This window comes from Streptomyces sp. NPDC107471 (assembly GCF_055582845.1).
This window is the reverse complement of the sequence record NZ_JBVJPC010000002.1, coordinates 676,975-788,111: the sequence shown is the minus strand read 5'-3', so window position 1 is coordinate 788,111 and position 111,137 is coordinate 676,975. Positions and strand designations below refer to the sequence as shown.

Genomic DNA, 111,137 nt, shown 5'->3' with positions numbered 1-111,137 from the left:
GGAGGAGGGCGAGCCGGAGTGGCAGCAGGGGGACACCTTCCGCCTGCGTACCACCCTGGGCCGCGCGCTCTTCAACGAGCTGCTGCCCGAGGACTACCCGTTCGTCGACTACTCGGTGGGCAAGAAGCAGCTCTCCGAGATCGTCAACGACCTGGCCGAGCGCTACCCCAAGGTCATCGTGGCGGCGACGCTCGACAACCTGAAGGCGGCCGGCTTCTACTGGGCGACCCGTTCCGGTGTCACCGTGGCCATCTCCGACGTCGTCGTTCCCGAGGCGAAGAAGGAGATCGTCAAGGGCTACGAGGCGCAGGACGAGAAGGTCCAGAAGCAGTACGAGCGCGGTCTGATCACCAAGGAAGAGCGCACTCAGGAGCTCATCGCGATCTGGACCAAGGCGACCAACGAGGTCGCCGAGGCGATGAACGAGAACTTCCCCAAGACGAACCCCATCTTCATGATGGTTGACTCGGGTGCCCGAGGAAACATGATGCAGATGCGGCAGATCGCCGGTATGCGTGGTCTGGTGTCGAACGCCAAGAACGAGACGATCCCGCGTCCCATCAAGGCGTCCTTCCGTGAGGGCCTGTCCGTGCTGGAGTACTTCATCTCCACGCACGGTGCCCGTAAGGGTCTCGCGGACACCGCCCTGCGTACCGCCGACTCGGGTTACCTGACCCGTCGTCTGGTGGACGTCTCGCAGGACGTCATCATCCGCGAGGAGGACTGCGGCACCGACCGTGGCCTCAAGCTCGCGATCGCCGAGCGCGGCGCCGACGGCGTCCTGCGCAAGGCGGACGACGTCGAGACCTCCGTGTACGCGCGCTGCCTCGCCGAGGACATCGTCGTCGACGGCAAGGTGCTGGCCCCGGCCGGTACCGACCTCGGTGACGTGCTCATCGACGAGCTGGTCAAGCACGGTGTCGAGACGGTCAAGACCCGCTCGGTCCTGACCTGCGAGTCCGCCGTCGGCACCTGCGCCATGTGCTACGGCCGCTCGCTCGCCACCGGCAAGCTGGTCGACATCGGTGAGGCGGTCGGCATCATCGCCGCCCAGTCCATCGGTGAGCCCGGTACCCAGCTCACGATGCGTACCTTCCACACCGGTGGTGTGGCCGGTGACGACATCACCCAGGGTCTGCCGCGTGTCGTCGAGCTCTTCGAGGCCCGTACCCCGAAGGGTGTCGCCCCGATCTCCGAGGCCCAGGGCCGCGTGCGGATCGAGGAGACCGAGAAGACCAAGAAGATCGTCATCACGCCGGACGACGGCAGCGACGAGACGGCGTTCCCGATCTCGAAGCGTGCCCGACTCCTGGTCAGCGAGGGCGAGCACGTCGAGGTGGGCCAGAAGCTCACCGTGGGTGCCACCAACCCGCACGACGTGCTGCGCATCCTGGGCCAGCGTGCCGTCCAGGTCCACCTGGTCGGCGAGGTCCAGAAGGTCTACAACTCGCAGGGTGTGTCGATCCACGACAAGCACATCGAGATCATCATCCGGCAGATGCTGCGCCGGGTGACGATCATCGAGTCCGGCGACGCCGAGCTGCTGCCCGGCGAGCTGGTCGAGCGCTCGAAGTTCGAGACTGAGAACCGTCGTGTGGTCCAGGAGGGCGGTCACCCGGCCTCCGGTCGTCCGCAGCTCATGGGTATCACCAAGGCCTCGCTGGCCACGGAGTCCTGGCTGTCGGCGGCGTCCTTCCAGGAGACGACGCGAGTCCTCACGGACGCGGCGATCAACGCCAAGTCCGACTCGCTCATCGGCCTCAAGGAGAACGTCATCATCGGTAAGCTCATCCCGGCCGGTACGGGCCTGTCCCGCTACCGCAACATCCGGGTGGAGCCGACCGAGGAGGCCAAGGCCGCGATGTACTCGGCCGTCGGCTACGACGACATCGACTACTCGCCCTTCGGCACGGGCTCCGGCCAGGCTGTTCCGCTGGAGGACTACGACTACGGGCCGTACAACCAGTAAGGCCCGCGTCTGAACGACTGAAGGGCGGTCACCCCGTTTCGTACGGGGTGGCCGCCCTTCGGCGTTCGTGCCGGGCCCAGGACGGCCGTGGGCGCGTGTCTGGGGCCCCGCGGCGAGCGGTCCGGCCCCGGGCGCCTCCCGTGCGCCCCCGGCGCTGCTGAGCCCTCCGGGCGTTTCCGGCTTGAGATGCGGGAACCTGTCCCGGTATCGCAGCGTTGGAGCATCATGGAGGCATTCGACCGCCCAGGGGGTGCTCCTGTGTCGCAACCGTCGTGGCAACCGTGGCAGGGGAACGAGGAGTCGCCATCAGGGCCGGGCAGGGACGGACCGGTGGCGGGCTCCTGGTCCGGTGCGCACGTTCCCGTCGCCCGTCCCTGGCCGGGGTACGCCGTGCCACAGGCGGCCGGCTCCGGCATGCTCGCCTCCCACGCCGACCGGGAGCGGGCCGTGGACGTTCTGCGGGCCGGGTACGGCGAGGGGCGGCTGGAGAAGGGCGAGTTCGACAAGCGGGTGGAGCGGGCCTACGGCGCCCGTACCGTGGGCGAGCTGGCGCTGCTCGTGTCCGACCTGCCGCTGGGGCCGATGCCGCAGCCGGCGCCCGTCACGGCCGTACCGCGGACGTTCCTGCCCGCCCCGAGGCCGCGGGCGAACGGGAAGGCGGTCGGAGCCGCGGTGTGCGGGCTGCTGTGCGTGCCGACCTTCGGCTTCACCGGGATCCCGGCGGTGATCCTCGGACACGCGGCGCGGGCGGAGATCGAGCGGACGGGGGAGAGCGGCGACGGGCTGGCGCTGACCGGACTCGTGTTCGGCTGGCTGTCGATCGCCGCGTGGTCGGTCGTGATGACACTGCTGGTCGCGGTGGGCCTCGCCTCCGGGTGAGCGCCCCAAGAGGCCGCGCCGAGCGGCCTCTTGAGCGTGTGCGCTGTGTGAAATCGAAGATCGTCCACGGCGTAGGGGCTTGACATCGGCCGCTCCGCGATGGTGCCGCCGTCCATCTGTTTTGACCGCAGCGAATGAGCTGGGTACGCTCAGACCTTGTGCCTGGGGTGTGCCCTGGCTCCCGTGCGTGCCTTGAACCGCACTAGGGGGGCCGTGAGCGGCCACCGTAATCTGCGCCCTTTTCGCCTTGCGGCGGGAGTCCGCCGGATTCGACACACCCGACCGCGTGGGTCGGCGACGTTCCAGGTTAGCTTCACCATTCGGCACACAGAAACCGGAGAAGTAGTGCCTACGATCCAGCAGCTGGTCCGCAAGGGCCGGCAGGACAAGGTCGAGAAGAACAAGACGCCCGCACTCGAGGGTTCCCCTCAGCGTCGCGGCGTCTGCACGCGTGTGTTCACGACCACCCCGAAGAAGCCGAACTCGGCCCTGCGTAAGGTCGCGCGTGTGCGTCTGACCAGCGGGATCGAGGTCACTGCTTACATTCCGGGTGAGGGACACAACCTGCAGGAGCACTCCATCGTGCTCGTGCGCGGCGGCCGTGTGAAGGACCTGCCCGGTGTTCGCTACAAGATCATCCGCGGTTCGCTCGACACCCAGGGTGTCAAGAACCGCAAGCAGGCCCGCAGCCGCTACGGCGCCAAGAAGGAGAAGTAAGAATGCCTCGTAAGGGCCCCGCCCCGAAGCGCCCGGTCATCATCGACCCGGTCTACGGTTCTCCTCTTGTCACCTCCCTGATCAACAAGGTGCTGCTGAACGGCAAGCGCTCCACCGCCGAGCGCATCGTGTACGGCGCCATGGAGGGCCTGCGCGAGAAGACCAGCAACGACCCGGTCATCACCCTCAAGCGTGCGCTCGAGAACATCAAGCCGACCCTTGAGGTCAAGTCCCGCCGTGTCGGTGGCGCCACCTACCAGGTGCCGGTCGAGGTCAAGCCCGGCCGCGCCAACACGCTGGCGCTGCGCTGGCTGGTCGGTTACTCCCGCGCCCGTCGCGAGAAGACCATGACCGAGCGTCTGCTCAACGAGCTTCTCGACGCCTCGAACGGCCTCGGTGCGGCCGTCAAGAAGCGCGAGGACACGCACAAGATGGCCGAGTCCAACAAGGCCTTCGCGCACTACCGCTGGTAGTCGCAGACCCCATCGAGACCGAGAGAAGACTGAAGCCTTATGGCTACCACTTCGCTTGACCTGGCCAGGGTCCGCAACATTGGGATCATGGCCCACATCGACGCGGGCAAGACGACCACCACCGAGCGGATCCTGTTCTACACCGGCGTTTCGTACAAGATCGGTGAGGTCCACGACGGCGCCGCCACCATGGACTGGATGGAGCAGGAGCAGGAGCGTGGCATCACGATCACCTCTGCTGCCACCACCTGTCACTGGCCGCTCGAGGGCGTCGACCACACCATCAACATCATCGACACCCCGGGTCACGTCGACTTCACCGTCGAGGTGGAGCGTTCGCTCCGCGTCCTCGACGGTGCCGTGACGGTGTTCGACGGCGTTGCCGGCGTGGAGCCGCAGTCCGAGACGGTCTGGCGTCAGGCCGACCGTTACGGCGTGCCCCGCATCTGCTTCGTCAACAAGCTGGACCGTACCGGCGCCGAGTTCCACCGCTGCGTGGACATGATCTCGGACCGCCTGGGCGCCCAGCCGCTCGTCATGCAGCTCCCGATCGGCGCCGAGGCCGACTTCAAGGGCGTCGTCGACCTCGTCACCATGAAGGCGCTCGTGTGGTCCGCCGAGGCGGCCAAGGGCGAGATGTACGACACCGTCGACATCCCGGCCACGCACACCGAGGCTGCCGAGGAGTACCGCGGCAAGCTCATCGAGGCCGTCGCGGAGAACGACGAAGAGATCATGGAGCTGTACCTGGAGGGCGAGGAGCCTTCCGTGGAGCAGCTTTACGCGGCGATCCGCCGTATCACCATCGCCTCCGGCAAGTCGAAGGACACCACGGTCACCCCGGTGTTCTGTGGCACCGCGTTCAAGAACAAGGGCGTCCAGCCCCTGCTCGACGCGGTCGTGCGCTACCTGCCGACCCCGCTCGACGTCGAGGCCATCGAGGGCCACGACGTCAAGGACCCCGAGGTCGTCGTCAAGCGCAAGCCGTCCGACGAGGAGCCGCTGTCGGCGCTGGCGTTCAAGATCATGAGCGACCCGCACCTCGGCAAGCTCACCTTCGTCCGGATCTACTCCGGTCGCCTGGAGTCCGGCACCGCGGTGCTGAACTCCGTCAAGGGCAAGAAGGAGCGCATCGGCAAGATCTACCGCATGCACGCGAACAAGCGTGAGGAGATCGAGTCGGTGGGCGCCGGCGACATCGTCGCCGTCATGGGCCTGAAGCAGACCACCACCGGTGAGACGCTGTCCGACGACAAGCAGCCGGTGATCCTGGAGTCCATGGACTTCCCGGCGCCGGTCATCCAGGTCGCCATCGAGCCCAAGTCCAAGGGTGACCAGGAGAAGCTGGGTGTCGCCATCCAGCGTCTCGCGGAGGAGGACCCCTCCTTCCAGGTCCACTCGGACGAGGAGACGGGCCAGACCATCATCGGTGGTATGGGCGAGCTGCACCTCGAGGTGCTGGTCGACCGTATGCGCCGTGAGTTCAAGGTCGAGGCCAACGTCGGCAAGCCGCAGGTCGCGTACCGCGAGACGATCCGCAAGGCCGTCGAGCGCGTCGACTACACGCACAAGAAGCAGACTGGTGGTACCGGCCAGTTCGCCAAGGTGCAGATCGCGATCGAGCCGATCGAGGGCGGCGACGCCTCGTACGAGTTCGTGAACAAGGTGACCGGTGGCCGTATCCCGAAGGAGTACATCCCTTCGGTGGACGCCGGTGCGCAGGAGGCCATGCAGTTCGGCATCCTCGCCGGGTACGAGATGACGGGCGTTCGCGTCACGCTTCTCGACGGCGCCTACCACGAGGTCGACTCCTCCGAGCTCGCGTTCAAGATCGCCGGCTCGCAGGCCTTCAAGGAGGCCGCGCGCAAGGCGTCCCCCGTGCTGCTCGAGCCGATGATGGCCGTCGAGGTCACCACGCCCGAGGACTACATGGGTGAGGTCATCGGCGACATCAACTCCCGCCGTGGTCAGATCCAGGCCATGGAGGAGCGGGCCGGTGCCCGCGTCGTGAAGGGCCTCGTGCCCCTCTCGGAGATGTTCGGCTACGTCGGAGACCTCCGCAGCAAGACGTCGGGTCGCGCAAGCTACTCGATGCAGTTCGACTCCTACGCCGAGGTTCCGCGGAACGTCGCCGAGGAGATCATCGCGAAGGCCAAGGGCGAGTAACGCACCGCGTTCGCACGCTTTAGGCTTGACTCCGGAGCCCGGAGGGGCATTCACCCGCATTTGCGGGGGAGTGCCCCCGGGCCGAGGCTTTCCAGCAAAGATCACCTGGCGCCGATGAAGCAAGGCGTTCAGAACCACTCCACAGGAGGACCCCGTGGCGAAGGCGAAGTTCGAGCGGACTAAGCCCCACGTCAACATCGGCACCATCGGTCACATCGACCACGGTAAGACGACCCTCACGGCCGCCATTACCAAGGTGCTGCACGACGCGTACCCGGACCTGAACGAGGCCTCGGCCTTCGACCAGATCGACAAGGCTCCCGAGGAGCGCCAGCGCGGTATCACCATCTCGATCGCGCACGTCGAGTACCAGACCGAGACGCGTCACTACGCCCACGTCGACTGCCCCGGTCACGCGGACTACATCAAGAACATGATCACGGGTGCGGCGCAGATGGACGGCGCCATCCTCGTGGTCGCCGCCACCGACGGCCCGATGCCGCAGACCAAGGAGCACGTGCTCCTGGCCCGCCAGGTCGGCGTTCCGTACATCGTCGTCGCCCTGAACAAGGCCGACATGGTGGACGACGAGGAGATCCTGGAGCTCGTCGAGCTCGAGGTGCGTGAGCTCCTCTCCGAGTACGAGTTCCCGGGCGACGACGTTCCCGTCGTCAAGGTCTCGGCGCTCAAGGCTCTCGAGGGCGACAAGGAGTGGGGCCAGTCGGTCCTGGACCTGATGGCCGCCGTCGACGAGGCGATCCCGCAGCCCGAGCGTGACGTCGACAAGCCGTTCCTGATGCCGATCGAGGACGTCTTCACGATCACCGGTCGTGGCACCGTCGTCACCGGTCGTATCGAGCGTGGTGTCCTCAAGGTCAACGAGACCGTCGACATCATCGGCATCAAGACCGAGAAGACCACCACCACGGTCACCGGCATCGAGATGTTCCGCAAGCTGCTCGACGAGGGCCAGGCCGGTGAGAACGTCGGTCTGCTCCTCCGTGGCATCAAGCGCGAGGACGTCGAGCGCGGCCAGGTCATCATCAAGCCGGGTTCGGTCACGCCGCACACCCAGTTCGAGGCCCAGGCCTACATCCTCTCCAAGGACGAGGGTGGCCGCCACACGCCGTTCTTCAACAACTACCGTCCGCAGTTCTACTTCCGTACGACGGACGTGACCGGCGTCGTGACCCTCCCCGAGGGCACCGAGATGGTCATGCCGGGTGACAACACCGAGATGAAGGTGGAGCTCATCCAGCCCGTCGCCATGGAAGAGGGCCTGAAGTTCGCCATCCGTGAGGGTGGCCGGACGGTCGGCGCCGGCCAGGTCACCAAGATCACCGCCTGATCTTGTTCTGACCCGGTAGGTCTCCGAGACCCGTAGGTCTCTGGACCCGTAGGTCTCTGAAGGGGCCCGTACGACTTCGGTCGTACGGGCCCCTTCGCGTGCGCGGAGGGTTGCCCGGGGGGCGGGTGAAGAGTGGGCGAACTCCGGAGGACGTCTTCGCGAGGCTTCGGCCAACTGTCTCCCGGGGTCGTCCCGAATGTTCTTGTCTGGTCGCTGTGGGGTGGTTGTGAGGGTCGTAGCCTGAGGCGCCCGGATGGCCACTCACGGCCCGGATTCCCTCATGAGGACGGACGGACCCGCAGGTGTCGATGCAGGAAGCGGAGAGCAGACGGTCGGTGCCGCGACGGATCGTCGGCGGACTGCAGCAACCGCTCCCGCCCCTCGCCGCACCCGCACCGCCGGAGCAGCCCGCGCACCCCGCCCGGCGCGCCGCAGTCCGCGACCGCGCCGGCCGCCGGCTGTACGCCATCGACGGCATCCGGCTCCTCGCCGCCCTCATGGTCGCCGTGCACCACTACGCCGGCACCCGCAGGGTCGACCAGCCCGGCAACCGCATCTGGGACCGCCCGGTCTCCGACATCATGCCGACGGTGTTCCGGTTCGCCTCCTACGGCTGGATCGGCGTCGAGATCTTCTTCGTGATCAGCGGCTTCGTGATCTGCATGTCCTGCTGGGGCCGTACGCCCCGGCAGTTCTTCACCTCACGGGTGATCCGGCTGTACCCGGCGTACTGGTGCGCCGTCGTCTTCACCACGGCCGTCCTGGTGGCCCTGCCGGGCGTCTGGGACCGCCTGCGCACCCGCGACGTGCTCCTCAACTTCACGATGCTGCAGTCGGGTTCGGGCGTCATGAACGTCGACGGCGTCTACTGGACGCTGTGGTCGGAGCTCCGCTTCTACCTCCTGTTCCTGGTGGTCGTGTGGAGCGGGCTGACCTACCGCAAGGTCGTCGTCTTCTGCTGTGTGTGGGGCGCCGCGGCGATGCTCGCCCCGATCTCGAAGCTCCCCCTGCTGGAACTGGTCGCCAACCCGGAGGGCGCCTGGTACTTCATCGCGGGCCTCTCCCTCTACCTGATGCACCGCTTCGGGCAGGACCTGCTGCTGTGGGGCATCCTCGCGCTGGCCTGGCTGATGGGCCAGCGCGAACTGGGCATCCGGATCGACGAGGTCGAGCACGTGTCGGGCTGGCGGGGGAGCGTTCTGATCTTCACCGTCTTCCTGCTGGCCATGGTCGCCATCGCCCTCGGCGCCACGGACCGCGTCCGCTGGAAGTGGCTGGTGACGGCGGGGGCCCTGACCTACCCGCTCTACCTGATGCACTACGCGGCCGGTACGACGATGATCAACCGCCTGCGCGACACGATGGACGCCCGCCTCCTGGTCGTCTGCGTCATCGCCGGGTTCATGCTGCTGAGCTGGTTGGTCCACCGGTTCGTGGAACGCCCGGCGGCACGGCTGCTGAAGCGCGGGCTGGACACGTCGTTCGCGCGGCTGCGGAACGCGAGCGGCTGACCTCCGTACGGCGACCGGGTGTTCTGAGTACGAACGCTCATGCGGCCAGGGATGTCCGCGCGCTGTGATGGACCCATGCCGGATCTCACGCACGACGACGATCGCGCGACCGGAGCCTGGGTCGCCCCGCTGGTCTCGACGCTCCTGACGCTGCCCGCGTGCCTGGCCGCCTGGTTCTTCGGCGGGTTCTCGGCGATGGCGTGCGACGCCTGCACCGCCCCGCAGGCGGACCGCTTCGACGACAGCTTCGGGGTGGCCTTCCCGGTGCTGCTCGGCGGCCTGGGTCTCGCTCTGTTCCTGCTCGCCGCGAGCTGGGCACTGCCGTGGGAACGCCACCACACGGCCCGCCGCGTCGGCCTCGCGGCCCTGGCGGCGGTGCTGGCTCCGTCGGCGTACGCGCTGTTCGCGGTGTTGGTCCAGTGGCCTTAGAGCCTCAGAGGCTCAGACCAAGCGGAAGTCATGATCGGGTCATGCGATAGTCTGCCCGCTTCTTTTCCGCTCCACGAAAGAGGTGGTAATGACCACTGGCAGACGTACGGCCACCGGGTTCGCGCTCGTGGGGGCGCTGGCCCTCACCCTCCTGAACGCCCCGGCGGCCCACGCCCAGGACACCGGGATCACGGTGTCCGACATCGTGATCAACAAGGGCAAGCCGATCGTCGTCGGCACCACGAAGGTGGTGGAGCCGTCTCTCACCTTCAAGATCACGCTGCCGTCCGGGTACAGCACGAGTGCCCCGTCCCGGTACGACGCGTTTCCCTTCGTCTACCGGGGAAGCCTGACGCACGCGGCCGACACCGGTGACAACTACATCGGACCGGGTGGCTACACCTGCTACGAGCTGAGCGCCAGGAAGGCCGAGTGCGAGGGGTCCCTGTACATCGACCCGCACCCCTCGCAGGAGCATGTCGACTCCAACAGTGACGCCACCACCTGGAAGACGGCCGTGGCCCTGCGCCTCTTCAGGGCCAGCGGAAGCCTCGTCGCCGAGGAGCACGAGACCCGGTCCCTGACCGTCCGCCTCAAGCGGGCGGCGAAGGTCACCGTGAACGCCTCGCCGGAGCCGGTCGTCAAGGGCAAGAACATCACCGTCACCGGCCGGCTCACCCGGGCGGACTGGGGGACCAAGAAGTACGGCGGCTACGGCGGCCGTTCGGTCACCCTGCAGATCCGCGAAACGGGCACGAGCTCCTTCGTCACGGTCAAGAAGGTCACGACCAGCAGCACCGGCGCCCTGAAGACCACGGTCACCGCCTCGAAGGACGGGACCTGGCGCTGGTCGTACGGCGGCAACGACACGACGGGTGCCACGACGAGCGGCGGGGACCACGTGGACGTGCGCTGACGCGCCGCCCACGGGGGAGGCGAGCAGTCCCGCGGCGGGCCGGAGGCAGGACCTGTGTTTGACCTGCGTCACTCTCGGGGTATTGTCTCCGGCTCGATTGGCCAGGCGCCTGCCCCGTATGGCAGACTAGCGGGGTTGCTCGGTCGAGTGTTGATGCTGCGCGCCTCCCGCCGGGAGGACCGGAAGCGAGTCCCACAGTACTCGTCGTTCCAACTGCCGTGAGGCAGCGCTGGGGCGGACGTACGGGAATCTTTCGGGAAGTGTCAGTGCGGCACCGGCCAGGCACCCGGTGGGCTTCTGCCCCTGGCTTGCGGTTCCGGAAGGGCCGTGTTCGTTCCCAGCAGGGATGTTCGAACAAGGGACATCTGTGTCAGCGGAAGTGCGACACGCCCGACCGCGTGGGTCGGAGGAAGTCAACGGAACACCGGGTTCCAGAGCTGTAGAGAGACAGGACTACTGAGTAGCCATGGCGGGACAGAAGATCCGCATCCGGCTCAAGGCCTACGACCACGAGGTCATCGACTCCTCGGCGAAGAAGATCGTCGAGACGGTGACGCGCACTGGTGCGTCGGTCGCGGGCCCGGTGCCGCTGCCCACTGAGAAGAACGTGTACTGCGTCATCAAGTCGCCGCACAAGTACAAGGACTCGCGCGAGCACTTCGAGATGCGCACGCACAAGCGCCTGATCGACATCCTCGACCCGACCCCCAAGACCGTTGACTCTCTGATGCGACTCGACCTCCCGGCCGGTGTCGACATCGAGATCAAGCTCTGAGGCCGGTGATCTGAACGATGGCTAAGCAGATCAAGGGCATCCTGGGCGAGAAGCTCGGCATGACGCAGGTGTGGGACGAGAACAACCGTGTTGTTCCGGTCACCGTCGTCAAGGCCGGCCCCAATGTCGTGACCCAGGTCCGTACGAACGACGCCGACGGCTACGAGTCCGTCCAGATCGCGTTCGGCGAGATCGACCCGCGCAAGGTGAACAAGCCCCTCAAGGGCCACTTCGCCAAGGCCGACGTCACTCCCCGCCGCCACCTCGTCGAGATCCGTACCGCTGACGCCAGCGAGTACACCCTCGGCCAGGAGATCACCGCTGAGGTGTTCGAGGCCGGCATCAAGGTCGACGTGACCGGCAAGAGCAAGGGCAAGGGCTTCGCCGGTGTCATGAAGCGTCACAACTTCAAGGGCCTCGGCGCCGGTCACGGCACCCAGCGCAAGCACCGCTCTCCCGGTTCCATCGGTGGCTGCGCCACCCCGGGCCGCGTGTTCAAGGGCCTCCGCATGGCGGGTCGTATGGGCAACGAGCGGGTCACCACCCAGAACCTGACCGTTCACGCCGTTGACGCGGAGAAGGGCCTGCTCCTCATCAAGGGCGCGGTTCCTGGTCCGAACGGCGGCCTCGTCCTGGTCCGCACCGCGGCCAAGGGGGCCTGAGGACTATGAGCACCATTGACATTCTGTCGCCCTCCGGCGACACCGCCGGGACCGTCGAGCTCCCGGCCGAGATCTTCGACGTAGAGAAGATCAGCATCCCGCTGCTTCACCAGGTCGTCGTCGCGCAGTTGGCCGCCGCCCGTCAGGGCACGCACAAGGTCAAGCGTCGTGGCGAGGTCCGCGGTGGCGGTAAGAAGCCGTACCGCCAGAAGGGCACCGGCCGCGCCCGTCAGGGTTCGACCCGTGCGCCGCAGTTCGCCGGCGGTGGCGTCGTCCACGGCCCCACGCCGCGTGACTACTCGCAGCGGACCCCGAAGAAGATGAAGGCCGCGGCTCTGCGCCACGCCCTCACCGACCGGGCCCGCAACAACCGCATCCACGTCGTCTCCGGCGTCATCGAGGGCGAGAGCCCGTCGACGAAGGCCGCGAAGACGCTCTTCGGCAAGATCAGCGAGCGCAAGAACCTGCTGCTCGTCATCGACCGTGCCGACGAGGCCGCGTGGCTGTCCGCCCGCAACCTGCCCCAGGTCCACATCCTGGAGCCGGGCCAGCTGAACACGTACGACGTTCTCGTCTCGGACGACGTGGTCTTCACCCAGGCCGCCTTCGAGTCCTTCGTGTCCGGCCCGAAGGCCAACGACACCGAAGGGAGCGAGGCCTGATGGCTACGCGTCACCCGAGCATCGCCTCCAAGGCTGCGAAGGCCGCCAAGGCCGCGCGCGTCGCCAAGGCGCGCCGCCACGCCGCCGAGGGCAAGAACACCGTCGTCACGCCGGCGAGCAAGGCCTTCACGGACCCCCGTGACGTCCTGCTGAAGCCGGTCGTGTCCGAGAAGAGCTACGCGCTTCTCGACGAGGGCAAGTACACGTTCATCGTGGCCCCCGGCGCCAACAAGACCCAGATCAAGCAGGCCGTCCAGGCGGTCTTCTCGGTCAAGGTCACCGGGGTGAACACGATCAACCGCCAGGGCAAGCGCAAGCGGACCCGCACCGGCTTCGGCAAGCGTGCCGACAGCAAGCGCGCGATCGTGACCCTTGCCGAGGGCGACCGTATCGACATCTTCGGCGGTCCGACCGCGTAAGCGGGTCGGATCGTCCGATATCGGACGAGGACTGAGAAATGGGAATCCGCAAGTACAAGCCGACTACGCCGGGCCGTCGCGGCTCCAGCGTCGCCGACTTCGTCGAGGTCACGCGGTCCACGCCGGAGAAGTCGCTGGTCCGCCCGCTGCACAGCAAGGGCGGCCGTAACAACGCCGGTCGTGTGACCGTTCGCCACCAGGGTGGCGGACACAAGCGCGCCTACCGTGTCATCGACTTCCGTCGCCATGACAAGGACGGCGTGCCGGCGAAGGTCGCGCACATCGAGTACGACCCCAACCGCACCGCGCGCATCGCGCTGCTGCACTACGCGGACGGCGAGAAGCGCTACATCCTCGCCCCGCGCAACCTGCAGCAGGGTGACCGCGTCGAGAACGGTCCCGGGGCCGACATCAAGCCGGGCAACAACCTGGCGCTCCGCAACATCCCCGTCGGTACCACGATCCACGCGATCGAGATCCGTCCCGGTGGCGGCGCCAAGTTCGCCCGCTCCGCCGGTGCCTCGGTGCAGCTCCTCGCGAAGGAGGGCACGATGGCGCACCTGCGCATGCCCTCCGGTGAGATCCGCCTGGTCGACCAGCGCTGCCGCGCCACGGTCGGCGAGGTCGGCAACGCCGAGCAGAGCAACATCAACTGGGGCAAGGCCGGCCGCAAGCGCTGGCTGGGCGTCCGCCCGACCGTTCGCGGTGTGGCGATGAACCCGGTTGACCACCCCCACGGTGGTGGTGAGGGCAAGACCTCCGGTGGTCGCCACCCGGTCAGCCCCTGGGGTCAGAAGGAGGGTCGTACTCGTTCGCCGAAGAAGGCTTCGAACAAGTACATCGTCCGCCGCCGCAAGACGAACAAGAAGCGCTAGGAGCGGGTTTAGATGCCGCGCAGTCTCAAGAAGGGGCCCTTCGTCGACGACCACCTGATCAAGAAGGTGGACGCCCAGAACGAAGCTGGTTCCAAGAACGTCATCAAGACCTGGTCCCGTCGCTCGATGATCGTCCCGGCCATGCTCGGCCACACGATCGCGGTGCACAACGGCAAGACCCACATCCCGGTGTTCGTCACCGAGTCGATGGTCGGCCACAAGCTCGGCGAGTTCTCGCCGACGCGCACCTTCCGGGGTCACGTCAAGGACGACCGGAAGTCGAAGCGCCGCTAAACGCGGATCGCATTCAGACACGTAAGTAACTGAGAGGGACAACCATGGAAGCCAGGGCCCAGGCGCGGTACATCCGCGTTACGCCCATGAAGGCCCGCCGCGTGGTGGACCTTATCCGTGGCATGGACGCCACGGAGGCTCAGGCGGTCCTGCGATTCGCTCCGCAGGCCGCCTCAGTGCCCGTCGGCAAGGTGCTGGACAGCGCCATCGCCAACGCCGCGCACAACTACGACCACACCGACGCCGACAGCCTCTTCATCTCCGAGGCGTACGTCGACGAGGGCCCGACCCTGAAGCGGTTCCGGCCGCGCGCCCAGGGCCGTGCCTACCGGATCCGCAAGCGGACCAGCCACATCACCGTGGTCGTCAGCAGCAAGGAAGGAACCCGGTAATGGGCCAGAAGGTTAACCCGCATGGGTTCCGGCTCGGTGTCACCACGGACTTCAAGTCCCGGTGGTACGCCGACAAGCTGTACAAGGACTACGTCAAGGAAGACGTCGCCATCCGTCGGATGATGACGTCCGGCATGGAGCGCGCCGGCATCTCGAAGGTGGAGATCGAGCGCACCCGTGACCGTGTGCGTGTGGACATCCACACCGCGCGTCCCGGCATCGTCATCGGCCGCCGTGGCGCCGAGGCCGACCGCATCCGCGGTGACCTCGAGAAGCTCACGGGCAAGCAGGTCCAGCTCAACATCCTCGAGGTCAAGAACCCCGAGACGGACGCGCAGCTCGTGGCCCAGGCCGTCGCCGAGCAGCTCTCCTCCCGCGTCTCCTTCCGTCGGGCCATGCGCAAGAGCATGCAGTCCGCCATGAAGGCCGGCGCCAAGGGCATCAAGATCCAGTGCGGTGGCCGCCTCGGCGGCGCCGAGATGTCCCGCTCGGAGTTCTACCGCGAGGGCCGTGTGCCCCTGCACACGCTCCGCGCGAACGTGGACTACGGCTTCTTCGAGGCCAAGACGACCTTCGGCCGCATCGGTGTGAAGGTCTGGATCTACAAGGGCGACGTGAAGAACATCGCCGAGGTCCGCGCCGAGAACGCCGCTGCCCGTGCGGGTAACCGCCCGGCGCGCGGCGGTGCCGACCGCCCGGCCCGTGGTGGCCGCGGTGGCGAGCGGCGCGGTCGCAAGCCGCAGCAGGCTGCCGGCGCCGAGGCCCCCAAGGCCGAGGCTCCCGCCGCCGCTCCGGCTGAGAGCACCGGAACGGAGGCCTGACCGACATGCTGATCCCCCGTAGGGTCAAGCACCGCAAGCAGCACCACCCGAAGCGCCGTGGTCAGGCCAAGGGCGGTACGACGGTCGCGTTCGGCGAGTACGGCATTCAGGCCCTCACGCCGGCGTACGTGACCAACCGCCAGATCGAGGCGGCCCGTATCGCGATGACCCGCCACATCAAGCGTGGCGGCAAGGTCTGGATCAACATCTACCCGGACCGCCCGCTCACGAAGAAGCCTGCCGAGACCCGCATGGGTTCCGGTAAGGGTTCGCCGGAGTGGTGGATCGCGAACGTGCACCCGGGCCGGGTCATGTTCGAGCTGTCCTACCCCAACGAGAAGATCGCCCGTGAGGCCCTGACTCGCGCCGCTCACAAGCTGCCGATGAAGTGCCGGATCGTCAAGCGCGAGGCAGGTGAAGCGTGATGTCGGCCGGTACCAAGGCGTCCGAGCTGCGCGAACTGGGTGACGAGGAGCTGCTGAACAAGCTCCGCGAAGCCAAGGAAGAGCTGTTCAACCTCCGCTTCCAGGCGGCGACGGGTCAGCTCGAGAACCACGGTCGGCTCAAGGCCGTCCGTAAGGACATCGCGCGGATCTACACCCTGATGCGTGAGCGCGAGCTGGGCATCGAGACGGTGGAGAGCGCCTGATGAGTGAGAGCAACGTGACTGAGCAGACTGCAGAGGCCCGCGGCTTCCGCAAGACCCGTGAGGGTCTCGTCGTCAGCGACAAGATGGACAAGACCGTCGTCGTCGCCGTCGAGGACCGCGTCAAGCACGCGCTGTACGGCAAGGTCATCCGCCGTACCAACAAGCTCAAGGCGCACGACGAGCAGAACGCTGCCGGCGTCGGCGACCGGGTCCTCCTCGCGGAGACCCGCCCGCTGTCGGCGACCAAGCGCTGGCGCGTCGTCGAGATCCTCGAGAAGGCCAAGTAATTCCTGCGGCCAACCCCGCAGGTCAGTTCCGCCAGGCTCGGCAGGGGCGCTCGTACTGAGGCCCCTGCCGGGAACCGGCAGACAAACAGGAGATAGACGTGATCCAGCAGGAGTCGCGACTGCGTGTCGCCGACAACACTGGTGCGAAGGAGATCCTTTGCATCCGTGTGCTCGGTGGCTCCGGTCGCCGCTACGCGGGCATCGGTGACGTCATCGTCGCCACCGTCAAGGACGCGATCCCCGGTGGCAACGTGAAGAAGGGTGACGTCGTCAAGGCGGTCATCGTTCGCACCGTCAAGGAGCGCCGCCGTCCGGACGGCTCGTACATCCGCTTCGACGAGAACGCCGCCGTCATTCTGAAGAACGACGGCGACCCTCGCGGCACCCGTATCTTCGGCCCCGTCGGCCGTGAGCTGCGCGAGAAGAAGTTCATGAAGATCATCTCGCTCGCGCCGGAGGTGCTGTAAGCATGAAGATCAAGAAGGGCGACCTGGTCCAGGTCATCACCGGTAAGGACAAGGGCAAGCAGGGCAAGGTCATCGCGGCCTTCCCCCGCGAGGACCGCGTCCTGGTCGAGGGTGTCAACCGGGTCAAGAAGCACACCAAGGCCGGCCCCACCGCCAGCGGTTCGCAGGCCGGTGGCATCGTCACGACCGAGGCGCCGATCCACGTCTCCAACGTCCAGTTGGTCGTTGAGAAGGACGGCAACAAGGTCGTCACGCGTGTCGGTTACCGCTTCGACGACGAGGGCAACAAGATCCGCGTTGCCAAGCGGACGGGTGAGGACATCTGATGGCTACCACCACCACTCCGCGTCTCAAGACGAAGTACCGCGAGGAGATCGCGGGCAAGCTGCGTGACGAGTTCAAGTACGAGAACGTCATGCAGATCCCCGGCCTCGTCAAGATCGTGGTCAACATGGGTGTGGGCGACGCCGCCCGCGACTCCAAGCTGATCGAGGGCGCCATCCGCGACCTCACCACGATCACCGGTCAGAAGCCGGCCGTCACCAAGGCCCGTAAGTCCATCGCGCAGTTCAAGCTGCGTGAGGGCCAGCCGATCGGTGCCCACGTCACGCTTCGTGGCGACCGCATGTGGGAGTTCCTGGACCGCACCCTGTCGCTCGCGCTGCCGCGCATCCGCGACTTCCGCGGCCTGTCCCCCAAGCAGTTCGACGGCCGTGGCAACTACACCTTCGGTCTCACGGAGCAGGTCATGTTCCACGAGATCGACCAGGACAAGATCGACCGTACCCGGGGCATGGACATCACCGTGGTGACCACGGCGACCAACGACGCTGAGGGCCGCGCGCTCCTTCGTCACCTCGGCTTCCCGTTCAAGGAGGCGTGAGCGAGATGGCGAAGAAGGCTCTGATTGCCAAGGCTGCTCGCAAGCCCAAGTTCGGTGTGCGTGGCTACACCCGCTGCCAGCGCTGTGGCCGTCCGCACTCCGTGTACCGCAAGTTCGGCCTGTGCCGCGTGTGCCTTCGTGAGATGGCTCACCGTGGCGAGCTGCCGGGCGTGACCAAGAGCTCCTGGTAATCCCACCTTTTAGGGATTCCGGAAGCTCTCGGTAAGCAATGGGCGTGTCAGGCGCCCTCCCTTCCATGGCTTAGGCTTGGAGGGTTGGGCGCCTGACGGTCGCCCGTACGACTTACTACGCCGTAGGTCCACCGCACCGCACCCGCCTCGTCTCGGATCGAGGAGAGGGATGGGCACCTGGAAACCCCGGCGAGAGAGGCCGAAGGCCAATTCATGACCATGACTGATCCGATCGCAGACATGCTTACGCGTCTGCGGAACGCGAACTCGGCGTACCACGACTCCGTGACGATGCCGGCGTCCAAGATCAAGTCTCACATCGCGGAGATCCTCCAGCAGGAGGGCTTCATCACGGGCTGGAAGGTCGAGGACGCCGAGGTCGGCAAGAACCTCGTCCTCGAGCTGAAGTTCGGCCCGAACCGTGAGCGCTCCATCGCGGGCATCAAGCGGATCTCCAAGCCCGGTCTCCGGGTTTACGCGAAGTCCACCAACCTGCCCAAGGTCCTCGGTGGCCTCGGCGTGGCGATCATCTCCACGTCGCACGGTCTCCTGACCGACAAGCAGGCCGGCAAGAAGGGCGTGGGTGGGGAAGTCCTCGCCTACGTCTGGTAGCGGAAGGGAACGGAGGAAACAGCTATGTCGCGTATTGGCAAGCTCCCCATCACGGTTCCCGCCGGCGTGGACGTCACCATCGACGGCCGTACGGTCTCGGTCAAGGGCCCCAAGGGCGAACTGACCCACACCGTCGCTGCGCCGATCGACATCGCCAAGGGTGAGGACGGCGTTCTCAACGTCACCCGCCCCAACGACGAGCGTCAGAACAAGGCCCTGCACGGCCTGTCCCGCACGCTGGTGGCGAACATGATCACCGGCGTGACCCAGGGTTACGTGAAGAAGCTCGAGATCAGCGGTGTCGGTTACCGCGTGCAGGCCAAGGGTTCGAACCTCGAGTTCGCTCTCGGCTACAGCCACCCGATCACCGTCGAGGCCCCCGAGGGCATCACCTTCAAGGTGGAGGCCCCCACCCGGTTCTCGGTCGAGGGCATCGACAAGCAGAAGGTCGGCGAGGTTGCGGCCAACATCCGCAAGCTGCGCAAGCCCGACCCGTACAAGGCCAAGGGCGTCAAGTACGAGGGCGAAGTCATCCGCCGCAAGGTCGGAAAGGCGGGTAAGTAAGCCATGGCATACGGACAGAAGATCCTGAAGGGCGACGCCTACAAGCGCGCCGCGATCAAGCGCCGTCACATCCGGATCCGCAAGCGGATCTCGGGTACGGCGGAGCGTCCCCGTCTGGTCGTTACCCGCTCCAACCGCCACATCGTGGCCCAGGTGATCGACGACATCAAGGGTCACACCCTGGCGTCGGCGTCCACCCTGGACACCACGGTTCGCGGTGGCGAGGGCGACAAGTCCGCGCAGGCCAAGCAGGTCGGTGCCCTGGTCGCCGAGCGCGCCAAGGCCGCCGGTGTCGAGGCCGTCGTATTCGACCGAGGTGGCAACCAGTACGCCGGGCGCATCGCCGCCCTGGCGGACGCCGCCCGCGAAGCCGGGCTCAAGTTCTGAGCCGCTCGAAGCTAGCGGAAAGAGAGAGGTAATCCAATGGCTGGACCCCAGCGCCGCGGTGGCGGTGCCGGTGGCGGCGAGCGGCGGGACCGTAAGGGTCGTGACGGTGGCGCAGCCGCCGCCGAGAAGACTGCTTACGTTGAGCGTGTCGTCGCGATCAACCGTGTCGCCAAGGTTGTGAAGGGTGGTCGTCGCTTCAGCTTCACCGCGCTGGTCGTGGTGGGCGACGGTGACGGCACCGTGGGTGTCGGTTACGGCAAGGCCAAGGAGGTGCCGGCCGCCATCGCCAAGGGTGTTGAGGAGGCCAAGAAGCACTTCTTCAAGGTCCCCCGTATCCAGGGCACCATCCCGCACCCGATCACGGGTGAGAAGGCTGCCGGCGTCGTTCTCCTCAAGCCGGCTTCGCCGGGTACCGGTGTTATCGCCGGTGGTCCCGTGCGTGCCGTCCTGGAGTGCGCCGGTATCCACGACGTGCTGTCGAAGTCGCTCGGCTCGTCGAACGCGATCAACATCGTGCACGCGACCGTGGAGGCCCTGAAGGGCCTGCAGCGTCCCGAGGAGATCGCGGCCCGCCGCGGTCTGCCCCTCGAGGACGTCGCTCCCGCGGCTCTGCTCCGTGCGCGTGCCGGGGCTGGTGCTGCGTAATGGCTCAGCTCAAGATCACGCAGACGAAGTCGTACATCGGCAGCAAGCAGAACCACCGTGACACCCTGCGCTCCCTTGGTCTCAAGGGCATCAACACGCAGGTCGTCAAGGAGGACCGCCCCGAGTTCCGCGGCATGGTGCACACCGTCCGCCACCTCGTGACGGTCGAGGAGGTCGACTGATCATGGCGGAGAACAACCCGCTCAAGATCCACAACCTCCGTCCCGCCCCGGGCGCCAAGACCGCCAAGACCCGTGTGGGTCGTGGTGAGGCGTCGAAGGGTAAGACGGCTGGTCGTGGAACCAAGGGTACGAAGGCCCGTTACCAGGTTCCGGAGCGCTTCGAGGGTGGCCAGATGCCCCTCCACATGCGTCTTCCGAAGCTGAAGGGCTTCAAGAACCCGTTCAAGACCGAGTTCCAGGTCGTGAACCTCGACAAGCTGGGCGCGCTGTACCCCGAGGGTGGCGAGGTCACCGTCGAGGACCTCGTGGCCAAGGGTGCCGTTCGCAAGAACAGCCTCGTCAAGGTCCTCGGCCAGGGCGAGATCTCCGTGGCGCTGCAGGTGACGGTCGACGCCGTCTCCGGCTCCGCCAAGGAGAAGATCACCGCCGCCGGCGGCACGGTCACCGAGCTCGTCTGAGCACGATGACCTGAAGCAGTACCCACCGGGGATACCTCACAACGAGGTATCCCCGGTTGGTCGTTCCACGGCAGGCGGCGGCCCGGGTAAGGTGGCCTGCACTGCTTTCCCACATATTCGTCGAACCTCAAGACCGTCACCCTTGACGCAGTAGCGCGGGGGTCGCAGGAGGCACCGTGCTCACCGCGTTCGCCCGGGCGTTCAAGACGCCCGACCTGCGCAAGAAGCTGCTCTTCACGCTCGCCATCATCGTGGTGTACCGCGTGGGTACCCACATCCCGATCCCCGGCGTCGACTACAAGTCGGTCCAGGAGTGCGTGGACCAGGCGTCCGGCAACCAGGGACTCTTCGGTCTGGTCAACATGTTCAGCGGCGGCGCGCTGCTGCAGATCACGGTCTTCGCGCTCGGCATCATGCCGTACATCACCGCGAGCATCATTCTGCAGTTGCTCACCGTGGTCATCCCGCGTCTGGAAGCCCTCAAGAAGGAGGGTCAGGCCGGTACGGCGAAGATCACGCAGTACACGCGTTACCTCACGGTGGCGCTCGCCATCCTGCAGGGCACCGGTCTGGTGGCCACCGCCCGCAGCGGCGCCCTCTTCTCCGGCTGCACGGTCGCGTCGAGCATCGTCCCGGACCGCGCGATCTTCACCACGATCGTCATGGTCATCACGATGACCGCCGGTACGGCCGTCGTCATGTGGCTCGGTGAGCTCATCACCGACCGCGGCATCGGCAACGGCATGTCGATCCTGATGTTCATCTCGATCGCCGCCACCTTCCCGTCCGCGCTGTGGGCCATCAAGAAGCAGGGCACCCTGGCCGACGGCTGGATCGAGTTCGGCACGGTCATCGCGGTCGGCCTGGTCATGGTCGGTCTGGTGGTCTTCGTCGAGCAGGCCCAGCGCCGGATCCCGGTGCAGTACGCGAAGCGCATGATCGGCCGTCGTTCCTACGGCGGTACGTCGACCTACATCCCGCTGAAGGTCAACCAGGCCGGTGTGATCCCGGTCATCTTCGCGTCGTCGCTGCTCTACATCCCGGCTCTGATCGCGCAGTTCTCGAGCGGCACCTCCGGTTGGAAGACCTGGATCGAGGCCAACCTCGTCAAGGGCGACCACCCGATTTACATCACCATGTACTTCTTGCTCATCGTTTTCTTCGCGTTCTTCTACGTGGCGATCTCCTTCAACCCCGAGGAAGTCGCGGACAACATGAAGAAGTATGGTGGCTTCATCCCGGGCATCCGGGCTGGCCGACCGACCGCTGAGTACCTCTCCTACGTGCTCAACCGGATCACCTGGCCGGGTTCGCTGTACTTGGGTCTGATCGCTCTTGTGCCAACGATGGCGTTGGTGGGCTTCGGGGCAAGCCAGAACTTCCCGTTCGGCGGGACCAGCATCCTGATCATCGTGGGTGTGGGTCTTGAGACGGTGAAGCAGATCGAGAGCCAGCTCCAGCAGCGCAATTACGAAGGGTTCCTCCGCTGATGCGTATCGTCCTCGTCGGGCCGCCGGGTGCCGGCAAGGGAACGCAGGCCGCGTTCCTCGCCAAGAACCTGTCGATCCCGCACATCTCCACGGGCGACCTGTTCCGCGCCAACATCAGCCAGCAGACGGACCTCGGCAAACTCGCGAAGTCCTACATGGACGCGGGCAACCTGGTTCCGGACGAGGTCACCATCGGGATGGCCAAGGACCGCATGGAGCAGCCCGACGCCGAGAAGGGCTTCCTGCTCGACGGCTTCCCGCGCAACGTCTCGCAGGCCGAGTCGCTCGACGAGATGCTCCGGACCGAGGGCATGAAGCTGGACGCGGTGCTGGACCTGGAGGTCCCCGAGGAGGAGGTCGTCAAGCGCATCGCCGGCCGCCGCATCTGCCGCAACGACTCGGCGCACGTCTTCCACGTCTCGTACAAGGCGCCGAAGCAGGACGGCGTCTGTGACGTCTGCGGCGGCGAGCTGTACCAGCGGGACGACGACTCCGAGGAGACGGTCCGCAAGCGCCTGGAGGTCTACCACACCCAGACCGAGCCGATCATCGACTACTACAAGGCCCAGGGCCTGGTGGTCACGATCTCGGCGCTCGGCAAGGTGGAGGACGTCACCGGCCGTGCCATGGAGGCCCTCCAGCACGAGGACGACGCCGCGTAGCGGTTTTTCGCAGTACGACAGCCGCGGTTCCCTTCCGAGGGGGCCGCGGCTGCTGTGTGGGTGCACGTATCGTTGAAGGCGCCCCTCAGAGCGCTTCCGAAGGCGCCTGTTGACGGCGCTCTTCCCATCCCTGTTTCCCCGGTCCGAGAAAGGCCCCCGCCGCATGGTGCAGATCAAGACCCCCGAGCAGATCGCCAAGATGCGCGAGGCGGGGCTGGTCGTCGCCGCCATCCACGCGGCGACCCGAGAGGCCGCGGTGCCCGGGGCCACGACCAGGGATCTCGACCAGGTCGCGCGAAAGGTCCTCGCGGAGCACGACGCGAAGCCGAACTTCCTTGGCTACGGCGGCTTCCCGGCGACGATCTGCACCTCGGTGAACGAGGTCGTCGTCCACGGCATCCCCTCCGACGAGGTCGTCCTCAAGGACGGCGACATCATCTCCATCGACTGCGGCGCGATCATCGACGGCTGGCACGGGGACGCGGCCTACACGGCGTTCGTGGGCTCGGGGCACGCCCCGGAGCTGCTGGAGCTCTCGCGGGTGACCGAGGAGTCCATGTGGGCCGGCATCGCGGCGATGAAGCAGGGCAACCGGCTCGTCGACGTCTCCCGGGCCATCGAGACGTACATCCGCCGCCAGCCCAAGCCGGGCGGCGGCCGCTACGGCATCATCGAGGACTACGGCGGCCACGGCATCGGCACCGAGATGCACATGGACCCGCACCTGCTGAACTACGTCGACCGGCGCCGCGGGAAGGGGCCGAAGCTGGTCACCGGGTTCTGCCTGGCGATCGAGCCGATGGTGTCGCTGGGCACGCCCAGGACGGAGGTCCTGTCGGACGACTGGACGGTCATCACGACCGACGGCACCTGGTCGTCCCACTGGGAGCACTCGGTGGCGCTGACCGACGAGGGGCCGCTGGTGCTCACGGCTCCGGACGGCGGCAAGGCGAAGCTCGCGGAGCACGGGGTCGTCGCGGCTCCGGACCCGCTGGCGTAGGACGTATGCCGTCCGCGGGCCCGGCTGTGTCCGATCGCGCAGTTCCCCGCGCCCCTGACCGGGCGCTTAAGGATCTCCTTCCCGGGGCATGAATCCTCGATTCGTCTTTCTAGGAGCGCTGACGTAGACTGACTCGTCGACTCTCGTGCACCCGCATGTCCGCATGCGCCCCTCGGGGAAAGCAGGGGAGTCGATCAAGGTAGTCGATTCGAAGGGCGAAGCGTGGCCAAGAAGCAAGGTGCCATCGAGATCGAGGGCACTGTCGTCGAGTCTCTTCCGAACGCCATGTTCAAGGTCGAGCTCCAGAACGGCCACCAGGTCCTGGCACACATCAGCGGCAAGATGCGTATGCACTACATCCGCATCCTCCCTGACGACCGGGTCGTGGTGGAGTTGTCTCCGTACGACCTGACACGTGGCCGGATCGTCTACCGGTACAAGTAGATCTTGCCCGCACTCCGTTCCGGCGGGGTGGTGGCACTGACCCGGAGAACCTCAATCCCATGAAGGTCAAGCCGAGCGTCAAGAAGATCTGCGACAAGTGCAGGGTGATCCGCCGTCACGGTCGGGTCATGGTCATTTGCGAGAACCCGCGCCACAAGCAGCGCCAGGGCTGACGCACGACCGAACCCTCTGCTCTCGCAGGGATTCGCGCGACGCAAGCTGAACATGTTCATACGCAGGGCCCAGACGCACTCCGTCTGACACCCCCGGCTCGGAGGCCGGGGACCCAGTTCGTACCTGGTACGGCGGCTGGGAGCCGGTCCTGCGGAAGACCTCCGAAGATCACCAGGAGCCATTGAAGTGGCACGCGTTTCCGGTGTTGACATCCCGCGCGAAAAGCGCGTGGAGGTCGCCCTGACCTACGTGTTCGGCATCGGCCGGACCCTTTCGCAGAAGACGCTGGCCGAGACCGGCGTCAACCCGAACACCCGCGTTCGCGACCTCTCCGAGGAGGAGCTCGTCGCGATTCGTGAGTACGTCGACAACAACCTCAAGACCGAGGGTGACCTCCGTCGCGAGATCCAGGCCGACATCCGCCGCAAGGTCGAGATCGGCTGCTACCAGGGTCTGCGCCACCGCCGTGGACTGCCCGTCCGTGGTCAGCGCACCAGCACGAACGCTCGTACCCGCAAGGGCCCGCGTCGCGCCATCGCCGGCAAGAAGAAGCCGGGCAAGAAGTAGTCCTCAGCGGACCACGCTTCATCAGCGGTCTTCGCTGTAGGACCGACCACCTCCCCGTAGGAGTTTGTAGATGCCCCCCAAGGGTCGTCAGGGCGCTGCCAAGAAGGTGCGCCGCAAGGAAAAGAAGAACGTCGCTCACGGGCACGCCCACATCAAGAGCACGTTCAACAACACGATCGTCTCGATCACGGACCCCTCGGGCAACGTGATCTCCTGGGCCTCCGCCGGCCACGTCGGCTTCAAGGGCTCGCGCAAGTCCACCCCCTTCGCCGCGCAGATGGCCGCCGAGTCGGCCGCCCGCCGCGCGCAGGAGCACGGCATGCGCAAGGTGGACGTGTTCGTCAAGGGTCCCGGCTCCGGCCGTGAGACCGCGATCCGCTCCCTCCAGGCCACCGGCCTCGAGGTCGGCTCGATCCAGGACGTCACGCCCACGCCGCACAACGGTTGCCGTCCGCCCAAGCGCCGCCGCGTCTGAGGCCCGGTTGTCCTGAGGTTGCGGGCGGTACGGCTCTTCGGGGCGGTGCCGCCCGTACCCTTGCAGTACCCGTCCCTTTTGCCGGGGGCGGTTCCGTCGGGCGTCAAATAGCGGGCGTCCACGAAAGAAGGATCTGATCCACACATGCTGATCGCTCAGCGTCCCTCGTTGACCGAAGAGGTCGTCGACGAATTCCGCTCCCGGTTCGTGATCGAGCCGCTGGAGCCGGGCTTCGGCTACACCCTCGGCAACTCCCTCCGCCGCACCCTCCTGTCGTCGATCCCCGGTGCCGCTGTCACCAGCATCCGCATCGACGGCGTCCTGCACGAGTTCACCACCGTGCCGGGCGTCAAGGAGGACGTCACCGACCTGATCCTCAACATCAAGCAGCTCGTGGTCTCCTCGGAGCACGACGAGCCGGTCGTGATGTACCTGCGCAAGCAGGGCCCGGGTCTGGTCACCGCCGCCGACATCGCGCCCCCGGCCGGTGTCGAGGTGCACAACCCCGACCTCGTCCTCGCCACGCTCAACGGCAAGGGCAAGCTGGAGATGGAGCTCACGGTCGAGCGTGGCCGCGGTTACGTCTCCGCCGTGCAGAACAAGCAGGTGGGCCAGGAGATCGGCCGTATCCCGGTCGACTCCATCTACAGCCCGGTGCTCAAGGTCACGTACAAGGTCGAGGCGACCCGTGTCGAGCAGCGCACCGACTTCGACAAGCTGATCGTCGACGTCGAGACCAAGCAGGCGATGCGTCCCCGTGACGCCATGGCCTCCGCCGGCAAGACCCTGGTCGAGCTGTTCGGTCTCGCCCGCGAGCTGAACATCGACGCCGAGGGCATCGACATGGGCCCGTCCCCCACGGACGCCGCCCTTGCCGCCGACCTGGCGCTGCCGATCGAGGAGCTGGAGCTCACGGTCCGCTCCTACAACTGCCTCAAGCGTGAGGGCATCCACTCCGTGGGTGAGCTCGTGGCGCGCTCCGAGGCCGACCTGCTGGACATCCGCAACTTCGGTGCGAAGTCCATCGACGAGGTCAAGGCGAAGCTGGCCGGCATGGGCCTGGCCCTGAAGGACAGCCCGCCCGGATTCGACCCGACCGCCGCCGCGGACGCCTTCGGCGCCGACGACGACGCGGACGCCGGGTTCGTCGAGACCGAGCAGTACTAAGAGCTCGGGACCGACTGCCGGTTCCTGGCTGCCGGCCCGCTGTGGCTGGTCGCGCAGTTCCCCGCGCCCCTTGAGGGCGCGGGGTCTCCGACGAGTAAACCCGCTCGCTCGGATACTGACCCCGGTACCTGATACGGCCGGGGCAGACATCTAGGAGAAACACCATGCCGAAGCCCACCAAGGGTGCCCGTCTGGGCGGCAGCGCCGCGCACGAGAAGCTGCTCCTCGCGAACCTCGCGAAGAGCCTCTTCGAGCACGGCCGTATCACCACCACCGAGGCGAAGGCGCGCAAGCTGCGTCCGTACGCCGAGCGTCTGGTCACCAAGGCGAAGAAGGGCGACCTTCACAACCGCCGTCAGGTGCTCCAGGTGATCACGGACAAGAGCATCGTGCACACGCTCTTCACCGAGATCGGCCCGCGCTACGAGAACCGTCCCGGTGGCTACACCCGCATCACCAAGATCGGTAACCGCCGTGGCGACAACGCGCCCATGGCTGTCATCGAGCTGGTCGAGGCGCTGACGGTCGCGCAGCAGGCGACGGGTGAGGCCGAGGCCGCCACCAAGCGTGCCGCCAAGGACGCCGAGGCTGCTCCGGCCGCCGAGGAGACCAAGGTCGACACGACCAAGGCCGCCGAGGCCGAGGACGCCACCGAGGCTCCGGCCGAGGAGTCCAAGGACGCGTAAGCGTTCTGTCGGGGACTGTACGTTCGCGGCCGCGGCGCCGCCGTGGCTGGTCGCGCAGTTCCCCGCGCCCCTGGGGCGATCGCGGGCCCGTTCCTTTCGAGGAGCGGGCCCGTTTGCGTTGTGGCGCAAAGGGACTGCAACCTCACAGCGGGCTCACAGGTCATGCATACGGCGCCACCGATCCGGTGCGCCCGATGGTCCGACTTACGGGGGTCCCATGACGTATCTCGCCGCGGTGCGGCGCACCATCTCCGCGTTCGCGCTGGCCGCCCTGGCCGCTACGGCACTCGCTGTCCCGGCCGGTGCCGCGGAGGAACCGCTGCCGGTGTCCGTCACCGGCCCCGACAGCGTGAACCTCTCGCTCCAGCCGGAACCCGGTGAGCCGGGCGAGCCGGGTGAGCCGCAGATCGAGCTCGGACTCCGGGCGCCCGGCGAGCCGGTGCCGGACGAGAACGGGGTCATCTACCCGATCCACCAGGGCGACTACACGGTCACGGTGGACGCGAGCTCCCTGGCCGGTGTCGCCTCCGTCAACTTCTCCCGCCTCGGCGGCTGGCAGGGCTGCTCGGTCGACGGACTGGTCGCGACCTGCAAGGACTACGAGATCTACGCCGGCCAGGACTACAACGACCTGGGCGGCATCAGACTCGACGTGACCGACGAGAGCGCCGCGGGCGACTTCGGCACCATCGAGGTCACGGCCGTGGGGGAGGGCCTGGCCTTCACCGGGCACACGGTGGACGTCCTGGTCGGCGGCCCCGAGATGCAGATGAAGCACCTGGCCGAGCCCGAGGGCTTCAAGGCCGGTGACACCCTGCAGGCGCCGCTGAGCTTCCGCAACGTCGGCGGGCTGGGCGGCAAGGGCGTGGTGCTGCGGATGTACGGCAGCCGGGGCCTCTCCTTCCCGAACACCTACGGGAACTGCTGGTACGACCCGCGCGACCCCGACGAACTGTTCGGGAGCTCCAAGGCCCTGTGCGTCTTCGACGAGGAGTTCGCGGCCCGGGCGGCCTACGGACTCAGCGCTCCCTTCCCGGTCGGGACGGCCGGCTTCGCCCTGTACGACGTGATGTCCTACTCGTTCAGCGCGGTCCCCGCCGACCAGGTGGCGGACCTGCTGGCCGAGGGCGACTACCAGGCAGGGACCGGGCCGGCACTGGGGCTGGTGCGGCTGCCGGACGCCGACCCGGCGGACTACAGCCAATTCGCGGAGATGGACTTCCCGACGAAGAACACCTTCGACCTCGACCTGACCGGTGAGCGGCTGCGGGCCCGCAAGGGCCAGACGGTGTCGGTGGACGTCGGCTTCGCCAACCACGGGCCCGCGTGGCTGGCCCTGCTGCGCTCCGGCGGCGAGCCGATCTCCTTCTGGGTCGACCTTCCCCCGGGCACCACGGTCACCACGGCCCCCGAGAGCTGCCGGGCCGCCGACTGGGAGGGCGCCGAGGGCGACTACCTGTGCTCCATCGACACGCCGATCCTGGAGGACGCCTCCCGTACCTTCACCTTCGGCCTGCGCGTCGACGAGGTGATCCGGAACGCCACCGGCCGGGCGTTCTTCGCGTACACCATGCCGAACGAGGGCAACCCGGCGAACGACGCCGGCATGATCGTGCTGAACCCGAGGGGCCGGCCCTGATCCACGCTGCTCCACGGCAGTGCGGGCCCGCCCCTCGGGGCGGGCCCGTTCCGCGTTCCTGAGAGGATCGGGGGGTGAGCGACGAAGTACAGCCCGGTTACGTCCGTGTCCGCCTCGACCTCTCCTACGACGGGACCGACTTCTCCGGATGGGCCAAGCAGGCCGCCGGCCGACGGACCGTCCAGGGCGAGATCGAGGACGCGCTGCGCACGGTCACGCGGTCGAAGGACGTGACGTACGAACTGACCGTGGCCGGCCGGACCGACGCGGGCGTGCACGCACGGGGACAGGTGGCCCACGTGGACCTGCCCGCGGACCTGTGGGAGGACCACCGCGAGAAGCTGCTGAAGCGGTTGGCGGGGCGGTTGGCGAAGGATGTGCGGGTTTGGGGGGTGGGGGAGGCTGCTGCGGGGTTCAATGCGCGGTTCGCCGCTCTGTGGCGGCGGTACGTCTACCGGGTGGGGGACCGGCCCGGCGGAGTCGATCCGCTGCTGCGCAGCCATGTGCTGTGGCACGACTGGGAGTTGGACGTCGACGTCATGGACGCCGCCGCCAAGTCACTCGTGGGGGAGCACGACTTCGCGGCCTACGCGAAAAAGCGTGAGGGGGCCTCGACGGTCCGCGAGATCCTCGACTTCGGGGTCCGGCGCACGGCGGAGGGCATCGTCGAGATCGAGGTCCGTGCCGACGCCTTCTGCCACAACCAGGTGCGGTCCATGGTCGGGGCGCTGCTGTTCGTGGGCGACGGGCACCGGGGTGTGGAGTGGCCGCGGAAGGTGCTGGACGCGCGGGTGCGGGACAGCGCGGTGCATGTCGTACGGCCGCACGGGCTGACGCTGGAGGAGGTCGCGTACCCGGCGGACGAGCTGCTGGCCGAACGGCAGCTTCAGGCCCGCCGGGTACGGGGAGAGGTGCACGGGGTCAGCCGGCCAGGACCTTCTTGAGGGTCGGCTGGAGGAAGGGCACCAGGGACTGCGCGTACCCGGCGGTGATGTGGCTGGAGTCGAAGTAGACGATCTGGTCACCGATCACCGTCGGACACACGTCGTCCGCGCAGAACGCCGGCAGCGTGTCGATGACCACGGCACCGTGCCGCTTGGCCACCTTCTGCTCCATGGCCCGGAAGTCGGTGAACTCGATGGCCTTGTCCTGGGCGGGGTTGCACGCCGTGACGTCGTTGATGTGCGTGGCGAGGCAGTCGGGCACGTTCCTGCCGGGCTGCGGGGTGTCCGTCAGGTAGACGATCCTGGCGCCCGAGTCCTCCAGCGTCTGGAACGCCTCCTCGGCACCTGCCTCGGTCGCCTCCTGGCGGACCCGGTTCGTGACGACGACGACGTCGGGCTTGAGCTCCTTGATCTCCTCGAACGCCGTCTTGCGCCACTCGTCGCACTCGGAGTACTCACGGTTGAGTTCGGGGTTCTTGATGGCGTAGACCTCGGGGGAGCAGCCGCCCTTCGCCATGGTCACGACCTTGACGTGCAGTTTCTGCCCGATCTCGTGGAAGGCGTCGCCCCACTGCCAGGCGTGCGAGTCGCCGATCACGACGACCGACTTCTGGCCCGTCTTGTCGCCGATGACGCAGTTGTCGCGCATGACGAACTCCTCGACATCGGTGTTGTCGATGCATCCGTAGTGCGTCTTGTCGTCGGGCGACTTCGGCAGGGCGCCCTGGGCGACTCCCGACAGCTCCTTCTGGATCACGGAGCTGCGCACGGATTCCGTACCGCTCCATCCCACGGTGCCGGAGCCCGCGGCGACGGCCGAGGCCGAGAGGTTCAGCGGCAGGACGGTCATGGCGAAGGCCGCGGCACCGGCCGTACCCGCGACGGCGGTCCCGCCGGCGAAGATGCCCTTCCAGGGACGGGTCACCAGTTGGGCGTTGGTCCTGAAGCGGTGCTCGACGATGTGGAACATCGCGTAGGCCAGGATCAGGGACAGGGACGCCACGCGGAAGCGGTCCGAGTAGGAGAGCTCGTGGCCGGTGATGTCCGGCCAGAGGATCAGGATCGGCCAGTGCCAGAGGTACCAGCCGTAGCTGACGTTGGCGACCGAGTTCAGCACCGGGTTGTCCAGGAGCCATTCCGCGCCGAAGCGAGGTGCGGCGCATCCGCCGGCGATGATCATGGCGGCGCCGAGGACGGGGCCGGCCACCGCGTATCCCGGCAGCGGGGTCTCGGGGGTGATGAGGAGCGCGGTGCCGATGGCTGTGGCGAGGCCCAGCCAGGAGACCACGCCGGCCACTCCCCGGTTCATGCGGGAGAGCAGCGGGGCGCCGAGGGCCAGCAGGATGCCTACGGTGAGTTCCCAGATGCGGGTGTGGGTGCTGAAGTAGGCGAGCGGCTGGTTGACGCTGGTCTGGGTGTAGCCCGCGTAGAAGGATCCGCCGATCACCGCTCCCAGAAAGACTCCCACAAGGACGCGGTTGCGGAGGATGGCACGGCTGAGCCAGGCCATGACGAACAGCGCCAGCGGGGCCGCGAGGTAGAACTGCTCCTCGATGCCGAGTGACCAGAAGTGCTGGTACGGGGACTGGGTGCCGTCGTTGGCGAAGTAGTCCGTGCCGGTCTCGACGAGCCGCCAGTTCATGACGCTCAGCGCGGAGGCGAGACCGTCCTCCATGGTGTCGCGGAACCTGAGCGGGCTGCCGTAGATCCAGGCGAGGGCGGCGGTGGCGAGGACGACGACGGTCATTCCCGGCGCCAGACGCCTGAAGCGGCGGGCCCAGAACTTGCTCAGCGACACCTTGCCGGTCTTGTCGATCTCCGCGAGGAGCTGGCCGCCGATGAGGAAGCCGCTGAGTACGAAACTGACGTCCACGCCGCCGTGGATGTCGAGGATGCCGCAGTGCATGGCGACGACCATCATGATGGCGACGGCACGCAGGCCCTGTATGTCCGGCCGGTACTTGCGAAGACTCTCTGTCTGCGCGGCCGATGAGCGATGGCGGGTCACGGTTCTCCAGTAGCTGGGCGGGCGGGCCGTTCGGCGGGCAGGCGACTTCAGTGGACCGTCGGGCAGGCGACAGCCGTACCGCTGACGCGCACCCCCTGAGCGGGGATGCGGATGCCGCACGACAGCCGGAGATGGGCGGGCAGCTCGTTCTGCGCGCCGATGTGCGCGTGGCAACCCACCACGACCTCACGAAGAATCGATTCGCTGCCGATCGAGGAGTCGTGGTCCACCACGGACTCGTGGATCCGGGCGCCGTCGGCGACGGTCACACCACGGCTGACGATCGAGCGCTCGACGACCACGTGCGCGCCGATGACGGCGTGCGGGCCGATTGTCGAGCCGCCCGTGACGAGGGCGGTCGGGTCGACCACGGCCGTGGGATGGATCAACGCCTCGGCCGGCCGTCCCACCAGGGGCGAGCCCGCCTTGCCGGTGACCAGGTCGGCGGAGCCGTGGACGAAGGCCAGCGGGGTGCCGAGGTCGCGCCAGTAGTCGTCCGTGGTGTGGCCGAAGACGCGGCCGCCCCGGGCGACGAGCTGTGGGAAGGTCTCCTGCTCGACCGATACCTCGCGGTCGGCCGGTATGGCGTCGAGGACCGAGCGGCGGAAGACGTAGCAGCCGGCGTTGATCTGGTCCGTGACGCACTCCTCGGGCGTCTTCGGCTTCTCGAGGAAGGAGAGCACCCGGCCGGACCCGTCGGTGGGGACCAGGCCGAACGCGCGGGGGTCCGGGACGCGGGTGAGGTGCAGGGTCACGTCCGCCGCCCGCTCCTCGTGGCGCTCCAGGAGGGTGCGCAGATCGACCCCGGAGAGGATGTCGCCGTTGAGGATCAGGACCGGCGCGTCCGGCGAGGTGCCGTGCAGGAGTCGGGCCGCGTTGCGGATCGCTCCGCCCGTGCCGAGCGGCACCTCCTCGACGGCGTACGAGATCGTCAGGTCCTGGGAGAAGTCCCTGAACTCCTCCTCGAAGAGGCTGGCGAGGTACGAGGTCGCGAAGACGACGTGCTCGACGCCCGCGTCCATCAGCTTGGCGATCTGGTGCCGGATGAAGGAGGAGCCCGCGACGCCGAGCAACGGCTTCGGGGTGTGGTTGGTCAGGGGGCGCAGGCGGGTTCCCTTGCCGCCCACCAGAATGATGGCTTCTTGCATGACTGCCTCCGCTCGGTCAGCTTGCGGTGTCGGTCCCGGGTCCTGCGTAGTCAGAGGTGAAACAGGACTTGATCGCCTTTTCGGAGAGGGGACGTCCGGCGAAGTCGAGCCGGGAGGCAACCTTGTCGTCGGGCTTGGCGTTCGGGTCGGTGTCGAAGTAGATCGACCACCAGTAGACGCCGGACATCCGGCGCTCCTGGACGACCCGGCAGACGGCCTTGTACCAGTTCGCCTGCACCGTCGGATTGACGGCCCGCTTGGTGTAGAAGTCACCGGGAGCGTGGTAGGCGCCGTTCATCGCGCCGATGCCGGCCTCGGAGACGGTGATCTTCGGAAGCTCGCCCGTGGCCTTCCTGTCCAGCCAGTTGTCCCAGCCCTTGACCAGGGTGTCCACGGAGGCGTCGTCGGCGACCTTGACCGGGAAGTACGCGTCGATGCCGAGGTGGTTGACGGGCATCGAGATGGGGCCGTTGACGTAGTTGTCCCAGTTGGCGTCGTAGGCGACCTGACCGCTGAAGATCTTTTCGGCGTCGTCCACCACGGTGTCCCAGTGGGCGTCGCCCTCCAGGGAGTTCAGCTCGGTCCCGATGACGAAGGTGGCGGCTTTCTCGCTCTCCGCGGCCTTCAGGTACGGGGTGGCGAACGCCGTGTACGACGCGAACCAGGCGTCGCGATCGGCGGGCTTGATGTTGCCTCGCCAGCCGTCCTCCGCATCCAGGGAACGCTCGTCCATGAGAGGCCGCACGGTGGTGCGCAGCCCGGCCTCGTGGAAGATCTCCAGCACCCTCGCCAGTCGTGCCGGAGTCGGGGTCTTGGCGCCCTCGAAGACCTTCGTCGACGCGCGATCGCCGGTGAAGAAGGGGAAGGACACGCTGACGGAGTTGGCGTGCAGGCCGACCAGGTAGTCGGCGTGCAGCCGGGCCTGCTTCTCGACGTACTCCAGGGAGTGCTTGGGGTTGTCCTCCCAGTAGAGCTGCACGCCCCACTGGGGCATGCCTTCCTTCCACTTCTTGTCCACCGTGGCGGCCTTCTGCGGCTGCGAGGGGGACGCGGAGGTCGTGCCGTCGGAGTCCGTGGAACCGTCGGCGGGATTGCTCTCCTTGCCGTTGAGGACGAGCTTGGGCAGCAGTGAGCCCGACTCCCAGCGCAGTGGGTGGTCTCCCGCGACGAGGGGGACCGCGACCACGAAGGAGATGACGCTGACGGGCAGCACGGCGAGCAGGGGCAAGCGGGCGCGCTTCATGAGATGTCGGTCTCTTCCGGGTCAGGCGGGCTTCGCGATGACGACGAACTTGTTCTCCTCGCGGCGGATGAACTTCCACAGGCCCTTGATGCCGCCGATCCCCTCGATGAGGGAGAAGTAGGGCAGCAGGACCAGCACCGCGAAGGGCTCCCACCATCTGCGCCTGCCGGTCGCCGAGGCGATCGCGTTGAGCCGCAGCCCTTCCCAGTACGCCCAGATGACGTACGCGAAGCTGATCGACCACAGGATGACCACGGACTGCGTCACCGGCGAGGTGTTCATGTCGCCGATGAACCAGGCGACGAAGAGGATCGTCCCGACGTGCTGCAGCGGGCCCAGGATCCAGCTCGTCACACACACGGTCAGGAACCAGCGGTAGCGCAGCGGGACCTTGCGGTTGAAGCAGAGGGCGACCAGGCCCCAGGCCCAGCGCTCGCGCTGCTTGATGAAGTCCTTGGTGTTGGCCGGGGAGGCGCCGTAGCAGCGGCCGTTGAACCAGTCGCTGCGGCCCGGGTAGATCCGGCAGAAGGTCAGGGCCAGCCGGGCGTCCTCGACGATCTCCTTGGGCCCGAAGTCCCAGCCGATCTCGGCCTCGATGGAGGCACGGATGACCAGGAGCTCGCCGTGCACACCGGCCGCCGGGGTACCGAGGCCGGTGAAGGCGCGGAACCGCGCGATGTCGTCGGCGGGGCGGATGGCGTCGGCGAACCAGGTGAGCATGCTCACCGCGTTCTCCCGCGGGTAGGTCAGGATGCCCTGCGCCATGTGCTTGACCTCTTCGGGGGTCGCACGGCGCTGGCGGTTGATGAACTGCGCGAGGGAGGCCGACGTGTCCGGTCCCACGCCGGTGTCGTCGTCCATGTGCAGGACCCAGACGTGCTCGAGGGCCTCGCCTTCCGCGATGCGCAGCTCATGGGCGTAGTTGTTGGCGCGGGCCTTGAAGCGGGTGCCGTTCCTGGTCTCGTAGGCCTTCGGGACCGTGACCACACGGATCAGCGGACTGGCCGCGGCGAGCTGGTCGATCCGCTCGGCGGCCTCGCAGCCCTCCTCGGTGAGGACGTCCACGCGCATGTACGGGAACCACTCCGGGAGGTGCTCCACGTACGAGAGGACCGAGCGCTCCAGGGCGGGGTAGGTGTCGTGCCGGCCGATGGTCGGGACGAGACAGATCAGGAAGTCCTGGTCCACCGGCGCGGGCGGGGTCATCAGATGGGCCTTGCGCAGCCGTCGGCGGATGAGGAAGAAGCCCTGGACTGACACGAGTACACCGGGCACCGGAAGCGCCCAGCAGATGGTGATCAGCCACGCCAGCGGTGATTCGCTGGGCGTGTACGACCACAGACTGAACACGGTGAGGAAGACCAGCGGGATCAGGAACGGCAGGATCCCCGGCTTCCATGCAGCGGTGCGTTTCGCGAGCTTCTGATGGTGCCGGGAATGCGGCACGCCCCCCTCGACGGCTGTCGATGCCATGACGACTGCGGAACTCCCCTTGAGATCAGTGGCGCGTCGAGGGCACGACGGATCTACGTCACGGCATGAGTGCGCACCGTGACGTCTGATGTGGTTCCGGGTCCATCCCCTCAACGCCTTCTTTGGCGCTTTCGGTCAGCCGCGCTCAGATGCCCCCCCGGGCGCCCGAAGACTGATCGAACAGGAAACAGATCCTTACACACATGCGTGAAAGTGAAAACGCTTGTGTGGATGATGTGTTCAAAAGTTAATCAAGTCACGTCTTGTGTGGTGACCTGCTAAAGAGGTCGGATACACGCCGATGACCACCGGTGATCACCCTCGGTGACGTGTAGGTGCGCTTCACGTCAGCCGCCGTGTTCCTGGCGCGAGGATCCGAGACGTTGTCGTACGACAGCGCCTGGCCCCACACCGTCCACAGCACCCACGGCGTCCGGGACAGCGTCCGCGGCTGGTGGGCGTTGAGCGGTACGTGGAAGGACTCGGCCACGATGCGCGGCCTGCGGTACTCCTCCAGGCCGCGATACCAGACCTCGGTCCAGGAACCCTCGCCGAAGGGCTCGGCCGGGGTGTCGCTGTAGTCGTCGACCCCGACGACGTCGACGAAACGGCCGCCGGGGTAGTACGGCCGGGGATCGCGGCCGTAGGGCCGGTTCCAGGAGTTCGGCGACCAGACGAAGATCAGGTTGTGCAGGCCGCGACGGTTCACGAGGTAGTCGTACGTGAGCCGCCACAGTCGGTGGAAGGCGGCCGGGTCCTGCCCGGCCCACCAGAAGCCGCGGCCCGGCACGGTGTTCATCTCGTGGTACGGCCGCAGCAGCACCGGCACCCCGCGGCCGGCGAGGTAGCCGAGGTGGTCGGCGAGGAAGGCCAGGTCGTGCAGCAGGGCCCGGTGCTCGGTGGTGCCTTCGGTGACCACCCGGCCGAACCAACCGGGGTCCCCGGCGCCGGGGGAGTTGCTGTGCCGGGTCTCCGGGAAGCCCTTGACGGGGCTGCCCGGGTAGGGCTGGTGGAAGGAGAAGCCGACCAGTCCCGCGGGGCCGCCCCCGTTGTCCGGCAGTGCGACCTCCGTGCCGGTGGCGCACTCCCGGTGCGTGCCGGAGGGGCGGTACGAGCCGTCGGCGGCTCGCGGCAGTCCCGCCCACACGCCGACGGCCAGGTCCACGGCGTCCTCGACGTACCCCCAGCCGCGACGGCAGCTCGGCCAGTCGCGGTTGTAGGAACGCGCCTCGCCCACCGCCCAGCCGGGCTGGCTGTAGCCGGGCCCGAGGTCCAGCTCCACGAAGGCGGGCAGCTTCCCGGTGATGTCCCGTGCCTTGCGGTAGTAGTAACCGGGCTGCTTGGTGCCGCGGTAGTCGCCGTACTCCGGGTTGTACCGCTCGTTCTGCAGCTCCACGTGCTGGCCGATCAGCGTGCGGGACGGGCGGCCGCGGCGGGCGTCGTTCTCCAGGCCCGCCAGCGTCGCGTAGACCCGGCGGGCCGCGGGCGTGGCCTCGGGGTCCCGGTCGCGCAGATCGGTGGGGGCGAGCGCGGTCTCCTGCCCGCCGCGCCCGGACCAGGCCCACACCCCCAGCGGGGCCAGCAGTGCCGCCCCCGCCGCCGCCCCCGCGATCCGGACCCGCCCTCGCATGTCCAAGGTGCTAGGCCGGTTCCGCGACGAGCCGGGCGACGGTCCAGGGGCTGTCGATGCCGAGCCGGGCCGTCGTCATGAGCAGGTGGCGTCCGGGCATGTGGTGTGCGGCCATGGACAGGTCCCCCCAGGAGTGCTGATCACCATGTGATCGGAAAGGGGGAGGCTCTCACACGGCCGCGCGCCGGGTCACTCGCTGGCGGCTGCCGAGGCCTGGGCCTCGCCGCGGCGGTGGATCTGGCGGAAGGTGAACTCGGCGAGGTTGTCGCCGATGCCGAAGACCGCGGTGTCCTTCTCCGTGACGTTCTTGCCGCTGGCGAAGCCGGCGATGGTGAAGTAGGCGTAGCGGCCGTAGGAGTTCGAGGTCGTGCGGCAGATCGCCGAGTTGCAGAAGGCCTTGACCGCGCCGCCGGACAGCGACTTGACGATGTCCTTCTTGGTGTTGACCTGCCCCTTGGCCTTCGTGGCCTGGGCCTCCGTGTCGAAGACGGCCACGCCGACCGTCACCGAGACGCCGTCCTTGGTGTAGCTGACGCGCATGAACTGGGTGCAGCCGTCGGCCTTGAGGATCTTGCCCAGGCTGGCCTGGACGTTGTCGGTCGCGGCGCAGTTCTTCGTGTCGGAGGTCGTGCCCTTCTTGTACACGGTCGAGCCCATGGTGAGCTGGGTGCCCGGGAAGAGGATCTTGGCGCTCAGCGGGGCCGTGTCCTTGGCCTTGCTCGCGATGAAGTCCTTCGGGTCCAGCGGCGGCGGGGCGCTGGTCGGCGCGAACGACGGGGCCGTCCCGCTCGCGCTCGGGATCGCCGCGGCCGGCAGCGAGGACGTCGGCTTGTTCGCCTCGTCGCTGCCGTTCGCCGACACGACGGCCATCGCCACGGCGGTGCCTATCGCGATCGTGGCGAGCGCGCCGCCGACGATGAAGAACAGCCGGCGCCGTTTGTTGCGGATCTCGGAGGCCTCGGCGAGCGCGGCCCAGTCCGGGGTCTGCTCGCCCCCGCCGCTGCTCCACGGCTGCTGTGACTGCGGTTTCCAGGGATCCCACTGGGACGGGGGTCCCCCCTGCTGCCCAAAGCTCATGGGGCGCATCTTAGACGGGGTACGGGAGGTGCCGTCGGGCCTGTGGACACTGGGCTCTGGACCTTTCCGGCACGGGTGCACATCTCGGCCGTGAAGAGTTCGCCGGCGGCCGGGAACGGTGTCGCCGAGGGCCGGGAACGGTGTCACCCGGAGCTCGTTTTGACCCGTCCGTGGGACCCCGGGTATCCTGCTTCTTCGTTGTGTATCGGCCTGCTCATTCTCACGCGAGTGGCCTTTACCTAGGTTCCCTGGAGCAGTTACCAGTGGGCGGCATACGGGCAGTGACCCGGCCATTGTCGTCCCCAGCTGCACGATCGCTTCAGTGATGCCATGTGTCAGCACCCATCCACTGAAGAAGAAGGCTGCGAAGTGCGTACGTACAGCCCCAAGCCCGGCGATGTGACTCGCCAGTGGCACGTCATTGACGCTCAGGACGTCGTCCTGGGCCGTCTGGCCACCACTGCCGCCTCCCTGCTGCGCGGCAAGCACAAGCCGATCTACGCCCCTCACGTCGACACCGGTGACTTCGTCATCATCATCAACGCCGACAAGGTGCACCTGTCCGGCAACAAGCGGACCCAGAAGATGGCGTACCGCCACTCCGGCTACCCGGGTGGTCTGCGCTCCGTCCGCTACGACGAGCTCCTCGACAAGAACCCCGAGAAGGCCATCGAAAAGGCCGTCAAGGGCATGCTTCCCAAGAACACCCTGGGCCGTCAGATGCTCACGAAGCTGAAGGTCTACTCGGGCGACCAGCACCCGCACGCTGCCCAGCAGCCGGTGCCGTTCGAGATCACCCAGGTCGCGCAGTAAGTCCGGCCACCCCCTAAGACTGAAGAGAATCTGAGGAGAATCGTGGCCGAGACCACCGTCGAGACGCCCGTCGAGGGCGAAGAGATCGTCGACATCGACAGCTACACCACCGAGTCCGAGGTCCCCGTCGAGGGCGAGTACACCTCGGAGTCGCTCGCGTCCCGCTTCGGCGACCCGCAGCCGGCCGCCGGCCTGGGCCGTCGCAAGAACGCCATCGCCCGCGTCCGGATCGTCCCGGGCACCGGCAAGTGGAAGATCAACGGTCGCACCCTCGAGGACTACTTCCCGAACAAGGTGCACCAGCAGGAAGTCAACGAGCCCTTCAAGGTGCTCGAGCTCGAGGGCCGCTACGACGTCATCGCCCGTATCTCGGGTGGCGGTGTCTCCGGTCAGGCCGGTGCGCTCCGTCTCGGTGTCGCCCGCGCGCTGAACGAGGCCGACGTGGACAACAACCGCGGCGCCCTCAAGAAGGCCGGCTTCCTCCGCCGCGACGACCGTGCGGTCGAGCGCAAGAAGGCCGGTCTCAAGAAGGCCCGCAAGGCCCCGCAGTACAGCAAGCGTTAATCTTCGCTGCCTGTTCTGCTCGTACCTGCTCGTTCCCACGAGCCAGCAGTACGTCCGTTCGCCCCGGCGGCACGCCACAGTGCCGCCGGGGCGTTCGTTTATCACAGCCTTAGGCGTATAACGGCACAAGGCGCTCAAAGGCTCATGTGATCGGATGATCTCCGTTACTGACGCTTCCTCAGGAGGACAAGTGGGACGACTCTTCGGCACGGACGGCGTGCGCGGTGTCGCCAACGCGGATCTGACGGCCGAGATGGCGCTCGGTCTGTCCGTCGCGGCGGCGCACGTGCTGGCCGAGGCGGGTACGTTCCAGGGCCACCGGCCGACGGCGGTGGTCGGACGGGACCCGCGCGCGTCCGGGGAGTTCCTGGAGGCCGCCGTCGTCGCGGGCCTCGCGAGCGCCGGTGTGGACGTCCTCCGCGTCGGAGTGCTGCCCACGCCCGCGGTGGCGTACCTCACCGGTGTGCTCGGCGCCGACCTCGGCGTCATGCTCTCCGCCAGCCACAACGCCATGCCCGACAACGGCATCAAGTTCCTCGCGCGCGGCGGGCACAAGCTCGACGACGCGCTGGAGGAGCGCATCGAGGCCGTCTACGAGGAACACAAGGGCGGTGAGCCCTGGGAGCGGCCCACCGGCGGCGGTGTCGGCCGGGTCCGTGAGTACACCGAGGGCTTCGACAAGTACGTGGCGCACCTGATCGCCGTGCTGCCGAACCGTCTCGACGGGCTGCGGATCGTCCTCGACGAGGCGCACGGTGCGGCCGCCCGGGTGTCGCCGGAGGCGTTCTCCCGGGCCGGCGCCGAGGTGATCACCATCGGTGCCCAGCCGGACGGGCTCAACATCAACGACGGCTGCGGCTCCACCCACCTCGACCTGCTGAAGGCCGCCGTCGTCGAGCACGGGGCGGACTTCGGCATCGCGCACGACGGGGACGCCGACCGGTGTCTGGCCGTCGACCACACCGGCGAGGACGTGGACGGCGACCAGATCATGGCCGTGCTCGCGCTGGCGATGAAGGAGCGGGGTGCGCTGCGGGCGGACACCGTGGTGGCCACCGTCATGTCCAACCTCGGGTTCCAACTGGCGCTGGAGCGGGAGGGCGTCACGCTCGTCCAGACCGCGGTGGGCGACCGGTACGTGCTGGAGGAGATGAAGGAGCACGGGTACGCCCTCGGCGGCGAGCAGTCCGGGCACGTCATCATCCTCGATCACGCGACGACCGGGGACGGCACGCTGACCGGGCTGATGCTGGCGGCGCGGGTCGCGGAGAGCGGGCGCTCGCTCAAGGAACTGGCCTCGGTGATGAAGCGGTTGCCGCAGGTTCTGATCAACGTGCCCGACGTGGACCGGTCGCGGGTGTCGACGTCCGGTGAACTGGCGTCCGCCGTCGCCGAGGCCGAGCGGGAACTCGGTGCGACCGGGCGGGTGTTGTTGCGGCCGTCGGGTACCGAGCCGCTGGTGCGGGTGATGGTTGAGGCGGCGGACATCGATCAGGCTCGGACCGTTGCCGGGCGGCTTGCGGATGCGGTGAAGTCCGCGCTGGGCTGAGGCTCGGGTCCAGGTCCGGTTCCGGGTCGGGGGCGGGGGTTCTGCGCTGGTGCGGGCTGCGGGTGCGTCGTGGCCGGTCGCGCAGTTCCCCGCGCCCCTAGGCGCGTTTCCAGAGCCATTTCTGGAGGAGCAGGGTGAGAGTGGCTGCCAGGACGATGCCCAGCAGGTTCAGCAGGAGTTGGTTGGTCGAGCCGATTGTTTGCCTCATGTCGCCGTAGGCCAGGGCCACCGCCGCGTTCGCCGCCGCCGGGACCGTGGTGACCGAGATGGCCACGCCCACCAGCGCTCCCGACTTCGCCGAGGTCAGGGAGAGGGTGCCCGCGATGCCCGCCAGCACCGCCACCACGAACGAGAAGGCGTCGGGGGCGTAGACGAAGGCGGTGTTGGGGCGGTCGCCCTCCAGGTCGGACTTGTGGAAGAGGTCCAGGGCGTCCATGAACCAGGTGAAGCCGACCGTCACCACCATCGCCGCCGCGAATCCCACCAGCAGCGCGATCAGTGAGCGGGACGCCAGGCGCGGGGTGCGCTGCACGATCGCCGTGCTGAGGGCCGCCAGCGGGCCGAACTCCGGGCCCACCGCCATCGCGCCCACGATCAGGATCGCGTTGTCGAGCACCACACCGCAGGCCGCGATCATGGTGGCCACGGTGAGGAAGGCGAGATAGGTGACGGAGAGGGTCGACTCCTCGTGCGTCGCCTCCCTCATGTGCTCCCACAGGACCGCGTCCGCGCCCTCGCCGGGGGCGTCGTCCTCGGCCTTGTCGGCGCGTTCGGAGAGCGACAGGTCGATGTTCTCGACGGCGATGGACCCGGTCTTGTCGAGGTCCAACTCCCTCAGCGCGCTGATGAGTTCGTCGCCCGCCTCACGGGCCACGTCGCACATCACGACGTCTCCGGCGGGGTTGCGGGCGGCGCCCGGCACCACGACGAGGTGGGTGGTGCCGACCGTCTTCTCGATCAGGTGGACCACGTCGTCGGTCTTCCCGGCCGGGGTGATCAGGCGCAGATGCAGCATGACGCCTTTCTAACAGGCGTACGGCGCCGGGTGTACGCCTGTCAGAGCTTGCGCAGGCTCAGCTTGCGCACCTTGTGGTCCTGGCCCTTGCGGATGACGAGGGTGGCGCGGCCGCGGGTGGGGGCGATGTTCTCCACCAGGTTGGGCTTGTTGATGGTGCGCCACAGCGTGCGGGCGTAGTCGAGGGCTTCCTCCTCCGAGACCTGGGTGTACTTCCTGAAGTACGAGTCGGGGTTCTGGAAGGCGGTCTGCCGGAGCTTCTTGAACCGGCTGAGGTACCAGCGCTCGATGTCCTCGGCGCTCGCGTCGACGTACACGCTGAAGTCGAAGTAGTCGGCGAGACCGACGCGGGTGCGGCCGTCCGTGCCGGGCAGGGCCGGTTGCAGGACGTTCAGGCCCTCGACGATCAGGATGTCGGGGCGGCGGACGGTGAGCCGCTGGTCCGGGACGATGTCGTAGATCAGGTGGGAGTAGACGGGGGCGGTGACCTCGCCCTTGCCCGCCTTGATGTCGGCGACGAAACGGGTCAGCGCGCGGCGGTCGTACGACTCCGGGAAGCCCTTGCGCGACATGAGCCCGCGGGCCTCCAGCTCCCGGGTGGGAAGCAGGAAGCCGTCGGTGGTGACCAGCTCGACGCGGGGGTGCTCGGGCCAGCGGGACAGCAGGGCCTGGAGGAGTCGGGCGACGGTCGACTTGCCCACCGCGACCGATCCCGCGACCCCTATGACGAACGGGGTGCCGGACTGGGAGCCCTGCTCGCCGAGGAAGGTGTTCAGGGCGCCTCGGAGGCCGTCCGTGGCGCCCACGTACAGGTTCAGCAGCCGGGACAGCGGGAGGTAGATGTCCCGCACCTCGTCGAGGTCGATGACGTCACCGAGGCCGCGCAGCTTCTCGACCTCTTCGGCGTTCAGCGGGAGGGGCGTTTTCTCGCGCAGCGCACTCCACTCTGAGCGGGTGAGGTCGACGTAAGGAGTCGCCTCCGGCTTGTGCCGGTGGGCGCTCCGGGGCATCGGGGAGACCGGAGAGATCACAGTCCATTGTTAACGGAGTTTGAACGGGGTGGGGGGTGGGGTGCGTCACGGAGACGGTGGCGGGGGAGCGCGGGGCGTCGGCGGGGCTCCGGCTACGAGGAGATCACGAGCTGGATCGCCTGGCCGGTCAGGGCCTCGGGGGCCATGACGATCGCTTCCGCGCGGAGGCTGTCCGGGAGGTTCCCGCGGGCGGCCTCGCTCGTGAGGATCGCCGGGCAGCCGAGCGGTATGACGCCCGCGCCGGTTCTCCGGGCGAGCGCGGCCACGTGGTCGAGGATCCGTCCGGTGGAGAAGCGGCTGAAGGTGAGCCCGAGCGCGTCCCCGTACACCTCGGCCCCGCCGCCGTCCTCGGCATCGAGCTCCCAGGACTCCGGCAGCCCGGTGGGCGGCAGCCCGCCCACGGTGACGGGACCGAGGACTTCACGGAGCGCGGATTCGTCCATGGGGACGGGGTGCCCGTGGACGAAACGGCAGACGTACATGCTGTAGCTCATGGGGCTCCTATGACCGGTGGTGAGCAGGGCCGCAAGCCCGTCGCCTCAGTGTGCCCGGTGCCGCGATATCCGAAATCGGGCATGAAGTGCCGTGTTCTGGTGGCACTCGACGCCTAGGCTGCCGCGCATGTGCGGAATCGTGGGATACGTGGGGTCGCAGTCGGCGCTCGATGTCGTGATGGCCGGGCTGAAGCGGCTGGAGTACCGGGGGTACGACTCGGCAGGCGTCGCCGTGCTGGCGGACGGTGGGCTGGCGGCGGCGAAGAAGGCCGGGAAGCTGGTGAATCTGGAGAAGGAGCTGGTGGACCGGCCGTTGCCGACCGGGGTCACCGGTGTCGGGCACACGCGCTGGGCCACGCACGGCGGGCCGACGGACGCCAACGCGCATCCGCACCTGGACAACGCCGGGCGGGTCGCCGTCGTCCACAACGGCATCATCGAGAACTTCGCCGCGCTGCGGACCGAACTGGAGGAGCGGGGGCACGCGCTCGCCTCCGACACCGACACCGAGGTCGTCGCGCACCTGCTCACCGAGGAGTTCTCGGCGACGGCCGACCTCGCGGAGGCCATGCGGCTGGTGTGCCGGCGGCTGGAGGGGGCGTTCACGCTGGTGGCCGTGCACGCGGACGAGCCGGACGTCGTCGTGGGCGCCCGCCGGAACTCGCCGCTCGTGGTGGGAGTGGGGGAGGGGGAGGCGTTCCTGGCGTCGGACGTGGCGGCCTTCATCGCCCACACCCGTTCCGCGATCGAACTCGGGCAGGACCAGGTCGTGGAGGTGCGGCGCGACGGGGTGACCGTCACCGGGTTCGACGGCCGGCCCGCCGAGGTCCGCTCCTTCCGCATCGACTGGGACGCCTCCGCCGCCGAGAAGGGCGGCTACGACTACTTCATGCTCAAGGAGATCGCCGAGCAGCCGAAGGCGGTCGCCGACACCCTGCTCGGCCGTATCGACGCGGCCGGTTCCCTGTCGCTGGACGAGGTCCGCATCTCCGACGCCGAACTGCGCGAGGTGGACAAGGTCGTCATCGTGGCGTGCGGTACGGCCTTCCACGCCGGGCTCATCGCCAAGTACGCCATCGAGCACTGGACCCGGATCCCCTGCGAGGTGGAGCTGGCGAGCGAGTTCCGCTACCGGGACCCGATCCTCGGACCGCGGTCGCTGGTGATCGCGATCTCCCAGTCCGGGGAGACCATGGACACCCTCATGGCGCTGCGGCACGCCCGCGAACCGGGCTCCAAGGTGCTGGCGATCTGCAACACCAACGGCTCGACGATCCCCAGGGAGTCGGACGCCGTGCTGTACACGCACGCCGGGCCCGAGGTCGCCGTCGCGTCGACCAAGGCATTCCTCACCCAGCTCGTGGCGTGCTACCTGGTCGCGCTCTACCTGGGGCAGGTGCGCGGGACCAAGTGGGGCGACGAGATCTCCGCCGTCGTCCGGGACCTGTCGCACATCTCCGGCGAGGTCGAGCGGGTGCTGGAGACGATGGAACCGGTGCGGGCGCTGGCGCGGTCGCTGGCCGACAAGAACACCGTGCTGTTCCTCGGCCGGCACGTCGGCTACCCGGTCGCCCTGGAGGGCGCGCTCAAGCTCAAGGAACTCGCCTACATGCACGCCGAGGGCTTCGCGGCGGGCGAGTTGAAGCACGGGCCGATCGCCCTGATCGAGGAGGATCTGCCGGTCGTGGTGGTCGTACCGTCACCTCGGGGCCGGTCGGTGATCCACGACAAGATCGTGTCCAACATCCAGGAGATCCGGGCCCGGGGTGCGCGCACGATCGTGATCGCGGAGGAGGGGGACGAGACGGTGGTGCCGTACGCCGACCATCTGATCCGGATTCCGGCCACGCCGACCCTGCTCCAGCCGTTGGTGGCGACCGTGCCGTTGCAGGTCTTCGCCTGCGAGCTGGCGACCGCCCGCGGCAACGAGGTGGATCAGCCGAGGAACCTGGCGAAGTCCGTCACGGTGGAGTAGTCACACCGGGTCACCGCTCTTGAGGGCGTCGAGGAACGCGGCGAAGGGGGCGGGCGGGAAGGTGAGGGTGGCGGTGGTGGGGGTCTTGGAGTCGCGGATGGATATGCGGGTGGGGTGGGTTGCGATCTCGACGCAGTTGTTGCCGTCGTCCGGACCTGAGTAGGACGACTTCCGCCAGTTCTCCATGGGGGGCCTCACAGCTCTTTCGCCAGCCGGTTGATGAAGTCGCGCGACTGCCCGGGGTCGAGTGATACGGCTTCCACCTTACGGAAGCGCGTTCGAAAGGCGGCGAGTTGTGTCTCGGAGTCGATGAAGGCCGAGCCATGGGGTACGTCGCGCACCACGGTGTCCAGTCTGGGAAGGGGGCCACCGGCGTACGTCATGGTGCTGGCGGCCGAGGCAAAGCCGTCCAGGTCGAAGGGGATGACGCGAAGGGTGATGTCGTCCGCTTCGGAGAGTTCGAGGAGCTTGCGGAGCTGGGTGCGGGAGGCGGCGCGATCACTGACCCTGATCCGCAGGGCCGACTCGTGGATCACCGATTCGTACGCGAGGGTGATCTGCTGGCGCCTCATGCGGTGCTCGACGCGCAACGCGAGCTCGTCATGGGTGAGTTCGGGAACACGCGACGAGAAGACGGCCCGGGCGTAGTCCTCGGTCTGGAGCAGCCCCGGCACGTACAGGATTGCCACCTCGTGCAGGAACGCGGCGTGGTGTTCCAGTTCGGCGAGGTCCAGGAACGAGGTCGGTAGCTGCCCTCGGTACTGCTCCCACCAGCCGCGCGTACGGTCGGTGGCCATCGCGGCCAGTGCGTCGATGAACTGCTGGTCCGTGCAGTCGTAGTGCGATGCGAGGCGGCGCAGCCGTTCCTCACTCACACCCGCGAGTCCGGATTCGATCTGGGTGATCTGGACTCGATTGGCCCCGAGGAGCGCTGCTGCCTCGATGGTGGTGAGCCCGGCCCCCTCGCGGAGCCTCCGTAGTTCGACTCCCAGGCGCAGGTGACGCGCGGTTGGTTCGCGCCTGAGGACCATCGGGTGCTCCTTGGTTGCAACATGCCTGCTGACGTGGCTCGTTCGGGGGCAGATTACGTGATCCGCTTGCTATGTATTACATGAAAGCCCTACCGTCGGTGATGTAGCGAACACTCTACGGAAGCGCACCGCCCCGTCCCGCCAAGACGGCCGCGGCACTGCCACCGTGCCCAATCGCCCTTCACCGAACCGGAGTTGACGCATGCCCGAAAGCCAACCCTGGGAGTACACGCTGTACATCCCGAACGACCTCCGAGCCGTCACGGTCGCCCGCCGCACCCTCCGTCTGATCCTGACCCTGCACGGTCTGATCCGGCTCACCGACACCGCGGAGCTCCTCGCGGCCGAGTTGGTCTCGAACGCCGTCCGTCACACGAAGGGGCCGGCCGCGTTGCGGGTCCGCTGGTCGGCGGGGGTGTTGCGGATCGGGGCGTGGGACGCGGACCCCGAACCTCCCGAGCCGCCGGGGGAGTTGGGGCTGCTGGGGGAGGAGGGGAGGGGGCTGGCGTTGGTGAAGGCGTGCGCCGACCTATGGGGGTGGCAGCCGTTGGCGAGGGGCGGCAACCGGGGGAAGTACGTGTGGTGCGAGCTGGCCGCGGCCTGAGAGGCCGCATGCGACTCTCCTCGCTCTTGGTTCATGGACATGGGGGTTCCGTGCGTCCGGCACCGCTCCGGTGGTGACGCCCGGGCAGGGCTGACCGCGAGCGGTGCCGGGAGGATCGTAGAGTGCCCGGATGAGCATCATCGGGGTCGGTATCGACGTCGCCGAGATCGAGCGGTTCGCGGCGTCGCTGGAGCGTACGCCGGGGATGGCGCGGCGGCTGTTCCTGGACAGTGAGCTGACGCTGCCCAGCGGGGAGCGGCGCGGAGTCGCCTCGCTGGCCGCCCGGTTCGCCGCGAAGGAGGCCCTGGCCAAGGCGCTCGGGGCGCCGGCGGGGCTGCACTGGACCGATGCCGAGGTGTACGTCGAGGACAGCGGGCAGCCCCGGCTGCGGGTCACCGGGACCGTCGCCGCACGGGCCGCCGCGCTCGGGGTGCGGTCGTGGCACGTGTCCCTCAGCCATGACGCCGGGGTCGCGTCGGCGGTGGTGATCGCGGAGGGCTGACCTCCGGTGCCGTCCGGGGCACTCAGGCGGCCTGGTCGAATTCCGTGCGGAGGTCCTGTCCGGTCCAGGGATCGTGGCCGCCGCCTCTCGCCTTCTCGCGAGCGCGCAGCGCGGCCCACGCGACCGCCGACGCGCAGGTGAGGTAGCAGGGCAGCGGCCAGAACGTGCTCCACCAGCCGGCGTGCGGGGAGACGGTGACGTCGACCGCGGCCGAGGTCCAGGCGGCGGCCAGGCTCCAGCACAGCAGGCGCCCGGCCCAGCGGACGGCCAGGGCGAGCGTCCCGTCGGGTCCGTCCGGAGCGGTCATCGCGGGCACGTCCTCCACGGGATGGGCGACCGCAGGTGATGCGGTCGCGCTCGCCGAAACGCCCTCAGTGTGCGTTTTGTGGAGCGTTTCGCACAGGGGTGGGACGGGGCGGGCGTGACGTCTGAGACGGCCTCAGGTCCGGGCATATGCCCACAAGTACGTGATGGTGCCTGGTGAGCGCTTACGAGTCGGGTGGGGAAGGGGAGCGAATCTGGCCGGAAGTGAACGCTTCGGACCGCATCCTTCCGCTCCGCGGGGCTGAGAACGCGCTTGCCGGCCTTCCCCGTGGTGGTGGTGTCGGAGGCCCGTCTTGTTCATGTCCGCGCGCTACGGGGGAGACTCGGAGCCATGCGTACTGCGTACAACGTGGAGACGGTCAGGGCCGCCGAGCGGGAGCTGATGGCACGGCTGCCGGAGGGCGCGCTGATGCAGCGGGCGGCGGCGGGACTGGCCGCGGCCTGCGCGGACCTGCTGGGGCGGGTGTACGGCCGCAGGATCGTGCTGCTCGTCGGCAGCGGGGACAACGGCGGGGACGCCCTCTACGCGGGGGCGCGCCTGGCGCGGCGCGGCGCCGGGGTGGCCGCCGTACTGCTCGCACCCGAACGCGCCCACCCCGCGGGGCTGGCCGCGCTGCGGCGGGCCGGGGGGCGGGCCGTGGGGGCCGACGGTGCCGAGCGGCTGATCGAGGAGGCCGACCTGCTCCTCGACGGGATCGTGGGGATCGGCGGCAAGGGCGGACTGCGGCCCGACGCGGCCCGGCTGGCCGAGGTGGCCGAGCGGTCCCGGGCCGCCGTCGTCGCGGTCGACCTGCCGAGCGGCGTCGACGCCGACACGGGGGAGGTGCGCGGGGCGGCCGTACGGGCCGACCTGACCGTCACGTTCGGGACGCACAAGCCGGGGCTGCTGATCGATCCCGCGCGGGAGTACGCCGGATCGGTGCGGCTCGTCGACATCGGCCTCTCGCTGCCCCCGCAGGCCGAACTGGAGGCGCTCCAACACTCCGACGTACGGCGGCTGTTGCCCGTACCGACCGGGGAGAGCGACAAGTACCGGCGGGGCGTCGTCGGGATCGCCGCCGGGTCCGCACGGTATCCGGGAGCCGCCGTGCTCGCCGTGTACGGGGCGCTGCGGGGCGGCGCCGGGGCCGTGCGGTACGTCGGGCCCGCCGCGGACGCCGTGATCGCCCGTTTCCCCGAGACGCTCGTCTCCGACCGGGGGCCGAAGCAGGCCGGGCGCGTGCAGGCGTGGGTCGTCGGACCGGGGGCCGGGGACGACGCCTCGGCCGTGGGGGAGGTGCTGGCCTCGGACGTACCGGTGCTCGTCGACGCGGACGGACTGCGGCTCGCCGGCCGGGACGCCGTACGCGCGCGTACCGCGCCGACCCTCATGACCCCGCACGCCGGAGAGGCCGCCGCGCTCCTCGGGGTGGCACGCGAGGAGGTCGAGGGGGCCCGGTTGGCGTCGGCGCGGGAACTCGCCGGGCGCTACGGAGCGACCGTGCTCCTCAAGGGCTCGACCACGCTGGTCGCCGACGCGGGTGGCGGGGCGGTGCGGGTGAACCCGACCGGCACGGCCTGGCTGGCCACCGCGGGCAGCGGTGACGTCCTGTCCGGCCTCGCGGGGTCCCTGCTCGCGTCCGGCCTCGGCGCCCTGGACGCCGGCAGCGCGGCGGCCTACCTGCACGGTCTCGCCGGCCGGTTCGCGGCGGACGGGGCCCCGGTGGGAGCCCACGACGTGGCCGAGGCGGTCCCGGCGGCGTGGCGGGACGTGACGGACGCCTGACGCCGCCCGGCGGGCGGCGCGAACGGCAACCCCCACCCGCCCACAACCCCCGGCAAACGGACGAGTCCCCGCGAACTAGTACCTGATGGGACCAATACCGGTCGGTCGAATATGCGGAGCCGAAAGGGCGATGTTTCGCTGGCCGCATGGATGAGCCAAATATACGCGGCACCACCCGGCGGGAACTGCTGGGCGGAGCCGCAGTCGTTCTGGGGAGTCCCGTTCTCGGTTTCCGCGGGGACAATCCGGAACCCTTAGAAGAAGAGCACGACGGCAACTGCGGCACTGACTTCGACCCGGAATTCGAGGAACTGCTGGCGGCAGCCGAGGATGTCGAGGTCAGCGACCGCTCCCTCGCACCGGCCAAGTGGTGTCGCCCGATCCGGAAACGGGCCCGGGTGACCATGCGCTACCGAGTGCGGGGAAACTGGCTGGCCGGTTACCACACCGGAGTGGATCTTGCGGTGGCGAAGGGAACCCCGGTTTACTCCGTGGGCACCGGAGTCGTCGTCCTGGCGAGCTGGTCGGGGTCGTACGGAAAGGCCGTGACAATCAAACTGAGCGATTCCCGGTACGTCCTCTACGCCCACCTGTCGCGCATCTCGGTCGCCCGGGGCGCCAAGGTGAAAGCCGGCACCAGGATCGGCAGCAGCGGCGCCACCGGCCGCGCCACCGGCCCGCACCTGCACTTCGAGGTGCGCGCCCGGCGCCCGTACGGTTCCGACATCGACCCGGTGAAGTACCTGGCCCGGCACGGTCTGACCCTTTGAACCACGCGTGACACGCAGGACACGCGCGCGTGGGGGCGTCCGGGGATGTGCTCATCGGCGGTGTCGGTCGCCTCTGAGACACTGGGGGCGCCATGAACGAGACAGCCACCGCCCCGACCGCACCCCTGCGCGCCCGCGCCGAGATCGACCTGGCCGCGCTGCGGGCCAACGTGCGGGCCCTGCGCGCCCACGCGCAGGGCGCCGCCGTCATGGCCGTGGTCAAGTCCGACGCGTACGGCCACGGCGCGGTGCCCTGTGCCCGCGCCGCGGTCGACGCGGGCGCGCGCTGGCTCGGGACCGCGACGCCGGAGGAGGCTCTGGCGCTGCGGAAGGCCGGGCTGCCGGGGCGGATCATGTGCTGGCTGTGGACGCCCGGCGGCCCCTGGCGGGAGGCGATCGAGGCCGACCTCGACGTGTCCGTCAGCGGGATGTGGGCGCTGCGCGAGCTCGTCGCGGCGGCCCGCGAGGCCGGCGTCCCCGCGCGCGTGCAGCTCAAGGCCGACACCGGTCTTGGGCGCAACGGCTGCCAGCCCGGCGAGGACTGGGCCGAGCTGGTCGCCGAGGCCCTGCGCGCCCAGTCCGAAGGACTTCTCACCGTCACCGGCCTCTGGTCGCACTTCGCCTGCGCCGACGAGCCGGGGCATCCCTCGATCGCCGCCCAGCTCACCCTGTTCCGGGAGATGCTGGCGTACGCCGAGGGCCGGGGCGTGCGCCCCGAGGTGCGGCACATCGCCAACTCGCCCGCCACGCTCACCCTTCCGGAGAGCCACTTCGACCTCGTCCGGACCGGCATCGCGACCTACGGCATCTCGCCCAGCCCCGAGCTCGGCGACCCCGCCGACTTCGGACTGCGCCCGGTGATGACGCTGTCGGCGTCGATCGCGCTGGTCAAGCGGGTCCCCGGCGGCCATGGCGTCAGCTACGGCCACCGCTATGTCACCCCGGGCGAGACGACCCTCGGCCTGGTGCCCGTCGGCTACGCGGACGGCATCCCGCGGCACGCCTCCGGCGCCGGACCAGTCCTGGTCGACGGCAAGTGGCGCACGGTCGCCGGACGGATCGCCATGGACCAGTTCGTCGTGGACCTCGGCGGCGACGAGCCCCCCACCGGCACCCGGGCCGTGCTCTTCGGCCCCGGCGACCGGGGCGAGCCCACCGCCGAGGACTGGGCGCAGGCCGCCGGCACCATCGCGTACGAAATCGTGACCCGCATCGGAACGCGCGTTCCCCGCGTCTATGTGAACGAGGAACAAGCGGGGTAACCGCACAGTGCGTGTCAGTACAGCGAGGCCCGCGACACCGGTATCACCCGACCCAGTGAACAGGAGCGGTACGTGAGCGAGAGCAGTGCGGAGGCCGTCGTCGACGCCGCCGCGTCGGTGGCCCTCGCCTCCGCGGCGGGGGCGGGCGCCGGCTGGCGCCGGGCGACGGGGATCGCCGGTGCCGCGATAGGCGTGATCGCCGCGGGCGCCGCCGCGGGCGTGGCCCTCGAACGGCTCACCGTCGGACGCGGGATGCGGCAGCGGGCCCGGCTCGCCCTCGACTCGACCGGGCCGTACGGCGCACTGCGGGGCACCCCCGGCAAGGCGTACGCCGACGACGGCACCGAGCTGTACTACGAGGTCGACGACCTCGACCCGGAGGCCGGCCCCGCGCTGTCGCCACGCCGGCGCCGGCTGTTCGGGCGCAAGGCCCCGGCTCCCGTCACCGTCGTCTTCAGCCACGGCTACTGCCTCAGCCAGGACTCCTGGCACTTCCAGCGGGCGGCGCTCCGGGGTGTCGTACGGACCGTGCACTGGGACCAGCGCAGCCACGGCCGGTCCGGGCGCGGGGTGCGGCAGGTGCAGGACGGGGTGCCGGTCGACATCGAGCAGCTCGGGCAGGACCTGAAGGCCGTCATCGACGCGGCCGTGCCGCAGGGGCCGATCGTGCTCGTCGGGCACTCCATGGGCGGGATGACCGTCATGGCCCTCGCCGACCAGTACCCCGAGCTGATCCGTGACCGGGTGGTCGCGGTGGCCCTGGTCGGGACGTCTTCCGGGCGGCTCGGCGAGGTCAACTTCGGGCTTCCCGTGGCCGGCGTCAACGCCGTGCGGCGGGTGCTGCCGGGCGTCCTCAAGGCGCTGGGGCAGCGGGCCGACCTGGTGGAGAAGGGGCGCCGGGCCACCGCCGACCTGTTCGCCGGGATCATCAAGCGGTACTCCTTCGCCTCCCGGGACGTCGACCCGGCCGTCGTCCGGTTCGCCGAGCGGATGATCGAGGGCACCCCCATCGACGTCGTCGCCGAGTACTACCCGGCGTTCGACAACCACGACAAGACCGCCGCCCTCGCCCACTTCGCGGACAAGCCGGTGCTCGTCCTCGCCGGGGTGGGCGACATGGTGACGCCCAGCGAGCACAGCGAGGCGATCGCCTCCCTGCTGCCGGAGGCGGAACTGGTGCTGGTCCCGGACGCCGGGCACCTCGTCATGCTGGAACACCCGGAAGTGGTCACCGACCGCCTCGCCGACCTCCTCACCCGCGCGGGGGCGGTGCCCGCAGGGGCTACCGTTGGCGGTTATGGAAGCAGTACCGCGCAACCCGGTTGAGACCGAGCTGACCGTCACCTCCCCCGAGCAGATGCGCGAGCTGGGCCTGAAGCTCGCCAAGCTGTTGCGCGCCGGGGACCTCGTGATGCTCAGCGGGGAGCTCGGCGCGGGCAAGACGACGCTGACCCGCGGACTCGGTGAGGGGCTCGGGGTGCGGGGGGCCGTCACCTCGCCGACCTTCGTGATCGCCCGGGTGCACCCGTCCCTGGGGGACGGGCCGCCGCTGGTCCACGTGGACGCGTACCGCCTGGGCGGCGGGCTCGACGAGATGGAGGACCTCGATCTCGACGTCTCGCTGCCGGAGTCGGTGATCGTCGTGGAGTGGGGCGAGGGCAAGGTCGAGGAGCTGACCGACGACCGACTCCAGGTGCAGATCCACCGGGCGGTCGGGGACACGGCCGACGAGGTGCGGCACGTGACGTTCACTCCGGTCGGGGAGCGCTGGGCGACGACCGACCTCGGGGTGCTCACCGCTTGAGCCCCGCGCGTTCTCGGGCACGTTCCGACAATCCGTCGGCAAGATATTGCACTGGACGTCTTGTGCGTGGTCACATGGTACCCAGCTCGTAGTTAGGTGTACCTAACTACGCCGCCCCCGAACTTCAGGAGGCGTCCATGTCGGCCACCGAGAACCGGCCCCAGCCGCAGCCGTACGCGCTCGTCGGCGGTGTGTCCATGCGTGATCTGCTGGCGTCCTGTGCGGCGGCGGAAGCCGTCTCCACACCGCCGCGGGTGCCCGATCCCGGGACCGCGCGGACGGCTGCCGCCGAGCCTCCGAAGGCGGCCTGAGCCGGGCTCAGTGGATCACCGCGACCTTCGCGCCGATCGTCGCGAAGTCCCACATGGCGTCGCCGTCCTCGCGGGACTCCCGGATGCCGCCCGTCGGCACCGTGGTCATGGAGGCGGAGGCTCCCGTCTTCTGCACGGCCGCGCTGAAGCCGATCGCCACGCCGTCGACGCTGGTGAAGCGGACCACGTGCTCGATCGGCGTGCCGTCGGTGCCGGTCACGGAGTTCGAGCGGGAGGTGACCACGTAGACGCCCGGGGCGGGGTCGATGGTGCCGGGCACGACCGCGAAGGTGCGGGTCACCTTCTCGTCCGCGCCGACCAGCCAGACCCGGTTGTCGTCCAGGGAGTACACCACTCGTTCACCGGCGCCCGAGCCCGCCGGCAGGGCGGCGGGGTTTCGCTCGTCGCGGGGGGCCTTCGAGGCGACGGCCGCCGGGGTGCCCTCGGCGGGGGTTCTGGAGGGGACCGTCGCGGCGGCCTGGTAGGCGAGGAAGCCGACCGTCGCGAGGGCCGCCGTGGTGAGGGCGGTCACGAACGCCGCGTTGCTGGTTGCCACCGGTCACCTCTGGAGTGCTTGGTCCTGATTTGTGGCGACCGTAGCAGCTCGCCGGGTGCGTTCCGTGCCGTCGCGCCCGGCGGCGCCCGAGCGGTGGAGCCGGTGTCGCACCGGTACACCCCCGGGTGCCTCTGGCGGCCTGCGGCCACCCAGGTCCTCCCGGAGCCGTAGGCTGTTTGCGTGCTCTTGCTCGCTCTGGATACCGCCACCCCCGCCGTCACCGTCGCCCTGCATGACGGGCGGGACGTCGCCGCCTCGTTCAGTCAGGTGGACGCGCGACGGCACGGGGAGCTGTTGTTGCCGGCCGTCGACCGGGTGCTCGCGGACGCGGGGGTGAAGCTGGACGCGGTCACCGGGATCGTCGTGGGAATCGGGCCCGGGCCCTACACCGGGCTGCGCGTCGGGCTCATGACCGCCGACACCTTCGGACTCGCGCTCGGCATCCCCGTGCACGGCGTGTGCACCCTGGACGGACTCGCCTGGGCGGCCGAGGTCGAGGGCCCCTTCGTCGTGGCCACCGACGCCCGGCGCAAGGAGGTCTACTGGGCCGCCTACTCCGACCCCCGCACCCGCGTGAGCGACCCCGCGGTCGACCGGCCCGCCGACATCGCCGAGCGGGTCCAGGGGATGCCCGCCGTCGGAGCCGGTGCGCTGCTCTACCCCGACACCTTCCCCGACGCCCGCGCACCCGAGCACGTCCAGGCCGCCGCGCTCGCCGCGCTCGCCGCCGAGCGGCTGCGGGCCGGTGCGGAACTGCCCGCCCCGCGGCCGCTGTACCTGCGGCGGCCCGACGCGCAGGTCCCCAAGAACTACAAGGTGGTCACCCCCAAGTGACCACACCCGTGATTCCTGTGCTGCGCGAGATGCGGTGGTGGGACATCGACCCCGTCCTGGAACTGGAGAAGGACCTCTTCCCGGAGGACGCCTGGTCCCGGGGCATGTTCTGGTCCGAACTCGCGCACTCCCGGGGGCCCGAGGCCACCCGGCGGTACGTGGTGGCCGAAGAGGACGGGCGGATCGTGGGATACGCCGGGCTCGCCTCCGCCGGCGAGCTCGCCGACGTCCAGACGATCGCCGTCGCCCGCGACCACTGGGGCACCGGACTCGGGGCGACGCTGCTGACCGAGCTGCTGCGGGCCGCGACCGCCTTCGAGTGCGCCGAAGTGATGCTGGAGTGCCGGATCGACAACGTCCGCGCCCAGAAGCTCTACGAGCGCTTCGGCTTCGAGGCCATCGGGTTCCGGCGCGGCTACTACCAGCCGGGCAACGTGGACGCCCTGGTCATGCGACTGACCACCGCATCCGACAGCGGCTCCGCCGCGGGTTCGACATCCGACCGAGGAACTGAGATCAATGGCTGATGAACCGCTTGTCCTGGGCATCGAGACCTCCTGTGACGAGACCGGCGTCGGCATCGTCCGGGGGACCACCCTGCTGGCCGACGCCATCGCGTCCAGCGTCGACGAGCACGCCCGGTTCGGCGGTGTGGTGCCGGAGGTCGCGAGCCGGGCGCACCTGGAGGCCATGGTCCCCACCATCGACCGTGCGCTGAAGGAGGCCGGGGTGAGCGCCCGCGACCTCGACGGCATCGCCGTCACCGCCGGTCCCGGGCTCGCCGGTGCCCTGCTCGTCGGGGTGTCCGCCGCGAAGGCGTACGCCTACGCCCTCGGCAAGCCGCTCTACGGCGTCAACCACCTCGCCTCCCACATCTGCGTCGACCAGTTGGAGCACGGGGCGCTGCCCGAGCCGACGATGGCGCTGCTCGTGTCCGGCGGCCACTCCTCGCTGCTCCTGTCGAGCGACATCACCTCCGACGTCCGGCCGATGGGCGCGACCATCGACGACGCGGCCGGCGAGGCCTTCGACAAGATCGCCCGGGTGCTGAACCTGGGCTTCCCGGGCGGCCCGGTCATCGACCGGTACGCGCGCGAGGGCGACCCGAACGCGATCTCCTTCCCGCGCGGGCTGACCGGGCCGCGCGACCCCGCGTACGACTTCTCCTTCTCCGGTCTGAAGACGGCGGTCGCGCGCTGGATCGAGGCCAAGCGGGCCGCGGGCGAGGAGGTGCCGGTGCGTGACGTGGCGGCCTCCTTCCAGGAGGCGGTCGTGGACGTGCTGACCCGCAAGGCCGTGCGGGCCTGCAAGGACGAGGGCGTGGACCACCTGATGATCGGCGGCGGCGTGGCCGCCAACTCCCGGCTGCGGGTGCTCGCCCAGGAGCGCTGCGAGGCCGCCGGGATCCGCCTCAGGGTCCCGCGGCCCAAGCTGTGCACCGACAACGGCGCGATGGTCGCCGCCCTCGGCGCCGAGATGGTGGCCCGGGGCCGCTCCGCCTCCTCCTGGGACCTGTCCGCCGACTCCTCCCTGCCGGTGACCGACCCGCATGTGCCGGGCCACGACCATGTGCACGAGGTCAGCAAGGAGAACCTCTACACGTGACGGTCGCGCTGATGTGGGAGGCCCGGGCGGTCGAGGGCCGCGGTGCGGAGCTGCTCGCCTGGGCCCGCCGGCAGGAGCTTCCGGTACGGCCGCTGCGGCGCGAGACCCTCCGGGCACCGCAGGACCGCGTCCTCGTCATCACGTGGTGGGACGCGGCCTACGACGCCGACCTGCCCGAACTGCCGGAGCCGGGCGAGGAGTTGGTCATGCGGGCGGTGCACCGCTGGCGCTTCGAGTCGGTCGCGGCAGGCTGAGCCCGGGGCGGACCGGGCTCAGCCTCGACGAGGCGGTGGTGGTGCGCCGAGCCGGAAGCGGCCCCGGCTCAGCCCGACACCTCCGTCTCGCAGCGCAGCCGGCGGTCCGGGCCCGTCTCCCGCACCGGACCCGTCAGCCGCAGCCGTGCCGTGTGCCGTACCTGCGCGCTCGACGCCGACAACCGCAGCTCCAGGTCGCCCGGTTCGACGACGCGGCGGCCCCTGCGGTCGGTGAAGGCCGACAGCTCGGCGTGGAAGCGGAAGGTCACCCGGCGGGACTCGCCCGGCTCCAGTTCCAGCCGCCGGTAGCCGATCAGCCGGACGTCCGGGCGGGTCACCGAGGCCACCGGGTCGTGCAGATAGAGCTGCACCACCTCGGCACCCGCCCGGCCCCCCGCGTTGCGCACGGTCACCGACACGTCGTACGTGCCGTCCGTGCCGATCTCCGCCGGCGCCCCGCCCGTGCAGTCCTCCCACACGAACTCCGTGTAGGAGCGCCCGTGTCCGAAGGCGTACAGCGGGGTCGGGTCGAGGTTGCTGACCTCGCCCGCGAGGCCCAGCGGCGGCTGGAGGTAGGTCCATGGCTGGCCGCCGGGCTCCCGCGGCACGCTCACCGGGAGGCGGCCCGAGGGGTTGACCCGGCCCGACAGCACTCCCGCGACCGCCGGACCGCCCTCCTCACCGGGGAAGAACGCCTGGACGACCGCGCCGAGCCGGCCGTCCCAGCGGCCGAGCGCGTAGGGGCGCCCGGTGAGCAGGACCAGCACCACCGGGACGCCGGTCGCGACCAGTGAGTCCAGCAACTCCGCCTGCACACCGGGCAGTCGGAGGTCCGTCACATCGCAGCCCTCGCCCGAGGTGCCCCGGCCGAACAGGCCCGCCCGGTCGCCGAGCACCGCCACGCAGACGTCCGCCTCGGCCGTCCGGGCCACCGCCTCCTCGAAGCCCGCGGTGTCCGGGTCGTCGACCCCGCAGCCCTCGGTGAACGTCACCTTGGCGTCGGGGAGTTCGGTGCGCAGCGCGTCGAGCACCGTGGGGATCTCGATGCCCATCGGGATGTCGGGGTGGTGGGTGAGGACGTGGGAGGGGAAGGAGTAGCAGCCCAGCATGGCGAGGGCGTCGGCGGCGCGGGGGCCGACGACCGCGATCCGGGTGTCCGGGGCCAGCGGGAGCAGACCGTCCGGGTTGTCGAGGAGGACCACGGACTCCTCGGCGAGGCGGCGGGCCAGGGCGCGGTTCGCCGTCGAGTCGAGGTCGATCCGCCCGGTGGGCTCCGGGTCCCAGTCCTCGTCCAGGAGACCCAGCTCGCACTTCTGGAGCAGGACCCGGCGGGCCGCCCGGTCGATCAGGGACTCGGGGATCTCGCCCGCGCGGACGGCGTCGATCAGGGGGGTGCCGTAGCACTTGAGGGTGGGCAGTTCGACGTCGAGGCCCGCCGCGAGGGCCGCGTGGGCCGCGCCCGCCTCGGTGGCCGTGATCCGGTGCTGGCTCTGCAGGAAGCCGACGCCGAAGTAGTCGGCGACCACCGTGCCGGTGAACCCCCACTCCTCGCGGAGCAGTTCGGTCAGCAGGCCGGGGTCGGCGGAGGCCGGGACGCCGTCGGTGTCGGTGTACGCGGCCATCACCGAGCGGGCCCCGCCCTCGCGCAGGGCGAACTCGAAGGGCGGCAGGGTGATGTCGGCGAACTCGCGCACGCCCGCCCGCACGGGTGCGAGGTTGCGGGCGCCGGCCGAGGAGGCGTACCCGGCGAAGTGCTTGAGCGTGGCGACGATCCCGGCCGACTCCAGACCGCGGACGTAGGCGGCGCCGATCGTGCCCACCAGGTACGGGTCCTCGCCGATCGTCTCCTCGACCCGTCCCCAGCGCGGGTCGCGGACCACGTCCAGGACGGGGGCGAGTCCCTGGTGGACGCCGACCGCGCGCAGGTCGCGGCCGATGGCGCCGGCCATCTCCTCGACCAGGTCGGCGTCCCAGCTCGCGCCCCAGGCGAGCGGGACCGGATAGGCGGTGGCCCGCCAGGTGGTGAAGCCGGCCAGGCACTCCTCGTGGGCCAGCGCCGGGATGCCGAACCGGCCCGCCCCGGCGATACGGCGCTGGGCGCGGGCCAGTGCCTGCGCGCCCAGCGCCGGGTCCACGGGGGCGGTGCCGAAGGGGCGGGTGAGCTGGCCGAGGCCCCGGGTGATCAGCTCGTCCCAGTCGTAGTCGGCGGTCATCTCGCGCTGGAGGGGGGCGACTCCCTCCCCGTCCGTGCTGGCGCCCACCCACACGCCGTAGAGCTGGGCGGTCTTCTCCTCCAGGGTCATCCGGGAGAGGAGGTCGTCGACACGGGCGGAGGCGGTCAGGGCGGGGTCACGCCAGGGCGCGGTGGTCATGTAACTCCTGTCGGGCTCGACTGTCGGGTCGACGACCTTCGCGAATGTTTCGAGATATAATCCGAATGTTTTGGGAACCTAGGGCCGCCAGGAGGGTTCGTCAAGAGGTCGCGCAGGGATACGATCGCCGCCATGACACCCCCGGAGCCCGCTGAAACCCGGACGACATCCCCTGCGGTGGGACGGTCGCAGCAGACCGCGACCCTCGCCGAGATCGCCCGGGAGGCCGGCGTCTCGGCGCCGACAGTTTCGAAGGTCCTCAACGGCCGGGCCGACGTCGCGCCCGCGACCCGCGCCCGCGTCGAGGACCTGCTGCGTGCGCACGGCTACCGGCGCCGGCGTGCCGAGGCGAGCCGGTCGCCCCTGATCGACCTGGTCTTCCACGAGCTGGAGAGCGCGTGGGCGATGGAGGTCATCCGGGGCGTGGAGAACGTGGCCCGCGACGCCGGGCTGAGCGTGGTCCTGAGCGAGAGCGCGGGACGGCTCACCCCCGGGCGGACCTGGGCCGACCAGGTCGCCGCCCGGCGCCCGTACGGAGTGGTCCTCGTGCTGTCCGGGCTCGACGAGTCCCAGCGCGCGCTGCTCAACAGCAGGTCGATCCCGTTCGTGGTGATGGACCCGGCCGGCGATCCCGGCGCCGACGTGCCCTCCATCGGCGCGACCAACTGGCAGGGCGGGCTCGCCGCGACCCGGCACCTGGTCGAGCTGGGGCACCGCAGGATCGGCGCGATCAGCGGGCCCTCCCGCATGATGTGCAGCCGCGCCCGCGTCGACGGCTACCGGGCCGCGCTGGAGACCGCCGGGCTGCCCGTCGACCCCGACCTGATCATGCCGGGCGACTTCCACCACGAGACCGGCTACCGCCAGGGCCTGGAACTGCTGCGCCGCCCGGACCGGCCCACGGCCGTCTTCGCGGGCAACGACCTCCAGGCGCTCGGCGTCTACGAGGCCGCGCGCGAGCTGGGGCTGCGCATCCCGGAGGACCTGAGCGTGGTCGGCTTCGACGACCTGCCGGTGGCGCCCTGGGTGGGGCCGCCGCTGACGACCGTACGGCAGCCGCTGACCGAGATGGCCGAGGCCGCCGCCAAGCTGGTGCTCGACCTGGGGCGGGACGCGGACAACCCCGCGGCGACGCGGGTGGAACTCGCGACGACCTTGGTGGTGCGCAGCAGTACGGCCCGTCGCGGTGGGCCGGAAGGCGCCTGAGGTGGTGCCTCGCGGGGTCGTGTGAGGTGCCCGCGCCCACACTCCTCCGAGCCAATCGGTTCCGCGGCCGAAACTTTCGGAGGTGATCCGGCGCCGGCCGTGACGCTGCCATGAGAAGTCTGAGATTTCCCGAAGAAAGCGGTCCGCGAGGCGTTCCTCGTAATAATTCGGACTTACGTTCCTCTCTGTGAGCGGAGACGACGAGGACAGACGAGTGGGCCGGTGGCCCGGAGTGCTGAAGGCCGTCGGCCTCACGCTCGCGGGCGCGCTGGTCGCGGGCTGCGCCGCGGCGGGCTGGGCGTACTGGCACCTCAACAGCAACATCAAGAGCGTCGACATCAACAGCGCGCTCGGCGACGACCGCCCCGCCAAGGCCACCCCGACCGCGACCGCCTCCGACGCGGCACCGCTGCCCACCGAGGCCGTCAACATCCTGGTCCTGGGCTCCGACTCGCGCAGCGGCAAGGACAACGAGGCGCTCGGCGGCGGCAGCAGCACCGGCGCCCGGTCCGACACCGCGATGGTCGTCCACATCGACGCGGGCCGCACGACGGCCACCGTCGTCAGCATCCCGCGGGACACCCTCGTCACCCGCCCGTCCTGCCCGCTGGAGGGCGGCGGTGCCACGGCGGTGTCGTACGGCGCGATGTTCAACAGCGCCTACGCGGTGGGCGGTCCGGTGTGCGCGGTCAAGACGGTCGAGTCGATCACGGACGTCCGCATGGACCACTACATCGAGATCGACTTCTCCGGGTTCGCGAAACTGGTGAACGCCCTCGGCGGGGTCACGGTGACCACGGACGAGGACATCGACGACGCCGACAGCCACCTCACCCTGAAGGCGGGCACCCACCACCTCGACGGCAAGCAGGCCCTCGCGCTCGCCCGCACCCGGCACGGCATAGGCGACGGCAGCGACCTGGGCCGCATCGGCCTCCAGCAGCAGTTGGTGAAGGCCCTGCTGGAGCAGATCTCCTCGGCCGGCCTCCTGACCAGCCCCGCCAAGCTGTACTCCGTCGCCGACGCCGTCACCGGCAGCCTCACCACCGACACCGGCCTCGACTCCCTGACCGAGCTGACCACCCTCGGCGAGAGCCTGAAGGGCCTCGCGGCGGAGGGCGTGAAGACCGTGACCATGCCGGTCGTCACCGCCGCCTCCGACCCCAACCGGGTGGTGGCGAAGGAACCGGCGGCGAGCGAGTTGTGGGAGTCGCTCCGCTGAGCCTTTCGCTGACGTGTCCACCGAAAAAACGGACGACCGCTGCAACCAACGGGCGGCCAGTGATGTCTGTTGCGGTGACCACACTGCAGTAACCAGGGGGAACACCGATGTCCAACTCGCGTTCGTACAAAGCATGGTCGGTACCGCTGATCGCCGGCGTGCTCGCGCTCGGCGGGATTCCCGCCCTCGCCGCCGGCGCCTCGGCGGCCGAGTCGAAGGCCGTCCAGGACGACTTCAACGGCGACGGCTACAAGGACCTCGCCGTCGGCGCTCCGATCGCCACCGTCGGCGGCAAGCAGGGGGCGGGCTACGTCACCGTCATGTACGGCGGCCCGCACGGCCTGACCAAGGACAGCCGCATCGTCATCAGCCGTTCCACCAGCGGCATTCCGGGCGACCCCGCCGCGGGCGAGAACTTCGGCTACCAGCTCTCCACGGGGGACCTGGACGGCGACGGGCGCACCGACCTGATCATCGGGCAGGCCTCCTCGACCCGGGACGCGGTCGTCGTCTGGGGCTCCAAGGAGGGCCTGTCCGGCGGGGTGTCCGTGCCCGCGGCGACCACCCAGGCGGGCGACTTCGACGGCGACGGCTGGCCGGACCTGGTGCTGTTCCGCGGCGGCCGGGCCCCCGGTGACGACCCGCTCGGCACCGAGGCCACCGTCTGGCGGGGCCCGATCTCCCGGACCGCGAAGCCCACCGCCACGCAGGACTTCGGCTCGACCAAGGTGGAGCCCTTCGACGTGATGTACGCGGCCGCCGGGGACGTCAACGGCGACGGCCGCGACGACCTCGCGCTGACCGTCTACACCGGCGACGGCGGCATCGGCTCCCAGCTCTACCTGGCCAACGCCACCGGAGGCGCCTTCACCTACGCCGCCTCCCCGGAGGGCAGCGGCCAGGTGGCCTTCGGCGACGTCGACCACGACGGCTACGGCGACCTCGTCCGGGGCGTCCCGAACGAGTCCGCGGTCACCGTGGCCCTCGGCTCGGCCTCCGGTCTGAAGCCGGCGTCGACCTGGAAGTCGTACAGCCAGGACACCGCGGACGTCCCCGGCGCCAAGGAGGAGGAGGACCGCTTCGGCGAGGCGGTGGCGGCCGGTGACGTCAACGGCGACGGCTACGCCGACGTGGCCGTGGGCGCGCCCGGCGAGATGCTCGGCGACAAGGCCGGGGCCGGCATGGTCAACGTCCTCTACGGCAGCCGCGACGGACTGACCGGCAAGGGCTCCCAGGGCTTCACCCAGGACACCGAGGGCGTCCCCGGCGCCGCCGAGTCGAGTGACAACTTCGGCGGCGCGGTCAACGTCCTCGACATCAACGGCAACGCCTACGCGGACCTCGCGGCGGCGGCGCCCCGCGAGAACATGGTCGAGGGCGGGAACACCGGTGAAGGCGCGGTCTGGTCGCTGCGCGGCCGTCCGACCGGCATCGTGACGGACGCGGCGTTCACCTTCGGCCCCCGCACGGTCGGGGCGCCGGTCGAGCGGGCGTCGTTCGGCAGCTCGCTGTCGTAGCAGGTCAGGCCCATGATTGAGGGGCCGTAGAAAAATCTCCGAAGAAATCCGCGGGGTCTGTCGATCCCGGCCTCTCCCGATCGACGCACTGGTGAGAGGCCGGGAAGGACCGGCCCCGCAGCGACCGAGGAGTCACCATGCCGCGTTACCTGTCGATGGTCCAGATCGACGAGAAGACCGCCCCCGCCGAGGGCCCCAGCGACGCCCTGATGCAGCGCATGGGCGAGCTGATCGAGGAGATGACGAAGGCCGGGGTCCTACTGGACACGGCTGGGCTCATGCCGACCGCGCAGGGCACCCGGGTCCGCTGGGAGAAGGGCGAGCTGTCGGTGACCGACGGGCCCTTCACCGAGGCCAAGGAGGTCGTCGGCGGGTACGCGATCGTGCAGGCCAAGGACATGGCCGAGGCGATCGAGTGGACCAAGCGCTTCCTGAAGGTCCACGAGGAGCACTGGACGGTCACCTGCGAGGTGCGGGAGATCGTGGAGGGCTGAGCCCCGGGGGCGGTCCGCCGTCCTTGGCTGTAGGGCCGTAACGGTGTCGAATGGGGGGCTGTGACCACCTCACAGCCCTCCCGCACCGACGCCCGCACCTCCGTCGAGACCGTCTTCCGCATGGAGTCGGCGCGCATCATCGCCGGCGTCACCCGGGTCGTCCGGGACGTCGGCATCGCCGAGGAGCTCGCCCAGGACGCGCTCGTCGCCGCGCTGGAGCAGTGGCCGCGCGACGGCGTCCCCGACAACCCGGGCGCCTGGCTCATGGCCATCGCCCGGCGCAAGGCCGTGGACCTGGTCCGCCGCCGGGAGAACTACGCCCGCAAGCTCGCCGAGATCGGCCGGGACCTGTCGGAGACCGCCCCGCCCGAGGAGCCCGCCGACCCCGAGGACATCGACGACGACCTGCTCAGGCTCGTCTTCACCACCTGCCACCCGGTGCTGTCCGCGGAGGCCCGCACCGCCCTCACCCTGCGCCTGCTCGGCGGTCTCACCACCCCGGAGATCGCCCGCGCCTTCCTCGTCCCGGAGGCCACGGTCGCCCAGCGGATCGTGCGCGCCAAACGCACCCTCGCCACGAAGAACATCGCCTTCGAGGTCCCCTACGGCCCCGACCGCGAGGCCCGCCTGGGATCCGTCCTGGACGTCATCTACCTGATCTTCAACGAGGGGTACGCGGCCACCGCCGGCGACGACTGGCTGCGCCCCTCCCTGTGCGAGGACGCCCTGCGCCTGGCCCGGCTGCTGTCCGCGCTGATGCCCAAGGAACCCGAAGTGCACGGTCTCGCGGCCCTGTTGGAGTTCCAGGCCGCCCGCACGGCCGCCCGCACCGGCCCGCACGGCGAGCCCGTCCTGCTCAAGGACCAGAACCGCAGCCGCTGGAACCGCATGCTCGTCGCCCGCGGCATCAGGGCCCTGGGCCGCGCCGACGCCACGGCCGCCGGCGCCCCCGGCCCGTACGCCCTCCAGGCCGCCATCGCCGCCTGCCACGCGCACGCGTACTCCTACGCGGAGACCGACTGGCGGTCCATCGCCACCCTCTACGCCCTGCTCGCCGCCCGCGCCCCCTCCCCGGTCGTCGAACTCAACCGCGCGGTCGCCGTCTCCATGGCCGAGGGCCCGGCCCCGGCCCTGGAGATCGTCGACACCCTCACCGGTGAACCCGCCCTGCACGACTACCACTTGCTGCCGAGCGTCCGCGGCGACCTGCTGTGCCGCCTCGGCCGCACGACGGAGGCCCGCGCCGAGTTCGAACGAGCCGCCGCACTGACCCGCAACGAACGGGAACGGGAACTGCTGCTGGACAGGGCGCGGGAGTGCGGCGGGTGAACGGTTTCGGAGACCCGGCCGGCGCCGGTCCGTGACGGCGGCCGCTCAGGAGGGTCCGGCGCCGGTGACGGCCCGTGCGGGCGCGCCGATCAGCATCGTCGGTGCCCCCGCCACCCGGGTGAGGAACACCGTCACCGCGTTCGGTCCCTGCGGCTTCGGCAGGGCCTTGCGGCGTAGTTCCTCCGGCTCGACCGCCGAGCCGCGCTTCTTCACGGTGAGGATCCCGACCTGCCGCTCGCGCAGCAGCGCCTTCAACTTCTTGACGTTGAAGGGGAGTCGGTCGGTGATCTCGTAGGCGGTAGCGTACGGCGTCGGCAGCAGGGCGTCCGAGGTCACGTACGCGATGGTGGGGTCGACGAGTCCGCCCTCGACCTCGTGGGCCACCTCGGCGACCAGGTGGGCGCGGATGACGGCACCGTCGGGTTCGTACAAGTACCGCCCCACGGAACGGACTTCGGGGTCGGGCAGCCCCCGGCCGAGCAGTGTCCGCGGTCCCGGCAGCAACGTCGCCCGGACCGCCCCCGGCGCGGTGCCGAACCACAGCACCGCCTCCTTCACGTCCCCGCCGTCGGAGATCCACTCCGCCTCGGCCTCGGCCGGAACCGCCTCGTGCGGGATGCCCGGTGCGACCTTCAACGCGGCGTGCGGGGCCTGGAGAGCGGCCTGGACCGCCCAGGACAGGGGCGGCGAATAGGCCTCCGGATCGAAGATGCGGCCCCGCCCGCCCCGCCGCGCCGGATCCACGAACACGGCGTCGTACGGGGCCGTGTCGACCTCCGTGACGTCCGCCTCCCGTACCTCGACGAGGTCGGCGAGGCCGAGCGCCTCGGCGTTCGCCCGGGCGACCGCGGCCGTCAGCGGGTCCCGGTCCACCGCGAGGACCCGGATGCCGGCCCGGGCCAGCGCGATCGCGTCACCGCCGATCCCGCAGCACAGGTCCGCCACGGAGGTGACGCCCATCGACGTCAGCCGGCGGGCCCGGTGGGCGGCCACGCTCGCCCGCGTCGACTGCTCGACCCCGTTCGGCGTGAAGAACATCCGCCCCGCGTCCTCGGCGCCGAACTTCGCCTCCGCCCGCTGCCGCAGCCGGGCCTGGCCGAGCGCCGCGGAGACCAGTTCGGCGGGGTGCTCGCGGCGCAGCCGGGTGGCGACGGCGAGTTCGTCGGCGGGGGCGGTGCCGCGCACGTCGTCGAGGAGGGCACGGCCCTCGGGGGTGAGGAGGGGGGCGAGGTCGTTCACCGGGTCATTGTGGGCCAGTCGGTGGACGGTCCGCTGCCGGGCGGCGGTGTCGGCCCGGGTGCGACGCCGTGACCTGCGAGGATCCGGCGCCATGGGAACAGTAGGACAAACCTATAAAAATGGTGCGTTGAGGGTGTCGATCCGCGGCGGACTCGTCCTCCTGGCCGCGGCCGCCCTGGCCTCCGGCTGCGCCCGCCCGAACGCCACCGACGTACGGCGGCAACAGCCCCTCCCGGCGCCCCCGGCCCCCGCCGCCGAGCTCCAGGCCGACAAGACCGTCATCCGGGCCGCCCGACTCCGCGCCGAACAGGCCCGGACCGCCACCGCCCGGCGCTGGGGCCTGAAGAGGGTCCCGCTGACGGCCCCGCCGGCACCCGTGACCAAGCCCCGCATCACCACCCGCAAGGGCTTCGAGGTCGACGGCCACGAGGAGAAGGGGCTGCCGCCGGTCTTCACCACGATCCCCACCGACCAGAAGATCGTCTTCCTCACCATCGACGACGGCGCCGAGAAGGACCCCGCCTTCCTGCGGATGATGAGCGAGCTGCGGATCCCGTACACCGCCTTCCTCAGCGACTACCTCGTCAAGGACGACTACGGCTACTTCCGCACCATGCGGGACAGGGGGGTCGTCCTCGACAACCACACCCTCCACCACCCCTACCTGCCCGGACTGTCCTACGCCCGCCAGAAGCACGAGATCTGCGGGATGCAGGACGTCATCGAGAAGCGGTACGGCACCCGGCCCGCCCTCTTCCGGCCGCCCTACGGCAACTACAACGAGGACACCCTGCGCGCGGCCAGGTCCTGCGGCATCAGATACGCGCCGATCTGGAACGAGGAGGTCTTCGTCGACCACTGGGAGTACCGCGAGTGGGACCGCAGGATCCGCCCCGGCGACATCGTGCTCAGCCACTTCCGGGGCCGGGAGGACTGGAAGGGCACGATGACCGACATGGTCCGCCGCTTCCTGGACAAGGTCACGGCCGAGGGGTACGCCGTCGCCCGTCTGGAGGACTATCTGTGAGGCCGCGGACCCTGGTCGCCGCGGGGCTGGCGGCCGTACTCCTCGCGGGCTGCGCCCAGTCCGTCGACCCCATCGAACGGCTCGGGAAGAAGGCGGCCCAGCGGGTGGGGTCGTACGGGCCGGCGAAGGCGGACGGACGGCCCTACCGCCACTGGGGCCTGACGTCCCCGCTGCCGGCGCCCCCGCGGGTGCCGGCGCGCGGCGCGGTGGGCCGGGGCGCGCTGGTGCCGGTCGTGCGGCGCGTCGAGACCTCCGACAAGGTCGTCTTCCTCACCTACGACGACGGCGCCGAGCGGGACCCGCGGTTCGTCGACCTGGTCCGTGAACTGCGGCTGCCTGTCAGCATGTTCCTCACGGACAGCGTCGTCGGCCCCGGCTACGGCCACTTCGCGCGCCTTCAGTCGGTCGGCGCGCGCATCCAGAACCACACCCTGGACCACCCCGCCCTGCGCGGCCTGCCGTACGCCGGGCAGCGCGCCGAGATCTGCGGCCAGCAGGAGAAGGTGCGGTCCCGCTTCGGCATCCGGCCGCGGCTGTTCCGGCCGCCCTACGGGACGTACGACCGCACGACCCTGCACGCGGCGGCCGACTGCGGGCTCTCGGCGGTGGTGCTGTGGAGCGTGGCGGCGCAGGGGGAGCGGCGGGGGCTGCGGCCCGGCGACATCGTCTCGGTGACGTCGGGGGAGACGGCCGGACCGACCCTGACCGAACGCACGACGAGGCTGCTGCGGGAGATCGAGCGGCGGGGACTGACGGTGGGGCGGCTGGAGGACTACCTGTAGGGGTGCTCCCAAGGCCCTCTCCGGAGACGCGATTGGCACTCCGCTTGACCGAGTGCTAATCACGGTCATAGTCTCGGGTCTGGCACTCCCCCCTGGAGAGTGCCAACACAGCGACGGGCAGGTCCGGCACCCGCGACGACGGATCCACCTGGTCGCCACCTCAGACAGTTAACCCCGTGAGATCTCCGAAGGGGGAGGTCGGATCGTGACGACCACCAGCTCCAAGGTTGCCATCAAGCCGCTCGAGGACCGCATTGTGGTCCAGCCGCTCGACGCCGAGCAGACCACCGCCTCTGGCCTGGTCATCCCGGACACCGCCAAGGAGAAGCCCCAGGAGGGCGTCGTCCTGGCCGTGGGCCCGGGCCGCTTCGAGAACGGCGAGCGCCTGCCGCTCGACGTGCAGACCGGCGACATCGTGCTGTACAGCAAGTACGGCGGCACCGAGGTGAAGTACAACGGCGAGGAGTACCTCGTCCTCTCGGCCCGCGACGTTCTCGCGATCATCGAGAAGTAATTCACCCCAGCATTTCTCAGAGCTGCGCCCCTGGCCCCCGCGACCACTAACAAGCCGGGCGCCCGGGGCGCAGTCTCTTTTCACCTAGATTTCCGAGAGGGCTCACGCTCCCATGGCGAAGATCCTGAAGTTCGACGAGGACGCCCGTCGCGCCCTCGAGCGCGGCGTCAACAAGCTTGCCGACACGGTGAAGGTGACGATCGGCCCCAAGGGCCGCAACGTCGTCATCGACAAGAAGTTCGGCGCTCCCACCATCACCAACGACGGCGTCACCATCGCCCGTGAGGTCGAGGTCGAGGACCCGTACGAGAACCTCGGCGCCCAGCTCGTGAAGGAGGTGGCGACCAAGACCAACGACATCGCGGGTGACGGCACCACCACCGCCACCGTGCTCGCCCAGGCGCTGGTGCGCGAGGGCCTGAAGAACGTCGCCGCGGGTGCCTCCCCGGCCGCCCTGAAGAAGGGCATCGACGCCGCGGTCAAGGCCGTGTCCGAGGAGCTCCTCGCGACCGCCCGTCCGATCGACGAGAAGTCCGACATCGCCGCCGTCGCCGGTCTGTCCGCCCAGGACACGCAGGTCGGCGAGCTCATCGCCGAGGCGATGGACAAGGTCGGCAAGGACGGTGTCATCACCGTCGAGGAGTCCAACACCTTCGGTCTGGAGCTGGACTTCACCGAGGGCATGGCCTTCGACAAGGGCTACCTGTCCCCGTACATGGTCTCCGACCAGGAGCGTATGGAGGCCGTCCTCGACGACCCGTACATCCTGATCAACCAGGGCAAGATCTCCTCGATCCAGGACCTGCTGCCGCTGCTCGAGAAGGTCATCCAGGCGGGTGCCTCCAAGCCGCTGCTGATCATCGCCGAGGACGTCGAGGGCGAGGCCCTGTCGACCCTGGTCGTCAACAAGATCCGCGGCACCTTCAACGCGGTCGCCGTCAAGGCCCCCGGCTTCGGCGACCGTCGCAAGGCGATGCTGCAGGACATGGCGACGCTGACCGGCGCCGAGGTCATCTCCGAGGAGGTCGGCCTCAAGCTCGACCAGGTCGGTCTGGACGTGCTGGGCTCCGCCCGCCGCGTCACCGTCACCAAGGACGACACCACGATCGTCGACGGCGCCGGTGACTCCGCCGCGGTCCAGGGCCGTGTCGCCCAGATCAAGGCCGAGATCGAGAACACCGACTCCGACTGGGACCGCGAGAAGCTCCAGGAGCGCCTCGCGAAGCTGGCCGGCGGCGTGTGCGTGATCAAGGTCGGCGCCGCCACCGAGGTGGAGCTGAAGGAGAAGAAGCACCGTCTGGAGGACGCCATCTCCGCGACCCGCGCCGCGGTCGAGGAGGGCATCGTCTCCGGTGGTGGCTCCGCTCTGGTCCACGCCGCCAAGGTGCTCGAAGGCGGCCTCGGCAAGACCGGCGACGAGGCCACCGGTGTCGCCGTGGTCCGCCGCGCGGTCGTCGAGCCGCTGCGCTGGATCGCCGAGAACGCCGGCCTGGAGGGCTACGTCATCACCTCCAAGGTCGCCGAGCTCGACAAGGGCCAGGGCTTCAACGCCGCGACCGGCGAGTACGGCGACCTGGTCAAGGCCGGCGTCATCGACCCGGTCAAGGTCACCCGCTCCGCCCTGGAGAACGCCGCCTCCATCGCCTCCCTCCTCCTCACGACCGAGACCCTGGTCGTCGAGAAGAAGGAAGAGGAGGAGCCGGCCGCCGGTGGTCACGGCCACGGCCACTCCCACTGAGCGAACCGCTCGTAAGGAGGCCCCCGTTCCCTCGCCCAGAGGGAACGGGGGCTTTCCCCTTCGCGGGTCACCAGGTCCGGGCCGTCACTCCCCGAGTACCCCGAGCTGCTCCATCAGCCCCGCACGGTCGTAACTCCACCATCCCTCGCAGATCCGCCCGTCCCGGAACCGGTGCCAGGTGGTCCCGGTCATGGTGACGTTCTGCCCGGTCGCCGGGACCCCCACGAACTCGCCGGTGTGCTTCCCGGCCCAGGTCCAGCGGGTGCACACCCGGTCGCCCTGGGCGATCTGGTCGTCGATCCGGAAGGTGAAGACGAAGGCCCGCCGCCACCCCTCGTACTCCTCGCGCGCCGCCGCCAGCTCCAGGTCCCCGGGGTTGGCGGGATCGTGGTCGACGTAGTCGTCGGTGAACCGCTCGAACAGCTCCGCCGTCCCGGCCCGCCCGGCCCGCGTGAAGAACTCCCGCGCGACGGCCGGATCGAGCTGCTCGTCCCGCACCACGTCCAGGTCGGTGAAGGTCGGCATCTCGTCGCACAGCGCGACCATTCCCCGGAAGATCCGCTCGGTCTCCGGCAGCCCCGAGTTCCGCATCGCCTCCTCGTACGACGGGAACTCCACGATCTCGACGAAGTGCGACGCGTCGGACCGGTCCTTGCCGACCACCGCGTGCGTCGCGGTCCGCTTCCCCTTGGTCTGCTCGACCCATGTGTCCATCAGCCGGTCCATCTCGTCGAATCGGCTGGTCCTGCAGTCGATGAGCTGTACGAAGGTCATCTCGCCACCGCCTCCGGCCCCCCTGGGCTGGGTGTCACGGCACCATTGTCCGCCCGCCGGTGCCCGGACGGCACGCGCCGGACGGGACGGTCACTGCGGCCCGTACTTCCGCCCCGTCCTCGACGTGATCCCGCCCAACAGCCCCCGGGGCGCCACCTTCACCAGCCCCATGAGCGCCTTGTACCGCGGGTCCGGGATCGACAGGGTCCTGCCGCGGGCCAGGTCGGCGAGGGCGGCGGCGACCAGCTTGTCCGCGTCGAGCCACATCCAGCCGGGGATGTTGTCCGTGCCCATCCCGGCCCGCTGGTGGAACTCGGTCCGCACGAAGCCCGGGCACAGCGCCATCAGACGGACCCCGCTGCCGGCCAGGTCCCGCGCCGCGCCCTGGGTGAACTGCACGACCCACGCCTTCGAGGCGCCGTAGGTCCCGCGGGGCAGGAACGCGGCCACCGAGGCGACGTTCACCACACCCCCGCGGCCCCGCTCCCGCATCGCCTCCGACGCCGCCGACGTCAGACGCAGCACCGCCTCGCAGTGCACCTTGAGCATCTTCAGCTCGTCCGCCATGGAGACGTCGAGATAGCGGCCCTTGTTGCCGAAGCCGGCGTTGTTGACGAGGAGGTCGACGGGCGACCTGCGGTCCGACAGGCGGGCGGCGACCGCCTCGATGCCGGGGTCCGTGGCGAGGTCGGCGGTGAGGACCTCGGCCTCGATGCCGTGCCGGTCGTGGAGCTCGGTCGCCTGTTCCTGGAGCCGCTTGGTGTCGCGGGCCACCAGCACCAGGTTGTGCCCGTCAGCCGCCAGCCGTCGTGCGAACGCGGCACCGATGCCCGCGGTCGATCCCGTAATCAATGCCGTTGTCATGGCGCAAGGTTAATGACCGGGACCGACAGCGTCCGCTTGCCCGGGGGGCGTCAGGCGCCGTGCTTGTCCACGTATTCCTGTGCCCACTTCCGCAGCTCCGGATGGAGCGCCTCGCCCGCCGCCAACAGCCTTGGCTGGAGCGGCCGTTCGGTGGTCATCGCGCGGAACGCCAGGGCGACCGTCACCTCGTGGTCCGGCCGGTGCACGATCTCGACCGGGTCCCCGGCCCGGATCTCGCCCGGCTGTATCACCCGCAGATAGGCGCCCGGTGCGCCCTTCTGCGTGAACCGCTTCACCCAGTGCCGCTCGCCCATGTGGCCCTGGAAGGTGCCGCACGGGATCCGCGCGCAGGTGATCTCCAGCACCACCTCGGGCCCGATCCGCCAGCGCTCGCCGATCAGCGCGCCGGAGACGTCGATGCCCTCGGTGGTGAGGTTCTCGCCGAACGCGCCGTCGGCCAGCGTGCGGCCCAGCTCGCCCTCCCACTCGTCCAGGTCCTCGCGCGCCATCGCGTACACGGCCTGGTCGTCGCCGCCGTGGTGCTGCCTCTTGCACACCGCGTCCCCGGCGAGCCCGCTGCCGCCGATGCCCTTGGGGCCGGGCGCGGCCACCCGCACCGGCCCCTCGACGGGCCGCTTGTCGATCCCCGTCAGGCCCTCCGGGTTGTCCGTGTACGAAACGGCCTTCGCGCCGCCGAGATTCACCGACAGAAGCTTCATGGCGGCACGGTAGAAGACCGGAGCCCAAAGGCGCCACGCATTATTCGGCACTCTGTCAAAGCTCGGCTTATCCTCGAAGGGTGATCGAGGCCCGTCATCTCCGTGTCCTGCGTGCCGTCGCCGCCACCGGCTCCTTCTCGGCCGCGGGGCGCGAACTGGGCTGCACCCAGCCCGCCGTCAGCCAGCAGATGAAGGCCCTGGAGACCTCCGTGGGCACCCCACTGCTCGTCCGCAGCGGGCGCGAGATGCGGCTGACCGAGGCGGGCCAGGCCCTGGTGCGGCACGCCTCGGGCATCCTGGCGGGCCTCACGGCGGCGGAGGAGGAGGTCGCCGCCATCGCCGGACTGCGGGCCGGGCGGGTCCGGCTCGTCTCCTTCCCCAGCGGCAGCTCCACCCTCGTCCCCACCGCCCTCGCCGCCCTGCGCGCCGCCCACCCCGGCACCCGGGTCTCCCTGGAGGAGGCCGAACCGCCGCACTCCGTCGGCCTGCTGAGGGAGGGCGACTGCGACATCGCGCTCGCCTTCCGGTACGAGGGGGCCGCGGGCGGCGACGAGTGGGACGACCTCGTCGTACGGCCCCTGCTGACCGACCGGCTCGTCGCCCTCGTACCCGAGCGGCACCGGCTCGCGCGCGCCGGGTCCGTGGCCATCGGGGAGCTCGCCGGGGAGTCCTGGATCGCCGGGTGCCCGCGCTGCCGGGGCCAGTTGGTCGAGGTGTGCGAGAGCGCCGGCTTCACGCCCCGCATCGACTTCGCGACCGACGACTACCCGGCGGTCGTCGGTCTGGTGGGCGCCGGCCTGGGGGTCGCGGTCCTGCCCCAGCTCGCCGTCGAGTCGGTACGGCCGCGGGGCGCGCGCACGGTGACGCTGGAACCGGCGGTCCGGCGGGAGATCGTCGCGCTCACCCTGCCCGACCTGGCGCAGGTGCCCGCGGTGGCGGCGACGCTGGAGCAACTCGCGCGCGCGGCCGAGCGATAGGGCGCCGGACACGAGGAAGGGCACGCGCGCGCGTGCCCTTCCAGGAGAAACGTTCCTTCAATTGTTCGATGCGCCGCTCCCGACGGATGACGCCGACACCAGCCGGTGCCGCGCCCGCCCCATGAGCTCCTCGCGCTCGTCCTCGGTCAGCCCGCCCCACACGCCGTACGGCTCTCTGACCGCGAGCGCGTGCGCCGCACACTGTGCGCGCACCGGGCATCTCATGCAGACCTCCTTGGCCGAGTTCTCGCGAGCGCTCCGGGCCGCACCGCGCTCGCCCTCCGGATGGAAGAAGAGCGAGCTGTCCACCCCGCGACAGGCGGCCAGGAGCTGCCAGTCCCACAGGTCCGCGTTCGGTCCGGGAAGGCGGGAGAAATCTGCCATTGCGTGACCCCTTGTAGCCGTTCTGGGCGGATACGGTGTCCACGACCGTACATCTACGATCTAAGGAGATGAAAATATGACTCATTGCGAATCTAGCCTCAGACACCAGGAAATGGGAAGAAAAGGGTCTGAATGGGGCATGGGTTGTGATGAAACGTTGTGGGTCCGTCGTGCATGTCTGCACCGTGTCCGCGCCCTCACGTAGAGTGCCGAAGACAGTGCGCAGCCCCGTAACTCTTTCGGGTGACCGTCGTTGAGAGTGCGGAGGCGGTTGAAACAACAAGTGCTCGGGCAGGCGTCCGAGACGGTCGACCGCACAGGTGACGATTTCGTACCAGCCTGGAGGCTCAAGGTGACGTGCATCAGCTGCGGAGGGCGGCCATGACATCCGTCCTCGTCTGCGACGACTCCCCGCTTGCCCGAGAGGCGCTCCGCCGCGCGGTCGCAACCGTGCCCGGCGTCGAGCGCGTGACGACCGCGGCCAACGGCGAGGAAGTCCTCCGCCGCTGGGGCGCGGACCGTTCGGACCTGATTCTGATGGACGTACGCATGCCCGGTCTGGGCGGCGTCGAGACCGTGCGGCGGCTGCTGTCCGCCGACCCCGGTGCCCGGATCATCATGCTCACGGTCGCCGAGGACCTCGACGGGGTCGCCCTCGCGGTCGCCGCCGGTGCGCGTGGCTACCTCCACAAGGACGCCTCACGCGCGGAGTTGCGCGCCACGGTGACGCAGGCGCTCGCCGACCCGACCTGGCGGCTCGCCCCGCGCCGGCTGCGGTCCGCGGAGATGGGCGCGGCGCCCACGCTCACAGCGCGTGAGATCCAGGTCCTCGAAGGCATGAGCCACGGCCGGTCCAACGCGGAGATCGGGCGCGAGCTGTTCCTGTCCGAGGACACCGTGAAGACGCACGCGCGGCGGCTGTTCAAGAAGCTCGGCGCTTCGGACCGGGCACACGCGGTCGCGCTCGGCTTCCGCTGGGGCCTGGTGCGCTGAGCATTCCGTCGCATGAGGTCGTGGCAAGGCTGCGGGTCATTCGTGGCTGGTCGCGCGGTTCTCCGCGCCCCTGACGGGGCGCGGCCGAGCGGCCCCTTCGACGCCCCGCTGCTTGTTTCGTGGCGGATGCCGCATCCTTGAGATGTGGAGTCTCTCGGGGACGAGTCGGTCGAGCGGAAGGGGAGGGCGCAGGGTATGGGTTCCGGCGCACCTGCTCATAACGCTTCGGTGCACAACAACCAGCGCGATGCCACGGATCCAACGACGCCAGGGCACCATGGACCGATGCGTGACGACGAGGCGGCTCATCCCCATGGGGCGATCGGTGCGCTCGTCCACAGCGCGGTGGAAGGGGACGAGCAGGCCACGCACGACCTGCTCGCCCATGTCCACCCGCTGGCCCTGCGCTACTGCCGCACCCGGCTGTCCCGTCTCCCGGGTGACGCCCGGCACTTCGTGGAGGACCTCGCGCAGGAGGTCTGCGTAGCCGTCCTCCTCGCCCTGCCGCGCTACCGCGACACCGGGCGCCCCTTCGAGGCGTTCGTCTTCGCCATCGCCGCGCACAAGGTCGCCGACCTGCAGCGGGCCGCCATGCGTCATCCCGGTTCGACGGCGGTCCCCTCGGACGAGATGCCCGAGCGGCCGGACGACTCGCTCGGCCCCGAGGAGCGGGCGCTGCTCAGCAGTGACGCCGAGTGGGCCAAGAAACTCCTGGCCAACCTCCCCGAGAACCAGCGCGAGCTGCTGTTGCTGCGGATCGCCGTGGGGTTGACGGCGGAGGAGACGGGTCAGATGTTGGGAATGTCACCCGGTGCGGTCCGTGTGGCCCAGCACCGGGCCCTGAGCAGACTGCGGGCGCTGGCCGAGCAGTAGGGCGCGCTCCCCTGGACGGCCGGCACGCCGTTTCCGTACGAACATACGAAGCCCGGAGCGGGTCCGCACCGTGGAATCCGTGGAATGTGACACCCCTGCTTCCCGTTAGCATGGACATCCGCACCGATCAAGGCCATTTGGGGAAGGTGTCATGACTGCAAACGTCGACGGAGTGCCCGGTAAATTCGCGACACTCGGGCTGACCTACGACGACGTGCTGCTGCTGCCGGGAGCGTCCGAAGTGCTCCCCAACGCGGTCGACACCTCGTCCCGCATCTCCCGCAACGTCCGGGTCAACATCCCGCTGCTCTCGGCCGCCATGGACAAGGTGACCGAATCCCGCATGGCGATCGCGATGGCCCGCCTCGGCGGCGTCGGCGTGCTGCACCGCAACCTCTCCGTCGAGGACCAGGTCAACCAGGTCGACCTGGTGAAGCGGTCCGAGTCCGGCATGGTCACCGACCCCATCACCGTGCACCCCGAGGCGACGCTCGCCGAGGCCGACGCGCTGTGCGCCAAGTTCCGCATCAGCGGCGTCCCGGTCACCGACCCGGCCGGCAAGCTGCTCGGCATCGTCACCAACCGTGACATGGCCTTCGAGTCCGACCGCAGCCGCCAGGTGCGCGAGGTCATGACGCCGATGCCGCTGGTCACCGGCCAGGTCGGCATCTCCGGCACCGACGCGATGGAGCTGCTGCGCCGCCACAAGATCGAGAAGCTTCCCCTCGTCGACGAATCGGGCGTCCTCAAGGGCCTCATCACCGTCAAGGACTTCGTCAAGGCGGAGAAGTACCCCAACGCCGCCAAGGACGCCGAGGGCCGGCTGCTCGTCGGTGCCGCCGTCGGCGCCAGCCCCGAGGCCCTGGAGCGGGCCCAGGCGCTCGCCGAGGCCGGAGTGGACTTCCTGGTCGTCGACACCTCGCACGGCCACAACAGCAACGCCCTGAGCTGGATGTCGAAGATCAAGTCGAGCGTCGGCGTCGACGTGATCGGCGGCAACGTCGCCACGCGTGACGGCGCCCAGGCGCTCATCGACGCCGGTGTCGACGGCATCAAGGTCGGTGTCGGACCGGGCTCCATCTGCACGACCCGTGTCGTCGCCGGTATCGGCGTCCCGCAGGTCACCGCGATCTACGAGGCCTCCCTCGCGGCCCGCCCGGCCGGCATCCCGCTGATCGGCGACGGCGGCCTGCAGTACTCCGGCGACATCGGCAAGGCGCTCGCCGCCGGTGCCGACACCGTGATGCTGGGCTCGCTGCTCGCGGGCTGCGAGGAGTCCCCCGGCGAGCTCCAGTTCATCAACGGCAAGCAGTTCAAGTCGTACCGCGGCATGGGCTCACTCGGTGCCATGCAGTCGCGCGGCCAGGCGAAGTCGTACTCGAAGGACCGCTACTTCCAGGCCGAGGTCGGCTCCGACGACAAGCTCGTGCCCGAGGGCATCGAGGGCCAGGTGCCCTACCGCGGCCCGCTCTCCAGCGTCCTGCACCAGCTCGTCGGCGGGCTGCGCCAGACCATGGGCTACGTGGGCGCGGCCACCATCGACGAGATGGAGTCCAAGGGCCGCTTCGTGCGGATCACCTCGGCGGGGCTCAAGGAGTCCCACCCGCACGACATCCAGATGACGGTCGAGGCGCCGAACTACAGCCGCAAGTGAGCCTTTGCTGACAGCCACGCGCGCGTGAGGGCGGCCCCGGAGCATCCGGGGCCGCCCTTGTCGTACCCGTCGGGGATACTGGAAGGCGCTGCAACGCATCAGGGAAAGGCCACACACGTGACTGAGATCGAGATCGGGCGCGGCAAGCGCGGCCGCCGGGCGTACGCCTTCGACGACATCGCCGTCGTCCCCAGCCGTCGTACGCGCGACCCGAAGGAGGTCTCGATCGCCTGGCAGATCGACGCCTACCGCTTCGAGCTGCCGTTCCTGGCCGCCCCCATGGACTCGGTCGTCTCCCCGGCCACCGCGATCCGCATCGGCGAGCTCGGCGGCCTCGGCGTGCTGAACCTCGAAGGCCTGTGGACGCGGTACGAGGACCCGCAGCCGCTGCTCGACGAGATCGCCGGGCTGGACGTGGACGCCGCGACCCGCCGCCTCCAGGAGATCTACTCCGCCCCCATCAAGGAGGAGCTGATCGGGCAGCGCATCAAGGAGGTGCGCGACTCGGGCGTGGTCACGGCGGCCGCGCTCTCCCCGCAGCGCACGGCGCAGTTCTCCAAGGCGGTCGTGGACGCGGGCGTCGACATCTTCGTCATCCGCGGCACGACGGTCTCGGCGGAGCACGTGTCGGGTTCGCACGAGCCGCTGAACCTGAAGCAGTTCATCTACGAGCTCGACGTCCCGGTGATCGTCGGCGGCTGCGCCACGTACACCGCGGCCCTGCACCTGATGCGCACCGGCGCGGCGGGCGTCCTGGTCGGCTTCGGCGGCGGCGCAGCGCACACCACGCGCAACGTCCTGGGCATCCAGGTCCCGATGGCGACCGCGGTGGCCGACGTGGCCGCGGCCCGGCGCGACTACATGGACGAGTCCGGTGGCCGGTACGTGCACGTGATCGCCGACGGCGGTGTCGGCTGGTCCGGCGACCTCCCCAAGGCGATCGCCTGCGGCGCGGACGCCGTGATGATGGGCTCCCCGCTGGCCCGCGCCACGGACGCGCCGGGCCGCGGCCACCACTGGGGCATGGAGGCCGTCAACGAGGAGCTGCCGCGCGGCAAGAAGGTCGACCTCGGCACGGTCGGCACCATCGAGGAGGTCCTGACGGGCCCGTCGCACATCCCGGACGGCTCGATGAACTTCTTCGGCGCCCTGAAGCGTGCCATGGCCACGACCGGCTACAGCGAGCTGAAGGAGTTCCAGCGCGTCGAGGTGACGGTCGCGGACTCACAGCACAAGCGCTAGGGCTCACGACGGCCCGAGGGCCGGCCACCCCGGACGGGGTGACCGGCCCTTTCCGTGTCCCGGGGTCGTCCGGTACCGGCAGCGTCAGTGCGCCGCCTTCTTGGCGCCGGTGAAGGCGACGTACGCGGCGATCGCGAAGAACAGGAACGTCAGCGGGTCGGAGTCCGCCTTCCAGGCCTCCTGGAGGATGTCGAAGTGCTGGAAGAAGAGTTCGCTGAAGCTGAGCGGGGTCTCCTTGGCGCCGATCATGGCTTCGCCCACAAGCTGGCCGATGTAGACGGAGCCCAGCGACAGGACCGCACTGGCGACCGGCAGCACGGGGTTGCGGCCACCGAGGCGCCCTGCGGCGAGGCCGACCAGGAAACCGACGCCGACCGCCGCCCAGCCGATCTCGTGCTTGGTCAGGCCGATGATCGCGCCGTAGACGCCGGCGGCGACCACGGCGGCGACGAAGGCGGCCACCAGACCGAGGCCGAGGTTGTCACGCACCGGAGCGGGAGCGGGGACGGCTCCGTACGGGAGCCCCGGTGCCGGAGGCGGGGGTACGGTGCCCGGCTGCGGGGCGGACGGAGCGTCGGCCGGCTGCTGCGCGTACGGGTTGCCGGCGACCGGCTCGGGCTGGGCCGGCGGCTGGGCAGGCGGTGGAGCTGACTGGCTCATGACAGAAATCCCCCCACGGGATGGAACGAGCGGAATGGTGAAACAGAGAAGCGTGCGCACGACTGTGCGACGAGTGAGGGGAGATTAACAGGTGGGTCCGACACAGCCACCTGCGTTTTGGCGTCAGAGGCGGTGCGCCGCGCCCGTCGGTGTGGCACCCCGTGTGTCCAGCAGGAGCTGGGCCTTCACGGAGAGGCCCTGGAGGTCGTACGTCCGGTGCTGTTGGAGCAGGATCGTCAGGTCCGCGTCCGCCGCCGCCTCGTAGAGGGAGTCCGCGCGGGGGACCGGGCGGTCAAGGACGCTCCAGGACGGGACGTGGGGGTCGTGGTAGCTGACCGAGGCGCCGAGTTCCATGAGGCGTACGGCGACCTCCTGGGCGGGAGTGGCCTGCTGGTCGGCGAGGTCGGGCTTGTAGGTGACGCCGAGGAGCAGGACGCGGGCGCCCCGCGCGGACTTGCCGTGCTCGTTGAGGAGGGCCGCGGCGCGCTGGACGACGTAACGCGGCATCTGGTCGTTGACCTGCCGGGCGAGTTCGACCATGCGCAGGGAGCGTCCCGCGCTGCTGACGTCCCGGGGGACCGCGTGGCCGCCGACGCCCGGGCCGGGGCGGAAGGCCTGGAAGCCGAAGGGCTTGGTCTCCGCGCAGCGGATGACGTCCCACAGGTCGACACCGAGGTCGTGGCAGAGGACGGCCATCTCGTTGACGAGGGCGATGTTGACGTGGCGGTAGTTGGTCTCCAGGAGCTGGACGGTCTCCGCCTCGCGCGGGCCACGCGCGCGTACCACCTTGTCGGTGAGGCGCGAGTAGAAGGCCGCGGCCGACTCCGTGCACGCGGGCGTGAGGCCGCCGATCACCTTGGGGGTGGTGGCGGGCGTGAAGTCGCGGTTGCCGGGGTCGACGCGGGTGGGGGAGTAGGCGAGGTGGAAGTCGCGGCCCGCGCACAGGCCCGAGCCCTCTTCGAGGAGCGGGCGCAGGAACTCCTCGGTGGTGCCCGGCGGGACGGGCGACTCCAGGATGACGGTGGTGTGCGGACGCAGGTGGGTGCTCAACGTGCGGGCGGCCGCCGCCACCTGGCTCAGGTCCAGCCCGCCGTCCGGGCCCGCCGGGGTCGGCGCACAGATGACCGCCGTACGGACGCGGCCGAGTTCGGCCGGGCCCGCTGCCGTCCGGAAGCCCCCCGAGAGCATCCGGCGCAGTTCGGCGGGGCTGAGGGAGCCGGCCTCGGGGCCGGTGCGGTAGCCGAGGGTGGAGATGCCGGCGGCGACAGCGGCCTGGGCCAGGGGCAGTCCGTAGGGACCGAGTCCGATCACGGCGAGATCTGCGGGCATGGCGTGGGCCGTCCTTCCCAGTAACCGAAGCGGGACAGGTGCGCAAGCCCTGTGGACTGGACGAGCGAGCGCAATGTCAGACTAGGAGTAAATATGACCGAAATACGGGATTGATTCCGTGTGTCTTCCTGTGGGGTTGTGCGCTTCGCTCTGCGCAGCCGTGAAAGTTATCCACAGGCTGAGGGCGACTGGTGGCTGAAGTCGGGCAACCCGGTCAGAATTTGGGCATGGGGGATACGGACCGGGCCACTCCTCGAAGAAGATCCGGCCCTCGACGGTGACCGGTGTGATCTACAGCGGGAGGCAGCAGTGGTGAGGACGGCGACACTGGGGCCGGCGCAGCGCGCCGAGTCACTGGCGGCGATGGCCGAGCGCGAACTGGACATCCTGGTGGTGGGAGGGGGCGTGGTCGGTGCGGGCACCGCGCTCGACGCGGTCACCCGGGGCCTGTCCGTGGGGCTGGTCGAGGCGCGTGACTGGGCGTCGGGCACCTCCAGCCGCTCCAGCAAACTGATCCACGGCGGCCTGCGCTACCTGGAGATGCTCGACTTCGCCCTCGTGCGCGAGGCGTTGAAGGAGCGCGGGCTGCTGCTGGAGCGGCTCGCCCCGCACCTCGTGAAGCCGGTGCCCTTCCTGTACCCCTTGCAGCACAAGGGCTGGGAGCGCTGGTACGCCGGCTCGGGCGTCGCGCTCTACGACACCATGTCGATGGCCCGGGGACACGGCCGGGGGCTGCCCCGGCACCGGCACCTGAGCCACCGTCACGCCCTGCGTGTCGCGCCCGCCTTGCGGAAGGACGCGCTGGTCGGGGCATTGCAGTACTACGACGCCCAGATGGACGACGCCCGCTTCGTGGCCACCCTCGTGCGCACCGCGACCGCCTACGGCGCGAGGACCGCCAACCGCGCGCGGGTGACCGGGTTCCTGCGGGAGGGCGAGCGGGTCGTCGGGGCCCGGGTGCAGGACGTCGAGGCGGGCGGCGAGTACGAGATCCGCGCCAAGCAGGTCGTCAACGCGACCGGGGTGTGGACCGACGACACCCAGGCGATGGTCGGCGAGCGGGGGCAGTTCCACGTCCGCGCCTCCAAGGGCATCCACCTCGTCGTGCCCAAGGACCGCATCCACTCCTCGACCGGGCTGATCCTGCGCACCGAGAAGTCCGTGCTGTTCGTCATCCCCTGGGGCCGGCACTGGATCATCGGCACCACCGACACCGACTGGGACCTCGACAAGGCCCACCCGGCCGCCTCCAGCGCGGACATCGACTACCTCCTGGAGCACGTGAACTCCGTGCTCGCGGTACCCCTGACCCGGGACGACGTCCAGGGGGTGTACGCGGGACTGAGGCCCCTCCTCGCCGGGGAGTCGGACGCCACCAGCAAGCTCTCCCGCGAGCACACCGTGGCGCACCCGGTGCCCGGGCTCGTCGTCGTGGCGGGCGGCAAGTACACGACCTACCGGGTGATGGCCAAGGACGCCGTCGACGAGGCGGTGCACGGACTCGACACCCGGGTCGCCGAATGCGTCACGGAGGACGTACCGCTGCTGGGCGCCGAGGGCTATCGGGCGCGGTGGAACGCGCGAGCGCGGATCGCGGCACGCACCGGGCTCCATGTCGTCCGGGTCGAGCACCTGCTGAATCGGTACGGCAGCCTCGCGGAGGAGGTCCTCGACCTCATCGCCTCCGACGCCACGCTGGGCGAGCCGTTGCAGGCCGCCGAGGACTACCTGCGTGCGGAGATCGTGTACGCCGCCTCGCACGAGGGCGCCCGGCACCTGGACGACGTGCTGACCCGGCGCACCCGTATCTCCATCGAGACCTTCGACCGGGGCGTGCGCTCCGCCCGTGAGGCCGCCGAGTTGATGGCGCCGGTGCTGGGCTGGGACAAGGACCAGATCGAGCGCGAGGTCGAGCACTACGAGAAGCGGGTGGAGGCGGAGCGCGAGTCGCAGCGGCAGCCCGACGACCTGACGGCGGACGCGGCGCGGCTGGGGGCGCCGGACATCGTGCCGTTGTAGGGCGCGGTGGTTCGCCGAACAGCCGGGCCTTCTTGGTCCTGCGCTGCGAGGCGGTGGGCCGCGGTTTGCCGGGGTGAGCCTAGGTTCGCTGGTGGTGGGCCGAGGTTCGCCGGCAGTGGACCACGATTCGCCGGTGGTGGGCTGCGGTTCGGCTCACCACCGACATCACTCGAACGAGTGTCGTGAGCCGGGATCTCCGTTCGGAACCCGGTCGTTCTACGGGGTGCGGGGGCAGAACTCGGCGGTGAGCAGGGCCGGTTCGAGGTCGGGGTCCGCCACCGACGTCGTGTTCACACGGAAGGTGAGGACGCGACGGCCGCCGACCGTGGCCGCGGTGCGCACATAGCTGCCGGTGATCCGGCCGTTGTGTCCCCACACCGTCGTGCCGCACGGCAGTTTCACCGGGAACAGCCCCATGCCGTACCGGCCGTGTGCGGCGCGGGTGGCCGTCATCTCGTGCAGCCAGTACGGGGACAGCAGGCGGCCGCCGAGCAGGGCAGCGTAGAAGAGGTCCAGGTCGGCGAGGGTGCTCACCAGCTCGCCCGCGGCCCCGGCCACCCGCGGGTCGAGCGCGGTGACGTCGGAGCCGGCGGTGGTGTAGGCGCGGCCGTGCGGGGAGGGGAGGGAGGCGCGAGAACCAGGGAAGGAGGTGCCCGTCAGACGCAGCGGGGCGATGATCCGCCGCTCGGCCTCGGTGGCGTAGGAGTCACCGGTGACCTGCTGGATCACCATGCCGAGCACGACGTAGTTGGTGTTCGAGTAGGAGTAGCGGCCGCGGTCGGCCGGAGGGTGGGTGAGCGCGACACGGACGGCTTGAAGGGGAGTCAGGGGGACCAGGCCCCGGGTGTCGGTGGTGAAGTCGCGCAGGCCGCTGGTGTGGGTGAGCAGGGCGCGCAGGGTCAGCGCGCGACCGTCGTTGCCCGCTCCGCGCACCAGGCCCGGCAGGTGCTGCTCCACCGTGTCGGACAGCTTCAGCCGGTGTTCCGCGGCCAGTTGAAGGACGACCGTCGCGATGAAGGTCTTGGTGACGCTGCCGGCGCGGAAGTGGTCGGCGCGGGCGATTCCCGGACCCGCCTCGGCGTAGCGGGTGCCGCTCGGCTCCCGGGCGAGGAGTGCCGCGGCGGGAGCGCCGCCCCGCGCGACCAGCAGCGGTAGCAACGCGTCGGTGGGCGGGGGTGCCGCGGGGGCCGGGGATGCCGCCGGGGCCAGGGCGAGCAGGACCAGGGCGACCGGGAGGGCCAGTAGTGCCCGAAGTGGCGTCATCCCGGATCCTCCCTTGTCAGGGCCATCATGCAGGCTCGCGGAGCTGCCGTGTCACCTGGCCGTGCGGCGGATCTGTGGAGGATGCGTGCCGTGCTGCCGGAGGTTGGCCGGCGGTGGGTGAGAGGGCCCCCCGGGGGCACCTGGAAGAAGGAGGGCGAAGGCCGGTCGGTGACTCAGGGAGGTGCGGTAGCTGTGAGCGGGCGGGAACTGTGCGTCGAGGGTGGCCGTGGGCCGGCGGGACCTGTGCGCCGACCTCGCCGGGCCGTGCCGCGGGCGAGGCGAAGTCAGGGGCACCCTGAGGCGTCGGGCACTTGTCGGGTGAGGGACAATGGAGGCTCTGTCAGGGCGGGTTCATGAGGGGACGCATGTCGGACGCGGAGCGGGCGGGAGCATCCCGGCAGGACGAGAGCGAGCGTCTCCTCGCCGGGCGGTACCGGCTGGGAGGAGTGCTCGGCCGCGGAGGCATGGGCACGGTGTGGCGCGCCGAGGACGAGACCCTGGGCAGGACGGTGGCCGTCAAGGAACTCCGGTTCCCGTCCAGTATCGACGAGGACGAGAAGCGCCGGCTGATCACGCGCACGCTGCGTGAGGCCAAGGCGATCGCGCGGATCCGCAACACCAGCGCGGTCACCGTGTACGACGTGGTCGACGAGGACGACCGGCCGTGGATCGTGATGGAGCTCGTCGAGGGCAAGTCGCTCGCCGAGGTCATCCGGGAGGACGGGCTGCTGGAGCCCAAGCGCGCGGCGGAGGTGGGCCTCGCGATACTCGACGTGCTCAGGTCCGCGCACCGCGAGGGCATCCTGCACCGGGACGTGAAGCCGTCCAACGTGCTGATCTCCGAGGACGGCCGGGTCGTGCTCACCGACTTCGGCATCGCGCAGGTCGAGGGCGACCCGTCGATCACCTCCACCGGCATGCTGGTCGGCGCGCCCTCCTACATCTCCCCGGAGCGGGCCCGTGGGCACAAGCCGGGCCCCGCGGCCGACCTGTGGTCGCTCGGCGGACTGCTGTACGCGGCGGTCGAGGGCGCCCCGCCGTACGACAGGGGCTCCGCGATCGCGACGCTCACCGCGGTGATGACCGAGCCGCTGGAGGAGCCGAAGAACGCCGGTCCGCTCAAGGACGTCATCTACGGCCTGCTCACCAAGGACCCGGCCCAGCGGATCGACGACAGCCGCGCGCGGGCGATGCTCACCGCGGTGATCCACGGGCCCGACCCCAAGAAGGCCGAGCCGGAGCCGGCGGGCGACGCGACCCGGGTGGTGCCGTTGCCGGCGCAGCCGCAGGAGCGCGCGGGGGCGGGCGCGGAGAAGCTGCGCGGGGCGCTGCGTTCCGTGCGCAAGGCCGCCGGGGCGGCGGCGACGTCCGCGGCCGCGTCCCGGGCCAAGTCCGGGGGCGGTACGACGGGTTCGGGTGCGGCAGCGACGGGTGCGCCGGCTTCGGGTGCGTCAGCTTCGGGTTCGGTCGGCGGGAAGGTGCCTGCCCAGGCCTCCGGGCCTTCGGCGACTCCGGCCTCCGCGGCTTCTCCGGCTTCTGCGACTTCTCCGGGCTCTTCCGCGACCACCGGGTCGCAGGGGAAGAGCACCGCGGCGGCGGCCTCGACAGCGGCGTCGGCTTCGAGCGGGGCGGCCGGGGTCCGGGACGGGCAGACGCGGCAGACCGACGCGGCCTCGGGCGGGCGGAGTTCGGGATGGCCCGTGATGACACCGCCGCCGGACCTGGCGCCGAGGCCGGTGCCCCGGGCGCCGCTGACCGACGTGGTGCCGCGGCGGACGCTGGTGATCATCGCGGTGGTCGTGGCGCTGGCGGTCATCGGTGTCGTACTGGCCCTCACGCTCGACGGGGACGACGGCAGTGACGGGGCGAAGGGCGGCGGCACCAAGGTGACGGCGAGCGCGAGCGACAGCGCCGGCACCAAGGAGGACAAGAGCGGGGGCACCCGTACCGAAGGGTCCAGCTCCGGGTCCGCTTCCCAGGAGCCGGGCGCGGGGTCCTCCAACACGCCGGGCGCGGAGGAGAGCGGCCGGAGTTCGGAGGGGTCCTCCGGTTCGGGGAACTCCTCCGGTGGCGCGGCGGTGGCCTCGACGCACCAGGGGAGCCAGGGGTACCGGATCGGGCTGCCCGAGGGATGGAAGTTCCAGACGAGCAGCTCCGCGGGCGACCGGTTCACCGGCCCCGACGGGCAGAAGCTGCTCGTCGCCTGGACCAGCACGCCCAAGGGTGACCCGGTGGCGGACTGGGAGAACCAGGAGCAGGGCATGCGCCGCTCGCAGTACACCAGGATCCGAATAGCGGAGGTGGACTACCGGGGCTGGAACACGGCCGACTGGGAGTTCACCTATGTGGAGAGCGGGACGAAGTACCGGACCATCGACCGGGGATTCGTCGTCAACGACCATCTCGGATATGCCTTGATGTACACCGCGAAAGCCGCGAATTGGGGCACTGAACTGCGCAAGGACACATGGCAGACGCTCGCCGGCACCTTCGAACCGAAGTCGCGAGGCGCGGGGCGGTAAACGGTCATGTGTTTGAGCCCTGAGATATGGAATCCCCTCTTTGCGGGTTGCCTCCGGCACGTATCGTGAGTGTTCGTGGACGGTCCGCAGCCGGGTTCGGGTGTGGAACGGGCCACTAGGCGAACGGAATTGACCAACCGGGCGGCCGGGGGAGGCAACGTGGACGACTATGCGGGTCGGGTGCTCGCCGACCGCTACCGCCTGCCGTTGCCCCCGTCCGACGAGTACGAACTCACCGAGAGCCGCGCCTTCGACACCTACAGCGGACAGGAAGTCCTGGTCAGGCAGGTCCCGTTGCCCGAGGTCGTCGAGGCCGAGGTGCTCGACGCGGAGGGACTGCCCGACGGGTTCACCGCCCGGGAACCCCAGGGTGCGCGGCGGACCCCGGGGCGGCGCGGTGCACGCCGGCCCACCGAACCCGCCGTGCGGAGGGCCGTCGAGGCAGCGCAGGCCGCCGCCCGGATCCCGGATCATCCGCGCCTCGACCAGGTCTTCGACGTGTTCGCCGAGGGCGGTTCGCTGTGGATCGTCAGCGAGTTGGTGGCCGCGCGGTCGCTGGCGGCCCTGCTCGCGGAGAAGCCGCTGTCGCCGTACCGGGCGGCCGAGGTCGCCTCCGACGTGCTCATGGCCCTGCGGGTGCTGCACGCGCACGGCTGGGTGCACCGCAACATCACCGCCCGCACCGTGCTGGTCTGCGACGACGGCCGGGTCATGCTGACCGGCCTCGCGGTCGGCGCGGCCGAGGAGGCACTGTGCGGCTACGACCCGGTGCCGGCCGAGGCGGGTGAATGGGGCGCCGGGGACGGGGAGTTCGGGGCCGGGGTGCAGGACCGTCCCGGCAGCGGGCCCGACGGACGCGGAGGACCTGGCGGGCACCCGGTTCCCGGGCAGTCGACGGCCCCGGCCGGCGGACTCGGACCCGTGGGCAGGGCTGGTGGCCCCGGGGTGCCCGGCGCTCGCACGGCCCCCGGGAACGGCGGTGCCGGTGCGGCCTTCGGACTGGGCGCCCAGAGCGCCGGACCGGGACCGGCCGGTGCGGTCACCTTCGGTGGCGGTGACCCCGAGGCCGCCCGGCGGGCCGCGATCGAGGCGCGGGAGGCCCGTGGACTGCCCAGCGCGGGTGTGGAGCCGGCGAACGGCAGCGGGGCGTCGGCCGAGCTGGTCCGCAGGGAACCCGACGGCGGTACGGACGTCCGGGCGGCGCGGGCCGGGGCGATCGCCGCGTACCGCGCGGGCGCCCGGGCCGCGGCCCGGGTCCAGGAGGCGCAGAGCGGCAGGGCCGCCCTGCCCGGATCCCGCCCGGCACCGGAGGACGACCCCGCCGCACGCACCCGGAGCGCCGACCCCGCCGTACAGACCAACGGCCTGGCGCAGCCGCCGTATCCGTCGGGCAACGGGCTGGAGCAGCCGCGGTACCCGGCCGAAGGGCTGGAGCAGCCGCGGTACCCGGCGGGGAGCGGGGTGCCGCAGTCGCCGTATCCCTCGGGCAACGGTCTCGCGCAGCCGCCGTACCCGGCGGGGGACGGGGTCGAGCAGGTCCCCGGTGCCGGGGCGCCGGGGCGGATAGCCGACCCCTACGGCGTACGCCCGACCCCCTGGCACGGGGCCGTGCCGCGCGGTGCGGGTGCGGCTGCGGCGCCCATGGACGCGGTGCCCGCTCTCGGCGCTGTGCCGCCGGCCGACCAGGTGCCGGCGCCCGCCCGCTGGGAGGACCTTCCGCCGAGCGACGCCCCGCCCCGCCGTGGGCCCGCCACCGCGCTGGCCGCCGAGCGGGCACGGCAGGCCCGGATGGCCGTGGTGGGGCCCGTCACCGAGCGGTGGGCGCCGGAGCAGGCCGGTCCGGTGCACGAGAACTGGCAGCTCGCCGCGCCCATCGGGCCCGCGACCGACCTGTGGGCTCTCGGGGCGCTGCTGTTCCGGGCGGTCCAGGGGCACGCGCCCTATCCCGAGGAGTCGACCGCCGAGCTGGTGCAGTTGGTGTGCGCCGAGCCGCCCGCCTTCGCGGAGGAGTGCGGACCGCTGCGGCCGGTCGTGGAGTCGCTGCTGCGCCAGGACCCCACCGAGCGGCTGGAGTTCGAGGAACTGCGCGGCTGGCTGCGCTCGCTGGTGCGGTCCGCGCCCGAGCCGGAGGCCGGCGCCCATGTCGTCGCCGCCCCGCCCGTGGACGCGAGCCGGCTGCCGATCGTGCGCCGCCGGGGCGAGTTGGTGCGCAGGCGGCGTGCCGGCCTGCCCGCGACGCACGGCCGGCACAAGCGGGCCCGGGAGGAGGCCGCCCCCTCCCCGCGCCGCCTCGGCCGCATTCTGCTGCTGCTCATCCTGCTGGTGATGGCCGCTGCGATCGCGTACGCCATGTACTTCATGCCGAAGACGGACCGGGACGAGGGTGCTGCCGAGCGGACGGGCTCCACCAGCCAGGCCGACCCCCCGCAGTCCCCGGAGCCCAGCGGTGAACCGCGGCCCGAGCAGACGAGCCCCGAGGCGTCCGGGTCCAGCGGTGCCGCCGAGACCCAGACCGCCGGGCCCGAGGTCGCCGACGGCTTCACCCTGCGCAAGGACGCCGAGGGCTTCGCGATCGCCGTGGCCAACGGCTGGGACCGCAGCCCGCGCAACGGCCGCGGCCAGATCGTGTACTCCCAGGGCAACTTCGAGCTGATCGTCGTACCCGGGCGGGACACCTCGGCCGCGAACGGCGGCGACCCGATGGTCTACCAGCGCGAGAAGGAGCCCGAGCTCCAGCCGTACCGCGACTCGAGCTGGGCCACCGCCACCGGGCTGAAGTCGATCCAGGTGGGCACCAGGAGCATGGCCGAGGGGCAGTTCACCTGGACCGGCGACGACGGGCGCGAGTTGTACGTGCGCAATGTGGCCATCCTGATCGGCGGGAAGTACCACGTGGTGCAGGTGCGCGGGCCGGAGGCGGAGCGGGACGAGGTGACCCGGCTGTACGAGCAGGCGTCGGCCACGTACGAGGTGACGGGCTGACGGACGCCGTTCCGGCGGCCCGGGTTCACTCGTACTTCGCGGAAGCGACAACCGTCACAGTGAGGTCTCCTTGACGCCCCCCTGGTTCCCCTCGGCGCGGGCCGGTCCTTAGTCTGACGGGGTCAAGAGCATTGCGGGGAAACGTGAATCAGATGCAGGGCCTGCTCCTCGCGGGGCGCTACCGGCTCGCCGACACCATCGGCAGTGGCGGCATGGGGCGTGTATGGCGTGCCCATGACGAGGTGCTGCACCGGGCCGTCGCCATCAAAGAGTTGACGGCCGCGCTCTATGTGTCCGAGAGCGACCAGGAGCGGCTGCTCCACCGCACCCGTGCAGAGGCCCGTGCGGCTGCCCGGATCAATCACTCCGCCGTCGTCACCGTGCACGACGTACTCGACCATGACGCTCGCCCGTGGATCGTGATGGAGCTGATCGAGGGCCGCTCCCTGGCCGACGCGGTCAAGGCCGAGGGACGTATCGAGCCGGCCGAGGCCGCGCGGATCGGTCTGTGGGTGCTGCGCGCCCTGCGGGCGGCACACGCAGCCGGGGTCCTGCACCGCGATGTGAAGCCCGGCAACGTCCTCCTCTCGCACGACGGCCGGGTGCTCCTCACCGACTTCGGCATCGCCCAGATCGAGGGCGATACGACGATCACCCGCACCGGAGAGGTCGTCGGCTCGGTCGACTACCTCGCCCCCGAGCGGATCCGCGGCCATGACCCGGGCGCGGCCTCCGACCTGTGGGCGCTCGGCGCGACGCTGTACACGGCGGTCGAGGGCAGGTCGCCGTTCCGCCGCACCTCGCCGATCGGCACCATGCAGGCGGTCGTCGAGGAGGAGCCCGCCGCGCCGGTCAACGCCGGCGTGCTGGGGCCCGTACTCACCGCGCTGCTGCGCAAGGACCCTGCCGACCGGCCGAGTTCGGCGCATGCCGAGCAGATGCTCGCCGAGGCGGCGGAGGGACGGCGATCGGCTGCTGCGCAGGTGTACGTGCCGACGGGGCCGATGCGGTACGAGACGGAAGGCGCGACCTACGGCACCGGCACCGGTACCGGAACCCGGGCGGTGCAGACGGCCGCTGCCACGCCCTATCCTCCGGTCACGGCCGCGCCTGTGCGGCGCAAGCGGTACCGCCTGGGCATGTTCGCCCTGGTCGCCGCCCTCGCGGTGATCGCCGGCGTGGGTGCCGCGGTCGCGTCGCGGCAGTTCGGTACGGACAGCTCCGCCGACGCCGGGTCCGCCTCGCAGACTCCGAGCGCCACTCCGACCGAGTCGGGCGGCCAGCGCGGGGTTCCCGCCGACTGGCAGCGCCACAACGACCCGGCGGGCTTCACCGTCTACCTGCCCAAGGGATGGAAGCGGTCCATCTCCATCGACCAGGACGGCCTCACGCAGGTCGACTACTCGCCCGACCAGGGCAAACACCTCGTGCGCGTCGCCGTCGACACCGCCCCGGACTTCGCCTCCTCGTACGCGCACCTGAGCAACCTGGAGACGCAGATCTCAGGGCTGCGGAACTACACGCAGTTGAGCCTCAAGAAGGCGCTCTTTCGCGACCTGCCGGGCGCGCGCTGGGAGTACACGTGGAATGCGCTGGCCAAGGACCCACCGCATTACTTTGCAGCTCCCTACCGCGCCATCGATGTCGGGTTCATGGAACGCGACGGCACCGAGTACGCCATATACGCGGCTTCGCCGGCCGCCGACTGGGCCACCACCCGCAAGGAGTTCGACTGGATCCTGCGGAGCTGGCAAGAGGGCGAAGCGAAGCGGTGAGGGCATCACGTTTTCGGTGGAACTCCGTACAGGAGCTCCGCCGCACAGGACCGTGACGGTGGATCAGATGGCCGTGCGGGAAATCAGGCCCAGTCCGAGCACGTGAGACCGCCGACTATGTGATCGCCTTCCCAGACCGCCACGTGCACGCCGACGTCGCGGAGTGAACCGTCGGTGGTCGACGCGTGAGTGGTGAAGGAGAGGGTTGCGCCGTTCCCGTCGTATTCGTGTCGCCAGGGCCAGTAGGTCACATTGGGAAGGCTGTTCGTGGAGATGAGCTGAATGGCCACATGGTGGCCATCGGCAGCGGTGTCCTTGACCCAACCGCTGATGTCCACGTAATTGCTTGACCAATTGGTGAACGTCATGCTTCCCGTCGCGCCGCTCGTGGAGCACGAGGCGCCGCCACTCGCCGCGCTGGCATTGGTCACCGTGCTCGTGGCGAATATGGCCACCGCTGCGACACTCGTGACGGAAAGGCGCTTCCATGTGTTTCCCATGGGCGGAACAGTAGGGCTTCCATGATTCACATGACAGCCTGATTCCAGGCACCCGGTTTGCCGAATATCGCGCGTATGTCCTGATGATTTGCCATACTTTGCGTCCCTTCGGAAACTGGGCATGGCTGGGAATGGGCACTCTTGGGCGTGAACGAGCCCCTACTTGGCCGGTCAGCGTCCCGGAAGGGCTCCGTCCGGCGCTGCATCATGGGACGCATGGGGACCGAGGGGGACACCTTCCGTGTGATCGCGGGTCGTTACCGCCTGGAGGCGAGGATCGGGCGCGGCGGGATGGGCGTGGTGTGGCGGGCGACCGACCAACTGCTCGGCCGGCAGGTCGCCGTCAAGGAGATCCCCCTCGACGAGACCCTTTCCGCCGAGGACGCCCGGCTCCAGCGGGACCGCACCCTGCGCGAGGCCGGCGCGGTGGCGCGGCTGAGCCATCCGCACATCATGGTGGTCCACGACGTCGTCGAGCAGGACGAACGGCCCTACATCGTCATGGAGTTGATCGACGGCGGCTCCCTCGCCGACCGGATCTCCGCGCACGGCCCTGTCGACGCCGCCGAGGCCGCGCGGATCGGCGCCGACCTGCTGAGCGCCCTGCGCGCCGCGCACGCGGCCGGGGTGCTGCACCGGGACATCAAACCCGCCAACGTCCTCGTCGAGTCCGGCACCGGGCGGGTCGTCCTCACCGACTTCGGCATCGCCCAGGTCGCGGGCGCCACCACCCTCACCGAGACGGGTTCCTTCGTCGGTTCGCCCGAGTACACCGCGCCCGAGCGGATGTCCGGGGTCAGGACCGGCCCGGAGGCCGACCTGTGGTCCCTGGGCGCGCTGCTGTGCACCGCCCTCAGCGGTGAATCGCCGTTCCGGCGCGACTCGTTGGGTGGCATCCTGCACGCCGTCGTCATCGACGAGATCCGGCCGCCCGCGCAGGCCGCGCCCCTCCTTCCGGTCGTACGGGGCCTGTTGGAGCGGGATCCCGAGCGGCGGCTGGACGCGGTGGCGGCCGAGCGCATGCTGCGGACCTTCCTGGCGACCGGCCGCATGCCGCCGCGCCCGGTGTCCGACGGGACCCGCACGCCGACCCAGCGGGATCTCCCGCTACGGCGGTCCCCGGCGCCGGAGCGGTCGCGGAGCGGCGGGCTCGGGGCGCCGGCGCGGTCGAGGCGGGGCGTGCTCGCGGCGGCGCTGCTGGTCGCCGTGCTGGCGGGAGCGGGGGTGTCGGCGGCGGTGCTGCTGCTGGACCCGGGCTGGCGGGACGACCCCGCGGCGGCGGGCAGTTCGACGCCCGGGACGTCCGCGAGCGGCTCCGCGCGACCCGGGACGTCCGCGAGCGGCTCCGCGCGGCCCACGCCCAGCGGGACCCTGCCCTCCGCCCCCTCCGGGTACCGCGCCGTCGAGGACCCCGCCGGGTACGCGCTCGCCGTGCCCGACGGGTTCCGGCGCGAGCCACAGGGGGAGCGGGTCTTCTACCTGTCGTCCGGGGACACCTTCCGCCTCGGTGTGAAGGTCACCGACCCGCAACCCGGCGGCCCGCTGGGCGTGATGCGGCGCGCGGCCGCCAAGGGGCCCGAGGCCAACCCCGGTTACCGCGACGGCCGGGTCACCTCCCTCACGCACCGCGGACACCCCGCCGCCTTCTGGGAGTTCACCTGGGACGGCTTCAGCACGGCCGAGGGCGCCCGGCACACCTACGACGTGTGCTGGGAGGAGAACGGGCGGCTGTACGACGTCTGGGTGTCGGCGCCGGTCGGGAAGGCGCGGGAGGCCAGGGCGCACTTCGACGTGGCCGTCGCCACCTTCACGACACGGTAGGGATACGTCACGGGTGTGTGACCGGAACGCGTCACCTCTGGATGCCCGCGTACTTGGCGCGATATGGATGAACCCATGAGCAGCAGCGGGGGAGTCGGCCACGAGTCCGACGAGACGACGAGTTATGTTCTGCAACCTCCCCGGCCCCGTCAGCCGGAGCCGGGAGTCGGCCGGCTCGTCGCGGGCCGCTACCGGCTGCTCGCCAAGCTCGGCCACGGTGGCATGGGCACGGTGTGGCGGGCCAAGGACGAGACGGTGGACCGCGAGGTGGCCGTCAAGGAGCCGCGCGTCCCGGAGCATCTTCCTGAACGCGAACAGGGCAACGCCTTCGAGCGGATGCGGCGGGAGGCGCGGGCCGCGGCCCGGCTCGACCATCCCGCCGTCGTGAACGTGCACGACGTGGCGGTCGTGGACGGCCGGCCGTGGATCGTGATGGAGCTGGTGCAGGGCCGTTCGCTGGGCGACGCGTTGCAGGAGGGCACGCTCGGGGCGCGGGAAGCGGCGAGAATCGGCCTGGAGGTGCTGGGCGCGCTGGAGGCAGCGCACGCGGCGGGCATCCTGCACAGGGATGTGAAACCGGACAACGTCCTGCTCGGCCGGCACGACCGGGTCGTCCTCACCGACTTCGGCATCGCCCAGATCGAGGGCGAGACCAGTCTGACCGACACCGGGGGCTTCGTCGGCTCACCCGAGTTCATCGCCCCCGAGCGGGTGCTGGGCCAGCGTCCCGGTCCCGCCTCCGACCTCTGGTCCCTGGGCGTGGTCCTGTACGCGGCGACGGAGGGCGTGTCGCCGTTCCGCCGCAGCAACACGCCCGCGACCCTCCAGTCCGTCCTCAACGCCACGCCCGCGCCGCCGGCCGCGGCGCAGGGCCCGCTCGCCGACGCCATCAACGGCCTCCTCCAGAAGGACCCGGCACGCCGCCCGAACGCCGCGCAGGTGAGGGCGCTGCTGGAGGCCACCGCCCATCCGCCCGTCCCGGAGCCCACCCAGATCGTGCGGACCGTGGAGGTGCCGGCGGCCGGCGGGCTCCGGCTGGGCCGCAAGGCGTGGCTCGGACTCGGCGCGGCGGTGGTCGCGGCGGCGGTGGCGTCGTACCTGGTGATCGCGGACCCCTTCGCGGGCCCGCTGCCCGACACCTGGACGAAGAAGCACACCAAGGACGTGGCCGCGACGCTGGCGGTGCCGAAGGACTACGAGCCCGGCACGCCCGACCGGAAGACGGACAAGACCCACTGGATCACCTACACCGACCACAGCGGCAGCATCTGGATCGGCCTGCGCCTGGAGCGGAAGGCCGAGGACACCGCGAACAACATCGCGGGCTCCGCGGCGGCCGAGATGTACGACGACGACAGCCGGTTCAAGGAGAGCGGCGAGTACGACCTCAGCATGCCGGAGGCGCCGAGGACCCGCCCCGAGGACCAGACGTACGAGGGCCGCAAGGCCGCCAGGAACACCGTCACGTACAACACCACCGACAGCCAGCACCCCCGCCCGCGCGAACTCCAGATCTTCTACTACCGCACCACCACCGGCGACATGTACAAACTCACCATCAGCTACCCGGGCAAGGGCGACTTCACGGAGCGGGGCCGCGAGGTGGCCCGCACGGCCATCGCGAATCTGGGGGTGGATCGGCTCTGAGGGCGGTGCGGCCGCGCGGCAATTCCGTTGTCAGTGCCGGAAGTTAAGGTCATCCTCCTCTGGGGCCAACGGGGTCCGTTTTTGGGGAGGGATGTTGAGACAGTACGTGTGGAAGCGTGCGGTGACGGTGGGCGCTGTCGCCCTGCTCGCCGTCGGTGGGGCAGGGGGCGTGGCCACGGCCGAGGACGACGAGGCGCCCGCGGCCCCCGTCGTCACGTCGATGGAGTACCCGGACGACGACAACTGGCATGACGGCGTGGGTCATTACGGCACGTTCGTGATCGACTCGGCGTCCGACGACGTGGTGGAGTACCGCTACACGTGGCTCGGCAGCACGACGCGGATCCTGCCGGCACCCGAGCCCGGCGCGGCCGTCTCGCTGGGCTGGATGCCGCAGAGGGAGGGGCCGACCTACCTCCAGGTCGAGGCGGTCGACTCCGCGGGCCACATCAGTGCCCGGACCACCCACTACGTCCTGGTCCAGGACGGCCGCCCGGCCGTCACCCACTGGGACCCCGACAGCCAGTCCGGCGCGGTCAACGGCCCCGGCGTCGGCCTCGGTGCCCCCGGGCCCTCCGGCACCGGCGTATCCTCGGCCGCCTCTTTCGACGGGACGGACGGGGCGTACGCGAGTCTCGACACCTCGGCGGACCTCGCAGGGACCTTCTCGGTCGACGCCTGGGTGCGCCCGGACCACCTCGACGCGTCCACGACCGCCGTCAGCCACACCGGGTTCTCGCTGGGCACGGTCGGCGGCTCGGCCTACCTCTTCGAACTGCCCACCCCGGACGGCGGCGACACCATCCGCGTGACCGGCGGTGCCCCGGAGGAGGGCGAGTGGGCGCACCTCACCGGTGTGTACGACGCCGAGCAGAGGACGGCGAGCCTGTACGTCGACGGGGTGTCCGTGGGCACGGTCGTGGGCGCCGTCGCCCCGGGCGGCACCGGCGCGCTGCGGCTGGGCGCGGACGGCCACGGGGGTCACTGGAACGGACTGCTCACCGATGTGAACGTCTGGGACCGCGTGTTCGTGCCCGGGGAGATCGCCGCGACGGCCACCCGCCGGACCCAGCGCCTCGGCTACTGGGACCTGGAGTCGGCGACCGACGGGAAGAGCCCGGCCTACGCGGGCGGGGCGCCGCTGACCCTGGCGGGCGACGCGTCGGTCTACGCGGCCACGGACGACTGCCCCTGGAACCCCGACTGCACACCGGTGACCTACCCGATGGTGGGCAACGGCGACCTGCTGCTCGACGGCGACGGCGACTACGCCACCACGCCGACCGCGCTCACTCCGACCGACGCGGGCTTCTCGGTGGCCCTGCACGTGCGTCTCACCGAGGACACCCCCGCCCGCGACATGACGGTGGTGTCCCAGCCGGGCGAGCACACCGACCTGTTCACCCTCCGCTATGACGCCGCCTCGCGCACCTGGCAGGCCGTGGTGGCCCACGAGGACCGGGCCGACGCGCCCACGACGACGGTCAGCGCGCCGCTCGACACGAACGTGCCCGAGGGCGACCAGAGCCTGGCGGTGGTCTACGACGAGAGCACCGACCAACTGCGGCTGTACGCCGGCGACAGCTACGCCGCCGACACGGCGAGTGTGACGGGTCTCGACACCTGGGCGCCCACCGGCGACCTTCAGGTCGGACGCACCCTCACCGCGGAGGGTGGCACCGACCACCTCGCGGGCGAGGTCGACGACCTGCACACGTTCGCCGGTGTGCTCACCGCCACCCAGCTCGCGGCGCTGCAAGGGGGCGGCGTCGACGTCTGAAACCGGTTCCCGGCCGGGCGACGGGTCTCCCTGACCGCCGCCCGGCCGGGCACGCTCGGCCGGGGCGACACGGAGTGTGTTCAGCACTGACCCGGATGCTCAGGAGGCGGTGCCATGGGGGACGCGAGCAGGGCGGCGCTGGCCGTTCTCACGCAGTACCGGCGCGACGGGTTTCTCTCTCAAGCGAGCGTGGAGCGGGCCGAGTTCGCGGTTGGGGATCGGATGACCGCGGGGCGGGTGCTGCTGGTCGTGCTTCAGGTACTCCTCAGGCTGCGGGAGGAGGACGGACGGACCGGTCTCGGACGTCCGGTGTCCGGACTGGGCGCGGAAGAGGCGGAGCTGGTGATGAGGAGCCTGCTGGGGGACGCGGCCCCGGAGACCTCCCGCCGCGACCTGATCACCCTCGACCGGCTGCTGGAGTTGCTGGTCTCCGTGATCGCCGAGGAGTCGTTGTCCGCGGAAGAGGTGGACGCCCTGCTGGAGGCCGCGGAGGAGAGCTGCCTTGTCGTCGGGCCGTGGGACGAGAGGGACGACCGTCGGCCGCGGAGTGGCGAACTGGTCGATCTCGGGGGCCTGTTGGTGCCGACGGAGCCCGGGTTGAAGGTCGAGTTGATGCCGTCGCACGGGGACGGCTCCCTCGCCGGTGTCACCCTCGTCCGCGGCCGGACCGCGATCCAGCTCCAGGCGTTCCGCGCGCTCGGAGACACCTGCTGGGCGACCGTCCGGGAGGATCTGGCCCGTTCGATTCGTAGGCGAGGCGGTTCCGCGGAGGAGCGTGTCGGACCGGCGGGGCACGAACTCCAGGCCGTCGCGCGGATCCAGGGACCCGCCGGCAAGGACCGTCAGACCGTGCGGGTGCTGGGTCACGACGGGCCGGGGTGGATCCTGCGCGGCATGGTGACGGGGGTCGGCGCGGAGCCCGACAGCACTGAGGGGTGGCCGTACGAGACCTTTCAGGGGACCGTCGTCCGTATGCCGGTCGGGAGCCGGGACGACGACGCGCTCATCCGGCTGCGTCAGCCGGAGTCCGGTGTCTGAGCCCGCCGCTTAGACAAGGGCATGACGCGCACGGTACTCATGTGCCATGAGTGAAGACGGCGAACTCCCGCTCGACGGACGGCTGATCGGTGGGCGGTACCGGCTCGTCGAGCGGATCGGCACCGGGCCGGGCGGCACGGTGTGGCGGGCTCGGGACGAGCAGGACGAGCGGTACGTCGCCGTCAAGGAGCCCCGCCTGACCGGGGATCCGCTTGACGAGGAGCGGCGGCGGGCCGTGCACCGGCTGCCGCACGAGGCGCGAGCCGCGGCACAGGTCGACCATCCGGCGGCCGTCACCATCCATGACGTACTCCTCGAAGGCGAACTACCGTGGATCGTTATGGAGTTGGTGGAGGGCGAATCCCTGGAGGCCGCTCTCGCCGCGCGCGGGGCGCTGGTCGCCCCCGAGGCCGCCCGGATCGGGCTCGCCGTCCTCGGCGCGCTGCACGCCGCGCACCGCGTCGGTATCGTCCACCGTGACCTGAAGCCCTCCGACGTCCTCCTCGGAGCCGACGGCGAGCGGGTCGTCGTGACCGACTTCGGCATCGGCGCCTCCGGGCGGGGCAACGTCCATGAGGCCGCCGTCGGGTTCGTCGCCCCGGAGTGCGGCTCGGGGCGCGGGGCGGGGCCCGCCTCCGACCTGTGGTCCCTGGGTGCGCTGCTGCGCTCGGCCGTGGCGGCCGACGCGGCCGACTCCCTCACATCCGGCCCCCTCGGTGCGCTTGTCGAGCGGCTCCTCGCCCCCGAACCGGAGGCCCGGCCCACCGCGGAGGAGGCCGCCGAGGTGCTGGCCGAGGTCGCCGGGACGAAGCCGCCGGCCTGGGCCACGGAGACGTCCGCCTCACCGCAGGAGACCGTGCAGACGGCCGCTGCGCCTCCGGCCTCGGAAGCCCCCACACGCGCCCCTACGCACGCACTCGCCGACCTCCCGCACTCCACCCCCACCTCCACGGCCGACGAACCCCGTCGTCTCACCGCCCTCTCCGCCCTCGGCCTCCTGCTCCAGAAAAAACCCGAGCGCGGCTGATCATCCCCACCCAACCTCCTGATCAGCACATTCATCGCCAGTGATCACTGGCAAGGTGTGTGTACTCCGTGAACGCCTGTTACCGACGGGTACCCAAAGCGCCCCGTCCCGAATACCCTGCGGCTCATGACGGACGCGCAGGCCCCGGCCAAGACCGGCACGAACCCCCTCGCCCCCGCCCCGGAGGGCGCCCGTACCGCGGCCGACGTGGTCACCCCGGAGCTGGTCGCCCAGCTCACCAAGGGGGTGACCGGGTCCGGCCGTACCGCCAACCACACGCCGTTCACCGGCGAGAAGCTGGCCGACCTGCCCGAGTCCACCCCCGAGGACGTCGAGAAGGCCTTCGACGCGGCCCGCCGGGCGCAGGCGGTGTGGGAGCAGACCCCCGTACGGCAGCGCGCGGCCGTCCTGCTGCGCTTCCACGACCTGATCCTGGAGCGCCAGGCGGAGGTCCTCGACCTCATCCAACTGGAGACCGGCAAGGCCCGACTGCACGCGCATGAGGAGGTGCAGGCGGTCGCCGTGGCGGCCCGGCACTACGGCCGCAAGGCGCCCGCCTATCTGAGGCCGAAGCGGCACACCGGGGCCGTGCCCACCCTCACCAAGGTCACCGAACTGCGCCACCCGCGCGGTGTCGTCGGCCAGATCGCCCCCTGGAACTACCCGCTGGAGCTGTCCGTCGGCGACGCGCTCCCCGCCTTCGTCGCGGGCAACGCCGTCGTCATGAAGCCGGACACGGAGACCTGCCTGACCGCCCTGTGGGCCCGTGACCTGCTGGTCGAGGCCGGGCTGCCCGCCGAGGTCTTCCAGATCGTCCTCGGCGAGGGCCCCGTCGTCGGCCCCGAGGTCGTCCGGCACGCCGACTACGTCTCCTTCACCGGCTCCACCCGCACCGGCCGCGAGGTCGCCCAGGGCGCCGCCGCCCGTCTGGTCGGCGTCTCCCTCGAACTCGGCGGCAAGAACGCCATGCTGGTCCTGGAGGACGCCGACATCGAGAAGGCCGCCGCCGGTGCCGTCCGCGCCTGCTTCTCCTCCGCTGGCCAACTCTGCATCTCCATCGAGCGGTTGTACGTCCACGAGTCGATCGCGGACGCCTTCCTCGACCGCTTCGCCGCCCGCACCCGGGCCATGCGTCTCGGCAAGTCCCTCGCCTACGGCGCCGACATGGGCTCCCTGGTCGGCGAACGGCAGTTGGAGACCGTGACCCGGCATGTGGAGGAGGCCGTGTCCAAGGGGGCGAAGGTCGTCACCGGCGGAGTCGCCCGCCCCGACATCGGCCCGTACTTCTTCGAGCCGACCATCCTCGACGGCGTCACCGAGCCGATGGCCGTGTGCACCGAGGAGACCTTCGGCCCGGTCGTGTCGATCTACCGCTTCAGGACCGAGGACGAGGCGGTCGAGCTCGCCAACTCCACGCCGTACGGCCTCAACTCGTCGGTGTGGACGAAGGACGGCAGGCGGGGCCGCGCGGTCGCCTCCCGCGTGCGCGCCGGCACGGTCAACGTCAACGAGGGCTACGCCTCCGCCTACGGCAGCGTCCAGTCCCCGATGGGCGGCATGAAGGACTCCGGCCTCGGCCGCCGGCACGGCTCCGAGGGCATCCTCAAGTACACCGAGGCCCAGACGATCGCCCAGCAGCGACTGCTCCCGATGGCCCCCTCGCTGGGCATGGACGACGAGAAGTACGCGGCGTTCATGAGCCGCAGCCTCCGCCTGATGAAGGCATTCCGGTTCAAGTAGCCGACCCAGGGGCGCGGGGAACTGCGCGACCAGCCACAGACAACCCGCACGCGAGACTCAGCGAGGAGCACCCGTGCCTCAGGACACCTACGACTACGACGTCATCGTCGTCGGCTCCGGCTTCGGTGGCAGCGTCACCGCCCTTCGCCTCACCGAGAAGGGCTACCGCGTAGGTGTCCTGGAGGCCGGACGCCGCTTCACCCGCGAGACGCTCCCCAGGAACTCCTGGGATCTGAAGAACTACCTCTGGGCGCCGAAGCTCGGCATGTTCGGCATCCAGCGCATCCACCTCCTGGGCAACGTCATGGTCCTCGCGGGGGCGGGCGTCGGCGGCGGCTCCCTCAACTACGCCAACACCCTCTACGTCCCCCCGAAGCCCTTCTTCGAGGACCCCCAGTGGCGTGACATCACCGACTGGCAGGAGGAGTTGGAGCCGTACTACGACCAGGCCCGGCGGATGCTCGGCGTACGGCTCAACCCGACGATGACCCCCTCCGACGTCCACCTCAAAGCGGCCGCCGAGCGGATGGGCGTCGGCGACACCTTCCACATGGCCCCGGTCGGCGTCTTCTTCGGCGACGGCGAGGACGCGGACGGAGCGAGGAAGGCCCGGCCCGGCGAGCAGACCGAGGACCCCTACTTCGGCGGCGCCGGCCCCGCCCGCAAGGCCTGCATCGAGTGCGGCGAGTGCATGACCGGCTGCCGCCACGGTGCCAAGAACACCCTGAACGAGAACTACCTCTACCTCGCCGAGAAGGCCGGCGCGGTCGTCCACCCACTCACCACCGTCGTGTCGGTCACGGACGACTCCCAGGGCGGCTACGCGATCGCGACCCTCCCCACCGACGACCGCCGCAAGGCGAAGGGCCGCACCTTCAAGGCCCGCAGGGTCGTCCTCGCCGCCGGCACCTACGGCACCCAGACCCTGCTGCACCGCATGAAGGCGGGCGGTCAACTGCCGTACGTCTCCGACCGGTTGGGCGAGCTCACCCGCACCAATTCCGAGGCCCTGGTGGGCGCCCAGACCGACAACCGCCGCTACCGCAAGGCGACCGGCGTGCCGAAGGTCGACTTCACCCAGGGCGTCGCCATCACCTCGTCCATCCACCCGGACGAGAACACCCACATCGAGCCGGTCCGCTACGGCAAGGGCTCCAACTCGATGGGCAGTCTCTCCATCCTCCAAGTGCCCTACGCCGAGGGCTCGTCGAGGGCCATGGCGTGGATCGCGAACGCCGCGAGGCACCCGCTCCTCGTGCTGCGCTCGCTCTCCAACCGCCGCTGGTCCGAGCGGACCATCATCGGCCTGGTCATGCAGTCGCTGGACAACTCCCTGACGACGTACCTGAAACCGGACGGCGTCGGCAAGGGCCTGCTCACCGCACGGCAGGGCCACGGGGCGCCCAACCCCAAGCAGATCAGGGCCGCTTCGGAGGGCGCCTCCGCGATCGCCGCCGACATCAACGGCTTCGCCGGTTCCAACGTCGGCGAGCTGATGGGGACCCCGCTCACCGCCCACTTCCTCGGCGGCTGCGCCATCGGCGCCTCCCGCGACACCGGCGTCATCGACCCGTACCACCGGCTCTACGGCCACCCGGGGATCTCGGTCGTGGACGGCTCCGCGGTCTCCGCGAACCTCGGCGTGAACCCCTCGCTGACGATCACCGCGCAGGCCGAGCGCGCGATGTCGTACTGGCCCAACAAGGGCGAGGAGGACCCGCGTCCGGCGCAGGGCGAGGAGTACGTCCGGCTCGCCGCGGTCGAGCCCAAGTCACCGGCGGTCCCGGCGGAGGCCTTCGGCGCGCTGAAGCTGCCGTTCCTGGGAATGCCGGCGGTGCCGAAGAAGTCGTAGCGCCCGGAAGGGCAAAGGAGAAGGACCCGCACCCCCCTCCGAGTGCGGGTCCTTCTCCTTTCCTGCGTCAGACCGTGATCAGCGCGCTCCGCCTCAGGCGTGGGCGCCGGTCACACCCTTGCGCCGCTTCACCGCGAAGACCACACCGGTACCGGCGACGACGGCGAAGCCGCCGACGAGGCCGAGGACCGGCAGGGCCGAGCTCGAACCGGTCTCGGCGAGCTGGCCGTCCACGTCGACGCCGTTGACGTCGGAGATGGGGCTCTTGCCACCGGTCTGCGGCTTGGCGTCGTCCGGCTTGCCGGCGTCGGAGCCGGCCGGCAGCACCTCGAAGTAGTAGATGCCCATGTTCTCGTCGTCGGAGACCCAGCAGCCCTTGTCGTCCGAGTACTCGGCGAGACCGACGGCGATGCCGACCGCGCTCGGGACCTCACGGTCGACCTTCACGCGGAGCTGGTAGCTGAGGGAACCGCCGGCCTTGAGGTCGAAGGCGTTGAACGAGCCGCCCTCGCCGAACTGCGTGGCCACGTCGACCCAGGTGCCACCGTGCTTCACCTGCACGGTGACCAGGTCGCTGTAGTCCTTCTCGAAGTCCCAGTCGACCGCCGCGACACCGACGATGGGCTGGATGTCCTTGATCGTCTCGTCGCCGGAGTTGCTGACGTTGAACTTGAAGTTCGTCCAGCCGCTGCCCGCGACGATGCTCTCGGGCAGACCGGTCAGCGAGCTGTGCAGCACGTCGCTGACCGGGTCGCCGTCCTCGTCGATCTCGCACTGGTCGACGGGCTCGTCGCTCGTGCTCGGGGAGGGGCTGGCGCTGGTGGAGCCGGACGGGCTCGTGGAGGGGCTGCCGGAGGGGGACGCGCTGGTCTCGTCCGCGGCAGGGGAGCTCTCGCCCGTGGCGGGGGAGCTCTCGGGGGCGGCCGGAGTGGTCTCCGCGTCCGCCGGGGTGCTCTCGGCGTCCGTCGGGGTGTTCTCGCCGGCCGGCGTGCTCTCGGTCGCGGTCGGCGTGGGGGACTCGTCCGCGAAGGCGCTCGGCGCGGCGAACAGAGCCAGCGGCGCTATCGCGGCGGTCGCGGCCGCGGCGGCCAGTGCACGACGAAGCTTCATGAAGACCTCGGAAGTCAGGTGCGCCGCACTTGCGGCACACGTCCAGGAGAGGCCTCCGCGTGTGGGGCGCGGGTGGGGCCCGTGATTCGTGAGGTTTGATCCACGACACCTGTGAATGGTTGTGCGGGTATTCACAGAAAACTTATGTGGGCTGAGTCACACCTCAAGGTGGGCCTTGTGAACAGGCTTTCCGAGGCCCTACAACTGACCGACGTGTCAGAAGACCCCAAGATCCCGGACGACGTCTGGGCACAGTTCGCCCGTGACTCCGAACGGGACATCCGAGACTCCGCCCCCAAGGAACCCTCCGCGCGGGCCCGCGAGGTGGCGGAGCGGCTGCGGCGGCAGGAGGCACGCGGCGAACTCCCGGAGGGCTGGCGTACCGGCCCCGCCTGGCAGGAGAAGAAGAGCCGACGGGGCCTGTGGGGCGTCCTCGGGGTCGCCGTCGCGGTCGCGGTGGCCCTGGTGGCGGTGAAGCCCTCGCTGGTGCCGGGCGACCCCTTCGGCCGGAAGACGTCCTCCGAGGCCGCGCCCGCCCCGCTGCCGCAGGAGACGGCGGCGCCGAGCGCCGCGCCCTCCGCCGAGGCCTCCGCGATCCCCACCCTGGACGACCCGTTCGCCGGCTCGCCCGCCAAGCGCTGGGCCGACGGTGCCGCCGGGATCGCCGTACCGCAGGCGAAGGCCGTCGGGGGCCGGTCCGCGGCCGACGTCGACAAGGTCCTGGAGCTCACCAAGAAGCTCCTCGTCGCGTCCAACCTCGACCCGGCGACCCTGCGCGGCGAACGGCCCGAGGCCGCGCTCGACGTGCTGGACCCGTTGCAGAAGGACGTGCGCGGGCTCCTGGAGACCGGTCTGCGCAAGCCCGACGACAAGCACGACCCGTTGTGGATGTTCAGCCGTTTCGACCCCGGTGAGGTGCGGCTGGTCGGCGACGTGGTGAAGACGCGCGGCCGGATGACCTTCAAGGCCGGCGACCACGCCTCGGTGGCCGTGCACGCCGACTACACCTTCGTCTACCCGGTCGTGCAGACCAACGGCTCCACCGAGGTCACCCGCACCATCATCCGCCGGATCCTCGACGTGGAGATCTCCGACCCGGCGAAGTACCAGGTCACCCCGGGCAAGCTCACCGTCGTCAACTGGGACCAGGACATCAACAACTCGGCCTGCGACGTCTACGACGGTTTTCTGCACCCGTCGTTCAGCTCGTCCGGACCCACCGGAGCGGACCCCACCGGACCGACCACCGACCCGTACGACCGCAGCAGGCCGCTCGACGCCGAGCGTGCCGAGGGCTGCGGAACGGTCTCCCGCGTCTGACCGCGGAAGCCGGCACACCGGCATGCGAAGGGCCCCGCGGGACGGAACCGCGGGGCCCTTCTTTCGTCAGCACCGACGTCAGGGCAGCGCCGGTGCCTGGGAGCGGCGCCGGGGGGTTGCGCCGCTTGCTCTCCGTGGCCGTGCCACCAGGGCCCGCAGGGTTGGTCTGGGCCTCTGGCGGTGCGGTGACGAGACGAATGCTGTTGTCTGCGGAGGGACTTGGGGGCTTTCCAGGCATCGTGCTGGATGGGCGCGGCCTCCGCAACCGTTCGACCCAGCCTTGTGCCGGTACTCGTCCCGCCGGCCGGCCCCGGGCGTCCCCGGAGCCGGCCGTTCTCTTGGGTGACCGGGCTGCTGTCCCCTGCCGTCCGGTCACTTCCTGGAGCGAGGTCCCACGGCGCACGGCGTGATCCGTGCGCCTCATCGCTCCAGCGAGCCACGCGTGGTTCTGTCGGGCCCGCCCCTGGCTGGCACGGACACCACCACCAACGAGGCCGGCCGTGCCGCGGTCACGCGCCGTACGGGTGAGGCGGGGTCCGAACTCAGATGCGACCGCGGCACAGTTCGAGCAGCGTCATGGCGAGGGAGGTGCCGGGCCGGCCGAGGGTCTCGCGGTAGCGGCCGAGGATCTCCATCTCGCGGGCGAGGTGGACCCGGCGGCCGCCGGAGGCGATACGGGTCTGCTGGACGACGGACGAGACGGCCATCCGCTCCTGGATCAGGCCGATGATCCGGTCGTCGATCGCGTCGATGCGTTCACGGGCGTCCGCGATGATCGCTTCCGGTGGGGTGGTCATGTGGGGCTCCTGGTCGGGGTCGGGCGCCCCGGAGCGACAAGATCCGGAAAACACCAGGCGCCCCGGACCTTGTCGGCCCGGGGCGCCTGGGGAAGTCGCTTGTCAGTTGCTCAAGCGGCACGACCATGGCAGCCGGCGGGCCGGGTGCCATAGGTGAAGCGGAAGGTCGTCTGCGTGAGCATGGCAGCAGTATGCCGGGCCCGGCGGGAGCGTCCAACCCGGTTCGCATCCTGAGACGGGGCTGGGCCCCGAGCCGGCCCCGTGACTCCCGGTAGACTCGGTACCACACACACCTCGCTCACCGCCGGAAGGCAACCCGTGTCATCAGCGAACCCCGCCGCCCCCGACACCGTCCTGGTCGTCGACTTCGGTGCGCAGTACGCCCAGCTCATCGCCCGTCGCGTCCGCGAGGCCCGGGTCTACAGCGAGATCGTGCCGAGCACCATGCCGGTCGCGGAGATGCTCGCGAAGAACCCGGCGGCGATCATCCTCTCCGGCGGCCCCTCGTCGGTGTACTCGGAGGGCGCCCCGCGCCTGGACCGCGAGCTGTTCGAGTCCGGCGTCCCCGTCTTCGGCATGTGCTATGGCTTCCAGCTCATGGCCACCACCCTCGGCGGCACCGTCGACAACACCGGCGCCCGCGAGTACGGCCGTACCCCGCTGCACGTGTCGAAGTCCGGCTCCACCCTCTTCGAGGGCACCCCGGACGAGCAGTCGGTGTGGATGTCCCACGGCGACGCCTGCTCCGCCGCCCCCGAGGGCTTCACCGTGACCGCGTCCACGGACGTCGTCCCGGTCGCCGCCTTCGAGAACGACGAGAAGAAGCTCTACGGCGTCCAGTACCACCCCGAGGTCATGCACTCCACGCACGGCCATCAGGTCCTGGAGCACTTCCTGTACCGCGGCGCCGGCCTCAAGCCCGACTGGACCACCGGCAACGTGATCGAGGAGCAGGTCGGCCTGATCCGCGAGCAGGTCGGCGACAAGCGCGCGATCTGCGGTCTGTCCGGCGGCGTGGACTCCGCGGTGGCGGCCGCGCTCGTCGCGCGCGCCATCGGCGACCAGCTCACCTGCGTGTACGTCGACCACGGGCTGATGCGCAAGGGCGAGACCGAGCAGGTCGAGAAGGACTTCGTGGCCGCGACCGGCGTCAAGCTGGTCGTCGTCGACGCGGAGGAGCGCTTCCTGACCGCGCTCAAGGGGGTCTCCGACCCCGAGGAGAAGCGGAAGATCATCGGCCGGGAGTTCATCCGGGTCTTCGAGCAGGCGCAGGCCGAGATCATCGCGGACGAGGGTCCGGCGGTGGAGTTCCTCGTCCAGGGCACCCTCTACCCGGACGTGGTCGAGTCCGGTGGCGGCACCGGCACCGCCAACATCAAGTCCCACCACAACGTGGGCGGCCTCCCCGAGGACCTCGAGTTCCAGCTCGTCGAGCCGCTGCGCAAGCTGTTCAAGGACGAGGTCCGCATGGTCGGCCAGGAGCTCGGGCTCCCGGACGAGATCGTCCAGCGCCAGCCGTTCCCCGGTCCCGGCCTCGGCATCCGGATCGTCGGCGAGGTCACCAAGGAGCGCCTGGACCTGCTGCGCGACGCCGACGCCATCGCCCGCGAGGAGCTCACCGCGGCCGGCCTCGACCGCGACATCTGGCAGTGCCCGGTGGTCCTGCTCGCGGACGTCCGCTCCGTCGGCGTCCAGGGCGACGGCCGCACCTACGGCCACCCGATCGTCCTGCGCCCGGTGTCCAGCGAGGACGCCATGACCGCCGACTGGTCGCGACTGCCGTACGACGTCCTCGCGAAGATCTCGACGCGGATCACCAACGAGGTGGCCGACGTCAACCGCGTGGTGCTCGACGTGACGTCGAAGCCGCCGGGCACGATCGAGTGGGAGTAGGCCCTAGGCGCGCCTGACGGTGCGCAGGGGCTCACCGGGCTTCCAGATCTGCAGGACCAGGTACTTCTCGTCCTCGACGGACGTCCGCACGACCTCCGTCAGCTCGGTGCGGAAGAGGTGGAACGGCTCCGGCGGTTCCACCTCTGTCACGTACGCCCCCTTGACGTCGGGGTCCTCGACCTCGATCGCCCGCCCGGCGATCCGGACGTCGCCGCCGCCCAGGGACTGCCCCTCCCCGGGGTTCGCCTGAAGCGCGAACCGCGAATCCCGCCGCAGGTCGAGGGCCTTGAGCGAGCCCGGCATCATGCCGAGCCAGAGTTCGCCGCGCAGGAAGCGGACCTCCAGGCCGGTGGTGCGGGGGGAGCCGTCCTTGCGGAGCGTGGCGAGGACATGGTGGGTGAAGGCACCGAAGCGGGTCTCGACGGTCTCGGCCAGGTCGGGTTCCGCGGAGCTGAAAGCTGCCCAGTTCATGCGGGTCAGTCTTCCGCCGATACCCGACATCTGCTGTCCGGTATCCGCTGTGTGCGCCATCTTTACAAACCACCCCTGTTCTCTCGCGCTGACCGACGGTAACTTCCGCCCCGTAAAGCAACCCAGTGCTGGAGGAGCAGATGCACGGGACGCCCCTCGGGCCCACTCCGCCGATGCCGGTGCCCACCGAGAAGCTGCACTTCGCGATGCCGCCGATGCACGACTCCGCCGAGGAGGAACGCCGGCACCGCAAGGAGCGGCTCGCCGGCGCGCTGCGGATCTTCGGCCGGCTCGGCTTCGAGGACGGGGTGTCCGGGCACATCACCGCCCGCGACCCGGAGTTCACCGACTGCTTCTGGGTCAATCCCTTCGGCATGCCGTTCAAGCACGTCACCGTGAGCGACCTCGTGCTCGCCAACTCCGACGGCCAGGTGCTCGACGGCCGCCACCACGTCAACCAGGCGGCCTTCACCGTGCACTCCCAGGTGCACGCCGCCCGCCCCGACGTCGTCGCCGTCGCCCACTGCCACTCCGTGCACGGGCGGGCGCTGTCCGCCCTCGGCGAGCTCCTCGACCCGATCACCCAGGAGAGCTGCGCCTTCTACGAGGACCACGCCCTGTACGAGGCCTACACCGGGGTCGCCGTCGACGCCGAGGAGGGCCGCCGGATCGCCGCCGCGCTCGGGTCCCGCAAGGCGCTGGTGCTGCGCAACCACGGACTGCTGACCGTCGGGGACTCGGTGGACGCGGCGGCCTGGTGGTTCCTGTCGATGGAACGCTCCAGCCAGGTGCAACTGCTGGCCCGGGCGGCGGGACGGCCCGTGCTCATCGACCACCGGGCGGCGGTGGCGACCCGGGAGCAGCTCGGCGGGGACCTGGTCGCGTGGATCAACTACCAGCCGCAGTGGCAGGACATCAGCCGGAGCGAGCCGGACCTGCTGACCTAGGGACCCGGCGCGCTAGAAGCCCCGCAGCACCGCCGCCTTCGTCATCGCGAACTCCTCGTCCGTGAGCACCCCCTCGCGGTGCAGCTCACCCAGCTCCCGCAGTCGGCGCAGCAGGACGTCGTGATGGTCGGCCGGCGCGGGAACGCCCGACGCGGCGAGCCGGGGCCGCCGGTCGCGTCCGTCGTCGCCGTACGCGAGGTCCCCGCGGGTGGACGGATGCGGCAGCCGGGCCGTGACCGCCGTCGCGACGAGCGCCGTGAGCAGGTCGCGGCGGGTGCTGCCCCACAGGTCGAGGGCGTACGGGTCCTTCTCCGGCGGCAGTTTCGAGAAGGACGTCTCGCGGGTCACGAACCGCATGAAGCCGTCCTCGTAACCGGAGTTGGGCAGCCACTCGACCTGGACGAGGTCACCCACGTCGATGATCCGCGGGCCCGTCGCCCGCTTGACCCGGTCGGAGGTCTCGGCCCAGTCGATACGGACCTGGGTGCCGTCGAAGGAGACCGTGCCGTCGGAGGAACGCACCGACACCGGGACCGGCGGGCCCGGCAGCAGATACGCCTTCGTCGGCTCCTTCGGGATCTGGTCGAGGAGCAGGGCACGGCGGATCTCCTCGGCCACGTACTCGGCGACCCCGGCGCGGTCCACGTCCACGATCAGCCGGTACGGATCGGCCGGGTCCGGCAGACGTCCGCCGGTCGCGTGCAGCAGCGGGTCCGCGCCCTCGCGCAGCCGCATCCGCAGCCGGCCGCGCTTGCGCTCCGGCTCGAACGCCACGCCCGCGATGGCGTCCAGGGGCACCGCGACCTCGCCGTACGTCTGCCGGAACAGCGGTACGGAGCGGTGGAGTCCCGGCGTGATGCGGACGGTTGTGCCGTCGAAGGCCCAGGTCCCGTCACGCTGGATGATCTCGGCCATACGGAAATTCTCGCAGCCGGGTCAACACGGCGGGCCCCGCTTCACCCGCGCTGACCAGACCTGCCGGACGGGAGGGGTGTGCTGTAGGGCACAATTCGCTGTCAACACGGGGGAGTTGTTCGGGGCTTCTCAGCGGGTGGCGCGGTCGGTCGGCCGTGCGGTCATGTGGTCATGTGGGGCCGAAGGGCCAGGAGTCATCGGAAGGCGGGCGTCGGGCGTGGCGGTGCAGGAAGCGAGACAGAGCGCGGCCGGGGGCGTGCCCGGCGGTGCCCACGAGGGCGGCTGC

The 111,137-nt window shown here is 70.2% G+C and carries 113 protein-coding genes (2 of these 113 only partly in view); 86 read left to right on the top strand and 27 right to left on the bottom strand.

All coding sequences use genetic code 11. The features are described from left to right. From ACZ66S_RS08500 to truA, 41 genes are all read left to right on the top strand, one after another. Window positions 1–1,969, top strand: the 3' portion of a protein-coding gene (locus ACZ66S_RS08500; RefSeq protein ID WP_469900600.1) for a DNA-directed RNA polymerase subunit beta'. Its footprint begins 1,931 nt before the window's first position; the window shows 1,969 of its 3,900 coding nt (coding positions 1,932–3,900); the start codon falls outside the window, past its left edge; it ends in the stop codon at window positions 1,967–1,969. 330 nt (window positions 1,970–2,299) lie between these two features. Next, window positions 2,300–2,848 carry a DUF1707 and DUF4190 domain-containing protein gene (locus tag ACZ66S_RS08495; protein WP_469900599.1) on the top strand — a complete coding sequence of 183 codons (549 nt, stop codon included), beginning with the start codon at window positions 2,300–2,302 and terminating at the stop codon, window positions 2,846–2,848. 345 nt (window positions 2,849–3,193) lie between these two features. Next, the gene (rpsL, locus tag ACZ66S_RS08490; RefSeq protein ID WP_003948652.1) at window positions 3,194–3,565 is read left to right on the top strand and encodes a 30S ribosomal protein S12; all 372 of its coding nucleotides are present in this window, start codon (window positions 3,194–3,196) and stop codon (window positions 3,563–3,565) included. A 2-nt stretch (window positions 3,566–3,567) separates the two neighbouring features. Next, window positions 3,568–4,038 carry a 30S ribosomal protein S7 gene (gene rpsG / locus ACZ66S_RS08485; protein WP_007384059.1) on the top strand — a complete coding sequence of 157 codons (471 nt, stop codon included), beginning with the start codon at window positions 3,568–3,570 and terminating at the stop codon, window positions 4,036–4,038. Between the two features lie 39 nt (window positions 4,039–4,077). Further along, complete coding sequence (fusA, locus tag ACZ66S_RS08480) at window positions 4,078–6,204, top strand: elongation factor G (RefSeq protein ID WP_125188943.1); 2,127 nt, start codon at window positions 4,078–4,080, stop codon at window positions 6,202–6,204. A 154-nt stretch (window positions 6,205–6,358) separates the two neighbouring features. Continuing rightward, window positions 6,359–7,552: an elongation factor Tu gene (gene tuf / locus ACZ66S_RS08475; RefSeq protein ID WP_007384061.1), complete on the top strand. Its 1,194-nt coding sequence runs from the start codon at window positions 6,359–6,361 to the stop codon at window positions 7,550–7,552. A 308-nt stretch (window positions 7,553–7,860) separates the two neighbouring features. Continuing rightward, on the top strand, window positions 7,861–9,063 hold the full coding sequence (locus ACZ66S_RS08470; protein ID WP_469900905.1) for an acyltransferase family protein: 1,203 nt from the start codon (window positions 7,861–7,863) through the stop codon (window positions 9,061–9,063). Window positions 9,064–9,138: 75 nt separating this feature from the next. Further along, complete coding sequence (locus ACZ66S_RS08465) at window positions 9,139–9,492, top strand: hypothetical protein (protein WP_469900597.1); 354 nt, start codon at window positions 9,139–9,141, stop codon at window positions 9,490–9,492. 88 nt (window positions 9,493–9,580) lie between these two features. Then, complete coding sequence (locus tag ACZ66S_RS08460; RefSeq protein ID WP_469900596.1) at window positions 9,581–10,408, top strand: hypothetical protein; 828 nt, start codon at window positions 9,581–9,583, stop codon at window positions 10,406–10,408. A 466-nt stretch (window positions 10,409–10,874) separates the two neighbouring features. Then, window positions 10,875–11,183 carry a 30S ribosomal protein S10 gene (rpsJ, locus tag ACZ66S_RS08455; RefSeq protein ID WP_003948644.1) on the top strand — a complete coding sequence of 103 codons (309 nt, stop codon included), beginning with the start codon at window positions 10,875–10,877 and terminating at the stop codon, window positions 11,181–11,183. Between the two features lie 17 nt (window positions 11,184–11,200). Further along, complete coding sequence (gene rplC / locus ACZ66S_RS08450; protein WP_007384065.1) at window positions 11,201–11,845, top strand: 50S ribosomal protein L3; 645 nt, start codon at window positions 11,201–11,203, stop codon at window positions 11,843–11,845. 5 nt (window positions 11,846–11,850) lie between these two features. Continuing rightward, on the top strand, window positions 11,851–12,507 hold the full coding sequence (gene rplD, locus ACZ66S_RS08445) for a 50S ribosomal protein L4 (RefSeq protein WP_007384066.1): 657 nt from the start codon (window positions 11,851–11,853) through the stop codon (window positions 12,505–12,507). Further along, the gene (gene rplW, locus ACZ66S_RS08440; protein ID WP_053846787.1) at window positions 12,507–12,926 is read left to right on the top strand and encodes a 50S ribosomal protein L23; all 420 of its coding nucleotides are present in this window, start codon (window positions 12,507–12,509) and stop codon (window positions 12,924–12,926) included. The genes rplD and rplW overlap by 1 nt, the downstream gene beginning before the upstream one ends. A gap of 38 nt (window positions 12,927–12,964) precedes the next feature. Beyond that, the gene (gene rplB / locus ACZ66S_RS08435) at window positions 12,965–13,801 is read left to right on the top strand and encodes a 50S ribosomal protein L2 (protein WP_030039757.1); all 837 of its coding nucleotides are present in this window, start codon (window positions 12,965–12,967) and stop codon (window positions 13,799–13,801) included. A 12-nt stretch (window positions 13,802–13,813) separates the two neighbouring features. Then, on the top strand, window positions 13,814–14,095 hold the full coding sequence (gene rpsS / locus ACZ66S_RS08430; RefSeq protein WP_007384069.1) for a 30S ribosomal protein S19: 282 nt from the start codon (window positions 13,814–13,816) through the stop codon (window positions 14,093–14,095). Between the two features lie 44 nt (window positions 14,096–14,139). After that, on the top strand, window positions 14,140–14,487 hold the full coding sequence (gene rplV / locus ACZ66S_RS08425) for a 50S ribosomal protein L22 (RefSeq protein ID WP_003974262.1): 348 nt from the start codon (window positions 14,140–14,142) through the stop codon (window positions 14,485–14,487). Then, entirely contained in the window at window positions 14,487–15,308 is an 822-nt protein-coding gene (gene rpsC / locus ACZ66S_RS08420) for a 30S ribosomal protein S3 (protein ID WP_014674374.1), read from the top strand. Before rplV ends, rpsC begins: the two co-directional genes overlap by 1 nt. A 5-nt stretch (window positions 15,309–15,313) precedes the next feature. Beyond that, on the top strand, window positions 15,314–15,733 hold the full coding sequence (rplP, locus tag ACZ66S_RS08415) for a 50S ribosomal protein L16 (protein WP_004927269.1): 420 nt from the start codon (window positions 15,314–15,316) through the stop codon (window positions 15,731–15,733). After that, entirely contained in the window at window positions 15,733–15,957 is a 225-nt protein-coding gene (gene rpmC, locus ACZ66S_RS08410) for a 50S ribosomal protein L29 (RefSeq protein ID WP_005481220.1), read from the top strand. Before rplP ends, rpmC begins: the two co-directional genes overlap by 1 nt. After that, complete coding sequence (gene rpsQ / locus ACZ66S_RS08405; RefSeq protein WP_007384073.1) at window positions 15,957–16,244, top strand: 30S ribosomal protein S17; 288 nt, start codon at window positions 15,957–15,959, stop codon at window positions 16,242–16,244. Before rpmC ends, rpsQ begins: the two co-directional genes overlap by 1 nt. Window positions 16,245–16,342: 98 nt before the next feature. After that, on the top strand, window positions 16,343–16,711 hold the full coding sequence (gene rplN, locus ACZ66S_RS08400; protein ID WP_003998823.1) for a 50S ribosomal protein L14: 369 nt from the start codon (window positions 16,343–16,345) through the stop codon (window positions 16,709–16,711). A 2-nt stretch (window positions 16,712–16,713) separates the two neighbouring features. Then, window positions 16,714–17,037 (top strand): 50S ribosomal protein L24, encoded by a 324-nt coding sequence (gene rplX, locus ACZ66S_RS08395; protein WP_033272457.1) that lies wholly within the window; start codon window positions 16,714–16,716, stop codon window positions 17,035–17,037. Then, window positions 17,037–17,594 (top strand): 50S ribosomal protein L5, encoded by a 558-nt coding sequence (gene rplE, locus ACZ66S_RS08390; RefSeq protein ID WP_020135807.1) that lies wholly within the window; start codon window positions 17,037–17,039, stop codon window positions 17,592–17,594. The genes rplX and rplE overlap by 1 nt, the downstream gene beginning before the upstream one ends. Window positions 17,595–17,599: 5 nt before the next feature. After that, window positions 17,600–17,785, top strand: coding sequence for a type Z 30S ribosomal protein S14 (locus ACZ66S_RS08385; protein WP_003948630.1), 186 nt, complete (start codon window positions 17,600–17,602; stop codon window positions 17,783–17,785). 213 nt (window positions 17,786–17,998) lie between these two features. Further along, window positions 17,999–18,397: a 30S ribosomal protein S8 gene (rpsH, locus tag ACZ66S_RS08380; RefSeq protein WP_007384075.1), complete on the top strand. Its 399-nt coding sequence runs from the start codon at window positions 17,999–18,001 to the stop codon at window positions 18,395–18,397. Between the two features lie 24 nt (window positions 18,398–18,421). Next, a complete protein-coding gene (gene rplF, locus ACZ66S_RS08375; RefSeq protein WP_037719144.1) occupies window positions 18,422–18,961 on the top strand; it encodes a 50S ribosomal protein L6 in 540 nt (179 codons plus the stop codon). A gap of 3 nt (window positions 18,962–18,964) precedes the next feature. Then, a complete protein-coding gene (rplR, locus tag ACZ66S_RS08370) occupies window positions 18,965–19,348 on the top strand; it encodes a 50S ribosomal protein L18 (protein WP_030317315.1) in 384 nt (127 codons plus the stop codon). A 36-nt stretch (window positions 19,349–19,384) separates the two neighbouring features. Further along, window positions 19,385–19,993: a 30S ribosomal protein S5 gene (gene rpsE, locus ACZ66S_RS08365; RefSeq protein WP_030671799.1), complete on the top strand. Its 609-nt coding sequence runs from the start codon at window positions 19,385–19,387 to the stop codon at window positions 19,991–19,993. Beyond that, the gene (gene rpmD, locus ACZ66S_RS08360; protein ID WP_005481207.1) at window positions 19,993–20,175 is read left to right on the top strand and encodes a 50S ribosomal protein L30; all 183 of its coding nucleotides are present in this window, start codon (window positions 19,993–19,995) and stop codon (window positions 20,173–20,175) included. Before rpsE ends, rpmD begins: the two co-directional genes overlap by 1 nt. Window positions 20,176–20,177: 2 nt before the next feature. Continuing rightward, the gene (rplO, locus tag ACZ66S_RS08355) at window positions 20,178–20,633 is read left to right on the top strand and encodes a 50S ribosomal protein L15 (protein ID WP_007384079.1); all 456 of its coding nucleotides are present in this window, start codon (window positions 20,178–20,180) and stop codon (window positions 20,631–20,633) included. A 176-nt stretch (window positions 20,634–20,809) separates the two neighbouring features. After that, a complete protein-coding gene (secY, locus tag ACZ66S_RS08350; protein WP_469900593.1) occupies window positions 20,810–22,123 on the top strand; it encodes a preprotein translocase subunit SecY in 1,314 nt (437 codons plus the stop codon). After that, window positions 22,123–22,785 (top strand): adenylate kinase, encoded by a 663-nt coding sequence (locus tag ACZ66S_RS08345; protein ID WP_053846782.1) that lies wholly within the window; start codon window positions 22,123–22,125, stop codon window positions 22,783–22,785. Before secY ends, ACZ66S_RS08345 begins: the two co-directional genes overlap by 1 nt. Before the next feature lie 163 nt (window positions 22,786–22,948). Next, window positions 22,949–23,785, top strand: coding sequence for a type I methionyl aminopeptidase (map, locus tag ACZ66S_RS08340; RefSeq protein ID WP_037719141.1), 837 nt, complete (start codon window positions 22,949–22,951; stop codon window positions 23,783–23,785). 222 nt (window positions 23,786–24,007) lie between these two features. Then, complete coding sequence (gene infA, locus ACZ66S_RS08335; RefSeq protein ID WP_003948620.1) at window positions 24,008–24,229, top strand: translation initiation factor IF-1; 222 nt, start codon at window positions 24,008–24,010, stop codon at window positions 24,227–24,229. A gap of 59 nt (window positions 24,230–24,288) precedes the next feature. Continuing rightward, window positions 24,289–24,402: a 50S ribosomal protein L36 gene (rpmJ, locus tag ACZ66S_RS08330; protein WP_003998809.1), complete on the top strand. Its 114-nt coding sequence runs from the start codon at window positions 24,289–24,291 to the stop codon at window positions 24,400–24,402. A 187-nt stretch (window positions 24,403–24,589) separates the two neighbouring features. Continuing rightward, a complete protein-coding gene (gene rpsM / locus ACZ66S_RS08325; RefSeq protein WP_125188937.1) occupies window positions 24,590–24,970 on the top strand; it encodes a 30S ribosomal protein S13 in 381 nt (126 codons plus the stop codon). Window positions 24,971–25,040: 70 nt separating this feature from the next. Continuing rightward, window positions 25,041–25,445, top strand: a complete 405-nt coding sequence (rpsK, locus tag ACZ66S_RS08320) for a 30S ribosomal protein S11 (protein WP_003956432.1) — start codon at window positions 25,041–25,043, stop codon at window positions 25,443–25,445. A 144-nt stretch (window positions 25,446–25,589) separates the two neighbouring features. Continuing rightward, the gene (locus ACZ66S_RS08315; RefSeq protein WP_003966937.1) at window positions 25,590–26,612 is read left to right on the top strand and encodes a DNA-directed RNA polymerase subunit alpha; all 1,023 of its coding nucleotides are present in this window, start codon (window positions 25,590–25,592) and stop codon (window positions 26,610–26,612) included. A gap of 164 nt (window positions 26,613–26,776) precedes the next feature. Continuing rightward, window positions 26,777–27,298, top strand: a complete 522-nt coding sequence (gene rplQ / locus ACZ66S_RS08310) for a 50S ribosomal protein L17 (protein WP_469900591.1) — start codon at window positions 26,777–26,779, stop codon at window positions 27,296–27,298. A 217-nt stretch (window positions 27,299–27,515) separates the two neighbouring features. Further along, a complete protein-coding gene (locus ACZ66S_RS08305) occupies window positions 27,516–28,937 on the top strand; it encodes a hypothetical protein (RefSeq protein WP_469900589.1) in 1,422 nt (473 codons plus the stop codon). A gap of 74 nt (window positions 28,938–29,011) precedes the next feature. Further along, the gene (truA, locus tag ACZ66S_RS08300; RefSeq protein WP_469900588.1) at window positions 29,012–29,881 is read left to right on the top strand and encodes a tRNA pseudouridine(38-40) synthase TruA; all 870 of its coding nucleotides are present in this window, start codon (window positions 29,012–29,014) and stop codon (window positions 29,879–29,881) included. Here truA and ACZ66S_RS08295 read toward each other — a convergent pair. The 6 genes from ACZ66S_RS08295 to ACZ66S_RS08270 all read right to left on the bottom strand — a co-directional run bounded on the left by ACZ66S_RS08295 (window position 29,859) and on the right by ACZ66S_RS08270 (window position 38,460). Next, on the bottom strand, window positions 29,859–31,889 hold the full coding sequence (locus ACZ66S_RS08295) for an acyltransferase family protein (protein WP_469900586.1): 2,031 nt from the start codon (window positions 31,887–31,889) through the stop codon (window positions 29,859–29,861). The genes truA and ACZ66S_RS08295 overlap by 23 nt on opposite strands. A gap of 47 nt (window positions 31,890–31,936) precedes the next feature. Beyond that, window positions 31,937–33,037 (bottom strand): mannose-1-phosphate guanylyltransferase, encoded by a 1,101-nt coding sequence (manB, locus tag ACZ66S_RS08290; protein WP_469900584.1) that lies wholly within the window; start codon window positions 33,035–33,037, stop codon window positions 31,937–31,939. A 16-nt stretch (window positions 33,038–33,053) separates the two neighbouring features. Next, window positions 33,054–34,280: a glycoside hydrolase family 113 gene (locus ACZ66S_RS08285; protein ID WP_469900582.1), complete on the bottom strand. Its 1,227-nt coding sequence runs from the start codon at window positions 34,278–34,280 to the stop codon at window positions 33,054–33,056. A gap of 21 nt (window positions 34,281–34,301) precedes the next feature. Continuing rightward, window positions 34,302–35,753 carry a glycosyltransferase family 2 protein gene (locus ACZ66S_RS08280; protein ID WP_469900581.1) on the bottom strand — a complete coding sequence of 484 codons (1,452 nt, stop codon included), beginning with the start codon at window positions 35,751–35,753 and terminating at the stop codon, window positions 34,302–34,304. A 256-nt stretch (window positions 35,754–36,009) separates the two neighbouring features. Then, window positions 36,010–37,383, bottom strand: a complete 1,374-nt coding sequence (locus ACZ66S_RS08275; RefSeq protein WP_469900579.1) for a glycoside hydrolase family 26 protein — start codon at window positions 37,381–37,383, stop codon at window positions 36,010–36,012. A gap of 189 nt (window positions 37,384–37,572) precedes the next feature. Further along, window positions 37,573–38,460, bottom strand: coding sequence for a hypothetical protein (locus ACZ66S_RS08270; protein WP_469900578.1), 888 nt, complete (start codon window positions 38,458–38,460; stop codon window positions 37,573–37,575). A 369-nt stretch (window positions 38,461–38,829) separates the two neighbouring features. On the opposite strand from ACZ66S_RS08270, the gene rplM reads away from it, so the two are divergent. The 3 genes from rplM (at window position 38,830) to glmM (ending at window position 41,386) form a co-directional block, all read left to right on the top strand. After that, entirely contained in the window at window positions 38,830–39,273 is a 444-nt protein-coding gene (gene rplM, locus ACZ66S_RS08265; protein ID WP_037719127.1) for a 50S ribosomal protein L13, read from the top strand. 42 nt (window positions 39,274–39,315) lie between these two features. Then, window positions 39,316–39,837: a 30S ribosomal protein S9 gene (gene rpsI / locus ACZ66S_RS08260; RefSeq protein ID WP_053846769.1), complete on the top strand. Its 522-nt coding sequence runs from the start codon at window positions 39,316–39,318 to the stop codon at window positions 39,835–39,837. Window positions 39,838–40,027: 190 nt separating this feature from the next. Beyond that, window positions 40,028–41,386, top strand: a complete 1,359-nt coding sequence (glmM, locus tag ACZ66S_RS08255; protein ID WP_469900575.1) for a phosphoglucosamine mutase — start codon at window positions 40,028–40,030, stop codon at window positions 41,384–41,386. 97 nt (window positions 41,387–41,483) lie between these two features. Here the strand turns inward: glmM and ACZ66S_RS08250 are convergent, their stop codons facing one another. The 3 genes from ACZ66S_RS08250 to ACZ66S_RS08240 form a co-directional block, all read right to left on the bottom strand. Then, a complete protein-coding gene (locus ACZ66S_RS08250) occupies window positions 41,484–42,401 on the bottom strand; it encodes a DUF389 domain-containing protein (protein WP_469900574.1) in 918 nt (305 codons plus the stop codon). A 41-nt stretch (window positions 42,402–42,442) separates the two neighbouring features. After that, window positions 42,443–43,411 carry a type I pantothenate kinase gene (gene coaA, locus ACZ66S_RS08245; protein ID WP_469900573.1) on the bottom strand — a complete coding sequence of 323 codons (969 nt, stop codon included), beginning with the start codon at window positions 43,409–43,411 and terminating at the stop codon, window positions 42,443–42,445. A 113-nt stretch (window positions 43,412–43,524) separates the two neighbouring features. Further along, the gene (locus ACZ66S_RS08240; protein WP_469900571.1) at window positions 43,525–43,926 is read right to left on the bottom strand and encodes a hypothetical protein; all 402 of its coding nucleotides are present in this window, start codon (window positions 43,924–43,926) and stop codon (window positions 43,525–43,527) included. 127 nt (window positions 43,927–44,053) lie between these two features. Here ACZ66S_RS08240 and glmS point away from each other — a divergent pair, with 127 nt between their 5' ends. Beyond that, window positions 44,054–45,901: a glutamine--fructose-6-phosphate transaminase (isomerizing) gene (gene glmS / locus ACZ66S_RS08235; protein WP_469900569.1), complete on the top strand. Its 1,848-nt coding sequence runs from the start codon at window positions 44,054–44,056 to the stop codon at window positions 45,899–45,901. On the opposite strand, the gene ACZ66S_RS08230 is transcribed toward glmS, so the two are convergent. Further along, window positions 45,902–46,087, bottom strand: a complete 186-nt coding sequence (locus ACZ66S_RS08230; protein ID WP_469900568.1) for a DUF397 domain-containing protein — start codon at window positions 46,085–46,087, stop codon at window positions 45,902–45,904. 8 nt (window positions 46,088–46,095) lie between these two features. Continuing rightward, window positions 46,096–46,932, bottom strand: coding sequence for a helix-turn-helix domain-containing protein (locus ACZ66S_RS08225; protein WP_469900567.1), 837 nt, complete (start codon window positions 46,930–46,932; stop codon window positions 46,096–46,098). Between the two features lie 202 nt (window positions 46,933–47,134). Here ACZ66S_RS08225 and ACZ66S_RS08220 point away from each other — a divergent pair, with 202 nt between their 5' ends. Beyond that, window positions 47,135–47,536, top strand: coding sequence for an ATP-binding protein (locus tag ACZ66S_RS08220; RefSeq protein WP_469900565.1), 402 nt, complete (start codon window positions 47,135–47,137; stop codon window positions 47,534–47,536). A gap of 130 nt (window positions 47,537–47,666) precedes the next feature. After that, window positions 47,667–48,038 (top strand): holo-ACP synthase, encoded by a 372-nt coding sequence (locus ACZ66S_RS08215; protein ID WP_053846761.1) that lies wholly within the window; start codon window positions 47,667–47,669, stop codon window positions 48,036–48,038. Between the two features lie 22 nt (window positions 48,039–48,060). Here the strand turns inward: ACZ66S_RS08215 and ACZ66S_RS08210 are convergent, their stop codons facing one another. Beyond that, window positions 48,061–48,345 carry a hypothetical protein gene (locus ACZ66S_RS08210; RefSeq protein ID WP_469900563.1) on the bottom strand — a complete coding sequence of 95 codons (285 nt, stop codon included), beginning with the start codon at window positions 48,343–48,345 and terminating at the stop codon, window positions 48,061–48,063. Between the two features lie 348 nt (window positions 48,346–48,693). On the opposite strand from ACZ66S_RS08210, the gene ACZ66S_RS08205 reads away from it, so the two are divergent. The 6 genes from ACZ66S_RS08205 (at window position 48,694) to ACZ66S_RS08180 (ending at window position 54,274) form a co-directional block, all read left to right on the top strand. Beyond that, the gene (locus tag ACZ66S_RS08205) at window positions 48,694–50,127 is read left to right on the top strand and encodes an NAD(P)H-hydrate dehydratase (RefSeq protein WP_469900561.1); all 1,434 of its coding nucleotides are present in this window, start codon (window positions 48,694–48,696) and stop codon (window positions 50,125–50,127) included. A 146-nt stretch (window positions 50,128–50,273) separates the two neighbouring features. Next, complete coding sequence (locus tag ACZ66S_RS08200) at window positions 50,274–50,897, top strand: M23 family metallopeptidase (protein WP_469900559.1); 624 nt, start codon at window positions 50,274–50,276, stop codon at window positions 50,895–50,897. 92 nt (window positions 50,898–50,989) lie between these two features. Next, the gene (gene alr / locus ACZ66S_RS08195) at window positions 50,990–52,159 is read left to right on the top strand and encodes an alanine racemase (RefSeq protein WP_469900558.1); all 1,170 of its coding nucleotides are present in this window, start codon (window positions 50,990–50,992) and stop codon (window positions 52,157–52,159) included. Window positions 52,160–52,231: 72 nt separating this feature from the next. Next, complete coding sequence (locus tag ACZ66S_RS08190) at window positions 52,232–53,485, top strand: alpha/beta fold hydrolase (RefSeq protein WP_469900556.1); 1,254 nt, start codon at window positions 52,232–52,234, stop codon at window positions 53,483–53,485. Beyond that, a complete protein-coding gene (gene tsaE / locus ACZ66S_RS08185) occupies window positions 53,457–53,963 on the top strand; it encodes a tRNA (adenosine(37)-N6)-threonylcarbamoyltransferase complex ATPase subunit type 1 TsaE (RefSeq protein ID WP_469900555.1) in 507 nt (168 codons plus the stop codon). Before ACZ66S_RS08190 ends, tsaE begins: the two co-directional genes overlap by 29 nt. A gap of 137 nt (window positions 53,964–54,100) precedes the next feature. Then, window positions 54,101–54,274, top strand: coding sequence for a hypothetical protein (locus ACZ66S_RS08180; protein ID WP_469900554.1), 174 nt, complete (start codon window positions 54,101–54,103; stop codon window positions 54,272–54,274). A 7-nt stretch (window positions 54,275–54,281) separates the two neighbouring features. On the opposite strand, the gene ACZ66S_RS08175 is transcribed toward ACZ66S_RS08180, so the two are convergent. Then, a complete protein-coding gene (locus ACZ66S_RS08175) occupies window positions 54,282–54,830 on the bottom strand; it encodes a hypothetical protein (RefSeq protein ID WP_469900552.1) in 549 nt (182 codons plus the stop codon). A 180-nt stretch (window positions 54,831–55,010) separates the two neighbouring features. Here ACZ66S_RS08175 and tsaB point away from each other — a divergent pair, with 180 nt between their 5' ends. The 4 genes from tsaB to ACZ66S_RS08155 are packed head-to-tail and all read left to right on the top strand — an operon-like array spanning window position 55,011 to window position 57,523. After that, window positions 55,011–55,664 (top strand): tRNA (adenosine(37)-N6)-threonylcarbamoyltransferase complex dimerization subunit type 1 TsaB, encoded by a 654-nt coding sequence (gene tsaB / locus ACZ66S_RS08170; RefSeq protein ID WP_469900551.1) that lies wholly within the window; start codon window positions 55,011–55,013, stop codon window positions 55,662–55,664. Beyond that, on the top strand, window positions 55,661–56,191 hold the full coding sequence (gene rimI / locus ACZ66S_RS08165) for a ribosomal protein S18-alanine N-acetyltransferase (protein ID WP_469900549.1): 531 nt from the start codon (window positions 55,661–55,663) through the stop codon (window positions 56,189–56,191). The genes tsaB and rimI overlap by 4 nt, the downstream gene beginning before the upstream one ends. Then, window positions 56,184–57,269, top strand: a complete 1,086-nt coding sequence (tsaD, locus tag ACZ66S_RS08160; protein WP_469900548.1) for a tRNA (adenosine(37)-N6)-threonylcarbamoyltransferase complex transferase subunit TsaD — start codon at window positions 56,184–56,186, stop codon at window positions 57,267–57,269. Before rimI ends, tsaD begins: the two co-directional genes overlap by 8 nt. Then, window positions 57,266–57,523, top strand: coding sequence for a hypothetical protein (locus ACZ66S_RS08155; protein WP_469900546.1), 258 nt, complete (start codon window positions 57,266–57,268; stop codon window positions 57,521–57,523). The genes tsaD and ACZ66S_RS08155 overlap by 4 nt, the downstream gene beginning before the upstream one ends. A gap of 68 nt (window positions 57,524–57,591) precedes the next feature. Here the strand turns inward: ACZ66S_RS08155 and ACZ66S_RS08150 are convergent, their stop codons facing one another. Beyond that, window positions 57,592–59,895, bottom strand: a complete 2,304-nt coding sequence (locus tag ACZ66S_RS08150) for a beta-xylosidase/alpha-l-arabinosidase (RefSeq protein ID WP_469900544.1) — start codon at window positions 59,893–59,895, stop codon at window positions 57,592–57,594. 132 nt (window positions 59,896–60,027) lie between these two features. Here ACZ66S_RS08150 and ACZ66S_RS08145 point away from each other — a divergent pair, with 132 nt between their 5' ends. The 5 genes from ACZ66S_RS08145 (at window position 60,028) to ACZ66S_RS08125 (ending at window position 65,663) form a co-directional block, all read left to right on the top strand. Then, on the top strand, window positions 60,028–61,101 hold the full coding sequence (locus ACZ66S_RS08145; protein WP_469900542.1) for a LacI family DNA-binding transcriptional regulator: 1,074 nt from the start codon (window positions 60,028–60,030) through the stop codon (window positions 61,099–61,101). A 187-nt stretch (window positions 61,102–61,288) separates the two neighbouring features. Continuing rightward, window positions 61,289–62,323 (top strand): LCP family protein, encoded by a 1,035-nt coding sequence (locus ACZ66S_RS08140; RefSeq protein ID WP_469900540.1) that lies wholly within the window; start codon window positions 61,289–61,291, stop codon window positions 62,321–62,323. A gap of 107 nt (window positions 62,324–62,430) precedes the next feature. Beyond that, window positions 62,431–63,840 (top strand): FG-GAP and VCBS repeat-containing protein, encoded by a 1,410-nt coding sequence (locus ACZ66S_RS08135; protein ID WP_469900539.1) that lies wholly within the window; start codon window positions 62,431–62,433, stop codon window positions 63,838–63,840. Between the two features lie 137 nt (window positions 63,841–63,977). Further along, complete coding sequence (locus ACZ66S_RS08130) at window positions 63,978–64,334, top strand: YciI family protein (RefSeq protein ID WP_469900538.1); 357 nt, start codon at window positions 63,978–63,980, stop codon at window positions 64,332–64,334. A gap of 60 nt (window positions 64,335–64,394) precedes the next feature. Further along, on the top strand, window positions 64,395–65,663 hold the full coding sequence (locus ACZ66S_RS08125) for an RNA polymerase sigma factor (RefSeq protein ID WP_469900536.1): 1,269 nt from the start codon (window positions 64,395–64,397) through the stop codon (window positions 65,661–65,663). Window positions 65,664–65,708: 45 nt separating this feature from the next. On the opposite strand, the gene ACZ66S_RS08120 is transcribed toward ACZ66S_RS08125, so the two are convergent. Continuing rightward, complete coding sequence (locus ACZ66S_RS08120) at window positions 65,709–66,902, bottom strand: THUMP-like domain-containing protein (RefSeq protein WP_469900535.1); 1,194 nt, start codon at window positions 66,900–66,902, stop codon at window positions 65,709–65,711. A 91-nt stretch (window positions 66,903–66,993) separates the two neighbouring features. Here ACZ66S_RS08120 and ACZ66S_RS08115 point away from each other — a divergent pair, with 91 nt between their 5' ends. The 4 genes from ACZ66S_RS08115 (at window position 66,994) to groL (ending at window position 70,963) form a co-directional block, all read left to right on the top strand. Further along, entirely contained in the window at window positions 66,994–67,929 is a 936-nt protein-coding gene (locus ACZ66S_RS08115; protein ID WP_469900533.1) for a polysaccharide deacetylase family protein, read from the top strand. After that, window positions 67,926–68,711 carry a polysaccharide deacetylase family protein gene (locus ACZ66S_RS08110; protein ID WP_469900532.1) on the top strand — a complete coding sequence of 262 codons (786 nt, stop codon included), beginning with the start codon at window positions 67,926–67,928 and terminating at the stop codon, window positions 68,709–68,711. Before ACZ66S_RS08115 ends, ACZ66S_RS08110 begins: the two co-directional genes overlap by 4 nt. A gap of 205 nt (window positions 68,712–68,916) precedes the next feature. Next, window positions 68,917–69,225: a co-chaperone GroES gene (groES, locus tag ACZ66S_RS08105; protein WP_028807844.1), complete on the top strand. Its 309-nt coding sequence runs from the start codon at window positions 68,917–68,919 to the stop codon at window positions 69,223–69,225. Between the two features lie 112 nt (window positions 69,226–69,337). Beyond that, window positions 69,338–70,963, top strand: a complete 1,626-nt coding sequence (groL, locus tag ACZ66S_RS08100) for a chaperonin GroEL (protein ID WP_469900530.1) — start codon at window positions 69,338–69,340, stop codon at window positions 70,961–70,963. Between the two features lie 84 nt (window positions 70,964–71,047). On the opposite strand, the gene ACZ66S_RS08095 is transcribed toward groL, so the two are convergent. The 3 genes from ACZ66S_RS08095 to ACZ66S_RS08085 all read right to left on the bottom strand — a co-directional run bounded on the left by ACZ66S_RS08095 (window position 71,048) and on the right by ACZ66S_RS08085 (window position 73,320). Next, window positions 71,048–71,737: an ester cyclase gene (locus ACZ66S_RS08095; protein ID WP_469900528.1), complete on the bottom strand. Its 690-nt coding sequence runs from the start codon at window positions 71,735–71,737 to the stop codon at window positions 71,048–71,050. Window positions 71,738–71,827: 90 nt separating this feature from the next. After that, window positions 71,828–72,601, bottom strand: a complete 774-nt coding sequence (locus tag ACZ66S_RS08090) for an SDR family NAD(P)-dependent oxidoreductase (RefSeq protein ID WP_469900527.1) — start codon at window positions 72,599–72,601, stop codon at window positions 71,828–71,830. A gap of 50 nt (window positions 72,602–72,651) precedes the next feature. Then, the gene (locus ACZ66S_RS08085) at window positions 72,652–73,320 is read right to left on the bottom strand and encodes an MOSC domain-containing protein (RefSeq protein ID WP_469900525.1); all 669 of its coding nucleotides are present in this window, start codon (window positions 73,318–73,320) and stop codon (window positions 72,652–72,654) included. 80 nt (window positions 73,321–73,400) lie between these two features. Between ACZ66S_RS08085 and ACZ66S_RS08080 the strand changes: the two genes are divergently transcribed. Next, window positions 73,401–74,297: a LysR family transcriptional regulator gene (locus ACZ66S_RS08080; RefSeq protein ID WP_469900523.1), complete on the top strand. Its 897-nt coding sequence runs from the start codon at window positions 73,401–73,403 to the stop codon at window positions 74,295–74,297. A gap of 57 nt (window positions 74,298–74,354) precedes the next feature. Here the strand turns inward: ACZ66S_RS08080 and ACZ66S_RS08075 are convergent, their stop codons facing one another. Continuing rightward, window positions 74,355–74,681 (bottom strand): WhiB family transcriptional regulator, encoded by a 327-nt coding sequence (locus ACZ66S_RS08075; RefSeq protein WP_007384136.1) that lies wholly within the window; start codon window positions 74,679–74,681, stop codon window positions 74,355–74,357. 381 nt (window positions 74,682–75,062) lie between these two features. Here ACZ66S_RS08075 and ACZ66S_RS08070 point away from each other — a divergent pair, with 381 nt between their 5' ends. From ACZ66S_RS08070 to ACZ66S_RS08055, 4 genes are all read left to right on the top strand, one after another. Continuing rightward, window positions 75,063–75,674 carry a response regulator transcription factor gene (locus ACZ66S_RS08070; protein ID WP_003948568.1) on the top strand — a complete coding sequence of 204 codons (612 nt, stop codon included), beginning with the start codon at window positions 75,063–75,065 and terminating at the stop codon, window positions 75,672–75,674. Between the two features lie 285 nt (window positions 75,675–75,959). Next, a complete protein-coding gene (locus ACZ66S_RS08065) occupies window positions 75,960–76,547 on the top strand; it encodes a sigma-70 family RNA polymerase sigma factor (RefSeq protein WP_007384137.1) in 588 nt (195 codons plus the stop codon). 151 nt (window positions 76,548–76,698) lie between these two features. Further along, window positions 76,699–78,201, top strand: coding sequence for an IMP dehydrogenase (gene guaB, locus ACZ66S_RS08060; RefSeq protein ID WP_469900521.1), 1,503 nt, complete (start codon window positions 76,699–76,701; stop codon window positions 78,199–78,201). A 117-nt stretch (window positions 78,202–78,318) separates the two neighbouring features. After that, the gene (locus ACZ66S_RS08055) at window positions 78,319–79,443 is read left to right on the top strand and encodes a GuaB3 family IMP dehydrogenase-related protein (protein WP_053847722.1); all 1,125 of its coding nucleotides are present in this window, start codon (window positions 78,319–78,321) and stop codon (window positions 79,441–79,443) included. 84 nt (window positions 79,444–79,527) lie between these two features. Here ACZ66S_RS08055 and ACZ66S_RS08050 read toward each other — a convergent pair whose 3' ends face one another. Together ACZ66S_RS08050 and ACZ66S_RS08045 are read right to left on the bottom strand one after the other, a co-directional pair. After that, entirely contained in the window at window positions 79,528–80,103 is a 576-nt protein-coding gene (locus tag ACZ66S_RS08050) for a hypothetical protein (RefSeq protein ID WP_469900519.1), read from the bottom strand. A gap of 123 nt (window positions 80,104–80,226) precedes the next feature. Further along, a complete protein-coding gene (locus ACZ66S_RS08045) occupies window positions 80,227–81,432 on the bottom strand; it encodes a nucleotide sugar dehydrogenase (RefSeq protein WP_469900517.1) in 1,206 nt (401 codons plus the stop codon). Between the two features lie 312 nt (window positions 81,433–81,744). On the opposite strand from ACZ66S_RS08045, the gene ACZ66S_RS08040 reads away from it, so the two are divergent. Continuing rightward, on the top strand, window positions 81,745–83,451 hold the full coding sequence (locus tag ACZ66S_RS08040) for a glycerol-3-phosphate dehydrogenase/oxidase (protein ID WP_469900516.1): 1,707 nt from the start codon (window positions 81,745–81,747) through the stop codon (window positions 83,449–83,451). Between the two features lie 216 nt (window positions 83,452–83,667). Here the strand turns inward: ACZ66S_RS08040 and ACZ66S_RS08035 are convergent, their stop codons facing one another. Beyond that, window positions 83,668–84,714: a serine hydrolase domain-containing protein gene (locus ACZ66S_RS08035; RefSeq protein ID WP_469900514.1), complete on the bottom strand. Its 1,047-nt coding sequence runs from the start codon at window positions 84,712–84,714 to the stop codon at window positions 83,668–83,670. A 365-nt stretch (window positions 84,715–85,079) separates the two neighbouring features. On the opposite strand from ACZ66S_RS08035, the gene ACZ66S_RS08030 reads away from it, so the two are divergent. The 3 genes from ACZ66S_RS08030 to ACZ66S_RS08020 all read left to right on the top strand — a co-directional run bounded on the left by ACZ66S_RS08030 (window position 85,080) and on the right by ACZ66S_RS08020 (window position 91,993). Next, window positions 85,080–87,236: a serine/threonine-protein kinase gene (locus tag ACZ66S_RS08030; protein WP_469900512.1), complete on the top strand. Its 2,157-nt coding sequence runs from the start codon at window positions 85,080–85,082 to the stop codon at window positions 87,234–87,236. A 159-nt stretch (window positions 87,237–87,395) separates the two neighbouring features. Further along, window positions 87,396–90,218: a protein kinase gene (locus ACZ66S_RS08025; protein WP_469900511.1), complete on the top strand. Its 2,823-nt coding sequence runs from the start codon at window positions 87,396–87,398 to the stop codon at window positions 90,216–90,218. 152 nt (window positions 90,219–90,370) lie between these two features. Further along, window positions 90,371–91,993, top strand: a complete 1,623-nt coding sequence (locus ACZ66S_RS08020; RefSeq protein WP_469900904.1) for a serine/threonine-protein kinase — start codon at window positions 90,371–90,373, stop codon at window positions 91,991–91,993. Window positions 91,994–92,076: 83 nt separating this feature from the next. Here ACZ66S_RS08020 and ACZ66S_RS08015 read toward each other — a convergent pair whose 3' ends face one another. Continuing rightward, entirely contained in the window at window positions 92,077–92,493 is a 417-nt protein-coding gene (locus ACZ66S_RS08015; RefSeq protein ID WP_469900510.1) for a hypothetical protein, read from the bottom strand. A gap of 216 nt (window positions 92,494–92,709) precedes the next feature. Here ACZ66S_RS08015 and ACZ66S_RS08010 point away from each other — a divergent pair, with 216 nt between their 5' ends. The 7 genes from ACZ66S_RS08010 to ACZ66S_RS07980 all read left to right on the top strand — a co-directional run bounded on the left by ACZ66S_RS08010 (window position 92,710) and on the right by ACZ66S_RS07980 (window position 103,398). After that, window positions 92,710–94,314 carry a serine/threonine-protein kinase gene (locus ACZ66S_RS08010; protein ID WP_469900509.1) on the top strand — a complete coding sequence of 535 codons (1,605 nt, stop codon included), beginning with the start codon at window positions 92,710–92,712 and terminating at the stop codon, window positions 94,312–94,314. 75 nt (window positions 94,315–94,389) lie between these two features. Next, window positions 94,390–95,961: a serine/threonine-protein kinase gene (locus tag ACZ66S_RS08005; protein ID WP_469900507.1), complete on the top strand. Its 1,572-nt coding sequence runs from the start codon at window positions 94,390–94,392 to the stop codon at window positions 95,959–95,961. Between the two features lie 91 nt (window positions 95,962–96,052). Then, window positions 96,053–97,741: a LamG domain-containing protein gene (locus ACZ66S_RS08000; protein WP_469900506.1), complete on the top strand. Its 1,689-nt coding sequence runs from the start codon at window positions 96,053–96,055 to the stop codon at window positions 97,739–97,741. A gap of 114 nt (window positions 97,742–97,855) precedes the next feature. Continuing rightward, window positions 97,856–98,779: a DUF3710 domain-containing protein gene (locus ACZ66S_RS07995; RefSeq protein WP_469900505.1), complete on the top strand. Its 924-nt coding sequence runs from the start codon at window positions 97,856–97,858 to the stop codon at window positions 98,777–98,779. A 46-nt stretch (window positions 98,780–98,825) separates the two neighbouring features. Beyond that, on the top strand, window positions 98,826–99,806 hold the full coding sequence (locus ACZ66S_RS07990; protein WP_469900504.1) for a serine/threonine-protein kinase: 981 nt from the start codon (window positions 98,826–98,828) through the stop codon (window positions 99,804–99,806). A 126-nt stretch (window positions 99,807–99,932) separates the two neighbouring features. After that, a complete protein-coding gene (locus tag ACZ66S_RS07985; protein WP_469900502.1) occupies window positions 99,933–101,546 on the top strand; it encodes a succinic semialdehyde dehydrogenase in 1,614 nt (537 codons plus the stop codon). Between the two features lie 73 nt (window positions 101,547–101,619). Next, window positions 101,620–103,398, top strand: coding sequence for a GMC oxidoreductase (locus ACZ66S_RS07980; protein WP_469900501.1), 1,779 nt, complete (start codon window positions 101,620–101,622; stop codon window positions 103,396–103,398). A gap of 93 nt (window positions 103,399–103,491) precedes the next feature. Here the strand turns inward: ACZ66S_RS07980 and ACZ66S_RS07975 are convergent, their stop codons facing one another. Beyond that, the gene (locus tag ACZ66S_RS07975) at window positions 103,492–104,508 is read right to left on the bottom strand and encodes an LPXTG cell wall anchor domain-containing protein (RefSeq protein WP_469900499.1); all 1,017 of its coding nucleotides are present in this window, start codon (window positions 104,506–104,508) and stop codon (window positions 103,492–103,494) included. Window positions 104,509–104,685: 177 nt separating this feature from the next. On the opposite strand from ACZ66S_RS07975, the gene ACZ66S_RS07970 reads away from it, so the two are divergent. Then, window positions 104,686–105,828, top strand: coding sequence for a hypothetical protein (locus ACZ66S_RS07970; protein WP_469900498.1), 1,143 nt, complete (start codon window positions 104,686–104,688; stop codon window positions 105,826–105,828). A gap of 542 nt (window positions 105,829–106,370) precedes the next feature. On the opposite strand, the gene ACZ66S_RS07965 is transcribed toward ACZ66S_RS07970, so the two are convergent. Further along, on the bottom strand, window positions 106,371–106,625 hold the full coding sequence (locus ACZ66S_RS07965; protein WP_469900496.1) for a chorismate mutase: 255 nt from the start codon (window positions 106,623–106,625) through the stop codon (window positions 106,371–106,373). A 318-nt stretch (window positions 106,626–106,943) separates the two neighbouring features. On the opposite strand from ACZ66S_RS07965, the gene guaA reads away from it, so the two are divergent. Continuing rightward, entirely contained in the window at window positions 106,944–108,518 is a 1,575-nt protein-coding gene (guaA, locus tag ACZ66S_RS07960) for a glutamine-hydrolyzing GMP synthase (protein WP_469900495.1), read from the top strand. A 3-nt stretch (window positions 108,519–108,521) separates the two neighbouring features. On the opposite strand, the gene ACZ66S_RS07955 is transcribed toward guaA, so the two are convergent. After that, complete coding sequence (locus ACZ66S_RS07955; RefSeq protein ID WP_469900494.1) at window positions 108,522–108,989, bottom strand: pyridoxamine 5'-phosphate oxidase family protein; 468 nt, start codon at window positions 108,987–108,989, stop codon at window positions 108,522–108,524. Window positions 108,990–109,129: 140 nt separating this feature from the next. Here ACZ66S_RS07955 and ACZ66S_RS07950 point away from each other — a divergent pair, with 140 nt between their 5' ends. Next, window positions 109,130–109,936, top strand: a complete 807-nt coding sequence (locus ACZ66S_RS07950; RefSeq protein ID WP_469900493.1) for a class II aldolase/adducin family protein — start codon at window positions 109,130–109,132, stop codon at window positions 109,934–109,936. Between the two features lie 12 nt (window positions 109,937–109,948). On the opposite strand, the gene ACZ66S_RS07945 is transcribed toward ACZ66S_RS07950, so the two are convergent. Beyond that, window positions 109,949–110,851 (bottom strand): DUF4429 domain-containing protein, encoded by a 903-nt coding sequence (locus tag ACZ66S_RS07945; RefSeq protein ID WP_469900492.1) that lies wholly within the window; start codon window positions 110,849–110,851, stop codon window positions 109,949–109,951. A 217-nt stretch (window positions 110,852–111,068) separates the two neighbouring features. On the opposite strand from ACZ66S_RS07945, the gene ACZ66S_RS07940 reads away from it, so the two are divergent. Continuing rightward, a protein-coding gene (locus ACZ66S_RS07940; protein WP_469900491.1) for a hypothetical protein crosses the window boundary here: on the top strand, window positions 111,069–111,137 show its start. Its footprint extends 1,221 nt past the window's final position; only the first 69 of its 1,290 coding nucleotides appear in the window; it begins with the start codon at window positions 111,069–111,071; its stop codon lies beyond the right edge, outside the window.

Excerpts from the sequence above, each read along its gene's own strand:
- ACZ66S_RS07955 (WP_469900494.1), bottom strand. The coding sequence starts at position 108,989 with ATGAACTGGGCAGCTTTCAGCTCCGCGGAACCCGACCTGGCCGAGACC.
- ACZ66S_RS08345 (WP_053846782.1), top strand. The coding sequence starts at position 22,123 with ATGCGTATCGTCCTCGTCGGGCCGCCGGGTGCCGGCAAGGGAACGCAG.
- rplB (WP_030039757.1), top strand. The coding sequence starts at position 12,965 with ATGGGAATCCGCAAGTACAAGCCGACTACGCCGGGCCGTCGCGGCTCC.
- tsaD (WP_469900548.1), top strand. The coding sequence starts at position 56,184 with ATGGCTGATGAACCGCTTGTCCTGGGCATCGAGACCTCCTGTGACGAG.
- rplW (WP_053846787.1), top strand. The coding sequence starts at position 12,507 with ATGGCTACGCGTCACCCGAGCATCGCCTCCAAGGCTGCGAAGGCCGCC.
- rpsE (WP_030671799.1), top strand. The coding sequence starts at position 19,385 with ATGGCTGGACCCCAGCGCCGCGGTGGCGGTGCCGGTGGCGGCGAGCGG.
- rplR (WP_030317315.1), top strand. The coding sequence starts at position 18,965 with ATGGCATACGGACAGAAGATCCTGAAGGGCGACGCCTACAAGCGCGCC.
- ACZ66S_RS08385 (WP_003948630.1), top strand. The coding sequence starts at position 17,600 with ATGGCGAAGAAGGCTCTGATTGCCAAGGCTGCTCGCAAGCCCAAGTTC.
- rpsS (WP_007384069.1), top strand. The coding sequence starts at position 13,814 with ATGCCGCGCAGTCTCAAGAAGGGGCCCTTCGTCGACGACCACCTGATC.
- rpsC (WP_014674374.1), top strand. The coding sequence starts at position 14,487 with ATGGGCCAGAAGGTTAACCCGCATGGGTTCCGGCTCGGTGTCACCACG.
- rplF (WP_037719144.1), top strand. The coding sequence starts at position 18,422 with ATGTCGCGTATTGGCAAGCTCCCCATCACGGTTCCCGCCGGCGTGGAC.
- ACZ66S_RS08075 (WP_007384136.1), bottom strand. The coding sequence starts at position 74,681 with ATGGCAGATTTCTCCCGCCTTCCCGGACCGAACGCGGACCTGTGGGAC.
- ACZ66S_RS08050 (WP_469900519.1), bottom strand. The coding sequence starts at position 80,103 with ATGAGCCAGTCAGCTCCACCGCCTGCCCAGCCGCCGGCCCAGCCCGAG.
- ACZ66S_RS08045 (WP_469900517.1), bottom strand. The coding sequence starts at position 81,432 with ATGCCCGCAGATCTCGCCGTGATCGGACTCGGTCCCTACGGACTGCCC.
- ACZ66S_RS07975 (WP_469900499.1), bottom strand. The coding sequence starts at position 104,508 with ATGAAGCTTCGTCGTGCACTGGCCGCCGCGGCCGCGACCGCCGCGATA.
- ACZ66S_RS08470 (WP_469900905.1), top strand. The coding sequence starts at position 7,861 with ATGCAGGAAGCGGAGAGCAGACGGTCGGTGCCGCGACGGATCGTCGGC.
- ACZ66S_RS08070 (WP_003948568.1), top strand. The coding sequence starts at position 75,063 with ATGACATCCGTCCTCGTCTGCGACGACTCCCCGCTTGCCCGAGAGGCG.
- ACZ66S_RS08465 (WP_469900597.1), top strand. The coding sequence starts at position 9,139 with ATGCCGGATCTCACGCACGACGACGATCGCGCGACCGGAGCCTGGGTC.
- tsaE (WP_469900555.1), top strand. The coding sequence starts at position 53,457 with ATGGAAGCAGTACCGCGCAACCCGGTTGAGACCGAGCTGACCGTCACC.
- ACZ66S_RS08065 (WP_007384137.1), top strand. The coding sequence starts at position 75,960 with ATGCGTGACGACGAGGCGGCTCATCCCCATGGGGCGATCGGTGCGCTC.
- ACZ66S_RS08020 (WP_469900904.1), top strand. The coding sequence starts at position 90,371 with ATGCAGGGCCTGCTCCTCGCGGGGCGCTACCGGCTCGCCGACACCATC.
- ACZ66S_RS07995 (WP_469900505.1), top strand. The coding sequence starts at position 97,856 with ATGGGGGACGCGAGCAGGGCGGCGCTGGCCGTTCTCACGCAGTACCGG.
- ACZ66S_RS07985 (WP_469900502.1), top strand. The coding sequence starts at position 99,933 with ATGACGGACGCGCAGGCCCCGGCCAAGACCGGCACGAACCCCCTCGCC.
- ACZ66S_RS08035 (WP_469900514.1), bottom strand. The coding sequence starts at position 84,714 with ATGACGCCACTTCGGGCACTACTGGCCCTCCCGGTCGCCCTGGTCCTG.
- rplC (WP_007384065.1), top strand. The coding sequence starts at position 11,201 with ATGGCTAAGCAGATCAAGGGCATCCTGGGCGAGAAGCTCGGCATGACG.
- ACZ66S_RS08085 (WP_469900525.1), bottom strand. The coding sequence starts at position 73,320 with ATGAAGCTTCTGTCGGTGAATCTCGGCGGCGCGAAGGCCGTTTCGTAC.
- groL (WP_469900530.1), top strand. The coding sequence starts at position 69,338 with ATGGCGAAGATCCTGAAGTTCGACGAGGACGCCCGTCGCGCCCTCGAG.
- ACZ66S_RS08205 (WP_469900561.1), top strand. The coding sequence starts at position 48,694 with ATGCGTACTGCGTACAACGTGGAGACGGTCAGGGCCGCCGAGCGGGAG.
- ACZ66S_RS08200 (WP_469900559.1), top strand. The coding sequence starts at position 50,274 with ATGGATGAGCCAAATATACGCGGCACCACCCGGCGGGAACTGCTGGGC.
- rpsK (WP_003956432.1), top strand. The coding sequence starts at position 25,041 with ATGCCCCCCAAGGGTCGTCAGGGCGCTGCCAAGAAGGTGCGCCGCAAG.
- ACZ66S_RS08115 (WP_469900533.1), top strand. The coding sequence starts at position 66,994 with ATGGGAACAGTAGGACAAACCTATAAAAATGGTGCGTTGAGGGTGTCG.
- ACZ66S_RS08180 (WP_469900554.1), top strand. The coding sequence starts at position 54,101 with ATGTCGGCCACCGAGAACCGGCCCCAGCCGCAGCCGTACGCGCTCGTC.
- ACZ66S_RS08095 (WP_469900528.1), bottom strand. The coding sequence starts at position 71,737 with ATGACCTTCGTACAGCTCATCGACTGCAGGACCAGCCGATTCGACGAG.
- guaB (WP_469900521.1), top strand. The coding sequence starts at position 76,699 with ATGACTGCAAACGTCGACGGAGTGCCCGGTAAATTCGCGACACTCGGG.
- glmS (WP_469900569.1), top strand. The coding sequence starts at position 44,054 with ATGTGCGGAATCGTGGGATACGTGGGGTCGCAGTCGGCGCTCGATGTC.
- ACZ66S_RS08000 (WP_469900506.1), top strand. The coding sequence starts at position 96,053 with ATGTTGAGACAGTACGTGTGGAAGCGTGCGGTGACGGTGGGCGCTGTC.
- rpmC (WP_005481220.1), top strand. The coding sequence starts at position 15,733 with ATGTCGGCCGGTACCAAGGCGTCCGAGCTGCGCGAACTGGGTGACGAG.
- rplE (WP_020135807.1), top strand. The coding sequence starts at position 17,037 with ATGGCTACCACCACCACTCCGCGTCTCAAGACGAAGTACCGCGAGGAG.
- map (WP_037719141.1), top strand. The coding sequence starts at position 22,949 with ATGGTGCAGATCAAGACCCCCGAGCAGATCGCCAAGATGCGCGAGGCG.
- ACZ66S_RS08130 (WP_469900538.1), top strand. The coding sequence starts at position 63,978 with ATGCCGCGTTACCTGTCGATGGTCCAGATCGACGAGAAGACCGCCCCC.
- ACZ66S_RS08010 (WP_469900509.1), top strand. The coding sequence starts at position 92,710 with ATGGGGACCGAGGGGGACACCTTCCGTGTGATCGCGGGTCGTTACCGC.
- ACZ66S_RS08315 (WP_003966937.1), top strand. The coding sequence starts at position 25,590 with ATGCTGATCGCTCAGCGTCCCTCGTTGACCGAAGAGGTCGTCGACGAA.
- fusA (WP_125188943.1), top strand. The coding sequence starts at position 4,078 with ATGGCTACCACTTCGCTTGACCTGGCCAGGGTCCGCAACATTGGGATC.
- ACZ66S_RS08270 (WP_469900578.1), bottom strand. The coding sequence starts at position 38,460 with ATGAGCTTTGGGCAGCAGGGGGGACCCCCGTCCCAGTGGGATCCCTGG.
- ACZ66S_RS08305 (WP_469900589.1), top strand. The coding sequence starts at position 27,516 with ATGACGTATCTCGCCGCGGTGCGGCGCACCATCTCCGCGTTCGCGCTG.
- ACZ66S_RS08225 (WP_469900567.1), bottom strand. The coding sequence starts at position 46,932 with ATGGTCCTCAGGCGCGAACCAACCGCGCGTCACCTGCGCCTGGGAGTC.
- coaA (WP_469900573.1), bottom strand. The coding sequence starts at position 43,411 with ATGCCCCGGAGCGCCCACCGGCACAAGCCGGAGGCGACTCCTTACGTC.
- rpsG (WP_007384059.1), top strand. The coding sequence starts at position 3,568 with ATGCCTCGTAAGGGCCCCGCCCCGAAGCGCCCGGTCATCATCGACCCG.
- ACZ66S_RS08015 (WP_469900510.1), bottom strand. The coding sequence starts at position 92,493 with ATGGGAAACACATGGAAGCGCCTTTCCGTCACGAGTGTCGCAGCGGTG.
- rpsH (WP_007384075.1), top strand. The coding sequence starts at position 17,999 with ATGACCATGACTGATCCGATCGCAGACATGCTTACGCGTCTGCGGAAC.
- ACZ66S_RS07945 (WP_469900492.1), bottom strand. The coding sequence starts at position 110,851 with ATGGCCGAGATCATCCAGCGTGACGGGACCTGGGCCTTCGACGGCACA.
- ACZ66S_RS08285 (WP_469900582.1), bottom strand. The coding sequence starts at position 34,280 with ATGAAGCGCGCCCGCTTGCCCCTGCTCGCCGTGCTGCCCGTCAGCGTC.
- ACZ66S_RS08280 (WP_469900581.1), bottom strand. The coding sequence starts at position 35,753 with ATGGCATCGACAGCCGTCGAGGGGGGCGTGCCGCATTCCCGGCACCAT.
- ACZ66S_RS08090 (WP_469900527.1), bottom strand. The coding sequence starts at position 72,601 with ATGACAACGGCATTGATTACGGGATCGACCGCGGGCATCGGTGCCGCG.
- ACZ66S_RS08220 (WP_469900565.1), top strand. The coding sequence starts at position 47,135 with ATGCCCGAAAGCCAACCCTGGGAGTACACGCTGTACATCCCGAACGAC.
- rplX (WP_033272457.1), top strand. The coding sequence starts at position 16,714 with ATGAAGATCAAGAAGGGCGACCTGGTCCAGGTCATCACCGGTAAGGAC.
- ACZ66S_RS08210 (WP_469900563.1), bottom strand. The coding sequence starts at position 48,345 with ATGACCGCTCCGGACGGACCCGACGGGACGCTCGCCCTGGCCGTCCGC.
- manB (WP_469900584.1), bottom strand. The coding sequence starts at position 33,037 with ATGCAAGAAGCCATCATTCTGGTGGGCGGCAAGGGAACCCGCCTGCGC.
- rplP (WP_004927269.1), top strand. The coding sequence starts at position 15,314 with ATGCTGATCCCCCGTAGGGTCAAGCACCGCAAGCAGCACCACCCGAAG.
- ACZ66S_RS08150 (WP_469900544.1), bottom strand. The coding sequence starts at position 59,895 with ATGACCACCGCGCCCTGGCGTGACCCCGCCCTGACCGCCTCCGCCCGT.
- ACZ66S_RS08460 (WP_469900596.1), top strand. The coding sequence starts at position 9,581 with ATGACCACTGGCAGACGTACGGCCACCGGGTTCGCGCTCGTGGGGGCG.
- ACZ66S_RS07990 (WP_469900504.1), top strand. The coding sequence starts at position 98,826 with ATGAGTGAAGACGGCGAACTCCCGCTCGACGGACGGCTGATCGGTGGG.
- rplQ (WP_469900591.1), top strand. The coding sequence starts at position 26,777 with ATGCCGAAGCCCACCAAGGGTGCCCGTCTGGGCGGCAGCGCCGCGCAC.
- ACZ66S_RS08250 (WP_469900574.1), bottom strand. The coding sequence starts at position 42,401 with ATGCTGCATCTGCGCCTGATCACCCCGGCCGGGAAGACCGACGACGTG.
- rplO (WP_007384079.1), top strand. The coding sequence starts at position 20,178 with ATGGCGGAGAACAACCCGCTCAAGATCCACAACCTCCGTCCCGCCCCG.
- ACZ66S_RS08135 (WP_469900539.1), top strand. The coding sequence starts at position 62,431 with ATGTCCAACTCGCGTTCGTACAAAGCATGGTCGGTACCGCTGATCGCC.
- rpmD (WP_005481207.1), top strand. The coding sequence starts at position 19,993 with ATGGCTCAGCTCAAGATCACGCAGACGAAGTCGTACATCGGCAGCAAG.
- ACZ66S_RS07965 (WP_469900496.1), bottom strand. The coding sequence starts at position 106,625 with ATGACCACCCCACCGGAAGCGATCATCGCGGACGCCCGTGAACGCATC.
- rpsJ (WP_003948644.1), top strand. The coding sequence starts at position 10,875 with ATGGCGGGACAGAAGATCCGCATCCGGCTCAAGGCCTACGACCACGAG.
- ACZ66S_RS08240 (WP_469900571.1), bottom strand. The coding sequence starts at position 43,926 with ATGAGCTACAGCATGTACGTCTGCCGTTTCGTCCACGGGCACCCCGTC.
- ACZ66S_RS08030 (WP_469900512.1), top strand. The coding sequence starts at position 85,080 with ATGTCGGACGCGGAGCGGGCGGGAGCATCCCGGCAGGACGAGAGCGAG.
- rpmJ (WP_003998809.1), top strand. The coding sequence starts at position 24,289 with ATGAAGGTCAAGCCGAGCGTCAAGAAGATCTGCGACAAGTGCAGGGTG.
- alr (WP_469900558.1), top strand. The coding sequence starts at position 50,990 with ATGAACGAGACAGCCACCGCCCCGACCGCACCCCTGCGCGCCCGCGCC.
- rplV (WP_003974262.1), top strand. The coding sequence starts at position 14,140 with ATGGAAGCCAGGGCCCAGGCGCGGTACATCCGCGTTACGCCCATGAAG.
- ACZ66S_RS08275 (WP_469900579.1), bottom strand. The coding sequence starts at position 37,383 with ATGCGAGGGCGGGTCCGGATCGCGGGGGCGGCGGCGGGGGCGGCACTG.
- ACZ66S_RS08145 (WP_469900542.1), top strand. The coding sequence starts at position 60,028 with ATGACACCCCCGGAGCCCGCTGAAACCCGGACGACATCCCCTGCGGTG.
- rplD (WP_007384066.1), top strand. The coding sequence starts at position 11,851 with ATGAGCACCATTGACATTCTGTCGCCCTCCGGCGACACCGCCGGGACC.
- ACZ66S_RS08215 (WP_053846761.1), top strand. The coding sequence starts at position 47,667 with ATGAGCATCATCGGGGTCGGTATCGACGTCGCCGAGATCGAGCGGTTC.
- ACZ66S_RS08005 (WP_469900507.1), top strand. The coding sequence starts at position 94,390 with ATGAGCAGCAGCGGGGGAGTCGGCCACGAGTCCGACGAGACGACGAGT.
- ACZ66S_RS07950 (WP_469900493.1), top strand. The coding sequence starts at position 109,130 with ATGCACGGGACGCCCCTCGGGCCCACTCCGCCGATGCCGGTGCCCACC.
- ACZ66S_RS08230 (WP_469900568.1), bottom strand. The coding sequence starts at position 46,087 with ATGGAGAACTGGCGGAAGTCGTCCTACTCAGGTCCGGACGACGGCAAC.
- rpsQ (WP_007384073.1), top strand. The coding sequence starts at position 15,957 with ATGAGTGAGAGCAACGTGACTGAGCAGACTGCAGAGGCCCGCGGCTTC.